Annotated in this window: 104 protein-coding genes, 1 tRNA gene and 1 rRNA gene; 36 read left to right on the top strand and 70 right to left on the bottom strand. The window is 45.6% G+C overall.

The annotated features are described in order from the left end of the window. A 16S ribosomal RNA gene (locus NWF04_01970) occupies positions 1 to 504 on the bottom strand; the annotation flags it as partial. A 679-nt stretch (positions 505 to 1,183) separates the two neighbouring features. Between NWF04_01970 and NWF04_01965 the strand changes: the two genes are divergently transcribed. Continuing rightward, positions 1,184 to 1,657, top strand: a complete 474-nt coding sequence (locus tag NWF04_01965) for a hypothetical protein (GenBank protein MCW4005357.1) — start codon at positions 1,184 to 1,186, stop codon at positions 1,655 to 1,657. A gap of 90 nt (positions 1,658 to 1,747) precedes the next feature. Here NWF04_01965 and NWF04_01960 read toward each other — a convergent pair whose 3' ends face one another. From NWF04_01960 to NWF04_01950, 3 genes are all read right to left on the bottom strand, one after another. Then, positions 1,748 to 3,349, bottom strand: a complete 1,602-nt coding sequence (locus tag NWF04_01960; protein MCW4005356.1) for an oligosaccharide flippase family protein — start codon at positions 3,347 to 3,349, stop codon at positions 1,748 to 1,750. Positions 3,350 to 3,508: 159 nt separating this feature from the next. Continuing rightward, complete coding sequence (locus NWF04_01955) at positions 3,509 to 3,823, bottom strand: winged helix-turn-helix domain-containing protein (protein MCW4005355.1); 315 nt, start codon at positions 3,821 to 3,823, stop codon at positions 3,509 to 3,511. Positions 3,824 to 3,897: 74 nt separating this feature from the next. Beyond that, on the bottom strand, positions 3,898 to 4,281 hold the full coding sequence (locus tag NWF04_01950) for a hypothetical protein (GenBank protein MCW4005354.1): 384 nt from the start codon (positions 4,279 to 4,281) through the stop codon (positions 3,898 to 3,900). Positions 4,282 to 4,490: 209 nt separating this feature from the next. Between NWF04_01950 and NWF04_01945 the strand changes: the two genes are divergently transcribed. Continuing rightward, on the top strand, positions 4,491 to 5,705 hold the full coding sequence (locus NWF04_01945) for a CBS domain-containing protein (GenBank protein MCW4005353.1): 1,215 nt from the start codon (positions 4,491 to 4,493) through the stop codon (positions 5,703 to 5,705). 38 nt (positions 5,706 to 5,743) lie between these two features. Here the strand turns inward: NWF04_01945 and NWF04_01940 are convergent, their stop codons facing one another. From NWF04_01940 to NWF04_01920, 5 genes are all read right to left on the bottom strand, one after another. Next, positions 5,744 to 6,562 (bottom strand): dihydroorotate dehydrogenase electron transfer subunit, encoded by an 819-nt coding sequence (locus NWF04_01940; protein MCW4005352.1) that lies wholly within the window; start codon positions 6,560 to 6,562, stop codon positions 5,744 to 5,746. After that, entirely contained in the window at positions 6,537 to 7,457 is a 921-nt protein-coding gene (locus NWF04_01935) for a dihydroorotate dehydrogenase (GenBank protein MCW4005351.1), read from the bottom strand. The genes NWF04_01940 and NWF04_01935 overlap by 26 nt, the downstream gene beginning before the upstream one ends. A gap of 86 nt (positions 7,458 to 7,543) precedes the next feature. Then, on the bottom strand, positions 7,544 to 8,368 hold the full coding sequence (gene heR, locus NWF04_01930) for a heliorhodopsin HeR (GenBank protein MCW4005350.1): 825 nt from the start codon (positions 8,366 to 8,368) through the stop codon (positions 7,544 to 7,546). A 157-nt stretch (positions 8,369 to 8,525) separates the two neighbouring features. Continuing rightward, positions 8,526 to 9,407, bottom strand: a complete 882-nt coding sequence (locus NWF04_01925; protein MCW4005349.1) for a UbiA family prenyltransferase — start codon at positions 9,405 to 9,407, stop codon at positions 8,526 to 8,528. Between the two features lie 83 nt (positions 9,408 to 9,490). After that, positions 9,491 to 11,059 (bottom strand): B12-binding domain-containing radical SAM protein, encoded by a 1,569-nt coding sequence (locus NWF04_01920; protein MCW4005348.1) that lies wholly within the window; start codon positions 11,057 to 11,059, stop codon positions 9,491 to 9,493. 182 nt (positions 11,060 to 11,241) lie between these two features. On the opposite strand from NWF04_01920, the gene NWF04_01915 reads away from it, so the two are divergent. From NWF04_01915 to NWF04_01890, 6 genes are all read left to right on the top strand, one after another. Beyond that, positions 11,242 to 11,724 (top strand): hypothetical protein, encoded by a 483-nt coding sequence (locus NWF04_01915; GenBank protein ID MCW4005347.1) that lies wholly within the window; start codon positions 11,242 to 11,244, stop codon positions 11,722 to 11,724. Next, positions 11,721 to 12,197, top strand: a complete 477-nt coding sequence (locus tag NWF04_01910; GenBank protein ID MCW4005346.1) for a hypothetical protein — start codon at positions 11,721 to 11,723, stop codon at positions 12,195 to 12,197. Before NWF04_01915 ends, NWF04_01910 begins: the two co-directional genes overlap by 4 nt. Then, positions 12,194 to 12,544 carry a hypothetical protein gene (locus NWF04_01905; protein ID MCW4005345.1) on the top strand — a complete coding sequence of 117 codons (351 nt, stop codon included), beginning with the start codon at positions 12,194 to 12,196 and terminating at the stop codon, positions 12,542 to 12,544. Before NWF04_01910 ends, NWF04_01905 begins: the two co-directional genes overlap by 4 nt. Further along, positions 12,541 to 13,071 (top strand): hypothetical protein, encoded by a 531-nt coding sequence (locus tag NWF04_01900; protein MCW4005344.1) that lies wholly within the window; start codon positions 12,541 to 12,543, stop codon positions 13,069 to 13,071. The genes NWF04_01905 and NWF04_01900 overlap by 4 nt, the downstream gene beginning before the upstream one ends. Then, entirely contained in the window at positions 13,068 to 13,421 is a 354-nt protein-coding gene (locus NWF04_01895; GenBank protein ID MCW4005343.1) for a hypothetical protein, read from the top strand. Before NWF04_01900 ends, NWF04_01895 begins: the two co-directional genes overlap by 4 nt. A gap of 259 nt (positions 13,422 to 13,680) precedes the next feature. Then, on the top strand, positions 13,681 to 13,947 hold the full coding sequence (locus tag NWF04_01890; GenBank protein MCW4005342.1) for a hypothetical protein: 267 nt from the start codon (positions 13,681 to 13,683) through the stop codon (positions 13,945 to 13,947). 53 nt (positions 13,948 to 14,000) lie between these two features. Here the strand turns inward: NWF04_01890 and NWF04_01885 are convergent, their stop codons facing one another. Beyond that, complete coding sequence (locus NWF04_01885; GenBank protein MCW4005341.1) at positions 14,001 to 15,293, bottom strand: tRNA (N(6)-L-threonylcarbamoyladenosine(37)-C(2))-methylthiotransferase; 1,293 nt, start codon at positions 15,291 to 15,293, stop codon at positions 14,001 to 14,003. A gap of 196 nt (positions 15,294 to 15,489) precedes the next feature. On the opposite strand from NWF04_01885, the gene NWF04_01880 reads away from it, so the two are divergent. The 4 genes from NWF04_01880 (at position 15,490) to NWF04_01865 (ending at position 17,391) form a co-directional block, all read left to right on the top strand. Beyond that, complete coding sequence (locus NWF04_01880; protein ID MCW4005340.1) at positions 15,490 to 15,645, top strand: ribbon-helix-helix domain-containing protein; 156 nt, start codon at positions 15,490 to 15,492, stop codon at positions 15,643 to 15,645. Next, on the top strand, positions 15,635 to 15,940 hold the full coding sequence (locus tag NWF04_01875; protein ID MCW4005339.1) for a hypothetical protein: 306 nt from the start codon (positions 15,635 to 15,637) through the stop codon (positions 15,938 to 15,940). Before NWF04_01880 ends, NWF04_01875 begins: the two co-directional genes overlap by 11 nt. 105 nt (positions 15,941 to 16,045) lie before the next feature. After that, positions 16,046 to 16,756 carry a DNA alkylation repair protein gene (locus tag NWF04_01870; protein MCW4005338.1) on the top strand — a complete coding sequence of 237 codons (711 nt, stop codon included), beginning with the start codon at positions 16,046 to 16,048 and terminating at the stop codon, positions 16,754 to 16,756. Positions 16,757 to 16,986: 230 nt separating this feature from the next. Further along, positions 16,987 to 17,391: an MgtC/SapB family protein gene (locus NWF04_01865; GenBank protein MCW4005337.1), complete on the top strand. Its 405-nt coding sequence runs from the start codon at positions 16,987 to 16,989 to the stop codon at positions 17,389 to 17,391. 7 nt (positions 17,392 to 17,398) lie between these two features. Here NWF04_01865 and NWF04_01860 read toward each other — a convergent pair whose 3' ends face one another. From NWF04_01860 to hemA, 13 genes are all read right to left on the bottom strand, one after another. After that, positions 17,399 to 19,366: a cation-translocating P-type ATPase gene (locus NWF04_01860; protein MCW4005336.1), complete on the bottom strand. Its 1,968-nt coding sequence runs from the start codon at positions 19,364 to 19,366 to the stop codon at positions 17,399 to 17,401. Between the two features lie 76 nt (positions 19,367 to 19,442). Beyond that, a complete protein-coding gene (glpX, locus tag NWF04_01855; GenBank protein MCW4005335.1) occupies positions 19,443 to 20,429 on the bottom strand; it encodes a class II fructose-bisphosphatase in 987 nt (328 codons plus the stop codon). Positions 20,430 to 20,632: 203 nt separating this feature from the next. Then, positions 20,633 to 21,193 (bottom strand): manganese efflux pump MntP family protein, encoded by a 561-nt coding sequence (locus NWF04_01850; GenBank protein MCW4005334.1) that lies wholly within the window; start codon positions 21,191 to 21,193, stop codon positions 20,633 to 20,635. 94 nt (positions 21,194 to 21,287) lie between these two features. Beyond that, on the bottom strand, positions 21,288 to 22,127 hold the full coding sequence (locus tag NWF04_01845; GenBank protein MCW4005333.1) for a winged helix-turn-helix transcriptional regulator: 840 nt from the start codon (positions 22,125 to 22,127) through the stop codon (positions 21,288 to 21,290). Between the two features lie 75 nt (positions 22,128 to 22,202). Further along, a complete protein-coding gene (gene cobJ, locus NWF04_01840) occupies positions 22,203 to 22,910 on the bottom strand; it encodes a precorrin-3B C(17)-methyltransferase (protein ID MCW4005332.1) in 708 nt (235 codons plus the stop codon). A gap of 35 nt (positions 22,911 to 22,945) precedes the next feature. Next, on the bottom strand, positions 22,946 to 24,040 hold the full coding sequence (locus tag NWF04_01835; GenBank protein MCW4005331.1) for a cobalt-precorrin 5A hydrolase: 1,095 nt from the start codon (positions 24,038 to 24,040) through the stop codon (positions 22,946 to 22,948). A 1-nt stretch (position 24,041) separates the two neighbouring features. Then, complete coding sequence (gene cobM, locus NWF04_01830) at positions 24,042 to 24,800, bottom strand: precorrin-4 C(11)-methyltransferase (protein ID MCW4005330.1); 759 nt, start codon at positions 24,798 to 24,800, stop codon at positions 24,042 to 24,044. After that, positions 24,797 to 25,558 (bottom strand): precorrin-2 C(20)-methyltransferase, encoded by a 762-nt coding sequence (gene cobI, locus NWF04_01825; protein ID MCW4005329.1) that lies wholly within the window; start codon positions 25,556 to 25,558, stop codon positions 24,797 to 24,799. Before cobI ends, cobM begins: the two co-directional genes overlap by 4 nt. A gap of 6 nt (positions 25,559 to 25,564) precedes the next feature. Beyond that, positions 25,565 to 26,170: a precorrin-6Y C5,15-methyltransferase (decarboxylating) subunit CbiT gene (gene cbiT, locus NWF04_01820; GenBank protein ID MCW4005328.1), complete on the bottom strand. Its 606-nt coding sequence runs from the start codon at positions 26,168 to 26,170 to the stop codon at positions 25,565 to 25,567. Positions 26,171 to 26,174: 4 nt separating this feature from the next. After that, positions 26,175 to 26,852, bottom strand: a complete 678-nt coding sequence (gene cbiE / locus NWF04_01815) for a precorrin-6y C5,15-methyltransferase (decarboxylating) subunit CbiE (protein MCW4005327.1) — start codon at positions 26,850 to 26,852, stop codon at positions 26,175 to 26,177. Further along, positions 26,834 to 27,937, bottom strand: coding sequence for a cobalt-precorrin-5B (C(1))-methyltransferase CbiD (gene cbiD / locus NWF04_01810; GenBank protein MCW4005326.1), 1,104 nt, complete (start codon positions 27,935 to 27,937; stop codon positions 26,834 to 26,836). The genes cbiE and cbiD overlap by 19 nt, the downstream gene beginning before the upstream one ends. A 1-nt stretch (position 27,938) precedes the next feature. Beyond that, a complete protein-coding gene (gene cfbA / locus NWF04_01805; GenBank protein MCW4005325.1) occupies positions 27,939 to 28,991 on the bottom strand; it encodes a sirohydrochlorin nickelochelatase in 1,053 nt (350 codons plus the stop codon). A 17-nt stretch (positions 28,992 to 29,008) separates the two neighbouring features. After that, entirely contained in the window at positions 29,009 to 30,322 is a 1,314-nt protein-coding gene (hemA, locus tag NWF04_01800; GenBank protein ID MCW4005324.1) for a glutamyl-tRNA reductase, read from the bottom strand. Positions 30,323 to 30,386: 64 nt separating this feature from the next. Between hemA and NWF04_01795 the strand changes: the two genes are divergently transcribed. From NWF04_01795 to NWF04_01765, 7 genes are read left to right on the top strand one after another with little or no spacing between them, the layout of a single operon-like run. Then, positions 30,387 to 31,937, top strand: coding sequence for an AAA family ATPase (locus tag NWF04_01795; GenBank protein ID MCW4005323.1), 1,551 nt, complete (start codon positions 30,387 to 30,389; stop codon positions 31,935 to 31,937). After that, positions 31,928 to 32,581, top strand: coding sequence for a bifunctional precorrin-2 dehydrogenase/sirohydrochlorin ferrochelatase (locus NWF04_01790; GenBank protein ID MCW4005322.1), 654 nt, complete (start codon positions 31,928 to 31,930; stop codon positions 32,579 to 32,581). Before NWF04_01795 ends, NWF04_01790 begins: the two co-directional genes overlap by 10 nt. 47 nt (positions 32,582 to 32,628) lie before the next feature. Further along, positions 32,629 to 33,612, top strand: coding sequence for a porphobilinogen synthase (hemB, locus tag NWF04_01785; GenBank protein ID MCW4005321.1), 984 nt, complete (start codon positions 32,629 to 32,631; stop codon positions 33,610 to 33,612). Beyond that, on the top strand, positions 33,591 to 34,913 hold the full coding sequence (gene hemL, locus NWF04_01780) for a glutamate-1-semialdehyde 2,1-aminomutase (protein ID MCW4005320.1): 1,323 nt from the start codon (positions 33,591 to 33,593) through the stop codon (positions 34,911 to 34,913). Before hemB ends, hemL begins: the two co-directional genes overlap by 22 nt. After that, positions 34,914 to 35,846, top strand: a complete 933-nt coding sequence (hemC, locus tag NWF04_01775) for a hydroxymethylbilane synthase (GenBank protein ID MCW4005319.1) — start codon at positions 34,914 to 34,916, stop codon at positions 35,844 to 35,846. After that, positions 35,833 to 36,585: a uroporphyrinogen-III C-methyltransferase gene (gene cobA / locus NWF04_01770; GenBank protein ID MCW4005318.1), complete on the top strand. Its 753-nt coding sequence runs from the start codon at positions 35,833 to 35,835 to the stop codon at positions 36,583 to 36,585. Before hemC ends, cobA begins: the two co-directional genes overlap by 14 nt. Beyond that, entirely contained in the window at positions 36,564 to 37,385 is an 822-nt protein-coding gene (locus tag NWF04_01765) for a uroporphyrinogen-III synthase (protein MCW4005317.1), read from the top strand. The genes cobA and NWF04_01765 overlap by 22 nt, the downstream gene beginning before the upstream one ends. Here NWF04_01765 and pyk read toward each other — a convergent pair. Further along, positions 37,382 to 38,761 carry a pyruvate kinase gene (gene pyk, locus NWF04_01760; GenBank protein MCW4005316.1) on the bottom strand — a complete coding sequence of 460 codons (1,380 nt, stop codon included), beginning with the start codon at positions 38,759 to 38,761 and terminating at the stop codon, positions 37,382 to 37,384. The two genes, NWF04_01765 and pyk, sit on opposite strands and share 4 nt — an antisense overlap. An 80-nt stretch (positions 38,762 to 38,841) precedes the next feature. Further along, the gene (locus NWF04_01755; protein ID MCW4005315.1) at positions 38,842 to 39,264 is read right to left on the bottom strand and encodes an OsmC family protein; all 423 of its coding nucleotides are present in this window, start codon (positions 39,262 to 39,264) and stop codon (positions 38,842 to 38,844) included. 147 nt (positions 39,265 to 39,411) lie between these two features. On the opposite strand from NWF04_01755, the gene NWF04_01750 reads away from it, so the two are divergent. Further along, the gene (locus NWF04_01750; protein MCW4005314.1) at positions 39,412 to 40,083 is read left to right on the top strand and encodes a GDSL-type esterase/lipase family protein; all 672 of its coding nucleotides are present in this window, start codon (positions 39,412 to 39,414) and stop codon (positions 40,081 to 40,083) included. A gap of 32 nt (positions 40,084 to 40,115) precedes the next feature. Here the strand turns inward: NWF04_01750 and NWF04_01745 are convergent, their stop codons facing one another. From NWF04_01745 to NWF04_01720, 6 genes are all read right to left on the bottom strand, one after another. Then, entirely contained in the window at positions 40,116 to 41,213 is a 1,098-nt protein-coding gene (locus NWF04_01745) for an acyltransferase family protein (protein ID MCW4005313.1), read from the bottom strand. 147 nt (positions 41,214 to 41,360) lie between these two features. Continuing rightward, positions 41,361 to 42,794 (bottom strand): site-specific integrase, encoded by a 1,434-nt coding sequence (locus NWF04_01740; protein MCW4005312.1) that lies wholly within the window; start codon positions 42,792 to 42,794, stop codon positions 41,361 to 41,363. Next, on the bottom strand, positions 42,791 to 43,258 hold the full coding sequence (locus NWF04_01735; GenBank protein MCW4005311.1) for a hypothetical protein: 468 nt from the start codon (positions 43,256 to 43,258) through the stop codon (positions 42,791 to 42,793). Before NWF04_01735 ends, NWF04_01740 begins: the two co-directional genes overlap by 4 nt. A gap of 19 nt (positions 43,259 to 43,277) precedes the next feature. Beyond that, on the bottom strand, positions 43,278 to 43,538 hold the full coding sequence (locus tag NWF04_01730; GenBank protein ID MCW4005310.1) for a hypothetical protein: 261 nt from the start codon (positions 43,536 to 43,538) through the stop codon (positions 43,278 to 43,280). A gap of 99 nt (positions 43,539 to 43,637) precedes the next feature. Then, entirely contained in the window at positions 43,638 to 44,030 is a 393-nt protein-coding gene (locus NWF04_01725; protein ID MCW4005309.1) for a hypothetical protein, read from the bottom strand. Positions 44,031 to 44,183: 153 nt separating this feature from the next. Next, complete coding sequence (locus NWF04_01720; protein MCW4005308.1) at positions 44,184 to 44,906, bottom strand: winged helix-turn-helix domain-containing protein; 723 nt, start codon at positions 44,904 to 44,906, stop codon at positions 44,184 to 44,186. A gap of 110 nt (positions 44,907 to 45,016) precedes the next feature. Between NWF04_01720 and NWF04_01715 the strand changes: the two genes are divergently transcribed. Next, the gene (locus NWF04_01715) at positions 45,017 to 46,399 is read left to right on the top strand and encodes a rhodanese-like domain-containing protein (protein ID MCW4005307.1); all 1,383 of its coding nucleotides are present in this window, start codon (positions 45,017 to 45,019) and stop codon (positions 46,397 to 46,399) included. A 341-nt stretch (positions 46,400 to 46,740) separates the two neighbouring features. On the opposite strand, the gene NWF04_01710 is transcribed toward NWF04_01715, so the two are convergent. The 3 genes from NWF04_01710 to NWF04_01700 are packed head-to-tail and all read right to left on the bottom strand — an operon-like array spanning position 46,741 to position 47,988. After that, positions 46,741 to 47,262, bottom strand: a complete 522-nt coding sequence (locus NWF04_01710; GenBank protein MCW4005306.1) for an ABC transporter permease — start codon at positions 47,260 to 47,262, stop codon at positions 46,741 to 46,743. Further along, entirely contained in the window at positions 47,253 to 47,741 is a 489-nt protein-coding gene (locus tag NWF04_01705) for a hypothetical protein (GenBank protein ID MCW4005305.1), read from the bottom strand. The genes NWF04_01710 and NWF04_01705 overlap by 10 nt, the downstream gene beginning before the upstream one ends. Positions 47,742 to 47,745: 4 nt before the next feature. Beyond that, a complete protein-coding gene (locus NWF04_01700; GenBank protein MCW4005304.1) occupies positions 47,746 to 47,988 on the bottom strand; it encodes a hypothetical protein in 243 nt (80 codons plus the stop codon). Between the two features lie 291 nt (positions 47,989 to 48,279). On the opposite strand from NWF04_01700, the gene NWF04_01695 reads away from it, so the two are divergent. The 10 genes from NWF04_01695 to NWF04_01650 all read left to right on the top strand — a co-directional run bounded on the left by NWF04_01695 (position 48,280) and on the right by NWF04_01650 (position 63,783). Continuing rightward, positions 48,280 to 49,470 carry a rhodanese-like domain-containing protein gene (locus NWF04_01695; GenBank protein ID MCW4005303.1) on the top strand — a complete coding sequence of 397 codons (1,191 nt, stop codon included), beginning with the start codon at positions 48,280 to 48,282 and terminating at the stop codon, positions 49,468 to 49,470. 178 nt (positions 49,471 to 49,648) lie between these two features. Then, complete coding sequence (locus NWF04_01690) at positions 49,649 to 50,083, top strand: winged helix-turn-helix domain-containing protein (protein ID MCW4005302.1); 435 nt, start codon at positions 49,649 to 49,651, stop codon at positions 50,081 to 50,083. Between the two features lie 183 nt (positions 50,084 to 50,266). Continuing rightward, positions 50,267 to 50,689 carry a hypothetical protein gene (locus tag NWF04_01685; GenBank protein ID MCW4005301.1) on the top strand — a complete coding sequence of 141 codons (423 nt, stop codon included), beginning with the start codon at positions 50,267 to 50,269 and terminating at the stop codon, positions 50,687 to 50,689. A gap of 424 nt (positions 50,690 to 51,113) precedes the next feature. Continuing rightward, positions 51,114 to 51,947: a hypothetical protein gene (locus NWF04_01680; protein ID MCW4005300.1), complete on the top strand. Its 834-nt coding sequence runs from the start codon at positions 51,114 to 51,116 to the stop codon at positions 51,945 to 51,947. A 5-nt stretch (positions 51,948 to 51,952) separates the two neighbouring features. Continuing rightward, entirely contained in the window at positions 51,953 to 52,705 is a 753-nt protein-coding gene (locus NWF04_01675; GenBank protein MCW4005299.1) for a hypothetical protein, read from the top strand. Further along, positions 52,702 to 55,506 (top strand): hypothetical protein, encoded by a 2,805-nt coding sequence (locus NWF04_01670; protein ID MCW4005298.1) that lies wholly within the window; start codon positions 52,702 to 52,704, stop codon positions 55,504 to 55,506. The genes NWF04_01675 and NWF04_01670 overlap by 4 nt, the downstream gene beginning before the upstream one ends. Beyond that, on the top strand, positions 55,472 to 56,269 hold the full coding sequence (locus NWF04_01665) for a hypothetical protein (GenBank protein MCW4005297.1): 798 nt from the start codon (positions 55,472 to 55,474) through the stop codon (positions 56,267 to 56,269). The genes NWF04_01670 and NWF04_01665 overlap by 35 nt, the downstream gene beginning before the upstream one ends. Further along, the gene (locus tag NWF04_01660; GenBank protein ID MCW4005296.1) at positions 56,269 to 61,812 is read left to right on the top strand and encodes a DEAD/DEAH box helicase; all 5,544 of its coding nucleotides are present in this window, start codon (positions 56,269 to 56,271) and stop codon (positions 61,810 to 61,812) included. Before NWF04_01665 ends, NWF04_01660 begins: the two co-directional genes overlap by 1 nt. Next, the gene (locus NWF04_01655; GenBank protein MCW4005295.1) at positions 61,787 to 63,184 is read left to right on the top strand and encodes a hypothetical protein; all 1,398 of its coding nucleotides are present in this window, start codon (positions 61,787 to 61,789) and stop codon (positions 63,182 to 63,184) included. The genes NWF04_01660 and NWF04_01655 overlap by 26 nt, the downstream gene beginning before the upstream one ends. After that, positions 63,139 to 63,783: a phospholipase D-like domain-containing protein gene (locus NWF04_01650; protein ID MCW4005294.1), complete on the top strand. Its 645-nt coding sequence runs from the start codon at positions 63,139 to 63,141 to the stop codon at positions 63,781 to 63,783. The genes NWF04_01655 and NWF04_01650 overlap by 46 nt, the downstream gene beginning before the upstream one ends. A gap of 7 nt (positions 63,784 to 63,790) precedes the next feature. Here NWF04_01650 and dpdA read toward each other — a convergent pair whose 3' ends face one another. Further along, on the bottom strand, positions 63,791 to 65,494 hold the full coding sequence (dpdA, locus tag NWF04_01645; protein MCW4005293.1) for a tRNA-guanine transglycosylase DpdA: 1,704 nt from the start codon (positions 65,492 to 65,494) through the stop codon (positions 63,791 to 63,793). Positions 65,495 to 65,576: 82 nt separating this feature from the next. After that, the gene (locus NWF04_01640; protein ID MCW4005292.1) at positions 65,577 to 65,714 is read right to left on the bottom strand and encodes a hypothetical protein; all 138 of its coding nucleotides are present in this window, start codon (positions 65,712 to 65,714) and stop codon (positions 65,577 to 65,579) included. Positions 65,715 to 65,832: 118 nt separating this feature from the next. Here NWF04_01640 and NWF04_01635 point away from each other — a divergent pair, with 118 nt between their 5' ends. From NWF04_01635 to NWF04_01625, 3 genes are read left to right on the top strand one after another with little or no spacing between them, the layout of a single operon-like run. After that, entirely contained in the window at positions 65,833 to 66,999 is a 1,167-nt protein-coding gene (locus NWF04_01635; protein MCW4005291.1) for a hypothetical protein, read from the top strand. Positions 67,000 to 67,008: 9 nt separating this feature from the next. Then, positions 67,009 to 68,070 carry a tRNA-guanine transglycosylase gene (locus NWF04_01630; protein ID MCW4005290.1) on the top strand — a complete coding sequence of 354 codons (1,062 nt, stop codon included), beginning with the start codon at positions 67,009 to 67,011 and terminating at the stop codon, positions 68,068 to 68,070. 1 nt (position 68,071) lies between these two features. Beyond that, entirely contained in the window at positions 68,072 to 68,932 is an 861-nt protein-coding gene (locus tag NWF04_01625) for a hypothetical protein (protein ID MCW4005289.1), read from the top strand. Between the two features lies 1 nt (position 68,933). On the opposite strand, the gene NWF04_01620 is transcribed toward NWF04_01625, so the two are convergent. From NWF04_01620 to NWF04_01490, 27 genes are all read right to left on the bottom strand, one after another. After that, positions 68,934 to 69,581, bottom strand: coding sequence for a 7-carboxy-7-deazaguanine synthase QueE (locus NWF04_01620; protein ID MCW4005288.1), 648 nt, complete (start codon positions 69,579 to 69,581; stop codon positions 68,934 to 68,936). Continuing rightward, positions 69,578 to 70,336, bottom strand: coding sequence for a 7-cyano-7-deazaguanine synthase QueC (gene queC / locus NWF04_01615; protein MCW4005287.1), 759 nt, complete (start codon positions 70,334 to 70,336; stop codon positions 69,578 to 69,580). The genes NWF04_01620 and queC overlap by 4 nt, the downstream gene beginning before the upstream one ends. Further along, positions 70,329 to 70,697 (bottom strand): 6-carboxytetrahydropterin synthase QueD, encoded by a 369-nt coding sequence (gene queD / locus NWF04_01610; GenBank protein MCW4005286.1) that lies wholly within the window; start codon positions 70,695 to 70,697, stop codon positions 70,329 to 70,331. The genes queC and queD overlap by 8 nt, the downstream gene beginning before the upstream one ends. Further along, on the bottom strand, positions 70,694 to 71,461 hold the full coding sequence (locus NWF04_01605) for a GTP cyclohydrolase, FolE2/MptA family (protein ID MCW4005285.1): 768 nt from the start codon (positions 71,459 to 71,461) through the stop codon (positions 70,694 to 70,696). The genes queD and NWF04_01605 overlap by 4 nt, the downstream gene beginning before the upstream one ends. A gap of 27 nt (positions 71,462 to 71,488) precedes the next feature. Continuing rightward, positions 71,489 to 71,824 (bottom strand): hypothetical protein, encoded by a 336-nt coding sequence (locus tag NWF04_01600; protein ID MCW4005284.1) that lies wholly within the window; start codon positions 71,822 to 71,824, stop codon positions 71,489 to 71,491. 120 nt (positions 71,825 to 71,944) lie between these two features. Next, positions 71,945 to 72,361: a hypothetical protein gene (locus tag NWF04_01595; GenBank protein MCW4005283.1), complete on the bottom strand. Its 417-nt coding sequence runs from the start codon at positions 72,359 to 72,361 to the stop codon at positions 71,945 to 71,947. 147 nt (positions 72,362 to 72,508) lie between these two features. Next, on the bottom strand, positions 72,509 to 73,948 hold the full coding sequence (locus tag NWF04_01590; protein ID MCW4005282.1) for an ATP-binding cassette domain-containing protein: 1,440 nt from the start codon (positions 73,946 to 73,948) through the stop codon (positions 72,509 to 72,511). A 7-nt stretch (positions 73,949 to 73,955) separates the two neighbouring features. Further along, positions 73,956 to 75,374, bottom strand: a complete 1,419-nt coding sequence (locus NWF04_01585) for a terminase family protein (GenBank protein MCW4005281.1) — start codon at positions 75,372 to 75,374, stop codon at positions 73,956 to 73,958. Then, complete coding sequence (locus NWF04_01580) at positions 75,367 to 75,819, bottom strand: hypothetical protein (GenBank protein ID MCW4005280.1); 453 nt, start codon at positions 75,817 to 75,819, stop codon at positions 75,367 to 75,369. Before NWF04_01580 ends, NWF04_01585 begins: the two co-directional genes overlap by 8 nt. After that, positions 75,816 to 76,058, bottom strand: a complete 243-nt coding sequence (locus tag NWF04_01575; protein MCW4005279.1) for a hypothetical protein — start codon at positions 76,056 to 76,058, stop codon at positions 75,816 to 75,818. The genes NWF04_01580 and NWF04_01575 overlap by 4 nt, the downstream gene beginning before the upstream one ends. Beyond that, entirely contained in the window at positions 76,042 to 76,455 is a 414-nt protein-coding gene (locus NWF04_01570; protein MCW4005278.1) for a hypothetical protein, read from the bottom strand. The genes NWF04_01575 and NWF04_01570 overlap by 17 nt, the downstream gene beginning before the upstream one ends. Before the next feature lie 8 nt (positions 76,456 to 76,463). Further along, positions 76,464 to 78,074 (bottom strand): hypothetical protein, encoded by a 1,611-nt coding sequence (locus NWF04_01565; protein ID MCW4005277.1) that lies wholly within the window; start codon positions 78,072 to 78,074, stop codon positions 76,464 to 76,466. Continuing rightward, positions 78,071 to 78,619: a hypothetical protein gene (locus tag NWF04_01560; GenBank protein ID MCW4005276.1), complete on the bottom strand. Its 549-nt coding sequence runs from the start codon at positions 78,617 to 78,619 to the stop codon at positions 78,071 to 78,073. The genes NWF04_01565 and NWF04_01560 overlap by 4 nt, the downstream gene beginning before the upstream one ends. After that, positions 78,616 to 78,951: an HK97 gp10 family phage protein gene (locus NWF04_01555; GenBank protein ID MCW4005275.1), complete on the bottom strand. Its 336-nt coding sequence runs from the start codon at positions 78,949 to 78,951 to the stop codon at positions 78,616 to 78,618. The genes NWF04_01560 and NWF04_01555 overlap by 4 nt, the downstream gene beginning before the upstream one ends. 88 nt (positions 78,952 to 79,039) lie before the next feature. Beyond that, a complete protein-coding gene (locus NWF04_01550) occupies positions 79,040 to 79,504 on the bottom strand; it encodes a hypothetical protein (GenBank protein ID MCW4005274.1) in 465 nt (154 codons plus the stop codon). Positions 79,505 to 79,521: 17 nt separating this feature from the next. Continuing rightward, entirely contained in the window at positions 79,522 to 80,094 is a 573-nt protein-coding gene (locus tag NWF04_01545; protein ID MCW4005273.1) for a phage tail tube protein, read from the bottom strand. Beyond that, a complete protein-coding gene (locus NWF04_01540; GenBank protein ID MCW4005272.1) occupies positions 80,049 to 80,384 on the bottom strand; it encodes a hypothetical protein in 336 nt (111 codons plus the stop codon). The genes NWF04_01545 and NWF04_01540 overlap by 46 nt, the downstream gene beginning before the upstream one ends. Before the next feature lie 17 nt (positions 80,385 to 80,401). Beyond that, entirely contained in the window at positions 80,402 to 81,418 is a 1,017-nt protein-coding gene (locus NWF04_01535; GenBank protein ID MCW4005271.1) for a hypothetical protein, read from the bottom strand. Beyond that, positions 81,415 to 82,806 carry a hypothetical protein gene (locus NWF04_01530; GenBank protein ID MCW4005270.1) on the bottom strand — a complete coding sequence of 464 codons (1,392 nt, stop codon included), beginning with the start codon at positions 82,804 to 82,806 and terminating at the stop codon, positions 81,415 to 81,417. Before NWF04_01530 ends, NWF04_01535 begins: the two co-directional genes overlap by 4 nt. 2 nt (positions 82,807 to 82,808) lie before the next feature. After that, a complete protein-coding gene (locus NWF04_01525; protein MCW4005269.1) occupies positions 82,809 to 83,159 on the bottom strand; it encodes a hypothetical protein in 351 nt (116 codons plus the stop codon). 155 nt (positions 83,160 to 83,314) lie between these two features. Beyond that, the gene (locus tag NWF04_01520; GenBank protein MCW4005268.1) at positions 83,315 to 85,630 is read right to left on the bottom strand and encodes a hypothetical protein; all 2,316 of its coding nucleotides are present in this window, start codon (positions 85,628 to 85,630) and stop codon (positions 83,315 to 83,317) included. A 2-nt stretch (positions 85,631 to 85,632) separates the two neighbouring features. Further along, positions 85,633 to 86,979, bottom strand: a complete 1,347-nt coding sequence (locus NWF04_01515) for a hypothetical protein (GenBank protein ID MCW4005267.1) — start codon at positions 86,977 to 86,979, stop codon at positions 85,633 to 85,635. Positions 86,980 to 87,144: 165 nt separating this feature from the next. Continuing rightward, entirely contained in the window at positions 87,145 to 88,242 is a 1,098-nt protein-coding gene (locus tag NWF04_01510) for a hypothetical protein (protein ID MCW4005266.1), read from the bottom strand. Positions 88,243 to 88,424: 182 nt separating this feature from the next. Then, complete coding sequence (locus NWF04_01505) at positions 88,425 to 89,378, bottom strand: phage major capsid protein (protein MCW4005265.1); 954 nt, start codon at positions 89,376 to 89,378, stop codon at positions 88,425 to 88,427. 4 nt (positions 89,379 to 89,382) lie between these two features. Then, positions 89,383 to 89,811 carry a DUF2190 family protein gene (locus NWF04_01500; protein MCW4005264.1) on the bottom strand — a complete coding sequence of 143 codons (429 nt, stop codon included), beginning with the start codon at positions 89,809 to 89,811 and terminating at the stop codon, positions 89,383 to 89,385. Between the two features lie 84 nt (positions 89,812 to 89,895). Beyond that, a complete protein-coding gene (locus NWF04_01495; GenBank protein ID MCW4005263.1) occupies positions 89,896 to 90,876 on the bottom strand; it encodes a hypothetical protein in 981 nt (326 codons plus the stop codon). Positions 90,877 to 91,098: 222 nt separating this feature from the next. Beyond that, the gene (locus NWF04_01490; protein MCW4005262.1) at positions 91,099 to 91,431 is read right to left on the bottom strand and encodes a hypothetical protein; all 333 of its coding nucleotides are present in this window, start codon (positions 91,429 to 91,431) and stop codon (positions 91,099 to 91,101) included. A gap of 404 nt (positions 91,432 to 91,835) precedes the next feature. Between NWF04_01490 and NWF04_01485 the strand changes: the two genes are divergently transcribed. Together NWF04_01485 and NWF04_01480 are read left to right on the top strand one after the other, a co-directional pair. Then, a complete protein-coding gene (locus NWF04_01485; protein MCW4005261.1) occupies positions 91,836 to 92,717 on the top strand; it encodes a nucleotidyltransferase in 882 nt (293 codons plus the stop codon). Between the two features lie 10 nt (positions 92,718 to 92,727). After that, the gene (locus tag NWF04_01480) at positions 92,728 to 93,330 is read left to right on the top strand and encodes a hypothetical protein (protein ID MCW4005260.1); all 603 of its coding nucleotides are present in this window, start codon (positions 92,728 to 92,730) and stop codon (positions 93,328 to 93,330) included. Between the two features lie 197 nt (positions 93,331 to 93,527). On the opposite strand, the gene NWF04_01475 is transcribed toward NWF04_01480, so the two are convergent. From NWF04_01475 to NWF04_01445, 7 genes are all read right to left on the bottom strand, one after another. Next, a complete protein-coding gene (locus NWF04_01475) occupies positions 93,528 to 93,713 on the bottom strand; it encodes a hypothetical protein (GenBank protein ID MCW4005259.1) in 186 nt (61 codons plus the stop codon). A gap of 80 nt (positions 93,714 to 93,793) precedes the next feature. Next, on the bottom strand, positions 93,794 to 94,180 hold the full coding sequence (locus NWF04_01470) for a hypothetical protein (GenBank protein ID MCW4005258.1): 387 nt from the start codon (positions 94,178 to 94,180) through the stop codon (positions 93,794 to 93,796). 387 nt (positions 94,181 to 94,567) lie between these two features. Continuing rightward, positions 94,568 to 94,753: a LuxR C-terminal-related transcriptional regulator gene (locus NWF04_01465; GenBank protein MCW4005257.1), complete on the bottom strand. Its 186-nt coding sequence runs from the start codon at positions 94,751 to 94,753 to the stop codon at positions 94,568 to 94,570. Positions 94,754 to 94,756: 3 nt separating this feature from the next. Further along, positions 94,757 to 95,314 (bottom strand): hypothetical protein, encoded by a 558-nt coding sequence (locus NWF04_01460; protein MCW4005256.1) that lies wholly within the window; start codon positions 95,312 to 95,314, stop codon positions 94,757 to 94,759. Positions 95,315 to 95,463: 149 nt separating this feature from the next. Then, entirely contained in the window at positions 95,464 to 96,108 is a 645-nt protein-coding gene (locus NWF04_01455; protein MCW4005255.1) for a hypothetical protein, read from the bottom strand. 319 nt (positions 96,109 to 96,427) lie between these two features. Then, a complete protein-coding gene (locus tag NWF04_01450) occupies positions 96,428 to 96,781 on the bottom strand; it encodes a hypothetical protein (GenBank protein MCW4005254.1) in 354 nt (117 codons plus the stop codon). Between the two features lie 249 nt (positions 96,782 to 97,030). Further along, positions 97,031 to 97,109, bottom strand: a tRNA-Lys gene (locus NWF04_01445). Positions 97,110 to 97,261: the final 152 nt, after the last annotated feature.

Raw genomic sequence — 97,261 nt, 5'->3', positions numbered from 1 at the left:
GCTGGTATTACCGCGGCGGCTGACACCAGACTTGCCCTCTCCTTATTCCCCTAGCTTTCTAAACTAGGTAAAAGCCAACCTCAGCGGTCGGCACTCGGGATGACCCTGTCACACTTTCGTGTATTGCAAAGTTTTCGCGACTGCTGCGCCCCGTAGGACCTGGGCCCTTGTCTCAGTGCCCATCTCCGGGCTCCCGCTCTCACGGCCCGCACCGGTTATAGGCTTGGTGGGCCATTACCTCACCAACAACCTGATCGGTCGCGGCCCCATCCTTGGGCAACACCTAGAGCATGATCTAAATGTTTTTTGGGCGAAGACTCATTCCAGAGTTCTTCACCTATCTGGAATTAGCCCCAGTTTCCCGGGGGTATTCCCGTCCCAAGGGCAGGTTAGCCACGTGTTACTGAGCTGTGCGCTGCGCCTCCTTCGTGGCTGGAAGGCGCTCAACTAGCATGTCTTAGTCCCATCCCGATAGCAGTGGGGTCCGGCAGGATCAACCGGAGTTACGCACAACGCAACTCCGTGATCTGACGGATAAAATGTTTATTACGTACGTTCGTTTTTGGGTTTGTTCTTACTGGATTTGGAGGGAGATCTTCCACAAACGTCAAAGCCCATTTCAGACCTAACATGAGCAATTCTATCAGGTCCACATGTGTGTCCCCGCAATTGGAGGCCAACTCCCGCATCCCTGCAAGGCATACGCCGTTTCGGTTGGGGTTGAGCCGCCGCCATGTGTTAATTGCGGGGCAGCTGAATTAGCTAAGTTAGTTCAGATGCTCTTTCAGCCCATATAAACATTCCGCTACAAGAGGAAACAAACCCTGCCCCACGTCAAACTTAACGTGTGGTTGCAGATAGATTGCCGTTGGGGGTTGTTTGCGGTTTTTTTAATGTTTTTCTGTTGTGCAATTGTGTTTGACTTGACTTGCAGGGTTGATTGAGGCAAATGCACATGGCTTTTTTGGCAAGTTTATGGAGGGTTTTGGCTTGCAGATTTGGAGCCGCATGGGGGAAAAATTGGGGTTTTGGTGGAGGTTAATGCGGCGGGCGCGGACAAATGTGCGTGGGCAGCAGGGGTTTGGAGGAGGCACGTATTTGTGTAGAACAGTTGTGTGCGTAATTTACAAAACAAACAATGTTTATTACAACTCAATACTTCAGACATAAGATAGTGGTTGTAATGGCCTCGAGAAAAACAGCAAGAATACTAGCCAGCGGCTTAATTATCGCCGCTTTTGCGATAACTCTGGTTAGCTCAGGTGCTTTAAGCGCTTTGACTGCATCCAAAACTTTACCGTCAACGGGGATGCTTTCACCAGTAGAAGCAAGCGTAAACATAGGAATCTACTCGGACATAACATGCACACAAGAAGCAACCGCCTTGAGTTGGGGCACACTAGAACCAGGCGAAAACACCAACCAAACAGTCTACATCAAAAACATAGGCACAGCAGACGCAACCTTGACTATGACAACGACCAACTGGTCACCACAAAGCGCAGCTTCATCAATGACTCTAACTTGGAATTGCGAAGGCAGACAAATAGCTCCAAACGAAGTGGCAGTAGCTACACTCACACTCGCAGTCTCAGGAAACATCGCCGACGACATAACCAGCTTCGGATTTGACGTCATAATAACAGGCGCCACCTAAATAATCAACCCACACCCATTTTTTACTCCACCCCATTTTTATTCTACCAAACAAGTTTTTGCACAGCAAACAGTAGGTTGCAAGTAGTTGCTATGCACCGCGAAGGGATAGGGTTTTTTCCATGATTTTTAGCAGTAAACTGACGAGTTTTGATATGAAGCCTAGGCCAGTGAACATTTCTTTGAAGTTTTTTATGTCTGCGTGGTTGACTGCTCCAAGAAGAGGCGCCGTGATTAGGTAGGCACCTACGAAGACTGCTGCGCCAAAGAGGAGCCTAAGTAAATCGGCAGTGTTGAAGACAAGTAAGAAACCGTAAGTTACCCCAGCAGCCAGCAAGGATGCCGCCATGATTTTGGCTGAAGATGAGAAATCTACTTTGGCTCGGTATTTTTGCCATATCCAGATTAAACCCCAAATCATGCCTGGAACGCTGGAGAACAAAATAGCCACTATACCACCTACAACGCCCATGAACGCACCCATACCTGAGAGGTAGGGAATTATGATGAAGGCAAAGGGTATGCTTAATGCCATGGATAGGATGCTTTGTTTTAGAAGCTGAGTTGTTTCGCCGATGCCTGTTAGCAGGGTTCCTAGGCTGATGTTGCCTACGACGGCGTATAGGTTAACTATTGCGGAGAGAGCCAAAAATGAGGGGGCTTCTGCGTAGGTTTGCCCAAACAGCGTGTAGACTATGGGTGTTGCCAAGACGATTACGGCTAGGGTTGCAGGCACTAAAAGCACGGAGGTGTACTTCACGGAGGATGAGAAGACCTTTTTGAGCAAAGCGGGTTCTTCTTTTGGGTCCAACTTGGCAAAAGCAGGAAACAAAACAGTAGACACGGGAACAGAAATAAACGTCAACAAAACCGAAAAATTCAAGGCAGCATAATAGTTGCCTATCATAGTGTTGTCGGTAATGTAAATCGCCATTATAAAAGCAAAAACCTGCGGCAACACACCAATCACAATATTAGAAATTGTCAGGGGAATCCCGTAGCTTATCATGGGTTTGAGGTTTGTGATTAGGTTGGAGGCGCCGTCTTTTATGTGTGGAAGTTTGCGAAACAGCAGGAAGTAGAGAAGAATTATGGCTGCTGCTGCGCCTCCCGCAATTGAAGCTATGGTGCCCACTACAGCGCCAAAGACGCCGTAACCGATTAGGACCAAGAAGGGTGCTACGCCAGTTTTTATGACGGCTTGGAAAACCGAGGTAAAACTGTTGTACGACATTTTTTCAAATCCGACAAATATGCCGTTGGCTGCTGCCATTACTGCTCCTGCGAAGATGGATATGGACATAAGGGCGATTAGGGGTTGGGTTTCAGGTCTTTGAAGAGCTATGGCTAAGGGTTCGGCTAATGCAAAACTGAGCAGGGCTAAAGCGGCGCCGCTGATGATTTCGAATATGACACCTGAAACGATTACGCCGTGGATTTCCGCGTTTTTGTCGGCGGCTCGTAGGCTGGCTATCTGCTTGGTCATGGCAGAGTTTACGCCCCAGTCACGGAAGAAGTTAATCAAAGACGAGGGAATCATGGCTATGGAGTACAGGCCGTAGTCGCCGGTTCCTAAAATCCGCGTGAGAATCACTGTGCCTAAAGCCATGATTACGGTTGATGCTACAACTCCGATTAGCAGTTGGAAGCTTCCTGTTGCTGAAGATTTCCCCATGTCTAATGCTTTATCCATGACCCTGCCTACTCGTCAATGTTTGCTACAGTACTTATGGTATGTACCTAAAATCGCTATTGCATCAAACACCAAATCAAAAGAGGCAGACACCGCAAACAGCTAAATTCGTGTTCACGGAAAACTGCAGACAGGAATAAAAACCTAAAAGTGTAGGGGTTATTGGTCTGAGTCGCAAAGTTTTTCGAGGGCTTTTTTCTCGTCTCTGACTTCGCATAGGCTTCTTTCTACGGTTTCGGTTGTTTTTTGGTATTCTTTGTATGCGTCGAGGAATTCTTGTCCTTTTTCGGTGAGCAGGTAACGTTGTTTTTCAGAATCATGGTAGAGCAGGGAAGCCGCAGTGATTTCCTCTACGTATTTGCATAGGATTTTGTAGCTAAGGTTAGCTTGGTACATTATTTGTGTACGTTTAGCGCCATTTTGTGCAACTCTTAGTATGTCAGCGATTATGTCCAGTTTACTCCGATAATTCACGGTTACACACTCCTAAAAGCTATGCTTGAGCGGGAAAAGGGGTTTCAAAACCGCTTCCACTAAACCCGTGCAGATTATTTGTGTAACCACCCACGGCCACCTTTTTTTGGGTGCTGCACCAGCTTTTGTGGAGGCTGATAGGACGCAGCGCGTTTAGTTTTTTTGGATTTTTTGCCCGTGATTTCGGTTTTTATGAATTTGTTCCAGCCGCCTACATGTGGTGGGGGTTGGATGAAACGTTCGGCGTTTTCTACTTTGTGCTGTTGAAGGATGTCCTTGAAGTCTAAGGCTTTAAAGTCACGGGTAGCATGAATTATAGTTCCTTGCTCCACAAACAAAGAAGAGTAATTCTCTACAGCTATGCCCTCTGCTTTTACGCGGTCATCAAAACGTTCAGACCACAGCTTTTTCCATTGCACTTTGAGTGTATCAACAAACTCTTTTTGCTCAACGGTCAAACTGTAGCTCCCTCAACCTGCTTTAACCGCAATTTCGCATGAAGAACATGCGGTACATTAACTATACTCATGCTTTCTCCCTGTTTAACTTCCTTCTCCCCAGACTATTTAAAGCGCCAAGTAAGATACAACCATAGACGTATTATAGAACAATACATAAGGTTTTCCACGTCACAACCCAAAATGACATTTTGCAATGTTTAAATTCTATGGTAACCATAGCAGTTAGGGAGCTTTTCGGTATGATACGTGAGATTTCCGTGAAAGATGTGTTTTCTCAAAAGTTTTCATCAGTTAACGAGAATGAACCTTTGTCGAAGTGTGTAGAGCTTTTCAAAACTGAAAACCCGCCTGTTTTGGCTGTGGTTGATGATAAAGACAGGTATGTTGGCGTTATTGCAAGAAGATGGGTTGTTAGGGCACGGCTTGACCCTGCGACGACGAAGGTTAAAACGCTTATGCGTTCTGCGCCAAAAATAGATCAGAATGACTCGTTGAGCAAAGCTGCGAAGTTGATGATACAAAGCAGCATCAGGCAACTGCCCGTTTTTGACGGAGAAAAACTACGCGGATTCATAACAGACGAAGACATCATCCACGGAGCCGTAACACAGGAATGGGGCAGCGGCACAGTAAAACAGATCATGACCAAAGCACCCTACACCATCGAATCATCCAGGTCCGTTGGCGCAGTGCTTAGCCTGTTTAGGGAAAACGACATCAGCCACGTGCCCGTCATGGAAAACGGTCAACTCGTAGGCATCATAAGCACCCAAGACATCATCGAACACGTCTTCCAACCCAACCAACGCCAAACCGTCGGAGACATAAAAGGAGAAAAAATCCAAGTCCTAAGCATACCCGCAAAAGGCGTCATGACCAGCCCCGTCATAACAGTCACACCCCAAAACACCCTGCGCGACGTAGAGAAAAAAATGCACGACCTAAACGTCCACTGCCTCGTAGTTATAGACAAAGGCAGAGCAACAGGCGTTGTAACCAAACTGGACTTCTTGGAGCCCATCTCGCTAATGGAAGAAGCCGATAGGCGGATGACTGTGCAGTTTGCCGTTAAAGGCGCTGAGATTGACGAGAGCACAAGAGGTTTTATGCTTGGCGAATTTGAAGCTGTTACACGCAAATACAAAGACATGCTCGAATCGGGAACCCTCTTTGTCTACATGAAACTGCACGGAACCAACCACAAAGGAGAACCCCTCATCCACTGCCGCCTGCAACTGCGAACCGTAAAAGGCATGAAAGGCTTCTTCGTCAGCTCCGCCGAAGGCTGGGGCATAGAACCCACATTCCGCGTCGCCTTAGACCGCCTTGACAAACGCATCCTACGCAGCAAAGAACTAGACTTTGACCCCAAATACCAAAAAGAATACATGAGAAAAATCGGGTTCCCCACCGAACTCTAGCAAGGCTTGCCCTTTCCCACATTTTTTGTGAACGGCGGCTATATGGGGATTCGGCTGCCGTCAAAGCCTAATTTGGAGACCCCAAGCTCGTCTATGATTTCGCGAAGCTGCTCGGAGGTGAATACTGGTCCGTCTTGGCAGACGCGGTATTTGCCTATCATGCAGCTTCCACACAAACCTATGCCGCAACGCATTAACCGTTCCAAGCTCGCTTCCATTGGCACATCATAATGCTCGGCAAGCTCGAAGATTTTGCGCACCATCCGCTCTGGACCACACGTGTAAACCATGTCGTACTGCCGCGTTTTTAGCAGCTCTTCAAGGGGCTTGGTAGCTAAGCATTTGACACCGTAGCTGCCGTCCTCAGTGGCTGCGTGGACGCTTTCAGGAGTGCACAGGGCATCTAGTTCGTCAACAAACAAGAGTTCGTTTTTGGTTTTGGCGCCCACCACGAAACTTAGCTGTTGAGCCTGTGCGGAGAGCTTTTTTGCCAAGAACAGAAGCGGCGCAGTTCCCGTTCCGCCCCCCACCAACAAAACCTTACCGTGGCTTTGGGTGAAGCAGGTGCCAAATGGTCCTCGCACGCCCACGACCTCGCCTGTTTTCATTTGATGTAGATGCCTTGTTGCGTCGCCCACAGCTTTGACGGTAACGGAGACTTCGCCATCGCCCGCATGCAGCACGCTTAGGGGGATTTCGTCTACTTCGGGTATCCAAAGCATAATGAACTGCCCTGGTCTGGCTTGGCTGCAAAGCGTATCCTTCACAGTAAAAGTTTTCACGGTTTCAGATTCCACCCGTACATCCGCTATGGGGGTGGTTCTTAGGGTGTTAATTGCGGTGAGATTTGCCGACAAGCTCACTTACTCTCCTGCAGCCTTTCTTTTTCAAATAAGCCGTAACTCCACGGTTGATTTCTTGGAAAACTTGGGGTTTCTTTGTTGCTATGGCGGTTCCGATTTGCACGGTTGAGGCGCCTGCAAGCAAAAACTCGACAGCATCTTGCCAACTGGTGATTCCCCCGCAGCCCATGATTGGAATTTGCAGGTGCTCGCTGATGTCGTAGACGCATCTTAACGCTACGGGTTTGATGGCGGGTCCTGAGAGTCCGCCGCGTACGTTGCTTAAAATGGGCAGGGCGGTTTCGACGTCAATTGCTATGGCGCGTACGGTGTTGGTGACGGTTAGGGCGTTGGCTCCTGCTTTGGCTGCGACGTCTGCGAGTTCGACGATGTCGGTGACGTTGGGGGAGAGTTTTACGATTACGGGTTTTTGCACCTGTGCCTTGACTTTTACGATGACGTCTTTGAGAAGCTGCGGATTTGCCCCGATTTCTGAACCCGTGTACTGTACATGCGGACACGAAACGTTGAGTTCCACAGCGTCAGCACCCGCTTCAACAGCTTTCTTGGCAACCAACGCGTATTCCTCAGCGGAGTAACCGTAGATGCTAACAATTAACGGCGCAGTCAACACGGTTTTGGCGTAGCTGATTTCTTTTGTGTATTCGTTGATGCCAGGGTTTGGCAGTCCCATGGCATTTATCAAGCCGCTTTTGGCTTGTACCACGGTGGGGTTGGGGTAGCCCATACGCGGGTTTACGCCAACTGACTTGGTAATCAAAGCGCCTGCGCCGTTTTCCTCGACCAGCAGCATGGAACCGGTGGAGTAGCCAAGGATGCCCGAAGCTAATGCGGTTGGGTTGTCAAGTTTTAGCCCTGCAAAGTTTGTGTTCAATAAGTCGGTGCCCAAGAGTTTGCCTCCCTGACTGTACATGCAAAGTTATTGCGTTAACAGAAATAAAGCTTCAGGAAACTCAGAGAACCCAAAAATGGGGGTTAGAAGGGAGCGTAGACTCCGCTAAAGACCATCCAGACTAGGAAGGTTTTTGCGATGAAGCTTAGGATGATGTAGGCTCTTTCGCCGTAGAGGTAGTCTTTCCAGCCGCCTACTCCTTTGTATTGCAGCAGCATGTTGAGGGCGAAGCTCATGAACAATGCAAAGTAGATGAACAGTATCAGGTACACAAACGTTGGAACTTCGGCGCCTGTGGAAGTTATTGCTGAGGTAAAGTAGGCGAAAAGCACTAGCCATGGAAAACCGCCTGAAATGCATCCCAGAATAAACGCGGACCAGCTTGTTTTCTCAGTCTTCTGGTTTATAACCTCCATGAGGTAACCAAACATTATCATCAGAGCGTTTAGCAGGAAAATCATTGACAGCGACCAGAAATCCCAAACGCCCACAAAGGTGGCTATGACAACTATCATTATGGAGCTAGAGAGCGCGTATTCGTACCAGCGGTAGGGGTTCATGCCTTTTTTGAGGTAACTGTTGTAGGCTTGGTTTTTGGGAAACGCAATGAGGAAGTGTGCTATGGCGGAAATCAACGGAAAAGCGGCGAGCAGCAACCCCAAGTTGTTTATGGTGAAGAATACTTCGGGGTTGGGGTAGGCGTATATGGCTGGGCTTGTAGGGGTCACATGCGCAAACTGCAAGTAGAACGTGTAGATGTCTCTAGACCAGGTCAAGGTGAAACCTAAGGCTAACATTGCCACGCTGTTGATTAGGTGAAGAACACCCGCACCCGCGTTTAGTTTCTTTAGATGTGAAAAAGAAATTGGAGAACTTTGTATTCTTTCTAGCCGTTCTTTATTATCCATAAAATCCCCCGCAAAACAATTTCTGCAAAATGAATATTTATATTTTGCTAAAACTGGAGGCGAAAAAGCTCCAAACAACCAGAAAATCAGCCTTAACCACGTTAAACGTAAACAAACATTCATGAAATGAAGCGTTCACCAACCGTACGGCTTGAGGTTAGAATATGGGGTTGATTTTTAGCAGGCTGCAAAGCATCAGGCTTAAGGTAAAAGCTATGGCGACTATGACGAAGTCTTTGGAGAGGGTTTCGCCTAGTTTGTGCAGTTTTGTGTCGTCTTTGGAGCTTTTGGTTAGGGCGTGGCGCTGCTGTAGGAGGCGTATGGTAAGAAAAGTAGCCAATCCCGATAGTGCACCATAGTATGTCCATCCAAGTTCGAAGAGCATGCCAACCCAAAACATCAACGGGAGCAGGCTGTAACCCATGATTATGGTGATGAGGAGTCCTTTTTTGAATCCGAAGATTATGGGAACAGTTCGTGAGCCGCTTGAGAAGTCGGAGGCGTAGTCGGCTAAATCTTCCCAGAGGCTGTTTACGGCTGTTGTTACGCCGATGAGCACGGCAAGAACGACAACGCTTGGAGTGAAAACCTCAAAAAAAGAAGCAACGATCAGCACGGGCACGGCGCCCACCGAAAAATTCACGAGGGGTTTGTAGGCGGTTTTGCGCAGCCTAAAGGGAGGAACCGAATACAGTACGCCGCACAGTATGCCTATGGCGGAGAACAAGAAGACGTAGGGAAGCAGGGTTATTGCTCCCAGAGCCAAGGAAGCCGCTGTGAAGACTATTGTGATTAGTAAGCCTGTGCTGCCGAGTTTTCGGGTGAACATGGCGCGTTCGGGGTCAGAGAGCAAATCCAAGTCCACGTCGCAGATGTTGTTCATGGCATCCGCGGCGCTCCAGATGCAAAAAACCATCACACCCAAAAAAACCGCTGAAGTCCAAGCCAAAGATTCAACAAGCAGAAACGTTACACCTACAGAAATCAAAAAAAGCATCAGACCTCTTTCGGCGCTGATGAACTGAGCAAACCCCTTCACGTCCCGAAGCATACCCCAAGGGCAAACGCACCTTACTTAAGCATTCCCCACCCAAAAAAGGGAACTTTTCTTGCCATGGGGGTTTAGGCGTGGGCTAGTTTCCAGATTGCCTCTCCGAACTGTTCGTCACGGCGCAGCCCATAATATTTCTGGGCAACCTTGGCGGCGAACGGTATGGCAGCGTTATTTACGGCTTTGAGCAGGGCGGGGTTGGTTATGCGGTTGGCTAGGAAGGTGTCGCGCCAGATGTGCACGTTGTATTCCCAGCATCGGGTTACGAAGTCCCAGCGCATCTTGGTTAGTGAGTCGAGTTCGGCGCCTTTTTTGTTCATGAGCAGGCAGTCTTCTAATGGCACGAAGAACAGGGGTACGTAGAAGGCGTTGTAGTCTTTTAGGTCGTCCATGAGGGCGAGGGTTTGGTTTACGTCGTCTTCGGTTTCGTCTGGCAAGCCAACTATGAGGGTAGCTAGGGGGAACCAGTTGTTGTCGTTTAGGATTCCGAAGGCTTGTTCTACGATTTCTGGCCATTGCTCAGGCTTGTAGGGAAGCATCTTGCCAGCCATGTACTTGCGCATAAGCCGTACACTGCCAGTTTCCACGCCCGTCTCGCCTGTTACTATGGGTTTGCCGTTGTGACTATACCAGCTGTGCTCTATGAGAACCTCGGCGACGCGCTGGATCATGTTGGGTTTACAGACCACAGGCGCCAACGACATGTGACTGGGCTGCACACCACAAACATTTGGAACCTTCGCCACACTCTCAACCAGCTTAAACACCGTCTCCTCCTCAGGCACAAACGTCTTATCCTTAGCCCCATACAAAAACAAGTCCTCAGTAACCAACGTAATATTCGCGCCTTTTGCACCTGATTCTTTGGCGGTAATTTCCACCTCTTGGACGATTTCGTCTAGGGGCGTGTCTACTTTTCGAAGAACAGTGGGGGTGCAGAATTGGCAGTTTCTTCCGCAGCCTTTGCTGATTTCTACTGCGCCGTGAATTGCCGCATGATGAACGAGCGGGTATTTTTCTTCGGGTTTGCTTGGAGAACGCACCCGCGTGGGCAATGCTTGGTCGTTTACGGCTTTGCGAAAAGCGTCCACAATGCCTTCTTGTCCGGGTCCTATGACTAGGCAGTCTACGCCGTAGTCTTTGGTTAGGCGTTTGCGTTCTAGTTGCCAGCTGCCAAAGCCGCCGACTATGACTTTGGGTTTGAAAGCGCGTATGGCAGGATGCTTGGCTAGGGCTTTGAATTCGACGGCGTTCATGGGTTCGCCTCCGCCAATTATTGAACTGTAGGTTTTGCTAACGTAACCCATGCCGGTGGGGTCCATGCTGCTTATGCCGACGGCTTTAGTGTTTGGACCCACAAACTTGTCAAGGTCACAGGGGTGAACAACAGCCACGTCAGAAGAAGAAAAACCGTTCTCCAACAAAATAGCCTCGACCTTTCGCAGTCCATATGGAGCGACTTTGGCTCTGCCATCAGTAGTGCGTTCAACGGGGGGGTAGAGGTATTTGCGTATAATCCATTTTGGGACAGGCCCGCTTGCGAAGCCGCCAACAAACGCTACAAAAGGGTTGTTACCGTACTCGCTCATCTCAGTGGCGGATGCGGTTAGCACTATTTTTGTACCCGAAGTATTTGCCATTGCGTTTCCTTCTGCCGATGAGTTACAGTGGTTGTTACTTTGGATTATTAATGATTACGGTTTGCACGGTTCATGGGAGGGGAGGCAGGTTTTTGTTTATAAGTTGAATGTTTGTTCAGGTTTGGGGTTTGGTTGGCAAGCAATAAATACTTGTAAATACTTTATTGTTTACGTGATGCTGTATGGTATCCTACTCACTATCCGCGCCGCTTAGCCAAAAACAAAAAACCGTCTGGGCACTCATAAGCAAAGGCCTCTCCGTAGCAGCCATAGCCAACAAAATGAAGACCACCCGCCAGTTCGTCAACCAAACCAAACTCGCCGCCGAAGCCAAACTTGCCACCACCCTCATGGAAGTAGCACAGACCAATGACCTGCAAATCACCAAGCTATGCCCCAAACAAGCCATACTCCTAGGCTACCACCCATCACTACAACGCAAAGCCATAGTCACCTACAGCACCAAATACGGCATAAAAGTCTGGTACTGGCACGACAACCCCCAACAAGAAAACCTCAACCCAGAATTTCTGCAACAAACCCGCCAATATCTGCTGCAAGTCGCCAAGGAAAGAGGCATCCAAATCGATGGCGCCAAAGAAATGCACCCCGCCAAGCTGGCAACTCTGGTTTTTGGCAAGATGATTCCGGAGCTGAAACCATGAAAACATGGAAGGAATTAAAAGAGGTAATCCGAGGTTGGCTTCCAAAAGAGCCGAATCCGCAAAACAGCAAAGTGAAGGCAGCGGGAGAGCCAAGTAAAGCTACGAGGATTCTGTGGTATGTTGTTGTGGTAGCGGTTTTGGCGGTTATGGTAACGGCGGTTATAGTTTTTTATGTTCCTTTTTTGGCTGAAAGCTTTGTGAACCGAACTTTGGCGTTTGTGGTTTATGTGCCGGTGGTTGTAGCCATTTACATTATCTTTGGTCGTGACTATTACAGAAAGCACCCCAGAGAACACAGAGCCAGAATCATAATCACCTCAGGACTGCTCACCGCGCTTACCGCAACAGTAACCTTAAGCCTAATTCTTGGTTCCCTACCCCCATACTTCTGGCTATACCTAATTCTCCTCTTTGCCATAGGCTCTATAATCGGCGACCAAATCACAAAGAAAACTGGAGGCACACAACTTTGAAGAACACACAAGAAAACATAAACATAAAAAAATACTTAGAAATGCGAATTCGCGGATGGCTTCCCCAAGAACCCGCAGTCTCCAAAGCGCAGCCTTCGAAGAGCCGTTGGTCCTGGATGCACCGAGAAGTCGCAGAATGGGAAAAAACCGCGTACAAGTACGCTGCTGTAGCTAACACAGGCATAGGATTGGCTTTCAGGGTAAGCGATACTGTTTTTGACTTACACACCAGCAGCGCCGAAGTGGCTGTTGCAGCATGGAGCGCTTTTATAGCATCACTAATCGTAGCCAATGTTGTGTTGTATAGGCACTTCAAAAAAAGAGCCCGAAGAGGAGAAAAACCGTGAACCGCAAACACACCACCAAAAACCACAGCAGAGGCTGGCTGCCCAAAGAGACCACAACAATGCATCAAAAATTGGGGATAGCTGACTGGTTTTTGCGTTTTGAATCTGTGTTTCGGCTACTTTACGGGGTCATGTTTGGCGCGTTGCTGGCTGTGCCGTTTGGGGTTTATCATTCGACCGTTGAGCCTTATGTTGCGGGTGTGCTTTGGGGGTATAGTTTGCCTGTGGGGTATGTGGGGCTTGCCTTGGGTTTGGCAGCGGCGTTTTATTCGCGTTTAGAAAAGCGTGGGGGCATGAGGTTTAGCAGGTTTTTGATGCTGGCGGGGCTGCTTTTACTGCTGGTTTTTGCTTTTGCACCCAAAGATGGCTTTGTTAACCTGGTTCACGCCACAAGCTTTAGCGCAGCCAAAATCGATGTTGATTACGCAGTGGGAAACTGGGCAGTCATGGGACTCGCAACGCTAAGCATATTCACAGGGCTCACAGCCAAAATATCCCACAAAAAACAGGAGAGATTGCAGACATGACCCTCAAAAAGAGCCTAAACAAAATCCGCGGATGGCTACCCAAAGAACCCACGTTTTTGAACCCTCAAAAAACCCAAAAACCAAAAGAAAAACAGCAAACCAACCGCAAAAGAGCAGCAGCATACATCGCGGTTTTCATGGCGTCATTTTTGGGAACATTTAGTTTAGCATACACACTCTACAGTTTTGGTTTAGGGTCGTACGCAGCATACGTTCCAGGAGCAATAGTAGTTACAGTTACTTTGGTTCCCGCCCTGCGAATTGTATATTTGAACAAAGAAAACGCAAAAATCAGCGCCCGTAGAAAGCAGCAGGGGGAGGGGCAATATGAAGTTGAGAGAAAGAGTTGAGAAAGTTGAGGTTGGCTGCCTAAGGAAACAAGCCGCGCCTATGAGCCTAAAGCAGCCAGACCCAGACTAAAACTTTCCTTAAAACCGCCTCCATCATCGGGGTTATTGCTCTCTTGGCGGGAGGCGTGTTTTTTAGCGTCAAAACTTATGCGCGCTACAGTAATCCGCAGGATGACATAACAGCAAGCTACTTTGAAAAAACCGCAGTAGTCGTCGGCGACACCTTGGAAGTTAGCGTCGCAGTTACTGGCACGGGCAGGTGCTTCCCGAATTCAAACGAGACAAAGTTGTTGACCTCTACCCCCAAGGCTGCTTCACGCTCATCCAAGGAAGTAACAGCTACGAAACCAGCGGCTACGGCGGCAACATCCACTTCAGCTACACGCTGCAAGCAACCACAGACGCAACCATAAACCTACCAGCACCCACACTACACATAGACAACACCCAAATCCCCCTAAACAAAACCACCCCACTAAACAACCCAAACCCAACGCTCACCAACCGATTAGGATGCAATTTTTAATTGTATGCAGAAAAGGGGGGAGGGGGTCTACTAAAATAGAGATAAACAGGAAGCTACGGTTGCAGGGTTGTTGCGGTTAGGTGGGTAGAGTAGGCTTTGGTGATTTGGACGCGCAGGGTTTTGCCCAGCAGGTTGTTGGGGTTTTTGATGGTTATGGGTTTGTAGGCATAGTTTCTGCCTATCCAGGTTCCGGGGATTTTGCCGTTTTCGTCTATGAGTATGGTGCCTGTCCAGCCGACCCATTTTTGGTTGCGTTTGAGGCTGATTTGTTTGGCGAGTTTGGCGGTTTCTGTGCTGCGGTTTTTGATTTCTCCGCGGGGTACGAATTGGTCTTGCATTTTTAGCGCGGCGGTTTTGGGGCGGACAAAGAATTTGGAGACGTTAACCACGTCGGGTTCGACCTCACGCATCAGCTGCAGGGTGTTTTGGAAGGCTTCAGAAGATTCCCCAGCAAACCCGCAAATTACGTCCGTGCTCACCGTAATGTCAGGGTAAGCCCTGCGGAAAGCTGCCACTACTTCTTTGAACTGGGATACCGTGTAGAACCTGCGCATACCACGCAGCACCTCATCGTCGCCGCTTTGCACGGGCAAATGCACGAACTTGAAGATTTTCTCGCCGCCAAACGCTTCAATTAGCGGGGGCAAAAACGGAACCACCACGTTGGGCGTCATCATGCCTATGCGTACCCAGAAGTTGCCGTTTACTGCGTTTAGGGCGTTTATTAGGTCGGCGAGGTTGACTTGGAGGTCTTTGCCGTAGCAGGCGGTGTCTTGGCTGGTGACCCAGAATTCGCGGACGCCAGCTTGCAGGTCAGCTTCTACGCGCGCAGTTATGTCGGCGATGGGGGTGCTTCTTAGGTGTCCGCGGGCGTGGACAACGCAGCAGTACGCGCATGAGCCTAGGCAACCGTAATTCACGGGCAAGATGCTGACAACGGGGTTTACGGCTACACGCGGCAGATTCAGCTTTGGCGCCTTCGACAGGGCATTGTCTATCTCGACGAAGTGTTCCCCGTTCAAGACGCGCCCAACCACGGACACAATTTGCTCGCCTACCCCAGGACCCACAACAGCGTCGCAGCGTACTTCGCGCAAGAGCCGCTCCAAACTAATCATGGGCAAGCAACCGCAGACGATTACGCGTTTGTTTTTGGGGATGCGTTTTAGGGCGTCGATGATGCGGTTTTCTGTGGGACCTTTTACGGCGCAGCTGTTGTAGATTATTACGTCGGCTTCTGCTTCGCTTTGGGTTAGTTGGTAACCTGCTTGAGTTAGGCAGCCTGCTAGGGTTTCGCCGTCGGCGGTGTTGGCGCTGCATCCGAAGTTTCGTATGAAAACGTGCATAGTAATATGCAAGAAAGCATGTATCTAATAAAAACTTGCAGGTACTGATGCGTCGGATTATACACGAATATGCAACAGCCGCAAAAAACAGCTTAAAAGGCATGTAACCAACATGTTAGCCACATATTTGCAGTATGATATGTAAAACTATATGGACGAAACATCAGTGTGTAGTCATTGAGGGATAGAGCGAGAAATGAAATTAATCACACTGTACCTACCTGAAACATACATAAAAGCCTTGGATCAACTCGTAGGCGAATGTTTTTACCCCAACAGGGCCGAAGCAATTCGAGTAGCCATACGTGACTTAATCAGCGCCGAAGTCTGGAGGAGAAAAGGTGTTGACTAAACACCTGCGCCTGCCAGATGAAATCACAACAAAAATACCCATAAACATAGAAGAGGCAACCAACATGTGCGTTGCCGACTTAACAGAAAACCCCAGCCGCGCATTTTGCGCAAAAACCCCAACACCCAAAAAAACAGCCACCAAACCCACTACCTACAAAGCAACCAAAACTGCGCTGCCAAAAAACAAACTCCCAGAAATCAAAGAACTCTACAACTTAGAAGCCCCCACACCACCCCAAAAATGCCCCAACCTTAACCTGGACGTAGAACTCTACCAAATGGAATCATACTAACCTCCTTCTCCCCCCTCCTCCCTTTCATCCTTTCTTTTTGCGCTTTTGAGTTGTGTTCGTTTTTGTTTAGAGAAAGCTCTTATGCGTGGGGGTTGTTGTTTGCTTATGCATCCTGTTGTTGGGCGGGTTAGGGCAGAGCTTCAGGAGAAAGCGGACGAGCAGGTAAAGCAGGGGTTTAGACGGTTTTTCAAAGAAGAAGCTACCTTTTATGGCGTAAAAACCCCTGTCGTGCGCAAAACTGCGGCGAAATACTGGAAAGAAATCAAAACACTGCCTAAAACAGAGGTTTTCACGCTCTGCGAGACCCTATATCAGTCAGGCGTTATGGAAGAAGCAACAGTAGCGGGAACGTGGCTATCCAAAATAACAAGCCAGCTTGAACCCAGCGACCTAAACATGTTCGAGCAGTGGATAAAAAGGTACGTTGACAACTGGGCAAAATGCGACGACCTTTGCAACCACATCATCGGCGCGATTTTAGAGAAATACCCCAAAACCGCATCCCAAGTCGCACAGTGGGCAAAATCCGATAACCGATGGCTAAAAAGAGCCTCCGCCGTCTCCTTTATCATCCCCGCCAAAAAAGGAAAATTCTTACAACAAACCCTACAAATCACAACCACCCTGCTTAACGACCCCGACGATTTAGTCCAAAAAGGCTACGGCTGGCTCCTCAAAGAACAAACCAAAACCCACCAACAACAAATCCTCCAGTACGTTCTACAACACAAAAACACCATGCCCCGAACCGCCCTACGCTACGCCATAGAAAAAATGCCCCAAAACCTCAAAACCCAAGCCATGCAAAAAGACTAAAACAGGAAGGAAGAGAGAAAGGAAGAACTCGCCCTTGCCTGTTTGCGGCTTGGGGAGTTACCCTTTTTGTGTGTGGTTGGTGTGTTGTGTCCTGGCTTGGTGAGCCTTGATTGTGTGTTGTGGTTTTGAGATTTAACCGTTGCGTGATGTAGTACGCTTGTAGTGTGTTTTCGGCTGTGTTTTGGTGGTGACCAGTTTGTTTTTATATGCTGTTTGGGTTTTGTGCGGTTATGGAGACTATTCTTTCTTTTGATGTTTTTCTGAGTTTGGTTTTGGCTGTTGTTCTTGGGGCGGTTGTTGGTTTGGAGCGTGAGTTTGCTCATAGGCCTGCGGGGTTGCGAACGCATGTGCTGGTTTGTTTGGGTTCTTGCTTGTTCACCATAGTTTCAGTAAGCTTTAGCGCAGACCCCGCGCGCATCGCAGCAGGCATAGTTGCGGGTATCGGGTTCATAGGCGCAGGCACCATCTGGGCGGAAGTTGACAAAGTCAAAGGCATAACCACTGCCGCTAGTCTTTGGGCGACCTCTGCCATAGGCATAACCGTGGGTATCGGTGATTATCCTTTGGCGGTTGTGGTTACGGTGTTGGTGTTTCTGGTTTTGTCTGCCAGATATGTCCTAAGAAGGCTGGGGTAACAAGAGGTTATTTGACGCGTTCAAGGCGCAAAGTGTTGAGCAGGAGCAGCATGGTTACGCCGTCGTCTCCTGAAGCCACGGTGAACCAAAGTGGAATCAAACCCATAAGCCCCAAAGCGCCCAGAATCAGTTTAACTACCAAAGACGCGGCGATGTTTTGTTTGGCGATGGTCATGGTTTTTTCGCTTAGCCTGAGCAGGTACGGTATTTGGGATAGCTCATCTTTTACTAAGACAACGTCTGCGGATTCTAAGGCTACGTCCACGCCGCCCGCGCCCATGGCAATGCCCACGTCAGAAGCAGCTAATGCAGGAGCATCATTTACTCCATCGCCGACCATAGCCACCAACCCGCCGCCTCGGCTTTTTAGTTCATCCACAAGGCGCAGTTTATCTTCAGGAAACAGCTCCGCGTGAACCTCGGAGAGCTTGAGTTCAGATGCGATTTCCTTGGCGATTTCTTTGCGGTCACCTGTTAGCATGGCTGTTTTCACTTTTGCCTTGTTCAGCGCGGCTATGGCGTTTTTGGCGTCTTCGCGAACTTCATCAACCACGCAAACTGAAGCCATGCCTGCTTTGCCCACGGATATGCAAACAGAGGTGTGGGTGTCGGTTTCGCTTAGGGCGTAGGCTTCTTCGCAGTTGCAGTCAAATTCTTTCATTAACTCAGGGTTGCCTACAGCTACAAAGTTGCCGTCTACATAGCCTACGATGCCTTTGCCGGGGACTTCGGTGACGTCGGTGATGGTGAGTTTGCTTATGTCTATGCCGTGTTCAGCGGCTCGGCGTACTATAGCTTGGGCGATGGGGTGATTGCTAAACTGGTCCAAGGCAGCCGCGTATGCTAACGCTACTTCTTGGGGTCTTGAAACTGCCCTGACTTCATGCACCACGGGTTTGCCAAGAGTTAAGGTACCTGTTTTGTCGAAGACAACAGTTTTTACGCGGTTTAGCTTTTCCACGTAGATGCCGCCTTTTATGATCACGCCTCGTTTGGCTGCTATGGTTATGGCGACAAAGATGGTTGCGGGAACTGAGATGATGAATGCGCTGGGGCATGAGAGTACTAGCAAGATGAGGGCGCGGTAGAGCCAGGTTTGGAAGGGTTCGGATATGAGGGCGGGGAGGGCAAAGGCGGTGAATACGGCAAGGACAAGGACGATGGGGACGTAGATTTTGGCGAAGCGGTCAACGAGTTTTTCTATGGAGGCTTTGTGTTTGCTGGATTCAGTGACGAGTTTAACTATGCGCGAGACAAGGGTTTCGTCAGAGGTTTTAGTAACCGTGATTTTCAAAACGCCGCTGGTGTTTAGGGTTCCCGCATAAACGCAGTCATTCACCGCTTTCGTAACAGGCACAGACTCACCCGTAACCAAAGCTTGATCCACCTGCCCCGAACCCTCCACGATGTTGCCGTCAACGGGAATTCGCTCCCCTGGACGAACCAGAACCGTTGTTCCAATCGTCACCTCGGAAACCGCTACGGATTTTTCGGCGCCGTCTTCTATGACGCGGGCTTGCTCGGGCATAAACTGGCTGAGTTTTTCCACGGTTTTTTTGGCGCGCTCTTGGATGTAATGCTCAAAATATTCAGCTATACAGTACAAAAGCAAAACAGTAGCGCCCTCAAAGAGGTACCCCAAGTAAACTGCACCCAAAGCCGCAACAGCCATAAGAAACTCGACACTAAAACGCCGCTCCCCAACCAACTCACGCAACCCGACGTAGCCGATGTAGACGGCGGCGGAAATGACGGTGACGTAGTAGAGCAGGTTGCTTACGGTGGCAACTTCATTTGAGAAGGGCAAAACAAACCCCAGAGGAACACCCTGTGCGACAAGGGTTAAAACGCCTGCAATCAGTATGGTTACGCCCAAGATTACAGCTAAAGCAACCATGATTTTGCGGCTTTCAGACTCATCATCTTCTGCGTGAAAGGTTTCCCTACAGCTTTTTTCGTGCTCAAAAGTAGTCATAAGAAGCCTCTCTAACAGAACTAAATTAAAACTGATATTAAAACAGCACGTAAAACAAGAAAAGAAAAAGGAAAGGTTAGGGTAGGAATTGTTTGTAGACGGGGTGTCCTTTGAAGTGGAGGGTGGTTTGGGATTTTTCGATGGTTCGGCTGGGCATGCGCATGCAGATGGAGTGGACAACTGCACCGTCGGCTAGTAGGGTTACGCCGTTGAGGAGTTCGCCTTTGGTTATGCCTGAGGCTGCGAAGACGAGTTGGTCGCCTTTGGCTAGTTCGTCTTGGTCGTAGGTTTTGTTTACGTCAACTCCTGCGTCTATGAGGCGTTTGAGGCGGTCGGGGTCGTCTTTTTTGTCTTTCCAGACTCTGACGAGCATGGTTCCGCCTAGGCACTTTACGGCAGTAGCGGCTATGGTGGCTTCGGGTCCTGCGCCTGCGCCGATAAGAAGGTCAACGCCGCTGTTTGGCATGCAGCTAACCACTGCGCCTGCGATGTCGCCGTCAGGAATAAGAATGATGCGTACACCCAGTTTTCGAAGCTGCGAGAGGATTTCTTTGTGGCGTTCACGTTCAAGCATGATAACGGTAAAGTTTGAAAGGGGAAGCCCTTTGTTTTTGGCGACGGTGCGCACGATTTCTTCTATGCTCATGTCAAGGCTGATTTTGCCTATGCTGTGTCCACCTGTAGCGATTTTGTAGTAGTAACCATCGTCAGGGAGGATTTGGAAGCAACCCTTGGGGGCGCATGCAAGGGCAGATATGGCGTCTTTTCGTCCTTTGCTGGTGGCGGTTGTTCCGTCCACAGGGTCAACAACGAACTCGACTTTTGGACCATTGCCTGTGCCGACTTTTTCTCGGATAGCAAAGCTAGGGGCATTATCTTTTGGCCCTTCACAACAGATGACTTCACCGTCAATGTCAGTTTGATGCAAAACAGCGCGGCTAAACTCTACCGCTTGATCATCTACAACATCACAATTTCCTTGTCCAATATGAAGAGCAGCGCCTACTGCGCCTGCAACAGTTATACGAGTCAACGAGGGAGCAAGTGCTCTTAAAGTTACCATACCAAACTTTCTCCTAATTCTCAAATATAAACAACATTCACGATTATGTAAGTTTACTGCATATAAAACATATGCACATCCATAATAAAGTTGACAGTAAGAACAATCCACAGCCACAACAGCCACAGCTTTTCTATAGACCCCCTCCCCCCTCGTTTTCTGCATAGAATTAGTATTTACATCCAAATAGGTTGGTGTTTGTTTTAGATTATGAGTAGGTGTTCGAGGAGGATTTGTATGCCGATGGCTATGAGGATGAGTCCGCCAACTATTTTGATTTTGTCGCCGAATTTGCTGCCAAGGTAGTTGCCAAAGAAGAAGCCGATGCAGGAAAGAGAGAACGTTACGGCGCCTATTGCGGCTATGGGGGCGAGTAGGCTGGTTTGCAGGAAGGCGAAGCTTAAGCCGACCATGAGGGCGTCTATGCTGGTGGCAACTGAGAGGGTCAAAAGCAAGGACAGCTTGAGCTGACCTGATTGGGGCGTATCGTCTTTTTTTGTGGAGTCATAAATCATTTTGCAGCCGATAAACGCTAAAAGCCCAAACGCTATCCAATGGTCAAATTCCATGATTAAACTGCTAAAGTGCACGCCCACAAAGTAGCCGATAACGGGCATGAACATTTGGAAGAAACTAAAAGAAGCCGCCAACAACAACCCTGTTTTTCGCCTCTGCCCCTTGATAGAGACGCCGCTGGCTATGGAAACCGCAAAAGCATCCATCGCTAAACCCAAAGCGATGAAGACAATGGTAAATCCATCCATCTAATACGCCCGCAAACTGTTTGTCACAGAGTGAAACTAGAAAATATAGGCTTTGTGATAGCAAAAAAAGAAAAGTCCGCAGGAGGGGTTTGGGTTATTTGGGTAGGAGTCGGGCGTCTTTGACTTCGTAGACTATGTCTGAGGTGTTTTTCAGGTTGATGTTGTCGATTTCTTCTATCATGCGGTTGACCATTCTGCCTACGACGAGGACGAAGACATTGAGTCCGCGGGAGGCGGCTACGGCGGCGGCTCGGCTGAGTCCGAATTCGATGGTGGGTTCTATGTCGAGTTTGGATAAGACGGCTCTGCCTACTGCTCCCATGACGCCTATGCGGTCGGGTTTGAATTCGTCGTAGAAGGCTTTGACTTTGTCTAAATCAACAGCACGCGAGCCTCCATCGCTTATACTGGGCATCTTCACAAGCAAAATACGACCCTGCTTTATAGGCACCTTACCTTCCAAATCGATTAAACCCAAATCCTCCCCCGCTTTCGCGTCATTCAAAACAGTGCCCTTTGCAGAAACAGAGGAATCATCAGGTGAAACAGTGTAGAGTATGCCGTCTTTTATGATGATACCAACTTTGTCGCCTTCTTTCACTGCGGTTGTGGCTAAAGCGGGCAGGGCATGTTCAACGTTTAAGTCACGTTTTATCCCAGAAACATAGGCGTTTAAATGATGCAAATCCTCCTGCAGCTTATCCACCGCTTTAGGAGTCAAACGGTAATCTGCACGTTCAGAACCTGCCTCAAGCAAACCCTCCTTAGAAAGCCTCTTAAAATATTTGGAGATAGCCTGAATGGTTATGCCGATACGGTCGCTTATGTCCTTTTGCTTAACATGGGGCTGGTTACGCATAACTTCCAAAAGAATCTGGAATTTGGTAAACTCGCTTTTGTCCCGAAGCAAAACATCTTGGGGGGGCTTGCGCATATATTCAACCTCACATTAACTTCATTTAAAACAAAATTTAAAGGTTCAGGATACCCCACACAAGAAAAAATGGGGTTAGGCAGTTTTGGCTTGTCGGGTCAGGTCGTAGCCTCGGGGAGTTACCATTTTGCCGTTTATAATTTGGGTGGTTGAGGTTCCCACGATTAGGGTTGTGACCATGTCCACCTTGCAGTCCAGTAGCTCTTGGAGCGTGGTGATTTGGGTTTGTTCGCCTTCGCGTCCTGCTGCCCTGACGATGCCCACGGGGGTCTTGGGGTTCTTGTGCTTGAGCAGAATCTGATGCGCCACATGCAAGGGTTTAGTTCGCCCCATGCTCTGCGGATTATACAAAACAATCGCAAAGTCAGCTTGCGCCGCCGCCTCCAACCGCTTCTCAATCAAAGACCAGGGCGTTAGTAGGTCGCTAAGGCTAATCACAGCAAAGTCACTAACCAAGGGCGCTCCCAAGTTGGCTGCTGCCGCAGTAGCCGCCGTCACCCCCGCAACAACTTCCACGGGGACATTGGCTTTTTCAAACGCGACCGCTTCCAAGACTACGCCTGCCATGCCGTAAACGCCTGCGTCTCCACTGCTAATGACAGCAACGTGCTTGTTTTCTTGGGCTTTTTCTACGGCGGCTTTGGCTCGGTCAACTTCACGTCCCATGGTTCCCGCCACGATTTCTGCATCGGGTTTGATGAGGTCTTGTATCAGCGCGATGTAGGTTTTGTATCCTACGATGGCGTCTGCTGTCTCTATGGCGTGGCGTGCCTTTGGGGTCATGTGTTCGGCGGCGCCTGGTCCGATGCCTACGACACTTATTCGCCCGTGGCTATCGCTACCGTGACTCCGTTGTGTTTTAGTTTTTTCAGGATTAAATGGTTGTTTTTCCCTGTTGCCATTAAGGCTGCTCGTTCGCATACTCCTCCAACTCCAAAGTTTTTTTGTACTATTTTTGAGTCAGGACTCAATTCAGGATGACTAAAAGCGCCCAGCTCGTCCACGCTAACAAAACCCAGCGTGAACCCCAACTGAGCAACGGCATCTATCATGCTCTTAGAAGACTTTTTAATATCAACCGTAACCAAACCATCCACACGCTCTACGGGCAAGTTCACTTTAGATAACGCCTCGTCAATAGCGTCTAGCACCTGAGCCTTAGTGATTTCCTTTCGCGCCCCCAACCCCACAACAACCCTTTTGGGCGTTAGAACCGTCACAGGCTTACCCGCAACCAACACCGCCACAGATGCCTCATTGCAAACAATAAAGCCCGCGTCGTACCCATCCAAGACACGCAGTGCCTCGTCAACAGTTTCTGCACGCTCAACCGCGTAATCCCTAAGCACGCCCGCTGGAAACTTTACCTTGCCAACCAGAACCGCAGCCAAACGCTCCCCATTCACAAGAGCCGAATTAACCGCCACCAAACTTGCGGGGTTTACGATTTTTATATGCAGTTGCCTTGCAAGGTCATCTACGCTTTGCTTGCCCAAAGTGTCCGAAGCTGTAGTGATAACAGGTGTGGCGCCGATGCCTGAGACGATTAGCCGTGTTAGCTGGTTAGCGCCTCCGTAGTGTCCTGAGAGCAAGCTGATGACAAAGTTGCCAGAGATGTCCACGCAGACTACGGCGGGGTCAACGAGTTTGCTTTGCAGGTGCGGCGCGATTTCGCGAATTATTATGCCTGCTGCCATGACTGCGACTATAGCGTCAGTGGTGTTGTAGATTTGCGTGATGAACTGGGGCAGGTTTTGGTTTTCGGGAATCGCAACAACGCCTTCTACTGCGTATTTTTGGGGGGCGTAAACGGTGCTGTTTACAGTTGAGGCGGCTAGGGCGGCTTGGATTTTCTGGGCGGTGTGAACGCCGTGGGTGTTGAGGGCGATGATGGCGATGCCGTTGGGGTACATGTTAGGTGCCTTTACGAAAGCCTGTGGTGAAGGTGGGGTCGTAGAGTTTTGAGAGGTCGTATGCTTTGGGGTCAAGCACGTTTCCAACGAAGATGAGGGCGGTTGCGGTTATGCCTTGGGCTTTGACTTTTTCGACGATGTCGGTTAGGGTGCCTTTGACGATTTTCTGTTCAGGCCAAGTAGCCTTGTAAACCACTTGGGTGGGGGTGTCTTTGGGGTAGCCGCCTTTTTGGAGTTCTTCGACTACGCGTGCGATGTGGGGTGTGCCTAGGAAGATGACCATGGTTGACTGGTGCTTTGCTAACTCGCGCAGGCTCTCGGATTCGGGTACGGGGGTTCGTCCTTCGGGGCGTGTAAGAATTATGGTTTGGGAGATGCGGGGCAGGGTTAACTGGCGGTTTAGGCTCGCGGCGCCTCCTTGCAGGCAGCTAACGCCTGGGATACGGAAGTACTCAATGCCTTCTTTGTCAAGAAAATCCATCTGCTCTTGAATAGCGCCATAAAAGCTTGGGTCACCGTCGTGGACGCGAGCTACCTGCTTGCCTGCCTTGAAGGCTTTTAGCATCACCTGCTGCACCTCGGGCAAATTCATCTTCGCGCTATCATACAATTCAGCGTCGGGTTTGCAGTATTTTAGAATCTTTGGGTTTAGCAAAGACCCAGCGTAAATGACCACGTCAGCTTTTTCAAGCCACTTCTTTCCCTTCACGGTGATAAGTTCGGGGTCGCCAGGACCTGCTCCTATAAAGACAACTTTCATTTTTTACCAACCTTCCAATGAATAGGACCATGACTACGCTTCACGATAGCCACGGAAAAGTAATCCTCGACTATGAGCCATTTTTGCATGTCGCCTAACTTGCCTACGAGAACTTTCTCTTCAGGCAGGGTGCATCGTTTCACCAAAGCTACCGTCGAGGACTCCGTGAAACCCGCTTGGGTCAAAACGGACAGGAAGTCTTTGATGCGGTAAGCGCATTTCATGAAAACCAAAGTGTCTGCGTGTTTGGCGGTTTCTTCAATAAGCGACGAATCCAAGTCTGAAGGCACGATGGCGACGACTTCATCTTTTTCGGCTAGGGGTAGGCGGGCGCTTGCTGCTGCGGCGGTTACTGACGTTACGCCTGGGATGATTTCGAGTTCGAGTTCGGGGTGGGTTTCTTTTAGACGTTCGTAGAGGTACAGAAAAGTGCTATACAGCATTGGGTCACCCAACGTGATGAACGCGAGGGTTTTGCCGGCTTTGGTGCTCTCGGCGATTATGGCGGCGTTTTTTGTCCACAACTTCTTGACGTTTAACTCGTCCTTGGACATTGGAAAAACAAGCTCCAAAAGCTGCGGCGGCGTCCTACGCTCCCTTAGAACAGGCTTTATCATACCCAACGCCATGCTAGGTTTATCCTCATGAGGTTTAGGAACACAAATAACATCCGCGGTCTTCAACGCTTTAACAGCCTTAACCGTAAGCAACTCAGGATCACCCGGACCAACACCAATACCTATGAATTTTCCAACCAACTCTTCTCACATCTTTTCTTTGCTTTTGGTTGCAGAGATTACTGTTATGGGGTTTCGCGAGAGCATCATGGTGCCGCTTGGAACTTGTCTGCCTTTTGAAACGACAACCTGTGTTGCGTCCACGTCGGCAAACCCCAGTTTTTTAAGCTCATCTAACGCGGTGCAGGCAGTTTCAAGCAGTATCGCATTCACCACCACGCGCCCACCTGGCTGTAGTTTTTCGCGACAAACACACAAAACCTCCCGTAGCAAGTGGCTACCGCCCACGAGCACGGCATCTGCCATGGGCAAACCCGACAGGACATCAAAGGCGTTTCCCTGCACGATTTCGACGATGTCTTGCATGCTAAACCGCTCCACATTTGACCTCGTCAACGCTACAGCCACGGCGTTTTTGTCGATGGCGTAGACTTTGCCTTTTGGAGCCACCTGCAACGCGGATTCAACGGTTAAGCCGCCTGTGCCGCAGCCAACATCTATAACCACTGAACCCTCACGCAGCCGAGCTTTAGAGATTGTTAGGACGCGGATTTCTTCTTTGGTGGGTCCAGGAACCGCTTCATCTTGAAGGAATAACTCGTCGGGGACTCCGGGGGTCTTGTAGTTCCACATGGCATCATTCACCTTTAGTCATATTTTTGGGTGTGTTTATTACCATAACGCAAAGAGACGCAAAATCCATGGTTGCGGCTTTGTGTAGGGTGGTTGTTACTAGGCGTTCTTGGGGTAGGGTTATGCTTTCGCAGACTGCTACGGGCAGGTTTTTGTCTGTGCCTAAATCTAGGAGGAAGCGGGCTATGTCGCGGGGCATGAAAAAGCGGGGTTCAGGGAGCAGGATGATTGTTTTGCCTTTTTTGACTTCTTGGGTTAGGAGGGTTTTGGTTTGGTTTCTTGCGCCGTCGTGGAAGGTCAGCATGACTGTGTTGTCCCAGCTTATGTGAAGCAGAGCAGCACATGCCTGCATTGAGCTTACTCCTGGTATGACTTCTAACTCTACGTGGTCGCCGTTGAGCCTGTTTAGAACTGACCCTAACAGACCTGAAAATCCAGGGTCACCCGTCGAAATAACTGCAACTGCTTTGCCGCCTTGAGCAGACTCCACAGCGTAACGCAAAGACTGCCCCACATTTTTCCCAGTTAAAACCACAACTTCCCCCGCAATGTCCTCTTGGAACAGGTCAAGGTTTCGCTGTGCCCCAACCACAACTTGGGCTACCTGCACGGCTTTTCTTGCCGCTGGAGTCACATAATCTGGAGAACCAGGTCCTGCTCCTACTATGCTAAGTTTAGCCATTCTGTTAAGCTCCTTGCGTTTTCGTCAGCTCCCAAGACTTTGCCGTCCATGGAAACTATGATTATGCTGAATTTAATTTTGCCCTGTGTCCGCTCAGTAAGGCGCAGGTTTATCCGCTTTGCAACCTCGTCATACGTCTCGCGCAGCAGGTCTGCTTGTATGAGGAGTTTGGTTGCTTCCTCCGTAGTGTTAGACTGCAAAATGGCTTTGACGACTTTTGTGTCGGCGCCTGCGGCTGCTGCGTATGCGGCGATGACTTCGTTTCGGGCGTCGCCCATTTTGTGGTGCGTGTTAAATATGCCGGCGGCGAGTTTGGCGAGTTTGCCTGAGTGCCCAAAAAACACGATTTCCCCAACGCCTTTCTCAGCGGCTTTCTCAAGCATGTAACCCACGAAATCGCCTGTTTGCACAATCTGGTCATAAGGAACGCCAAAAAGCTGCTTGGCAAGACGCTGCCCGATGTTTCCGGGAACAAAAAACAGTCGCTCATACCCCCGAGCCAACGCAACGTCAATTTGGGGAACCATAGAGCGTCTCCAAGCGGCTTCGGAAAAAGGCTTAACCACCCCTGTTGTACCCAAAATAGAAACGCCGCCTACTATGCCAAGTTTAGAGTTTTGGGTTTTCTCCGCGACCTTCTCACCCTCAGGAATCGTAACCGTCACCGCGGCTCCTTTGCCTATGGGGAGGGCTTCTTTGACGGCGTCAGATATCATCTTTCGCGGCACAGGATTAATCGCAGATTCCCCCACTTCCATAGGCAAGCCAGGTTTGGTGATTTTGCCTACGCCTTTGCCGCCTGTTATTTGGATTTCGCCGTTGTTGTCTGTTAGTTTGATGGTTGCAGTGATTTCCAGCTCGTCGGTTACGTCTACGTCGTCGCCTGCGTCTTTGACGACAACTGCCACGCCCACGCCCTCTTTGGAGGCGCTGCTGGATTTGACGGGGATTTCAAAACGGATGCCAATGGGGGTAGGAATAACTACGCGCTCGACTGGCGAGTCGGTTAACGCGATTAGGGCTGCTTTAGCGGCAGCTGCTGCACAAGCTCCAGTGGTAAGACCATACTTTAGGAACCTTGCCATCCTAGTTTGCCTCTTCTGCCATGGCAAGCAAGGCATTGAACACGGAAACAGCTATGGGGCTTCCGCCTTTTTTGCCTTTCACTATAATGTGGGGTACGTCGAGCGTGGAGATTTCGTCTTTGGATTCGGTGGCGTCAACGTAGCCAACGGGGACTGCTACTATCAAAGCGGGTTTAGCTTTGCCTTCTTTTACGAGCCGCGCAAGCTCAAAAGCTGCTGTGGGCGCGTTCCCAATAAGCACAACCGCACCATCCAAGCCATCCGCCGCAGCCAAACGCATAGCAGCCGCAGCACGTGTAATCCCCTCTGAGTGAGCCATCGTAACAGCACGCGCATCCCCCACGTAATTGAGGATTTTTGCGCCGCCAAACCGTTTGAGCCGCTTCTCGTTTATGCCTGCCTGTATCATCTTCACGTCCGTAACTACTTTGGCGCCTGCTTTTATGGCAGCTACACCCGAATCAACTGCGGTTTCGGTTATGCGTAAGAGTTTGGCGAATTGGGGGTCAGCGGTTGTGTGGACTACGCGTTCGATGATTGGAGCCTGATTTTTGGGTGCGGTTGAGAGGACGTCTTGGATTTGGGGTCGAATTAGACTCATGCTTTTTTCGTAGATTTTGCGTGAAGAAGCGGGCATGCCTGCACCGTAAACTGAGGCAGTGGCGGGTTCTGCGCCTAAAGCTGCTAGGGCTTTTTCTTCGATGATGTCTGCTATGCGTTCATCGGCGCCTAGGGGTTCACCATAGAGCAGTTGGATGCCTTTATCGGTGAAGTGGGATTCTTTGTCTTTGACGCCGATTAATTCGGGGATGTCCTTTTGGGTGTGCACTCCGGGTGCTAGAAATGCGGGGATGAGAACAATTTTTTTGATGCCGCGTTTGGCGATGGCGTCTATGGCTTGGGGGATGGTTGGGGTGTTTCTGACCATGAAAGCTAGTTCTACGCATTTGAAGCTGGAACGTTTACGCAGCATCGCAGCTATGGCTTCTAGGTTTTCGCGGCTCTGGGGCAGTTTACTGCCATGTCCGATTACGACTAATCCTGTATCATCCATTTGTTTTGCCTCATGTGTTATGTGGTGTGGTTGTGGTTTGTGCTAAACAGTTTTATCGCCGCCTCCACCACTTGGGCGTCGTTGTTCATCGCAGCTAACCGCAAATTCTCAATCAAAGGAACAAAAGTCTGTTTGAGCACAATAGATGTTAAGTCGTTAATTATTTTTTTCTCCCGCTCGTTGGGGTCACCAATCAGGGCAAGGGCTTTTAGGAGTTCTCTTTGCCGTACCTGCTCGGTTTGGGAAAGCAAATCCGAAATTATGTCACGTACGGATTCAGTTTTTAGGGCACGCTCCAAAACGTCAAGTTCTTCCCCGATGATGTCAAGAGCCGCCTGCACGCTTTGCTGTCGCCCCTCCAAGTTACGCTGGGCAATAGACTGCAAATCATCAATGTTATAGAGCCGCACATTCCCCAAGTCCCCCACGCAAGCTTCAACGTTGCGCGGATTAGAAATATCAATCACGAGCAGGTCACTGGGGTTTTGGCGGTTCTCAAGATGCTTAGTTAGGGCGGCTTTGGTGAGCAGGTAATGGGGCGCGGCGGTAGCGCAGATGACTACGTCAGCATCCACCAAAACTTCGCCAAGACGAGCAAGATTTACGGCTTTCCCATTCAGTTCTTCTGCTATCCTGATAGCGCGGGCGTATGTTCGGTTGGATATGACTATGGGGCTTAGGCAGCGTCTAGCCATGGCTTTGGCAACTAGCGTGCCTGTTTCTCCTGCGCCTAGGACTAGGATTTTCTTTTCTGCAAAGTTTTCCAGCAGCGACCTTGCCAGCTCCACGGCGGCAGCGCCTACGGAAACTGCGCCTTTGTTTATGCCTGTTTCGTTTCGGACTCGGCGCCCAACGTTGACTGCCCTAAAAAATAGGTGCTTGAGAACTGGCCCGACGGCTTTGGCTTCTTCGGCTTCTACGTAGGCGTTCCAGACTTGGTTGATAACTTGGTCTTCGCCTATGACCATGGACTCCAAACCAGAAGTCACGCGCAAAATATGTCCCAAAGCATCATGGTTCAAACTTAACTCGATAGCACTTGAAGCCTTATCAGCCACAGCCCCCGCACGGTCAACCAGATACTGCGCCACCAATTTTGACACAACTTGGGCATCCGCGCTGACCAAATAAACCTCTACACGGTTACAGGTCTGCAGCAAAACACACTCATCCACAGCTTCCAACGAGAAAAGCTCAGATAAAGCCCGCTGCTTGTCCTTGCACGCCACGGCTTCCAACAACGGAACATTTGCGGTCTTATGGGTAACCCGCACGTTGATGATGTTGACTGATTTAGCCGAGCAATGCATGGTTGGATAAACCGACCACATTAAATATAAGCTTTATCATAGTTAACAAAAAGGGGGCGTCACAGGGATAGAACTAAGGCGTAAAGTGGGGCTTGCTTATTTGCCGGGCGCGTTGCCGTGTTTTGAGGCGTTTGGGAATTTGCCAACGCATCTTGTACTGGAAGATGGGCTCGTAGAAGGCAAGCCTGCAGCTGAGGTTTTGGATATGATTATTATTCCTGGCGGTAGCCTTGTGGAGTCGCAGTCTATTAAAAGCGGCGTTATGCGTGAAATTTTGAAGATGGCGGATTCGGGCAGGTTTGTGCTTGGGATTTGCTCGGGTTTTCAGATTCTTTCTCAGGGAACAGACATTGGGCGCTTATCTTCTACGCCAATTATGCGCGACGGCTTAGGACTTGTGGACGCTGAGTTCTCCCCCTTGGTGTGCACCGACCAGATACAAGCCACCATAACAGATACTAGCTTTCTCACCAGCGCCGTCGGAGAACAAGTCAACGGGTTTCACTGCCACACATACGGCAAAATCGTCCCCCACAAAAAAGCTAAACCCATACTCACCTCCCACACCAAACGATTAAACTACCGCAGCAACCCCCAAGACCTCATCTCGGGCATAGCCAACAAAGAAGGCAACGTCGTAGGCATAATCACCCACGGCTTGCTTGACCAAAACAGCCTCATCATCGAGGGCATCGCCAAATCCTTAGACATAAACGCGCAGGAACTCACAAAAATCAGGGTAGCCAACGCCAAACTGCTCAGCAAGATTAAATCGGAAATCGGCGTCCAAACAGGCATCCATGCAAAACCCCCGCAGATAGCAGCCAGCAAAAAGGGAGTCCTGATGGTTACGGCTTTGGGCAGCGGTTCAGGCAAAACCTTCATAGTTGCAGGCTTATCAGGCGCCCTCAAAAAACTTGGCGTAAACGTGGGCGTAGTCAAAGTAGGCGGGGACATACGTGATTTGGTTCCGTCGCTGTACTTGATTAAAGAGCCCATACGCTGCTACTCGTCGGTAAGGGTTGGGCGTAGCGGCTGGAAAGATGCGGTTGAAGCAGTCAACGAAGCCGCAAAAGACTACGAGTTACTATTAATTGAAGGCGCAATGAGCGCGTTTACGGGGATGCTTAACGAGAACGTCTTAAGACCATCGTCTACAGCAGAGGTGGCGGCGGTTTTAGGTGTGCCCACGGTGGTTGTTGTGGGCTGCAACAATGAAGGCATCGAAGGCGCATTAGTTAGCGCACTCAACTACGTAAAACTGCTCAAAAGCCTTGGCGTAGAAATCGTTGGAGTCATCCTAAACAAAGTACGAACCAGCTACCTAACCGACCAAATCAAAAAGGTCATGGAACAGGCGCTTGCCAACGCAGGAGTCAAACTGCTGGGCATTGTGCCGCGCATCGACGTGGAGGGACGAGGCGCGATTCCCGAAATCGAGATTCACTATGACGAGTTCGGAGCCAAAGCCATCCAAACCATAGAAACCTCCGTAGACCTAAACGGCATAATACACGCGGCGGGACCTGTTGCCAAGAAAAACCTCGATTACGAAGCGTTTGTGAAAAACTTCCAAGAAACATTAACAACTGACTACAGCGCCAAACCCAAAGGAGACAAAGAAGCATGCTTATAGATTTCAGGGCAGAAGGCAAAACCGTTTTGGTAGTTGGCGGCGGCGCGGAGGGGTACCGTAAAACTAAGGATTTCGTGGAGGCGGGCTTTACCGTTCATGTGGTCAGCGAAGAGTTCTCTGATGGCATACAAAAGCTTGCCAAGCAGGGAAAAATAGGCGTCAAAGAATCCCGCGTAGAAACGCCTGAAACGTTTTTTGCTAACCTTGAATCTAAGCCAGACCTTTTTGTTGCAGTTACCGATGATGCTGAATTAAACGCCAGGTTAATCAAACACGCCAAAGCGGAGGGCTGCATGGTTTACTCACCCGACAACCCCACCACCAGCGATTTCACGTTGCCCGCGGTAGCCAAAATCGGGGAAGTACGCATAGCCGTTTCAACTTCAGGCAGCAGCCCTGCCATGGCTAGTGTGCTTCGAAAACGCATTGAAAAACTAATAACGCAAGAGGATTTACTTCAAATTAAACTGCAAAAGCATGTAAGGAAACTGCTTAAGCGCAAAGTGTTAGACCAAAAGGTTCGAAAAGAGTTACTCTATGCAATAATGGACGATGTTGAGGTGCAGGAGCTGCTTGGGCAGGGCAAATTTGAAGAGGCAAAAGCCAAAGCAGAAGCCTTGACGAATTTGCATCTTGATAGCTAAACCCAAACGATATAGTCAAATCGTAATCTATAGGAGCATGCAAAGAAATGGATTTCCCTACCGTAAGGATGAGAAGGCTACGTAAAACGCCAGCCCTACGAAAACTCGTAAACCAAACAACAATCCAACCCAACAACCTAATCTACCCCCTGTTCGTCGACGAAAACATCCAAAAACCCACCCCCATAACAACTATGCCTGGGATTTCGCGGCTGCCCATAAGTCAGGTGACCGCTGAGGTTAGGCAGGTTATGGAGCAGGATGTACAGGCGGTTATGCTTTTTGGAGTACCCAGCAAGAAGGACTCTGTGGGTTCAGGCGCGTACGCGGGTAACGGTGTAGTTCAGCAGGCAATTGACAGGTTAAAGGCGGAGTTTGGTGAGGACTTGGTGGTTATTGGGGATGTTTGCCTATGCGAGTACACCAGCCATGGGCACTGCGGCGTCCTAAAAAACCAGCAGGTGCAAAACGACCAGACCCTCAAGTTGTTGCAGGAAACCGCGGTCAGCCAAGCCCAAGCAGGAGCCGACATGGTCGCACCCTCAGCCATGATGGACGGGCAAGTGCAAGCAATCAGAGAAGCCCTCGACGATTCAGGATTCGAAGAAACAGCAATCATGTCCTACGCCGTCAAATACGCATCAAGCTTTTATGGTCCGTTTAGGGAAGCTGCCGAGTCTGCGCCTCAGTTTGGGAACCGAAAAAGCTACCAGATGGGCTTTGGCAACGTTTCAGAGGCTCTGATGGAGGCGGATTTGGACGTGGCAGAGGGAGCCGACGTAATCATGGTTAAGCCTGCTTTGGCGTACTTGGATATTCTAAGCCTTGTCAAGGAGCAGTTTAACGTGCCCATTGCAGCATACAATGTCAGCGGCGAATACTCAATGATAAAAGCTGCCGCACAAAACGGTTGGATAGATGAAAAAGCCGCCGCCTTAGAAACCCTAACCGCCATGAAACGAGCAGGCGCAGACCTTATCGTAACTTATTTTGCAAGAGATGTAAAAAAATGGTTGAATCAGCAGCAGTAACCACAAGCAAATCCAAAGAACTCTTCGACAAAGCCAAAAAAACCATCCCCGGAGGCGTCAACAGCCCCGTGCGGGCATTTGAGCCAAACCCGTTCTTTGCAGCCAGAGCAGAGGGCTCCAAACTTTACGGCGTCGACGGCGAAGTCTACATAGACTACTGCATGGCATACGGCGCCATCTTTTTGGGGCACGCTAACCCCGAGGTAGCCCAAGCCGTCACGGCGCAACTAAAGCATGGGTCGCTGTTTGGGGTGCCGACTGCGTTGGAGGTGGAGTTCGCAGAACGCGTCAAGGAGTTGTTTCCAAGCGTTGAGATGTTGCGGCTGGTTAACTCAGGCACCGAAGCTACCATGCACGCGATTAGAACGGCGCGCGGCTACACGGGCAGAAAGAAAATAATAAAGTTCGAAGGTTGCTTCCACGGCGCTCACGACTGCGTACTGGTCAAGGCAGGTTCAGGAGCCAGCACCTTTGGCGCACCAACCTCGCCAGGCATACCCACCCAAACTACGCAGAACACCATAGTTTTGTCCTACAACAACCCCCAAGCCATAGAAGAAACGTTCAAACGCGAAGGCAATGACATCGCCGCAGTTATCGTTGAGCCTGTCATGGGAAACGCAGGGCTTATACTTCCAAAACAACAGTACCTGCAGCAACTGCGCAGAACATGCAGCGAGTACGGGGCGGTTTTGATTTTCGACGAAATCATCACGGGTTTCCGATTAGCACTTGGCGGCGCACAAGAGCACTACGGCGTGCAACCTGACATGACAACGTTGGGCAAAGTTTTGGGCGGCGGCTTTCCCCTCGCGGTGTTTGGAGGCAAAAAAGAAATCATGCAGCACATCTCGCCGTCGGGCAAAGTCTACCAAGCAGGAACGTTCTGCGGCAACCCCATCTCAACAACCGCAGCCACCAAAACCCTGCAAATCCTACAGCAAAACCAAAAAGAAATCTACCCACGGCTGCAAAAAAACGGCGCGGAACTAAAAAAGGCGCTCACAGACTACGCAGCAGACTACAACTTACAGGTACAGGTTCACAACATCGCATCCATGTTCCAAATCTTCTTCACCGCGCAACCCGTATGGGATTACCAAAGCGTCATGTCCGCGGATATCGAAAGGTTCCAAGCGTACTTCCGTGAACTGCTCAAGCAGGGCATCTTCATCCCTCCCGCACAGTTCGAAACCTGCTTCTTATCAAACGCCCACTCAGAAGACGACCTAAAAGCTACTGTGGAAGCTTTTGGCAGGGCTCTTAAGGCAGCATCCAAAGTAGGGGGCAAGTCGGCGTAGATGAAGTTTGTTGTGGGCACTAGGGGCAGTAGGCTTTCGCGTGTGCAGACCGAGCAGTTTTTGGATCAGCTTAAACGGGCGCAGCCGCAAGCCGAGTTTGAAATCAAAATCATCAAAACCCTTGGGGATACCGAACAAAACAAGCCCCTATTCACCATTGACAGCCAAGGCATTTTCGAAAAAGAAATCGACCAAGCCCTCATCAACGACGAAGCCGACTTTGCAGTAGCCAGCCTCAAAGACGTCCCCACTGCAGAAAACCCCCAAACCACCATTGCAGCCATCCCCCAACGCGCCGCCCCCAACGACGCCCTCATCTCACGAAGCAACCAAAAACTCAAAGATCTGCCAAAGGGGGCAGTCATCGGCACAGGCAGCTTACGCAGACTAGCCCAAGTCAAAAACATGCGTCCAGACTTGGAAGTGAAAGCCATACGGGGCAACGTGGATACGCGTATTCAGAAAGTGCAAAGCGGCGAGTTTGACGGCATCATCATTGCGAAGGCGGGGCTGGAGCGAATGCATCTAACAAGGCACATAACAGAAGAGTTCACAGTTGAAGAGTTTCCCTCAGCGCCAGGTCAAGGAGCCCTAGCCATAGTTGCCAAGAAAACTAATGTGAAGGTTACAGATTTTTTGCAGGCTATAGAGCATAAGCAAACGCGAGCGGAAGTCACAGCCGAGAGGAGCCTGATGTTTGAACTTGGCGGAGGCTGCCGCGTACCCATCGGCGCAGTAGGAAAAACAAACGGCACCACGTTAACGCTTTTGGGGGTCATGTTCACGTTAGATGGACAAAGCAAAATCCAAGCAGACGCAAAAGGCACCCTTGAAAACGCCGCACAAATCGGCAAGGAAGTAGCCCAACAACTCGTTGAGCAGGGAGCAAAAGAAATCGAACAAACATGGAGGAAAAAGTATGGCCCGTGGTAAGGTGTTTTTGGTTGGAGCAGGTCCAAGCGACCCGAAGTTGTTGACGTTGAGGGCTTTAGAGCTTTTGAAGTCAGCGGAGTTGGTGGTTTATGACCGACTGGTAAGTGAGGAAATCATGAAGTTTGCGCCCAAATCCGCAGAGAAAATCTATGTGGGCAAGCGTTCGGGCAAGCATGTGGTTCCTCAAGACAAAATCACCGAGTTACTCGTGGAAAAAGCTTTGGCTGGCAGAGATGTGGTGCGGCTCAAGGGCGGTGACCCATTCATTTTTGGCAGGGGCGGCGAAGAAGCCCAAGCCCTCACAAAGAACGCCGTAGAATTCGAAGTGGTTCCAGGCATCTCCTCGTCGGTTGCGGCGCCCATGTACGCAGGCATACCACTCACGCACAGGGACTACGCATCGTCGGTGGCTGTTGTTACGGGGCATCAAGCAGGCGAAGGCACACGAAACATTGACTGGGCAAGCATTGCACGCGCAGTGGATACGGTGGTGGTTTTGATGGGCGTAGAATCCTTAGAGTCCATTGCGGGTAAGCTGTTGGAGGGCGGCGTAGACCCCGATTTGCCCGTGGCGCTTGTTGAGCAGGGAACCACCAAAAACCAGCGCAGCGTTACAGGTAGCCTCAAAACCATCGCGGAGCAAGCCAAAACCCAAAACGTGAAACCCCCCGCAGTCATAGTAATTGGCAAAGTCGTCGAGTTAGGCAGGGAACTTGCATGGTTCAAACCAACTCATTAAACGGCAAAACCGTCGCCACCACTCGTCCTCGCGGGCAAAACCAGCAAGCCGCCCAAATCATACAGCGCTTAGGCGGGAAACCCTATTTAGTGCCGACCATAGAAATCAAACCGCCCACTGACCTCGCCCCCATAAGAGAGTTCATTATGAAACTGGAGAGGAGCGCAGTGGATTACACGGTTTTTATGAGCACCAACGGCGTAAACCACCTCTTTGAGGCGGCAGAAAAACTTGAACTACAAACGGCGCTGCAGAAAGGCTTGAAAAGCACGGCGGTCGTGGCGGTTGGACCCCAAACAGCCCAAGAACTCCAAACCCGCGGCGTACAGGTAGAGTTGATTCCTGAGAAGTACACGTCAGAAGGAATTTTACAGATGCTACGAACCCGAGGCGTTCAAGGTAAATTAATTGGTATCCCGCGGACGTCAGCAGCAGCCCCCACACTCAAAGAAACCCTCACCCACGAAGGCGCCAATGTCGAAGAAGTCTACGTGTACGAATCCAAACTGCCACAGGACAAAGAAGCCAACTCAAGGTTTGCATCTGATTTGCTGGAGGGGAAAATTGATGCGGTCGTGTTTGGCAGTTCGATGAGTGCTAGGAACTTGTTTAGGCTGGTGGAGCCTGAGGTTTCATCTGAGCAGTTGCGGGTGGTTTTGAATGGTAAGGTGGTTGTTGTGGCGATTGGTCCTGTGACGGCGGAGGCGTTGGAGGATTTGGGTGTTGTGGTGGATGTGGTTCCTGAGAAGCATTTGTTTGAGGATGCTCTGCTGGCTTTGGCTCGGTTTTGGGCGCGTTAGAGGCTGGCGAGTTTTTTGAGTCCTTTGATGCTGTGGATTTCGATGGTGTTGCTTGCGTGCGTTTTGGTTGTTCGCATAGCCGCCGTGAACAACACAATATCTTCCTCGTCTACAAGGTTCATGTCGTGGAGTTTGGTGGCAACTGATAGGATGCGGTCTTTTTCGTTTCGGTAATCAATCTGTACAGGTTGTACGCCAAAGATTAGTTCAAGCTGTTTTTTGACGTTGTTGTTTGGGGTTACGGCGATTATGGGTTGAGGTACCTTGAAGCGGGTTATCATGCGGGCGGTGTAGCCTGAACGTGTGAGGGTTATGACTTTGTCTAGGGGCATGTCGTTGCATATCCACTGGATAGCCTCGCTAACCGTATCAGAAATGTTTAGGAATTCTCCTGTGTCCACCACAGTTGTCTCCACGGCTTTTTCAGATTCCACAGCTATACGCGACATCATACCCACAGCGTCTACAGGGTACATTCCAATGGCGGTTTCTCCTGAAAGCATAACCGCGTCGGTGCCGTCCAAAATCGCGTTTGCCACGTCGCTAACTTCTGCGCGGGTGGGGTTTGATTGATGAATCATGGAGTCAAGCATTTCCGTGGCGGTTACAACGAGCATGCCGCGTTGGTTGCAGCGTCGGATTATGCGTTTTTGGACAAGAGGAACTCGTTCAGGCTCAATTTCCACGCCAAGGTCCCCACGCGCAACCATAACCCCGTCGGCGACGTCCATGATTTCTTCGATGTTGTTTACGCCCTCAAAGTTTTCGATTTTGGCTATGATGCCGCCCGTGAAGTTTTGGGTGTTTGCTTGCAGGGTTTTGATGTCGTTTGCGTTTCGGGTAAACGAGAGTGCAAGGTATTCCACGTCAAGTTCTTTGGCGAAAGCGATAAGTTCGAAATCTTTTGCGCACAGGGTAGGTACGGAGAGCTGTTTGTTGGGAACGTTTATGCCCTTCCCGTCCTCAATGCGCCCCTTATCCAAGACTATCAACCTCAGTTTACGGTTGGCTTTCTCGACGATTTGGGTTTTGATTTTGCCGTTATCCACGTAAATGTAGTCGTCAACAGAGACTTTATCGTAAAAGTCATGATTGAAACTGGTTGCTTCGCCGTCAAAGCCTACTTCTAAGAAGTCGCCTTTGTTGACGGTTTGAGGTTGAGAGGCGTGAAGCCGAATCTCGGGACCTTTCAAATCAAGAATTATGGGAATTTCAGCGACTTCACGCACGTTTTTGATGACTTTGCGGTACTGGGCTTGGTCTCCGTAGGCGGTGTTTATGCGTGCGCCATTCATGCCTGCATTGTACATCTGTTGCAGGGTTTGTTTTTCGATGCTGGCAGGCCCTATAGTGCAAAGTATTTTGGTTTTCTTCAAAGGCTACGCCTCAAAGTTATCTAGTTCGCGCTCTGAGTTAAGGCTAACGGCACACGGCAACCAAAACCACACATAGGGGGCTATTTTATGTCTACGGAGACGTCTATGCCTTGGCGTACGCTTTGGGTTACGGTGCAGTAATTTTCGAAAATCTCCAGACATCGGGGCAGGCGCGGTTTGTCTTCTTCGGCGACTTCTACGTGAAGCTTGACGTCTATGCTTTTGATTCTAAGCCGTCCTTCAGCGTTTCGCGTGGGGTTCACGTTTAGCGTTGTCTCCAAGTTTTTGACCTTGATTCGTGAACGCTGCAAACAAAACAGCAGACTAGAACTCATGCAGTGCCCAACCGCAACAGAGAGCAGCTGTGCAGGATTTGGACCAGCCCCACCCCCAAGAGGCGGCGCTTCATCAACAATCAAATCAGGCACGCCCTCAACGTTAAACTCAGCATTAAAACGGTAACCATCCAAAAGCTTCAGTTTAGTCACGGCAGGTTCAGACATAACACGTTCCTCGCTACCGTATTTTTATGGCACATCAGCTTTAAACTCTTTTTCAAATAGAAATCAGCTCAAAAGCAGGCAAACCGCATCTGTAGCTTAGAATCGCAAATGTTTTTAGGATATTGCTTCTGTAAGTTGAGCGGGCGCATGCACGTAAAGGAAGGAATGGAAATAGTTAGGGTAAAGTTTTTGGCGGTCTTCCTTGCAGTTGTTTTGGTCTTGGTGAGTTCGGTAGTGGTACTTGAAAACTTGTCAAATAGCAGCGCTGAACCGATTCGTGTTGCTTGCGTGGGAGACAGCATTACAGAATACACCAATTACCCCCAAACCCTGCAAGACCTGCTTGGGGACAGGTATTTTGTGGAGAATTTTGGAGCAAGTGGTTCAACGGTGCTGTGCCACACGTACAATCCGTACATGGGAACACATGAATTCTACCACGCTCAAAAGTTCCAGCCCAACATCGTAATCATTATGCTGGGAACCAATGATGCCCGAGAGGACATTTACCAAGCAATCAACAATTTTGAATCAGACTACCAAAACCTCATCAACCAGCTACAAAATCTTGAAAGCAACCCCCAAATCTACCTCGTAACACCGCCCCCCATATTCGACAATAACCTAAGCCTAAACAACACAAACCTCACCGAAGGCATAATCCCACTCATAGAAGAAATCGCAAACCAAAACTGCTTAATCACCATAAACGTCTACAACGCCCTAACCGAGTACTCACAATACTTCCCCGACGGCGTCCACCCCACAGATGAAGCCGCAACCATAATCGCCAACCAAATCTACCAAGGAATCAGCTAAAATTATCTGAGTTTGCGGACTGTAACTTGGGTTTAGCCGATTAGCTTGTTTAGTATGGGGACTTTTTTCATTACCAGCACCAGTGCTAGGGTGATGAAGAGGGTGAGCACGCTAAGAAGGGGGATGCCGATTATGGGGCCAATGTTGGTTAGGCTTAGTTTGAAGCCAAAGAAGCCCCGCTGGAAGGACTCTAAGATTATGAGGTGAAACAGGTAAATGGGCAAGGTGTTGTGGCTTATGGCTTTGATAAGTCGGCTTAGGTGGGGATGATTGCTTCTTGGCCAGTTAGCGGGGAATTTGTTTAGGATCAGGAAGAGAGCAACGGAGCTTAGGATGGAGTTTGCAGCAAAATAGTCAAAGAAGAAGTATGTTTGACCTAAATTGTTGAAGGGAAAACTCATAGCCCAAGTGGCAATTACAGTCCAGACTACGCCTAAACCAAACAAGCCATACAGCAGCCGTGAGCGGACTTTGACGTTTTGCAAGTACACACCCAAAACAAAGTAGCCTACGCCGCCGCCAAAAACAAAGACAGTGCTAGTTAAGCTATAACCAGTGAGCAGCTGAATTAGGGGCACAACAGCTACGCCTGCAAACCAAAGCAGCGCTATGTACCTGAGAAGTTTGGTACAGTCACGATACGCTAGGACAGCGCGCAGAACCGGAGTTATTAGGTAAAGCCCAATTAGGAGGTAGATGAACCAGAAATGGTAGTAGGGTCCTGTGAAGAGTCCGCGTACGAAGCCGTGGAGCATGTTTGAGGGCGTGAAGGGGACATCGGTTATTAGAAAGCTCCATAGAAGGTAGATGATGCTCCAGAATATGAAGGCTAAACCCAGACGGTTACAACGTTTTTTTAGAAAAACCCTGATGGGTTCACCAGTTTTGGAAGGACGCAAAAGCAAGGCACCGCTAAGCATGATAAAAAGGGGAACACAAGGCAAAGCCACAGACTTGTAAACCGCCGCCGTCAACCAGTACACATCAGAAGACAACGGAGTCTGAAACATACTCGTAAAATACTCGTTAGAAGCATGCAAAACAACAACCAAAACAATAGCCAAAACCCGAATTAAATCTACAGGAACAAAAAAAGCATCATCGTTTTTCTTGGCATCAGACTCTAACATTTGGGTAATAATACAGACTAACCACGCCGCAAACGATAACCGAACCTACCAACAAGCCACTAATTAAGATTTAGGTAAAAACCACAACCGCCAACCACCAAGACGTGATTGGCGGGCCCGACGGTTATTAAGCCACCTGCTAGGATTTTATCTTGTTTCATTTCGTATCAGCTCCTTTAGTTGGTTGCTTAAAACGACGAGTTGGTGGTTTTCGAGTTCATCGGCGTTTATTTTTGTTGTGGCGCCTTCGGCTAGTGCGTCTTTGGCGAGCATTTGTTCGGGGTTCATGCCCCATGCGCGTATGATTTCTTTGAGGGCGTCAACTTTGCTGACTTTGGTTTTCTGTACGATTGCTAGTCCGGCTGCTGTGTAGACGTTTCGTAGTTTGTCTATGCCGAGGCTTTGGATGTCGTGGTAGGTGTCAACTGTGTGTCCCATCATGTAGTCAACGTAGTCTGGCTGGACGCCTAAGGCGAGCATTTGGGTTTTGAAGAATTTGCGCAGGCTGTGAACTCGCAGATCGAACATGCGTCCTCTTTTTTGTTTGAGTAAACCTGCCTCTTTGTAGAGTGAGTGTACTTTTAGGCGTAGTTGTTTTGGTCCGATTGGTTTGACTTCTTCAGCGGTGTTTTTGTCTCGGATTAGCGGCGCTTCTGGGGTTAGGGTTTCGGGTGGGATTCTGCCGACGCCTTTCTTTCTGTGTTCGATGTAGAGTTTTAGGAACTGGGCTGCTTCTGCGCCTAGGAAGGTGTCGTAGTCGTGATATTTGCCTTTGGTGATTTCTGCTTCGACGTGTACGTGGATTGGGATGCGGTTGGCTTCGAGGTCTTCTTGTACGTGGCGGTATTGGAGTTTTGAGAGGGTTTCTTCTCTAAAAGCGCCTAAAGCTAGCATGGATATTATGGCTTTTTCTCTTAGGTCTGCTATGTCGAGTAGTTTGGCGAGTTCTTCGGGTTTTGGTGCTCGGTCTTTGTAGGTGACTCGGCGGCTTAGGGGTTCGGCGGGTTCGATTTTGACGCCGTTTACTTTGTAGAAGGTTTTGACGTGTTTAGCGTAGGTGTGAACTCTTCCTGGGGAGAGGCCTTCGTCTTGGAGTTCGGCTATGTAGTCGTCGAGGTATCCGCAGTGGTTTTGGACTCGCTGTGGGTCGGGGATGCTTCCGACTGGTTTGGTGTCTGCGATTATGAGTTCTGGGTTGTAGCCTAGCCAGATGGAGTATTTTTCGATAGTTGCTGAGTAGCTGTAGCAGCTGTGGACTGAGCCTGAGCAGTGGCGTAGGAAGTGGCGTGCCATTTTGATTACGGTTGGGTTGTCGAAGACGAAGGGTATGAGGTTTGGTCGTTCGCTTAGAAAGGAGTTTAGGATGTAGGTGATGAGTCCTTTTTCTTTGGCTGCGAGAACTTTGTCGAGGCTTACGGTGACTGGTTGCTTGAGTTTCCAGCCTTTTAAGCCTGTTTCGAAGATGATTTTGTCGCTTTGTATTTGCATTGGTATGGGTATGGTTTTTAGCTCGTCGAGGGAGAGTTGGCGGTTGCGGGTTATAGGAGGGCTGATAGTTCGGGTGATGGCTTGTTGTTTCATGTTGCCATCGCTTCTCGTTGAGTTTTTCGCTTCTTTGGCTGAAGCGCGAACTCGCTTTCTTCTTTGTCTTGTTTGCTTTTTAAATTCAATCCTAGATTTTTTGGTAGAGGCTTCGGATGGACTTTAAGCCGCTGCAAGTCTAAAATGTCGCTTTTCAGAAGCACTAAACCAGAAGCTTTAGGGTCGCCGCCATGAAGTGTAGGCGGTTCAGCATCTCTATCCCAAGATAAAATAAGGTACAACTCGCAATCGTAGACTAACCAGCCGACGGCTTCTCTTTTCTGCGGTTTCATCACAACAGCGAAATTGCGGTTGTAGAGGACATGGTCTAGGTAGCGTACAAAAATTAGTTGCTGAGGTGGGTTTGGGGGGCTGGTGCCTGCATCCCCTTTCAGGGATGACTTACAGTTTGTGCCTCCAATGCTGCCTGGGGGTTGTATCACGTTTGATGTAAGTACAGCCATTCCCTCCCACCCAGCAAACCTATGATTTGACAACGTCTAAATCCGAGATTCCAAGTGTATCGCACAGATTCTTGAATGCCTGCAAAGCCTTTGCCTGCTTCTGCTGGTCAGAAATCGTTAGAATTCGGTTTTTTAGTAGTTCAAGCTCAGATTTCAGGTCCAACTCTTCGATAAGTTGCAGTCTCTGCTCATGGTCGTTTAGTACAAGGTTGATTTTGTTTAGAATGGCGCCGATGTCAGCGATGATTTCTTGCACGGTTACTTTTTGGGGTTTAACCAAGCCTTTTTCACCTTGACCAACTCTCAGGCTGAACGTAAAAACTATCCATCGACACAACGAGATCATCTCGTTGTAGGGGACAGTAACGAGACTATTCTGTTACGGATACATCTTTAGTGCATCTATTAGCTTTTGGAGCTGGTCTTCGGGGGCTATTTGAAGAAAGATATTCAGGTTCTTTTTTCTTAACTCAAAAGCAGCCCTTCCCCTGACACTCAACCCATAGAGCGGTGAATCAGAAAAATGTGCACGTATAGTTCTTGTGCCGCCTACTTCTAGCCAGCGCTGCTTGAAAAGAGCCTTCAGTCGCCGGTCAATGTTTTGTCTTCCTTTGCATCTGAAGCCTTTGACCGCTCTAACCTCTCTGAATATGTCATAACTTGCCAAAAGTTTGCCCTCTGGGTAGAGAACCAGAAAGATTACAAAGTTTAGGGCAGCCTCTCGGCCACTAAACACTTTCAGTTCTGTGCCCTTGCATCTCTTCCGAGTCACAGATGTCTACTCCCCCGACGGGAAGAAGAGCAAAAGCTGGGTGCTTTGGCGTACCATGCAGAGGCACGCCTGCTCCTTTCATGTAAAGGAAAATGAGGCGTAAATTGGATAGCGTGAAATGACCTTTTTCCGCTTCATGTAGCGGTTAGAAAGCTAGAATGTTTGATAGAACCTGCTTGCCAGCCACTTCCCAACAAAAGTGCCGATAACCAGACACAATACGAGACTTGAGAGAGTTATGCAGATTTCTAATTCTCGCCCCAGCACATCGTAAATCAACTGGCTAAACCCGCTATAAACCACTATAAAGGATAAGGCGAGCCATAGAAGAAAACCCACCACGATGCCTCTAGAGAAGTTACTAATATGCAATAGTCTGGAGCGGTTTTTTTCCGAAAGAACCTCAACGGTGATGTGCTCCACCATATAGAGCGTGCCTATCAATGCAAAGAAAACCAAAAAACTTTGCAGCAACAAAGTGAGACTTACATAGCCAAGGACATATACAATCAAATTAATGCTTGTAAGTAATATGGCCGAAGTGCCTATTGCGATCCAGAATTTTTTCCACCATTTCGGTTTTAGCCCCATCTGATGGCGGTTTTGGTCGGGAAACTCTATTAGCAGGCGGGTGGCGAGTTTACCTTTCTCTGTTAAGGTATATCTGCCCTCTGCATCTTTGGTTAATAAATCGTTTAGTTGTTTAAGGTGGTAGTTGAGTCGTCCAGTGGTTAGAAAACCCAGTTGATTTATGAGTTCGGTATGACTCAGAGCCTGTTTCTCGTTTATAAGAAGCACTATTTTTCGCCGTGTTTCGTCCTTAAGAATCTTGTAAAGGAACTCAACACCTGATGTCATAACAGTTTTTATTGACAATTAATCGATTTAAAGACTTTCGACAAAAATTTTTGTCCCAAATCGTCCTAAAACGTAGAATTAACTACCTCTTGCCTAGTAAGAAATGACTTGATTATGGAGGTGAAAAAATGGAAAGGAAAAAACCGGTTATTTGCCTTATTCTCACCGCTATACTGCTATCCACTTTTGTTCTAGTACAACCCGCTATAGCCTGTCCTCAATCAAATCCTCAGGATATTACAGTTCAACAAGCAAAACATCTGATAAAGCATACCCCAAACATCCTGATTTTAGATGTTAGGAATGAAAGCGAATACAACTTAGGTCACCTTAACAATGCTGTTTTGATACCCTTACATGAACTCGAGAATAGAATCGGTGAATTGGCAGCAGATCAAAATAACAAGATAATCGTTTACTGTGCTGCCGGTTCAAGAAGTGCACCTGCTAGTCAAATCCTTGCCGACCACGGTTTTACTAAGGTATACAACATGGTAGGGGGTATAACCGCATGGATGGACGCAGATTACTCGATTGCAACAAGCTATCATCATGTAACAGTTGACGCTACAGGTAATGGCAAGCCTTCGATGGAAATAGAACCACTGTTGCTCTACCAGGCACAGACAAATTGCACATCTTGTCAAAACCAAACATGTTCAAACAGTACTGGATCGCTCGAACCAACAAATCCCGATTATACGATATTGCAACAAAATGACACTTATGTAGAAGTTCTTGCGACGTATGATATCAACGGAACAACTACTCAAGTGACTATTGCTGAGACACTACTTTGGAACTACGCTGAAACAACAGCCAACTCCAATACAACAGGCTGGTATGTTCTCACACAGGTAACCTCAGAGAATTCCTCACTTGAATATTATAGAATGCAATACAATGTTTTTACTGAAGATTACAACTTGACTATTTCGTCAAGAGTCAACCCTCTTGATGCAGAGATTTACCAAAGCTGCTCTACATCTGTTACATATACCCCAACTACTGACACAGGGCTTAGTTCCTATGAGTATGTAGAGTTTAATTCGACAGTTACTTTGTCGGAACATTATTCGACGTTAAGTAAAGTTGAAAAGCAAATGGCTAAACTCTATAGCAAAAGCCAAGAAGAAAACCTAACACAGTTAGCCAGTAGTTATAGCATAATGCAGGCTGCTACAAAGGACCTCTCTAAACTGGTAAAGAACCAATTACCCGAATATGACAAAGAAATCATAGAAAGTTCGGCAACATTAAGAGATGCATGTGGCGACTGGCTTTGTCTTCTGATATGCCCATTTGTATGCGCCATCGGTTGTGGGGCAGGTTGTGTGGTTATCTGTGCTGCCGCTTGTGCTGCTCCTTGCGCTGGATGCGTTACTATATGGGCTTGTTGGATGTGCGCTGCTTGTGCAATTGGTTGCGGTGGTGCATGTGCTGGCTTATGCTATGTAATAGGCATATATGGTTGCAGTCCAGGATGCGATTGGCTATGTTGTCAAATCTAAAAAATATTAACCCCCTCTTTTTTTATTTGTATTAAGACAAAAGAAGGTGAACTAGATGAATACAAAAATGCGTGTATTAATTGGGTCATTAGGCTTTTCAAGTTTCGTTATCATAAGTCTGATACTGTACCTTATAGGTGGTTCAACTGCTTCTGCCTCTATTGCTCTTTCTCTTGCGGGAGGATTAGGCTTTCTAATAGGATGGTTGTTCATAAGTAAGCGATATTCCACTTCTAGCAAGCCATGTCCACCTTAACAAGTCTAAAATCTCTTTCTTTTTTCTCGAATATTCGATATTTTTGACATATCACTCGATGCTGTTCTATCTTTAAATTACTTAATTACCGCCGTCCAGAGTACCAGTCGAGAAGTTTTTTGGAGAGTTCTTTTTTGCCCCAAACATAGGCTATCACTGCAATCAACATCGGCACCTGAGCCACCGCCATCATCACAACCGAAAAGGCTCGTGCAAAGAAGTTTGAAGGCAAAGAAAAGACATATAGACCGGCCAGCGCGCCGCCTAAATTGATGACCATAAGCAGTATCCCCATCACAAGCTTGGGGTTAAACTCTTTGCCAAACTGCACCGACGCATCCAGTACCAAAGAGACCCCGACTACGCATGCAAACCAAAGAAAGAGCGCACCTAAGGCGTTGCCTCCGTGAAGATACCCAATGGATGCAAACACAAAACCAAAAACCATCACCGTCCACACCAGCATCCTTCTAACTTCACCCTTTGGAAGTCTATTTCTGTGGTTAGGTTTATTTTCAGGGCTGATAGTTGCGGGGCGGCTTGGCATGTTTGGTTCCTTGGGAATCCAACCTCTGACACGGTTCTCTATACCTTTCTTCAGGGCCATTTTGAGTCATCCTTTAAACTGCGCTTTTGAAAAGCCTTCCAGATGCTATCGCCGATGAGAGCTCCAACGATAGCTAGAAGGATGAATGGTATGAGAAAGTAAAGTGACAACGGACCTATGATTAACCTTGCAGCAAAGACAGTTCCGAAGGCGACAAGTAGCCCAGAACCAACAACAATTTGTACTCTTCGTACCTTACCAAATACGCCACTTTGAGAAGATGCGGAGAGAGTTTTATCAATCCCTGTTTTGTGGAGGATATAACGTAAAACCAAAACTATAACAAGATAGGTAATAGGCCAAAAAATGCCAAGGTAATTAGTGGCGTGTATTACCAGATAAAAAATTGGGACAATTAACGCTGCCATAAGCACTATCAAAAATACACTTACGGTTCGGCTAGTTTGAGCACTAAGTCTAATGGAGTCTTTAGGAATCCAGCCGAGAATACGATTCTTTAAGCTCTTTTCTTTGTTCATATACTCAAGCAGGTTCCTTAGTGATATAGTGCTGAATTCTTTTCAACTTAAAAGCGGCAAGCCAAAAAGCTCCAATGACAAAAAACCACAAAATGACAGCGTAAACCGTAGAGTAATAAGAAGTCACGCCGTTCTCCACGAAAAAGACATATGAGCGTCCTGCCGCATATCCACCAGCAAACACTCCAAGTACACCAAGCAAAACAGAAATTACTTTGAGTTTGACCGCTTTTTCTCTTTCAGACATTTAGCTCACATTTCAACAATAAGTCGGCAAATATTCTATTATTTTTAAGTTGTACTCTTTTTAAACGCTTTCGACAAGAAATTTTGTCGTTATTTGTCCTAAAGCGTAGAATTAACTATCTCTTACTTAGTAAGACATAACTTGCTTGGAGGTGAATGTATGGAAAAGAAAAACCCCGCCATTTGCCTAATTCTAACCGCCATTCTGATATCCACTTTTGCTCTAGTGCAGCCAGCTATAGCTTGTCACCACTCAGACCCCCAAGATATTACAGTTCAACAGGCAAGTTACATGATTAATCACGCGCATAACGTCCTGATTCTTGATGTCAGGAATGAAAGTGAATACAATTTAGGTCACCTCAAGGATGCTGTCTTGATTCCTTTACATGAACTCGAATCCAGAATCGATGAGTTATCGGCAAGCCAAAATGACAAAGTAATCGTCTACTGCGCAGCCGGTTCAAGAAGCGCTCCCGCCTGCCAAATTCTTGCAGAAAACGGATTCACAAAAGTCTACAACATGCTTGGCGGCATCACAGAATGGGTTTCAATCGGATATCCAATCGATACCACATTCCATGCCGTTACTGTAGACAAACTGCCCGGAGAGGCGGCACAAATAGATGTCGAACCCCTATTACGCCAAATCGGTTGTACCTCTTGCAGCAATGGAACGCATCCATGTCAAGGAGAGGGCGAAATCATCAACATCCAGAGCACAATCTTAGAGGAGCAAGATAACTATACTTTGACTCTAGTTACGTATGAAATTAACGGAACAACCTTTGAAGTCACAATCGCCAATACGATACTGTGGACGTACAGCGAACACGAATACAATTATAATAAAACCGCTCAATTTACTTCGACAGAAATCACTACTAACGAAACATCCCTGCAGCACTATAACCTCAACTACATGGTCCAGCATGAAGACTATAACTTTACCATAGCAACAAATCTAGCACCTTTGGATGCCCAAACCTACAACAGTTCATTTACCGTCATAAAATATGCGCCAATCAACCCGTCTGAAATCATATCCATGGAACTTGTTACCTTCAACTCTTCAGCCACTCTATCCCAACAATACAGCCTTTTAGGGGAAACAGCACAAGAACTAGCGACCATCTACCAACAGAGTGAAGACCAATCAATGGCGCAACTTGCGGAAGGTTATTCTATTATGGCTCAGGAAGCTGAAGGCCTATCAACCCTTGTAGAAAACCAACTTCCGAACTATGATAAAACAATTCTTAACATCGCAGCAATCCTAACCGACGACTATTGGACATGCGTATCTGGCTGTTATGCCTCTTGGTGTCTTACTAATTGGCTAGTTTGTGAACCTTGCTACGCAGCCTTCTGTTTCACTTGCTTTGTTGCACCTAACCCTGTTAGTTGTGCCGCATGCGCTGCATGTATTGGATTACCAGTTGCTTATTGCGCGGGTTGCTGTTTAGTCTACCCATCCTGCTAACGTTTTCCACCAAAGCATACTGTAAAAGCTGTAGGATAATGACGCTAAATAGTAGCTTCATCCCCCCTCTTTTTGCAATGCCAATAGCTTCTCAAGCACTACGGTTCTACGATAACCGTTTGACCCCTTAATTCACAAGTTTTTAAATGCTCTCAGTCAGTTATCAATCACCGCTGAGGTGAGCAGGTTAACCGAAAATGAAAACACCAGCGTCTTAAAAGGAACTGCTCTTGACATCTACCGCTTTATGCTTAAGTCCAATAAGCCTCTTGGGATAAGAGATGTCCAACGGGCACTTAAGCTCAGCAGCCCTTCAGTAGCTCAATATCACATGTCCAAATTAGAGCGGGCTGGACTTCTAAAACAAGAAAACGGTAATTGGGTTGTCAATAAAGTAAGGTTAGATAACCGTGTAAAAGTCGGGCGCTTTCTAATTCCCAGACAACTCTTTTATGCAATATTTGCCGTGGCAATTCTATTAGGTGGTTTTATCCTTTTTAACGGGCAGACTGTTATTAGCCATGAATTTTTTTATTTCATGACTGCCACCTTGGTTTTTGTTTTAATCTTTAGTTATGAGACCGTTAAAGTGTGGCTTAAAGGCAAATTATAGCAAGCAAAAATGGCGCCAGTATCCATCTAGTGACAATGTATATAGTCAGTCATGGCAGCGCCAACTAATGATTTCTATGTTTTTCTTGTCAGTGAGGCATTAGCACTTCACAAACGAATAGGACGTAGGTTACCATTTCAAATACCAAGTAACAACATTTTACCTATACAGGGGTTCGACCACTTGCCGCAAGATGATTTTGAAAATGCCAAGCCCAGTGATTGGAGAGATTATATCGACGAGAAAGTGACTTTTTTTAGAACTGACCTAGGTGGTAGAATTGTTAAACTTAGAGTTCACTTTAAACCGAGGCATGATGGATACATTACCTGGTACTTGGCTGTAAGACAAACTCCAATTGAACATGAGAACAATAAGAAATGGACTACACCTTGGCCACGACTTGAAGACTGGGAACAGTTGGGTATATTGTCGTTGCTTCTATCCCATTTTTGCATAAAAAAGAGATATATGAACAGGAAAAACTTCGTTGAAATTCAAAATATGAAGCGCAATTGGGAAAGTCTGGTAAAAGAAGACTTTGAAGGGTTAAAAAACAAGAAGGCGTTCATAGCCGAAATAGCTCTTAAACTAAGGGAGAGATAACTAAGTTGCGAGTTTGCATGTCTTAGAATGACATACAAAGAACACCGATAGCTTTTAAATGAAATTGAACCATAATAGAAAGCAAGCGGTAAAAATTGAAATCTTTTTTTGCCTAAAGAGGCGGTGCTCTTGGAGTTTAGTCGTGTAAACGATTCGGGCTCGCGAAAATAGTTACTTTTGAGCTGTTTGTATTTTTAGTCTTTGAAAATTTTCCGGTTGGTAACAATTGACTCATTATGAGAGTGCCAAAATCTCTCTATTTCGAATGAGTAGTTGAGCGTATGTAGCCTAAGCACAAAGTCAGTTGAGTATTTCTCTTCATATTTCAATAGAAAGGATTAATTGATACTTTAATGCCAAATTGAATCTTTAGTAAAAAAATCTATATACGATATGCAGGCAATTAAGCCCTTGGGAAAGTGTATTGACGAAGAGGGGTAGTCAAGAAAACATTAATGGCAATTCTATAAAAAGAAATATCCTAGATCAAATGGTATGCGTCATTGTCGACCCTCAAGTAGGAAGGATCAATGTGACCCAAGAGCACGGCCAGCTTCGAGCGCTTCCATTACTAGTAGAAATGGGGATACAGAATTTCACTTTTGTCAATACATGGAAGAATTGGGATCTTCTAACTTATAATTATCTTAAAATTGGAGACCTGCCAATCACAGATTCATTTTCTAGCTTGGTTCAGTTCATTAATCAGGAAACAGAACTAATTAGCGGTCTTAATACAACTGAACGGTTACTCAATAATGCGCTATCTAACAAAGAAGGAAATCTTATCTTAGTGATTGACTCGCCATCCTTCTACCTCAAGAACAATCAAGATGGAAAGCCAATGATTGAAGATTGGGGCTTATCGAACTCTTGTTTTGAATTCAATGTTCTTTTCGCTGATTATTTGGAATCTCTTGGAATTGATGATCCACCAATCCCATTGAATCAGACATGTAATTTAGTTTTCCACCAGATGGCCAAATTGTATAGGGATGCGCAGGGCGAAGAACCGCAAAGGTTGTCCACTATTTTTGACTACGAAAATATGCCAGTTGAAAGCTATGGTTGGCATATACTCAAATCGTTAGCTACAAGGGAAGCTCAACTTGAATGCGACAAATACATCTACAAATGTCTCCGTCCATGGTTGGAATCCGACGTCACCAAAGTTGTCAATAACATACTTGATGCGTTACAGAGATGCAATTTTGACCCAGCCAAAGTTGAAAATCTAAAAAAAGTACATTTAGGGTGAGCTAATTGTCAGTGCCGAAATCCAACAGGATTCTTCTAAGTTACATTACTTTGCGTGGATATGAACTAGAATCGGTTTATCAAGCTACTAAAGATGCGTCGCTAAATTTTGAGGTTCTGGAGCAAAGGTTCTCTCTAGAAAAAGGTCTATTACGAGAATGCGTCAGTTTTCTCCTTAATACTGGACTATTAAAAACTAATGCAGATGAAAGTGAAATAGCTAGAGCAAAAAATTTCCCTGACTTACCTTTTAAATTATTGCTTCTTAATCAATTGAGGCTAGATAAGGCTAATCCCTTTAGTCTTGTGCACTCACACTTGATTGCTAATGATTTCTTTAGAATAGACCGAGAGAGTCTCATGCGATCAGTTGAGAAATCTCTGAATTTTGATTTTGCTTGGAATGACGAGAAACTAAACTTTTGGATGGATTTGGCTAGTTATCTTAGCCTCGGTAGAAAGTACGCTTGTTTTGTAATTTATCCTTCTCCGAAACTTCTAACGACAGTTTTTGAAGACTTCTTAAAACGAGGTCCAAACCAGCATTCATTAAAGAATTTCTTAACTTACTGTGCGATGAATTATTTTGACTGTTTTACTCGGGAAGGTGCGGTTTCCAAAGGTTTACAGTTAAGTCTGTTGCAGTTAAACCAGAAGGGCACGATTTCAATCAAACCTGCAGCAAGTGATGATCCGAATGCGGTTCTTCTTAGTGGAAAACAATACGGGAACATAGCTTTAAGGGAGGCACAGACTTGAAATATACCAAGTGTTGGGCTGAAGATGCTGTAAATCTGTACTTTACTACAGAAAGCAGAGAGAAGGAAAAAGAAGTTTTCTTGAAAACTCATATTCCAATTGATAAAATCAAAGTGGCTTTTTCTAAAGACTTACCCGGCGATCAGAACTTTATCACTGAAGGGCAACTTAAGGAATTAGTGACCCACTCAGTTCCTCAAGATAGAAATCGAATTTTTTTGATTGTTGGCGAGACAGGCTGCGGCAAGTCCGAACTATGTCAGTGGTTAGATTACAATATTGATGACCCTGTCCACATTCCTATTCATATCTCGCGTGCTGATACCAAGATTGAGGATATTGCTAAGCGATTAAGACAACATCTTCCTGATGGTGATAGAGAAGAGTACGCGGAAAGTGAGTTAATTAATCAACGTTCCACCTATCTTGCTGAGTATATCATAATTCATCTAAAACTTCAGCTAGACGAGGACAGGTCTATCAAGAGCCCCAGCGATAGACAAATTCTGGAGAAGTTATTCAACGATTATGAACTCAAAAGAAGACTATCGATTGACATCGATGATTATAAGAAAAGAATATCAACCCAAAATAAAGAGCGCGGGCTGCATATATTATCTAAAAATAGCTTTAACTTTTTCCCAATAGTCAGCGAACTTAGAGATAGAGACGGTGCCTATCTATTTGTAAACAAGGTTATTACCCGTACTTTGAAAGAACGCTTAAAGGTAACTGACTTAGGAAAAAAACTGCAGCAGATCTCTGAACACTATCTTAGTGTCGACAAGCGTCCGGTCTTATTGCTCGAGGATCTTACGTCCTTTACTTTCCTTGCTGAAGATTTAATGGATTATTTATTTGACTTGTCTAAAGGACATTTTGATGTAGTTATCGGTTGGACAACTGGGTTCGAAAGTGGCAATGCCGAGCATATTTTCAAGGCACCCGATACCATGACATACATGAAAGAGCGACTTAAGGCCAGATTTCTTCTTTCTGATCCAAGTGAAAAATCTGCGTTCTTCCTCAAAGATTCATACAAAAATCTGGCTCAAATTTATTTAGAGGCAATTAAATGTGGCAAGTGTCCTATGTGCCAAGACGGCGAGAATAAATTTTATCCGTTTAATTCTGAGTGCCTCGATAGAATCTACCAAAATTTGCAGGAAGAAGGGAACCCAAAACGAACCCCCCGAATATTTTTAGAATTTATCCTAAAGCGCGTATTGAACTCAAACGATTCCCCTTGGAAAACTCTTTCGTTAGCAAGTGCACACCTCAAAGGTCCTCCTTCATTAATAGGCCAAACATACAAAGATTTTTCGGAGTTTGTTGAATTATTAAAATGGTACGGTAAGCAAAAGGATAAAGATGTGCAAATTGACTCAAAAATTCTCGAGTCATTTGACATTATTAGTCCGATTCCCGCAAACGAAGAAGGAATGATAATTGTTCCCATGTCACAGATGGGAATCTCAGTAATGAAGAGTAATATTCCTTTTAAGGAGAAAGAGAAAAAGACAACCGAGGAAGATATTTCAGATTTCCAAAACTGGATAAACCGTGGCGGCGGCAAGTTTTTAACTAGAGAATCTTTAAGAAAGGGCGTTGCCCAGCAGGTGAGGCTTTTTGGAGACCCTTGCATCCTTAAGAATCCGCACTCTACGTTCTCTGGAAATGCTTCACTTTTCTACCAACGAGGAGATACTCTCCCAATAGTCATCGAAGACAGTGGGGATGACCTGGTAGACTTTGATTACAAATTGTTTGTAAAACAAACGACTGACCCCGAGATTCTCGAACAATTATATCATGTTGGCAAGGGTGGAAGCGTTCAAGAGGACAATCTGGTTTCAATCATTGAATGGGCAAAAGAGAAGTCAATTGAGTACAACAACAAATTGATGACAAAACTGGGTAACGAGTTAGGTCTTCATGTAAGGGATTTAGCGTTATTTGCCAAGTTTCTTCTTGCTAACCTTGCTGAGGACTGTGATAAACCAGAAATAGGTAAAATGAAGGGTAATTTGACAATTGGTAGTATTCCTCGTTTCTCAGATGACTACCTGAATCTTCGAGCAAAAAGCCTCGTTCAAAGGCATGAGGAGATTCAAAACCTTTTTTCCAATTTCTTTTGGTTGACCAAAAGCTTCCTTGATTACCAAAGTTTTGAAAAAACTTTGTCGCATGTAGATTTAGAGCAAACGCTCAACCGGGTGTCAAAGATCAACTATCAAAACATCCGAGAAAGTTTTAAATGGGGAAACCAGAAGGGCAGCAGTCCTTTTAGAGACTTAGTTAGAGTTATCAGAGATTATTCCTCCGAAATCAATCAATATCCATACATGAAGGACTTTGAGGGAAAAATTGTAGTCTTAAGGGAAATAGAACAATTAATTCCTAAGAACAATTCAAATGAAGACTTAGCTAAGAATGTCAATTTAATTAAAACCGCTTGTTCTGCATTGGGAATCCCCCTTGAACAACAGTGGATAGAGAGTTTTGAGAGAATTAATAAAAATGAATATGATTTTAGCCTCATGCAAAACATAATCAACACAATCATTGCAGATTTCTCATCCTGCGAGAATATTTTTAGATTTATTCAGTTCCAAGGAAGATATGAAAGATGTTCAGCGACTGATGAATGGAAACTATTAACAATTCTTATTCAGATCTCTGAAAAAGTAAAGGTAACTTCGGAAAAGAGACCTATACCAATTACATCGACCGTGAAACCGAGCAAAAAAAGGGTAAGGGATGCCTATGACAACTTGTCAAAACTCGCAAAAAACTATTAAGGATGTTAACTGGCGACTACATGACGCCTATGAACTAGCGATACAAAGGGTTAACTCTGATCGAGTAGAAGAAATAAACAATCAACTTGCTACTCTCTTAGAAGGACTTACCACAAACTACAGAAAAGCACTTGATAAGCATAAGTTATTAACGGAAGTCTATGAACAATCAACTGAAGTAAGCGTCATGGAGGTTTCGTCACAGATTAAGGATACCCTTTCGAACATTGATAAAGAGAGTTACCAGTTATCTGCCATGACTTCGCTGAATATGGACGGTATTACAAAGAAAATCGAAGATAACAATCAAACTCTACAGTTAATAACACAAAGGTTAAACAAGGAACTGGACAGTTACACGAGTAGTTGGATCTGTAAAATTGGCGTTGCAAAACAGATTTTAAAGATCCCTGACCTAGTAGAGGAATTAGGTGACGAAAAACCGCTAATTCAATGTATCAATTCTCTTGAAGAATGTCTCAGCAAATTCGCGGGGGAGCATCAGGATCTAAGTAGGGCGAAAGAAGAATGGAAAACACTAACAGAAAAATTCGCTGAATACAAAAATATTGAGTCTTTTGAGAGTTTAAAAGAGAACTATGGCTTCAGCATAGATACCATAGAAGTCATCAAGACTTTGCTTAGCGGAAAGGAGATCTCCCTTTCAGCAATAAGTTCTAACGTCTTAACTGAAATTAAGAAATTTGAAGATTTTTGTAACGTAGTAAAACTAGATTTTCAAACAGTTGAGGAGGAAAGATAATGAGATTTGATCCCGTTGATTTAGCAAAAGAAATGGAAATTGCATACGCAACCGATTTTATCGGTGATAAGAACATTCTCTTTGCCAGTATCTTAAAAAGATATGGCGACCCATCTTTAACTTTGAGAGAAAAACTGCCCCACTTAGTTAAAATGCGAGGCCCCTTCATCCAAGCGCTGCCAATACCCAAGTGGAGTCCAGCTCCATGGACACAGTTTTCAAGTGATTTAAGAGCTAAATATGCTCCAAATGGCATCGACATCCGTTTATCTGCTCTTTTTTCAAATTTTATTAGAAGACTCTATGCTTTCCAAGAAAACGCCATTACCTCAATCTTAAATGACAAAAATACTTTAGTGGTTGCCGGTACAGGAAGAGGAAAGACTGAAAGTTGGTTAATACCTATTTTGAACTTCGCCTTGTTAGCTAAACGAGGAAAGGTTCCTGAGCATCCTAGAAATTCAGTTAAAGCAATATTGGTCTATCCAACCAAAGCTTTGGCTCAGGATCAACTGAAAAGGTTGATTAAGTATCTTTTTGAGTTAAATCGGAATTTGCCTGAATCTGAAAGAATAACAATCGGTGTATATGATGGTGATACACCGAACCAATCAGATCAAAATCATATGAATTATCTTATACAGGCTTTTAGATATTTCAAGTGCCCTCAGTTTGACAGCGAGAAATATCTTTGCCGATTATGTGACTCTGAGTTAAACGGATGCTCCTTAATAGTAAAACGAGAAAAAGACATCCCTCAACTTTGTGTACCAACATCTAAATGTAAAAGTAAAATACCCCTCGATTTCATCCACTTAACAAAAGAAGACATACGAGAAAGCAATGTGGATATCCTGCTAACGAATCCTGACATAATTAATTATCGGTTGATTAACATAAACGCCGATCAAGATCGAGAAGCATTTGTAAAACAACCCAAATTCCTTGTACTCGATGAAGTTCATATCTATAGTGGATTATTCGGTTCTTTTGTCTCACAGATTTTGAGAAGATACCAGTTGGTAAGAAAAGAGTTGCTTGGTAACCAACAAGATGATCTTCGCATAATCGCTGCAAGTGCAACTATAAGTAACAAGGCAGAGATCTTTTCCAAAGTAACTTCAATTGACGACTTTGCAGTTATAGAGGAAGAGCATACTCAGATAGGCCAGGATTTCCCAGATCAAATTCCTCATTTCTGGCTCTCTACAGTTTTTTCAAAGGACATGCTCATAAACGAGTATCGTAAATACCTGAATAACTCTAGTGCATCTAGCAATAGCAATGGGTTGTTTACACCTTTACTAAACGCTTTTAACATAGCAGAATGTCCTACAAGAAAATTAGAGAGCGATAAAGACCTTGAAGACTTCTTAGCTGGAAGTATATTTGAGAGCATAACAAAGACAAAAGACCATCCTGAACTCAGTATTATTCGCGCGCTCCATTTCCAGTTACTGCATAAGGCTAGCTTACCCGAAGATATAAAAAAAATCATCGAAGCAAAATATCCGCATCTCGGGAAAAATCAGGTCGACAATTTAATTGAAAATTTTTTCAACATCGGAGAATTGTCCGGAATTCTTGAAAACAGGATCCATCTCTTTGCTTGGCCTGTGGACGGTTTTTACACCTGCATAAATTGCGGCACTATCTATGAAGACCCTCAAAGTGAATGCGAAAAATGCCATCATCATTTTATAACTAAAATGACAGCATGTCGAGAATGCGATGAAGAAGCAGTCGAATCCTGGTTCTGCCCCAAATGTCTAAAATTGACACCAGTGATATCGAGCGTTGAAGGAAAAAATGTTGCCTTCGATGTCCCAACTTGCGATTGCACAGGTGAACACACAAGTCTAATCAAAGTTATTTGGCGCCCCTTCTTTAAATGCAAGAAATGTGGGAAAATCGTAAAAAAGAATTATACCGAGCATTGTGACAAATGTGGATCTAGAATGCTTCTTGACGAACAAGGAAAGAACCTGACATGCACTAATCCTGCCTGCCTTAACTACCAAGTTCCTCAACCAACAAAACGTTGCTCCAACTGTCAATCAGAATTAGAATTGCTGACTAGCGAAACTGTCGTTTGTCCCAAGTGTGGCTCCAAAATTGCCGGGAATCATACTGGTTTATGCGATTGTGGCGCTGCCATGCATCCCATATTACACTTGCCATGGGTCTGTGATAATGACAATTGTAGAGAGGTAATCAACTCAGTGAAGCCACCAGCAACCTGCAAATGTGGTTCAAAGAATTTCTACCTTGCTGGACTATTCGACTTTACTTATGCTTATTCATGTCCTGAGTCTCAAAGTCAATTCGCAGTACCTGACTGTGGGCATACTGATCATGAATCGACATTTCAGAATGTCGATTTTAAAGAGTATAGGTTGCTTGACCAAAATCTGAAAATCCAACGACCTATTGCTTCCCATAAAGCTGTTCCATGTTACCACAAGGGTAAAAGGTATAATAGAAAGAGGTTTATGCCACTTGCGCGAGCCCCAGATAACGTGGCGGTCACCTCATCACAGCACGCACTCAGAAAGATAGTTGGTCATTCAGACTTGACTGGAATGCCTATCGTGTTAAAAGGGGCTAAAGTTCTGTCCTTTTCAGACTCCCACAATGACATGGAAAGACTTAATCGATTTTTTCAGGAACCTGAAGCTGAATGGTTTGTCGACCAGTTGATGATTAGCGCGCTTGAAAAAGGCGAAAATACACTATCCGAGTTGTATAGCAATGTCTTAAAAGAATTAAACCTTCGACAAGAAATTTATGATTCAGCAAGAACCTATGGCGTCGATCTCTTGGAGCGGATCAGTCCTCGATATCAGACACGGCAAATGGCTAAAGAAAAATTTTTAAACGAAGAAATAGATGTTCGATTGTTTGGAGGGATGTTTTTTGGTAAGTTCCAAAACAATCCTCACATTTCTAAAATTGTTTCCTCAGGCATTATCGATTTAAGGCTTAACTTAGATGAAACGCTTAGTAAAGAAGAGACTCACTTTCTTAAAAATCTCTACACGATGCGAACGATAACGGTTGAAAAGTTCGTTGAAAAAGTTATGTTAGAAGAGTCATTTGACCTTGTTTTAGATCGGCTAAAAACAAAGAAATTAGTGCTAGAAGAAAAGGGTCGGTTAAGGATAAATCCGGATAAAATAATTTGTAATTTGGTTTCAAAAGATAGACCCATGTTATGGAATCCCGAAAAAGATGAATTCAAACCAACCATTTTAAGTCAACTAGGGGATGACACTAGTAACTGCGTGAATTTTAGTCGAAAATACAATGAGCGGGTTGACCTTTTTAAGCCAAATTACAGCAAAACCGCATTCCGAATTAATTATTCGTCTCCGATCATGCTGTTAAGTGAAGCATATAAGGGATCCACGGACAAGACAAGACGAAGAGAATTAGAATTCCAGTTTAAAAACGGTATTTATCCAAATTTTCTTTCGTCAGGTCCAGCGATGGAGTTAGGCATTGACATCGGCGATTTGGATATTTTATGCTTGTTTGGTACTCCTCCAAATATCAATTCGTATCTCCAAAGAATTGGGCGCGCTGGTCGAGCCAGCAAGAAATCTCTTGTTTTTACGGTAAGCAAGAGAAATCCTATCGACTATTACTACTATAGAAACCCTCTGGAATTAATCCAATCAAATGCGCAACCAGTACCACTTAATGAACACAACCCTGAGGTCATGAAGATCTCATTATCATGGGCTCTTTTTGATTTTATTGCAGCTCGCTTCTGGATTCCATGGAAAAAAGAGACAAGACCAGATGGTAACAGAATCAGTGATGGTGAAGAATTCGTAAGAAAAGGGAATCAAACAAACAAACCGGACGACATTCAAACATTTACCAGTGTTTACAACAGTAAGAATAGTGAGCTCAACAATGGAGACCGCTTGGGTGTTCTACAGAAAGTAATTGACGAGAATAGAGTTGAAGCCAGATTATGGTTGAAAGGTTTGCTTGATTACAGTTTCTGCCCTAAATGTGGACGACGATACTCTTCTGTATACCAAGGGAAATGCCAAACCAATGGTTGTCTTGAGACAGTAGTTAATGCCTCCGAAAGATTTTCGGACATGATAGAAGATACCTTAAACAATTTCGGCAAACATTTCTCATCCTTGGGTAAAGATTTCGTAAAGGAGATCAGAATAGAGAGAAGGAAACTTAGAGACCAACTTGATGACATAGAGGAAAAGAAAGAAGGCAAACTTGACGCCGAAGAAGAGCAACGTTTGAATTTACAGCAAAAGAGCGCTGAAGAATCCGACATTGAACTCTATAGGTTACAACAAGACGTAGAAAAAATGCTCTATTCTAAATTTCACACAAAGACTCCTGAGGGAAAATATGCTTTTGATATTAGGAAACTCGAGGACGAGATTGACGTTGTATACTATAAAGAAGACCAAAATGAAGGCAGATTTACTCCGATGCTCGAGGCTAGAGGTATTCAAATGGCGTTAAAGGAATATCATCCCTATTCCGTCACGACGTTTTCTCGACAGAAAAGGGTTACTTGCCGAGTAACTTTTGATTCCTGGAGAAGGGAAGAAGTTAAAAAAATATTTCCAGATGTGCTTTTTTGCCCACGCTGCTTTAGTAAATACGACGATCTAGGAAAGCAAGAGTGCGATTGTGGGGGACCCCTTAAAATGTTAGAGACACATACCCCAAACAAAGTAGAGGTCTATCCTACAAATTACCCTTTAAGGGTCAACGTTGAGACAGGACGGGGCCAACTTAAACCATCGGAAATCCATAGTGCTGATCCAAAAGAAACCGTTAAATCTACAATTCCAAACGTTGAAACGAAGGTTATAGAGTTCAAGCCAACCTTAAGTTGGGTAATAAAAAATAACAACGGCATGGATATTGGTTCGATTGATTATGGAGAATTAAAATTAGCTACTTTAACTGACTCATATAGAAATATCTATGAGAATGGTTATGTCGACCGGGTGCCTAAGCATTATGAGATCTGTGGTGAACCAGACTGTAACTGGATTGTTTCTCAGCAAGGTAACCATGTTTGCTGCAGAAATCCAAGCCATGATTCAACCCTTAAAAAATATATCCGCCTAGCTTCAATTTTCACTACCTTTGGCATTAGAATGAAGATATCCGGAGACGAAGCGGTTACACATACGCTTGCCCATGGTTTAAGATTAGGACTGCAAAATGCTGCAGGGGTTCACATAAGAAATATTGGTGAAGTGCTTGATGAGGAATATTCTTATGTCTATGATAATGAACCAGGCGGTTCAGGAGTGACAACACTAGTCACAGCTATGGAAGATGGAAAATACAAGAACTTTATCTATATCATGAAATTGTTCGAAACCCACTTGTCACGTTGTAAATGTGACGATGGTTGTCCAAGTTGTATTTTCCAGTATGGTTGCGCAACTATGAATGATCCAAGAGGGTTATCGCGAAAAAAGACCTTGCAGTGGTTTGCTGATGGAGTCCAACTTGTTGAAGCAGAAACTGAAAAAGCTTGAATTGCCTGACAACTATTGGGGAATATCCCCTGAAAGCCTCTATATTTACCTTGCAGATATAGCCCTCAAAACAGACTTCCTGAATAATTTAATTAAAACAGAAATTCTAGAGAAAAAAGTCCAGAAGGATGAAAATGAATACCGTGTGGCGATTGCTGCTTTTGCGGAGCACCTCAACTTATCTTACAACAATCATGTTCAGCCTTTAGGCAAGATAGCGCTTTTAAGCAGCGAACCATTGTTCTTTTTTCAAACCCTTCTTGTCTCAAAGGATCTTTTCTGTAGGCACTTCATGGTAGCTGCAAAAGATCAGCAAATTAAGGTTGTAAGCATCTCTGAACTGGCTTCTTATTTTCCTACTGACACCGAATACTACCGAAAACTTCTGCAGTCTTTCCATTTTCTTACAATGAAAAAGAACAAAGCTATTTTGGAACAACCAATCATTCAGCGAGTCGCCGCAATAACTTCGTTTAGTGCAGAAACAGGAAATTGGTTAAGTGGACGGGCCTTTTTTGAAACTCTATTTCCTGGTGACATAGAACTGGATGAAAAGTTAACTTGTAGCTTGTTAGCTTCATTGAATATACCGTTTGAAAGAGATAGCGAAGAACTAAGTTTAGTTGAAGCGCTAAAACACCTTGGAAATAATGTTGAGCAAACGCTTCAAGCGATAATTTCAAGACCTGATGCTGTGATGACTACACTGGATTTGGCGATAGAAAATCTGGGAATTGAGGATAGCAAATTACTCGGCAGTCTTAAATCATCAAAATTATCTAATGCAAACAAACAAGTAAATTTTGAAGAATTGGGGGTCCTAGCAAGCAAATTCCATCTGGCTAAGAATAAGCTTGAAAGAGTCATCAATCAGATTGTATTTTTGCAAGATATCTATCCTCAATTATACTTGCCCTATGTCCTCAGTCTTTCTCAGGTTCCACTCGATTGTATAGTCACCATACTTGAGAGATTATTCGGAAATGAGGTAAGAGTGGATGAATATTCTGTCGTATTCAGAAGCACCTTCACAGCAAATCAAGAAATTACCGGAGATCTAAATGAATACCTTAGTTTCGTAATGCGCTCATTCGCAAAGAATGAAGAAAGAGTTAAAAAAATCAAAGAGATGAAAAGCTTTCTAGGTGATAATACAACTCCAAACTTTGCAAATTCAATACAAGCTGTAATAAGAAGCATACTACACAATCGAATTAACGCATTGAGCAACAAACAATTTTCGCCCTTTTACTTTGTTTATACTTGCCTCTTCCTCAGAACCTTGGTAAAGAGAGAATTGATAACTTTAAGGGTGAAAATCCAGAGTTGCAGCGAGAGGTTTACAATCTTGAGTGTAAATGGCCCAACCTAGCAACAATATCATCCGCGACCTATGTTGATATGATGAACAAATTATTTTCTAAGGGAATTGCAGAGGAACTCTCGACAAAAGAAATCTGCATCATGACGCCCTATACAGATTATGAAATAGAAAAGTATGTTTCTATGATCAGAACGCTGATAACCAATGGGTATACAGTGCGCATCATATGTCGTTTGCACCAGAATAGGAAGCGATGGAAGATTTTTAGAGATGGTCTTCTTAAGGGGTTAGGTGACAAAAGCGCCGCTGTCAAGGTTCACACGTACACTCGGTTTAAGGGTTTCGCTAGAGTTAGTCAATTAAAGCGTGAGTCGAATGATTTAAGAAATGAATTTGGTATTCACGCAAAGCTTTTCATAATTGGCGATCCTTCTAACGGTGCTGTATTGTTGGGGTCAGCTAATCTTTTGGAGAATAGTTTTAATTGGAATCCGGAATGTGGGGTTTATACTGAGGAACCTGATTTTATTAAATCAGCTAAAACTTTTTTTGATTTTGTTTGGGAACTCTCTGATAAAGATTCTCTAGATCTTTCGATGCTTGATCGCATTCCAAAGGGACCTTTCTTTCCACATTTTTATCAATAATTTTTTCTCAGAAATCATGTAACTTCGTGTTTTTGCAAAACGACTTCTCAACAATTGAACATAAATCGCCGTAACCTTTTGCCTTGACAAAAAAGAAACGATCATCCCAGACAGTTTTGAGCGCCTTTCTGTAATTTTCACCTGCAATAACGACAATTTTATCATAACTAGTCAATATTGGACCCAACTTTTCTTCTACCTGCGGTCGAATTTCTTCAATGTCTTTTTTAGTCCGCAGAACTTTTTCATAACCCTCAATAATCTCTGTTGGTCTAAGTAAGCCATATTTTGCAGAGATGATTAGGTAATCAAACCCCATCATCTGCGAGTATTTTTTGACGGTTTTAAAAAGACGCCCTTGATACAACTCATGAGCCGGTAGCTTAGACGAAGGATTGGAAGTTATTTTCTTCTTTGTGCAACCAGTGATGACAAGAACTTTTTCCTCTTTCGTTATAGTATCTAGTTCTATTGTTTTGTTAGTTTCTTGCATAGGTGTTTTGGTAAAAAGATGCCATGTTCCTTCGTTCTTAAGCATATTATAGAAGATAAATACATTATGAAAACCACGACGACGATTTCTGTTGTTTCCTCTGAACAAAACGACTTCAATACCGATTTGTTTACAAATAGGGCATTTACATTTTTTCCATGGTTGATCAACTAAAGTTCTTTTGTATAACTCAGAAAACTGTTTATTTCCATTTAGTTTAGCAAACTCGGAAATCGTCGATAAAACATTATCAACAGTAGAATGACCTTTTTCATATCTTCTTATTTCTTGCATGCATTTCTGTTCAGCGTCTTTTAAGGTCTCTTTAATTATTGCTATTTCAGGAATTAATTTTTTTCTGCCTACAAACGGGATTCTGATTGCAGTGTAGCCATCGTTAGGGGTTAAGTAGTTAAGTTCGGATGTTGGAGTTGATAACCAAGCTTTTCGAAGATATGAGGCTGAATCAAATCCAACTCTGACTCCTAGTTCTTCAAGTTCCTTTAGTTGAGGGAATAATGTCGCTCGTGCCAATCCAAAGAAGTGAACATACTCTGGATATTTTTTTGTTCGCTTTATCTCCAAGATTACATGTTGGAGTAGGTCTTTAACAAAAGTGGTGGGGCGTCGTACTAAGCCTCCAAATGCTAAATGGGTTGCGCCATGTTCGATATATTTGTTGTACATGTTTAGATAGTCAGCTATTTCCCATCCTTGAATGGCCACGATAAGCTGAAAATCGTTTTTGTATCTAGCTTTCCATTCCTCTAAAGCTTTGACGCCATTTTCATAGGTTATTTTGATTCGTTCATCTTTTTCATTCACGAATTGAGGCACTACTAGATGGTCTACTGTGACGCCATAGTTGAATCCAACTCTCTTGTAGTACTCTAGTATCTCGATTGGATCGTAGGGTGGTACTTTTCGATTTATGTACCCGAACGCTCCACAATCACCGATTATTTCAAAGTTTTTTGGGAGACGTAAAGCGCTATGAATGCCTTCCTCTTTGATTTGCCTATTTCTTTTCTTTTCTTGTTCGATGACAATTCTGGAAATCAAGATCCCATCAAATGGTACTTTGTCTATCCCGAAAATTTCCCACATGTATACATCATTACGTGTAGGGTCTTCATTGTGCTTGGAGGAGTGTATGTCGTTTATGAAATCGTAGTTTGGATCAACTCGGTCGTTCCATTCAGGAATAAAGTACTTCATAGCCATACCCTCCCTTAACTTTAGCGATTACTGTATTCATGGCGGGTTTTAAACTTTTGAAAAATTAAGTAAAAATCAATACTTACTTTTCGGTGTTAAAATAATCTGAAAGAATAAATCGGATGGTCTCCTGGATGCTTCCTAGTTTTCGTTTTTCTTGCTCTTTTTCAAGCGCTTTATTCATCGAGTCAGGTAGTGACATTGTAAACTTCTTAGCCATGTATTGTTCCTCTTTCAACTTACTTCTTTATCCGTCTATTGGCGTTTGAAAATATTTATAAATGGATGCTTCTATAGAAGTCTAAAGAATTATAAAGAAGCACTCAGGAGAGAGCTAAATGAAAACAGGAAACACAACTTTAGAACTAAAACAAAACCCAAAAAAATACGATCAGTATGGGCTGAAATCAAACCCATTTCCATACGTTGGAATACCCGACGAAAAACTCCCACTATATGTGTCACGAAAAAAAGAAATGAAAATGGTCGAAGCAGTAATCAAATCTTCTCTAAACGGAACTTCATCCCATATCATCCTCATTGGAAGTTATGGAAATGGAAAAACTCACACTATGAAATATATAAAAAAACAACTAGAGCAGCAAGTTGAAAACGCCTTGGCCATCTATTTGGCAACTCCCGGCGAGAGGGTTCTAACGCTATACTCTAATTTCATGTTTGAATTTGGATTTGAACGATTAGAAAAACTTGTTTGGCAATTTCTTGAATACGCCACAGGAGAACAGAACCTGCGAAAAAAAGTTAATGAAGGTGAAGTTCTTCTTCCAGAAATATTAGAGATTGGGAAGCGAAGACTTCAAAACGAGATTAAATACACCGATTTTGCAACCGCTTTTCTAAAAATGACGTTAGAAGAGTGCAAATTCGTCGCTTGGAAATATCTATGCGGCGAACCCATACCATTTGATCATAGAAGAGAACTAGACGTTGTAATGGCTATAGATAACGACGAAAGAGCCCTAAGAGCCTTCATGAGTTTAAAACAAATATTATCTCTCATGGATAACCGGTTGATATGTCTTCTTATAGACGAGTTTGAAGCGATCGAAAACGTAAACTATTTGCTCAAACAAAAAATCCTAAATAGCATACGACACCTGATTGACCTCAACCCCCAAGGCCTATGCTTGATTATAGCCTGCGCCCCTGACGTCTGGGTTGACATAATAAAAGAATATCACGCTTTCTCTGAGAGAATTTTTAGGCAAATAACTCTGAAAGCACTAAATAAAGAAGACCTTAAGAAATTCATAGTCTCTTATTTAGACTATTATCGAATAAGCCCAGATAATGATGACGCAAATATTTTCCCATTCACTGACGATGCATTAACTGAGATTCATAAAGTCGCTGAGGGAAACGTGCGCAGGATGCTTATGATATGCAATCAAGCCATCGATATGGGCATAGAAATGGGTTCTCCAACACTTAATGGCACAACAATACGCGAACTCCTGCCAGATGTTTTCGAAGTTTTTGAATAAGGCGATCACATGTTCGAAGTAACAGCATCCGATGGGTTTGCTAGAGTAGGGGAGCTAAACACCAAGCATGGAGTTCTTAAAACGCCTGTGCTCTTTCCAGTTCATAATCTTGGCGCAGAGGGGGGATGGAATACACCGCGATACTGGGAAAAATTTCCACATATAAATACGGCTCTTTTTAACGCAGCGTTCCTATCTATGAACAGAGGCGGACATTTAGGAACAATTCTCAAAACAGGCGTCCAACCTTTCGTTAGATTCTTTGGGATTACATTTGCGGATAGCGGCGGCTTTATCTATAAAAAATATCGCCTAACTATCCGACCGGAGAGAATACTTGAAATTCAAGAGAAAATGGGAGCTGACATCGCTTCAACTTTAGATTTTCCTATTCAATGCAAAGCACTGACAGAGAACGAGAAAATCGCTAGAACCGTAAAGAACGCTAAATTAGCGTTATCCTTGAGAAAAGACCCTGCGATGCTTCTTTATGCAAGCATAAATGGTTATGACCCGATAGTGCTCCGAAATGTCATTAGAAACTTGAAAAGATACGGAGACTTTGATGGGTATGCAATTGGAAGTCTAATGCCTAGATATAGTAACTATCGCTCTTTAGTTGACTTCATACTGGCGGTAAAATTAGAAGCAGGTGAAAAACCCGTTCATGTTTATGGCCTTGGAAGTCCGCTCGTAACTCACCTGCTGATATATCTCGGAGTCGATTCTTTTGATTCTTCATTTTTTGTGGTAGCATCTGGAAACAGAAATTACTCGCTACCTGGATATGGACGCAAAGAGTTCAGAGACCTTCATGACTATTCTGATTCTTCACCGTGCAATTGTCCGATATGCCAAAAACACACCTTAACAGAACTAAGAAAAAGTCGCGAATTACTAACTTTTCATAATCTGTGGATTCTGTGGGACGAAATAGAACAAACAAAGACAGCAATAAAAGAGAACAGAGTAGAGGAATATCTAACATACCGATTTAGAAACGCAAAATGGGCCAAGAAAGCGTTTGAATATGCAAAAAAACGTACCAAGTTTTACTTCCCAGGTGCCTAAAATGACAATCCGAAAAACCATCAGACCGGTAACGTTGAAGCGTATCATCCAAGTTTGCAGTTTAGCTTACAAAGAAAAAATAGTAGATACAAAAAGCGTTTCCAATGAACTAGGGTTAAGTCTTGATAGAGGAAACGAAATAGTCCTTGAACTTCAAATGATTGGTCTACTAACGGAAGAAGGAAAAACTTTCAGTTCAAATAGTGAAACTAAGCAATTTCTTGAATACTTTGAAAATAACAATTGGAAAAAAATCCATGAATACTTCCTTTTGAAATATCGGTTCTACAAAGATTTCATCGAAATTCTGGAAAAGACCCCAACTTATAGTAAGGGTTTAACGCTGACAGAAATAAAAGACATTTCCGAAAAAGAAAGTTTAAGCCTCAATCAAACTGCTGTAGAAGTAGTATCTGATTGGTGTGAAAGGTTAGGAGTTACGCAAAGACATCTTTTTAGTAGACGTATCTATATAATAAATAACCTGCCAAATTTGGGTCCACTAAATTTTAAGGAGACCGTTCAAAATCACTATCGAGACTTCTGCGCTTTACATCACAAAAAAAGCGTTTTCATTGAGATACCCGCACTTAGGGAAGATATTTGCGAAAAAATGCGCTTAAAACGTAAATCATTCGATGAAATGTTAAAGGTGCTATTCTTAGAGAATATCGGTCGAATGGAGTTAAGCGGAGCTCCCATTACTACCCTTGCCAAAGAGAGTCCCCTAAGTGAAAAAAAGATGCAGGTTCAAGAAAGCAACTCGCTACTTTGCCCGAAGTTTGAAGCATGTAAACAACGGGAAGGCTTGATAGTTGGGAAAAAGGCGTATTATTATCTGTCGATATATGAGCGACTATAGCTCAAACGCCTTTTTTATCTCCCCAGATAATTTTATGCTGCTGTAAAAGTAACCTCACTTGTAATTCATCCCTAAGAATCAATTCGGCTAGTTTTCTGCAAAACGACTTGTTTGACCATTGAGGCTGAAAAATCAGATTCGTTTTTCCATGCAGCAATGTTGACTCTATAGTTTGACGGGCATATGCATAATCGTTTTCATCTGAAATTACAAATTTGAATTGCGTTTTTTGTCTGTAGTTGCTTTGGGTTGCTTGCAATACTTTCAGATCACTTACTTCTCCGGAAGAAGGACACTTACAATCCATCGTGATTAAGTCTACCTTGTCAAAAATTGCCCGGTCAAAAATAGTCCCGTTGGTATTAACGCATAGAATGTACCTCTTATCTTTAAGTTTAGAGATTAACTGCTTCAATTCAGCATTTTGAAGCAACGGTTCCCCTCCTGTAATGGAGACAGTCCTGCAGGGGTATTTTGCTATATTTTCAACTACGTCAGAAACAGTCATTTCTTTTCCTTGAAGCCACGAGTATTTGGTATCACACCACTGACACTGTAAATTGCAACCGGTCAATCTTACAAAAACTTGAGGTCTTCCTATCTCTATTCCTTCGCCTTCAATGGAGTGGAAAATCTCGCATATCTTCACATTTTTCCCTCTTTTTGTAGACGAGCAATGAGCGGGTCACTAACTCCCAGTTCTTTGAAGCCTTGAGCCCTAAGTTTACAGGAATCACATTTTTGGCAAGGTATCTCACCGCCAACATAGCAACTCCATGTTTGGTCCAAGGGCGCTTTCAGTTTTAACCCTAATTCGGCAATTTCTTTCTTAGTCATATACAAAAGAGGAGTTTCAATTTTCATCTCTATTTTGTACTGAATACCGACCTTGCTAGTTATTTTCATAAGTTCATTGAGTCTTTGGTAGTACTCTGGTCGACAGTCAGGGTATCCTGAATAATCTAAAGCGTTCGCTGCAATGAAAATCCTAGCTTCAATTAATTGCGGATCAACTTTCTCAAGTTCAACTTTTTCTAATATTTGGGATTCTAGTAAGGCGGCAGCCATGACTATAAGAAAGGTATTTCTTAAGGGAACATAGGTGATTGGGATGCTATCACTCATTTCATTGATGCTTCGCTCTTTTGGAACACTGAACATCTCAGGGTGTGTCAACGCTGAGTACCAAGCCAAATCCTTGTAGTTTGATATGTCAATAATCTTGTGAGTTATTCCTAATCTTTTTGATGTCTCTTGAGCAGATTTGATTTCTTTGCTTAAGACTTGCCCGTAATTAAAAGTGATGGCGCTAATATCATAACCTTGGCTTTTCGCTAACGTTGCAACGGTCGTTGAATCCAATCCACCACTTAACAACACTACAGCAATCTTTTGTTTATTCATAATATTCACACCAACTTCTTGGGCTTTCCCAAATCCTAACTTTTTCTAATTTCACACCATCCGGAAGCTTCATTTGGTCGAAAATGTATTTAGCGATATTTTCAGAAGTGGGATTACCAATCTCTGCCTTGTCATTAAGGTACGAATGATCTAGAGTCTCAGTGATTTCAGTAAGTCTTTTTTTTAACAATCCAAAGTCCATTATCATTCCTATCGAATCGAGTTCTTTTCCAACTATGAATGTCTCAACTTTCCAAGTATGCCCATGGAGATTTGCACATTTACCTTCGTAGCCTTTGAGATTATGTGCGGCGTCAAATTCTGTTTCTATTCTAAGTCTATACATCTTTTTGCCTCTCATAGAATGCCTCGCCATTCGGAGCAAACGTTATGGTCATGAATAGATTCCATGCTTACGCACTTTACAGCACAATATTTTGTCGGATACTTTTCTTTTAGTAGTTGAACGCACTTTCGGGTTACATCCTCAACGAATCGTGCGTTTTCATGCATTTGTTCAACCACTTGTTTCTCTTCAGGTCTTTTAAGCAATGAGAATGTTGGAGCACTAAAACTTTGATTGCATATTTCGATAACATCTAAAAGCTCAACATTGTTATTTGAAATGTCAATTTCGACACTCAAATTGCCACGTTGATTATGTGTTAGCCCATTGCACATTTCCTTAGAGCATGGGCAGGCTAAAGCTCCATTTACCGAGATACCTGCCATCTTCTTTTTTGTCTTTGTTGAGAAAGTGGCAAACATCTTGGCGATTGAATTTTCCTTTTTGCCACTTGGCCTTATTCTATCAAAGGGAAGCTCCCCAAAAATTTTAGTTTTACAATGGAATCCATGTTTCTTGAAAGCCTCAACCGCTATCTGTTGCGCCAAGTCTTCTATTGCGGAGGTTGAACTTGGAATATCCTCAACAGACTCTACAAACCTACTCATATGCACCCCGCGCAAATTTGAAGGTAAAGTGATATAGCTGTTAATGCTGACAATAACGTGGTAAGTTTTCTCAGGCCTTTCTACGGTGACTAGTTTCTTTAGTCCTTCAACGCCTACTTTTTCGAGTTCTATTTCATTTTCAGGCTTTTGATTTTGAACGTCTTGAACCAATCTTTTCACCTTTGTTCATAGCAATTATTACTGTTCTTTTACTCTCCCTGCTAAGAGGTCTTCATACACTCTTCTCATGTAGAATATTGCCTTGGATGTTTCTTCGCTTAAACTACACGCACAACTTCCACAGGCGGGGCACTTCATTGACGAACATTTAGTGCACACAAGTGTCTCCGAAGAATGGAATTCTTTTCCACAATGGTAGCAGTAGACTTGAGGGTCTACAAAGAATTTAAGAAAATTTTCAATGAGTCGTGAGAGCGGTATGTTCTTTTTATGTGCTTCCGTTATGGCTTTTTCCTTAACATCTTTATCGATTGTAACGTTTAGCGGTTCTTTCTTTCTAGCAGACGAGCTCATGCGTATTAATGCGCATACTTGCGCATATAATTGTTATCGACATTTTCATGTCAAGAAAGACAATAACCCCTAAAAAAGCGCTCACATCTATGTTATTTCTGCTCCAGTTGCCTTTTCGACTTAAAAGTATCCTATTTTCTGACTTTTAGCGAGCAGTAAATTTTCTTTCCATAAGGAAATTACAACATTCATTTGATAATTATGCGAAATAATCGGGTTAGGCGAAATACTTAACCAAAGTAATTTTGGATCTTTTGCAAGGGAAGGGTCAGCTTGAAGACGTCCGAGTGCCTTTAACGCGTACGCTTTATTCTTTATTGATCTAGTATATTTTCCTCTAGGAATCCCTTTGACTAGCCCTTCTTCACAAAGTCCGAGGAAAGCAGCCTTTGGGCAACCTTTCCTAATGTAAACCGCTCTCTTCAGAATTTCATGTCCTGCTTTTCCCCAAGCTTCTTCGGGTGTATTGGCAAGATCATTTTGAATTAACTTGACAGCTTCTACTGCTGTAAGCCCAAATTTGGCAGATACTTTCAAGTATTCACCTTTTTGATAATATGGGTTATAAGTGGTTAAAAGATTATTGCTAATTGAAAAAAATAGCAGGTATTAATTCAATTAGGGCAATATAGCTTTAGCTTTTTGAAAGAACCATCCCCCGAAAAGTAACCATAATAAGCAATGTTACTGTTTCATCCATAGCAAGTAAACTTTTGTCTGATTTAGGATCCCAGTAATCTTCACTAGACGTGCTAGCTTTTCTATGTTTGATTGGCTCACAGCCATAATATATTCGGGTGTCTTTCCAAAAGGTTGATGTCTACTTGCAAATTCTTTTTTGAATCGCGGGTGACTATTCTTAGCGAAAGACAGCTTGAGGACTTCTATTTCTTTAGAACTTAAATTCCTAAGTTTGTTATAGACATAGCGTTCGCTACATAGAAGCTGTAAATTAAAGCCTAGTTCCACGAGCGTTTTAGAGACTTCACAAACGCTTTTAACCTCTTGCTGCACAGCAATTTTTTGTAGACCCGCATTTTCTGCGAACGGTGAGTATTTCGGCATAACGGCAATCAACTCAACATAAAAAGTGCCTACTAACAACAGAGTGTCATGAATTAGTTTCGTGCCTAAACCTATAGTCCGATATTTTGGATGAATAACTACACGATTAATAATGCTCAACTTCTTATTCATCTCTTGAATTGTCATTCGAGGTAACACTAAGCGTCTACCATAACACGCTGGTGGTGGGTAACTGTAGACTATGACGCCGCAGAGTTCATCGCCTCTTACTATGCGGAAGATTTTTCTTGGAACCGCCACTTTGTGTCCTCGATAGTGGAAAACGCTGAGTTTTTGCCAGTCTTCTCTTGTGCCTTCTTCTATTGTCATCTCTCGAATTAGACTGCATTCGGCTGCTGGAATGTTTGGGTAGTATTCTATTTTGATTTCTTCCCCAAACCGTTTACGCACTAGTACGCTCGGTTTGAGGTCCTTTTGTAGATCACTATGGGTCGTTGCTGCAATGACTGCTTTGCCTTGCTGTCGTGCAATCTTTTGTAGGTTGTAGGCGATGATTTTTGCGGTGTCTCGGTCTAGGCATGCAGCGAACTCGTCCATGAGCCACCATTGTTTGCCGCTCTCGATTAGCTTGGCGATTCGGTAACGGTACCGTTGGCCATCGCTCAATTGACTATATGTGCGTAGGAACAGAAAAGCGTCGTTCAAGCCGACTTTGCTTAGCAGTTCTAAGCTCTCTTCAACTGTTGTGCCTACCGTTTCGATCAAGGGTTTGTCTGGGTCAACTGCAACCTCTGACAAATCAATGGCTTCATCACCTAAGTCAGCCCTAATAGCACGTAACAGAACGCTTTTACCGCTACCACTATCACCCGTAATGTAAACTATGTCTTTGGGTCCAATCTTTAACGATGCATCTAAAACCTTGAACTTCTGAGCCTCATCGATACCTAAGCCGAAGGCTTCAGCAACAACCAGACTGCGAGGTGTCGGTTTAGTATGGGTTTCGTAGCTCATGTTGAAGGTAAATTTTCCTTCTTCTCGGTTGTAGATTCTTCGGAACTGGGTTATACGGAAGGGTTCATTTCGTCTTCTTGTCATTTTTTGGTCACCTTGGGATAACTGCTAGGAACGGTTCTGGTTCCATCTGAACAGTGGCAAACACGGCTAGTGCTATGCTCCAAAAGACGTCGTCGTGGGTTCCGTTTGGGTGTGAGTAGCCTATGGTGCCGTCCTTGCGTAGGTCATAGCGTTCAACGTTTAGCTCAGTGCAGAGGTCACCTCTGTAGGGTCGTTCCCAGTTGAGCAGCGGATAGTAGAACTGCTTGTTCATCATACGCTGCTTTAGCAGGCTTGCCATCTCGCTCTTTCGTGGCACGCTAAAGTTTACTCCTTCAGCGTTTTCTATTCCAGCAGTTTCCATATCGGCAATAATGCTTGGACCTTCCCGTGTGAAGTCCACTCGTATTTTCTGGAATCCGCCCCATCTATCCTGCAGCGCTTTGAGGTAACCGAGAACGTGGGCGTATAGCGTAGGCTGCTGGAAAATCTTTAGGTGCCGAAGGAAAAGCTTATCATTTAGGCGTTCAACTACAGAGAGCACGCAGTAATCTCGGGTTTGCGCCAAGTCAAGTCCAGCAAAAAAGTCGCCTTCACAGCTAGCTTCAGGGTTGAACTCTTGGAGGTCTTCTCCGCAATTCTTCACCGTACCCACGCAAGCAACGATTAAGCTTTGAGCAAGCCAGACATCTTCGTCTTCTGCCCATTCTGCCTCCATCTCCCGACGCCAACGTTGCGGGTCATCCCCGAACTGACGTTTAATCTTCTCAACAATAGCAGGCTTAAGCGGACCATTAGGCTCTAATGCATCACTCCACCGAACATGCGACCGCGCAAAATCAGAATAATCCTTGTGGTTGCACATCTTCCAAAACAGCGAATCCGTATTCCAAGGCGTAGATGTAGCGATTAGCTTGCCGTTGGTTGTTCCAAGCGTAAACAGAATAGCATCATATAGCTCCTCGTCATCAGGCACAAAATTGGCTTCTTCGATCCAGATAACTTTGAACGTAGGCCCTCTGATTGTATCGGGGTTGTTGGGGAAGGCTTCAATCATGCTACCGTTTGGAAGACTAATCCTTGTTTTCTGGATGTGTAGGCCTGGCTGTTGGGGAAGCTTTCGACAGAAACCACCCATGCGGCGTATGTTGAGTTTTGTTTGACGCCAGCTTGGACCAACAATCGCTATGTAGCTGTCGGGATGCTCCCAAGCATACTTGAGAAGCAAAGCCGAAACCGAAAAGCTCTTTCCAGTCTGACGTGCCCAACGCACAGCCGTAAACTGGTTTTTCTCAAACAATTCCGCAAGCTCTAGCTGATAGCGGTAAGGCGTAAACCCAAAGACCTGCTCAAAGAAGCTCTTAACATCGCCATGCAAGCTTTTGGCTTGGCGCTCAGTCTGCTCTTGAGCCTCCGCTAAATCACAACGAAGCCCCGCTCTTTCCTCAAAGAGCCTATCTTTATGCATTGCCCTCGGACTTTTTGCGCAATTCCGCAATTTTCCCTCTTGCCTCCAACAATTCCTCTTCAAGCTCACGGTAGCGAACGTACTCGGCGAACCTTTCTTGGTACACTTTAGCGCCCGCTATGATACCGCGTAAACGTAAAATCTCAATTCTATCCAGCCCCGGAGTCTTCAACGCCTCCAGTGCCGCAGCCAACATCTTTAGCGTCTCCTCGATGCTGGGCAGCTCTTTGGGGATTTCAAGTTGGGTAGAACAACAACAAGGGGAATTTTTTGGCTGTTGTTGTTCTTTCACAAGCCCTAATTTTATGAGTTTTTGGCGAACCGCCTCTTCGGTGTAGTCCCCGTTGAAGCTAAACGCTAAGACGCCAAGGTCAGTTGTCCCCGAAGTATACCAGTCCCTGAGTTTGCGCTCATCATCTGCAGGCCAAGGTTTACCCTTCGTCATGTTTTCTGCCCCACAAACAAACCAATCACAGTACCGCTTAGCCCTGTGATGGAAGCAAAAATCTCTGCATTCCAAGTGTGCAAGATGGCTAAGTGCGCTAACTCAAGAGCCGACATAAAAGCAGTCATGCCCATTGCAAATTTGACGCCCAACACTAGTTTAGCAGTGGGTTCTTCAACGATGAAGCGCCCCCGTTCAAAGCGCCTTCTGGTCAATGCACGTTTAATAGGGTCCGCCATCGATGCTCAACCTCCGCTGCGCAAGTGCTCTTCGAAAAGTTCTTGGACGATTCATAGAGCGGTGCCCGCCCATCATGAAACTATTAACAAGCCTGCTAGCCGACTCAGTTGGAATATGCTCTTTAACCAAAACGGTTACTCCCAGCGCCCAACCCAGAGGTATGGCTGTGTAGTCTAAATCGAACAGGCCATCGGCATAACGGAAACTGTTCTGAGCAATCACAATATGCTTAATTTTGTCGCCGATTAGCCCAACGAATATGCCCCAGCTTTTCACTGGGACATCGATGGTCATGCCTGAGCCGCTGCTTTTACCGACCGATGCATCGCACCAGTCAACAGCGATTAAGTCGCCGGGCTTGATGTTTTCAAACTGTTTTAGGATTTGTTTGCTCATTTTTTGGGTCACCGTCTTGCCTTGTAGTTGTTTAGGGCGTCCGTCCTAGCTCTCAAGGCATAAATCCAGTCCGCCATCAGCTGCTTCTGATAACCAAGATTCAAAGTAACATCCAGCGTGTTGGTTTCTGCCAACAAGTGATAATCCACGCTTTTGACAAGAAAACTCACAGAGGATATGCTTTCGTTTGGCAGAGTAACCGCAATCATATCGCCGGGCAAAATGGGCGAGGTACCATAATCGATTAGGGTGCTTTTCACGACCAGCGAAGTTTTAGCCTGCTTCTTATAGGCCAGAATTGATTTGGCTCTAAGCATGCACTCGTTATCGCTGTAGAGGTCCTCGACGATGTCAACGTACTGGCGTTCGCCATAGCTGGCAATGCTTGCAGCATCAGTTTGCACATTGCTATACCTTGCACCGGTGAAATAGAGCTGCCCATGCCAAACTTGACCGCTCACACCAGCAGTAACCAGATAAGCCGTGACGGTTACAGTGCGGATGTTCGCCCAGTCAAAGTCGCTAGGAGCCGCCCAATCTGTTGCATGGTCGATGCCTACGTCCAGCTGGAATGTTGACCAATCGTTACTTGCAGAAATGCTATTAACGGTTGAAAGGTTACGCCCACAAACCCGTGATGAAGAGTCATGCAAAATCACCAAGAAGCCATCGGACTTGACAAGGTCGTCTCGAAGCAGAGCAAGGAATAGTTTGGGGTACATGTTGCCGTTTACGGTTGCGGTGAAATAGAAGATGCTCACGGCGTTGTAAGCGGCGCCCGTGGTGTTTTTGATGCTTGAGGAGGCGGAACCATACCTTCGAGTGGCGTCTAAGGAAAGGGAGCCGCCGTATCCTGTCCAGTAACCACTGGCTGGGTTGAGACTTTCGACCGTTTCATCAACCTCTAAAGGTGTGCTTTTAGTTGCAGCGCCATAAATGGTAACTTTGTTGCGGACTGAGAGAATATCTGACTCTGTTTCTGCCTCTTCAATGCGCTCAGTTAGGCTGACGGAGCTTGTTTTGGCGCCTCTGTGAAAAAATTCAAAGCGACCATCAGGTGCCACCCTAAAATCGTACCCAATAGCGCCTGCTTTATCACTGTCCTGAGCGATTTGCTTGAGGATTTCCCAAGCCTGCTTATTCTCATAATCCAAGCGGGTAAATGTTGTATCCGTACTTTCGACCAGCTCAACTGCGCTTCTCACATGAGGCAAACCCGAATGATAATCAAGAAGATGCTTGACTATGTCCTCGCCTTTCATGAGGGCGTAGCCTTCGGTGACGTATTCGCGGAATAACCGCTCGCCCCAGTCACGACCCGAAACAGTGACATAATGCTCGGTGGGGTTTGACTGGAATTTCATGTTCTCGTTTCGTGTAGTGATAAGCTGAGGACAGCTTGCGCCTCGACCCATCATAATATAGCCATCCTCACCGAGGGCAATCGGAGAGCCGCTTGGGCTGTATTTGCCGTTCCAGTTTTGGAGACGATAGGCGAAACTGCTGACTTCCTCGGTTCCGCCTAAGTGCACGGCTAGCTCCTGAATATCGGCTTGATTAATTGGACCGCCTGTTACCCCCGAGTAGAGAGTGACGGAGGGCGCTGCTGGCTCACTCATGTGTCCTCGACTCCTTGGCGATAGATCGCCATGTCACCAGATCGCACGATGCCCCGAGTCGCGGTAGTGGTTTGGCTGGCTGTGGAGTTGAAGTTCTGCATGCTTGACGTTGCCGTATTCATGCTGCTGGCAAAGCTGTACATTGCAACTGCAGCAGCCGCTATTACAGCGATACCCACTCCAGTTAGAGCCAAGAAGGTGCCGTAACTGATGTTTAGGGCGTTCTGTGCAGCGGTGGCGACCCAGCAAGCGGCTGAGTAGACTTTTTGGGCAACAGCCACGCCTACGCTAGTGGTCATGAATGCACCCATAGCCGTGACAACCATCATCGCCGAGTTGAACGTTTTAGTTTGGGCGTCGTCGAGCAATCCGAATTGATTGGCGATGTAGCCAATAGCCATGCCTGAAGCGCCGATACCAGCCATGGCAGCGCCCAAACTCTTAATACGGGCACTTAGGGCTTCAGCGTCAGTTTTAATTCTGCCAAACTCATTGCTGGCACGATTAACCGCCCGAATAGTTACAGCAATTTCACGAAAACTCAAAGTCCAGCCTCCGCTTTAGCTTGCTCAATAGCTGCAGTGATGACAGTTTCCAGTTGGGGAAGGTACTCTTGGATGGTTGGGTAAAGATAGGGTTGCGCCTGCATGTACTTAGTGCCCAATTCCACAAACAATGCATAAGTGGCGTCTGCGCCGATTTCAGCTACCCATTCTTGAATCTTCGCATAGATGGTACTTCGAAGATAACCTGTGCGGACAGGAACAAGGCGCATGGCTTCAGCTTTGACGTCAGCAGCCCAGCTAACCAAAAAGCTATGAACCTGTCGCTGCATGCCTGAATCAAACCTCTGCATAGCCGCTTTGAATTCTTCCACGCCTTGAATGTCGAAGGTTACTTCTATTGCCGTCTTGCTTCACGCTCCGCCTTTCGTTTTTCTTCCTCAGCCATTTCATCCATCACATTCAAGATGTGGCAGAACTCCTGCACTGTTCGGGCTGGCTGCTTGGCAAGTTCTGTTGGTGTCCAGCCGAAGCTTTGACATAGCCTAAACTCGACAAGAGAGCTGTGCGGCTTTCCTCGTCTAATTGCTCTAGTAAAAAACGCAGGTCCTCCCGCGACATGCCGTTAAGCTTGTTGACAGCCTTAGAAAAAAGCTCCCCAAGCTCAATGGGAACGCCATCTTCTTCTCCCAATAGCTTCTCAAGCGTTATTGGGTGGCTTTGAGGTTGCCCATGCATGCTTGCGATGATGGTTTCTGCTTGGATGGCTATGAAGTCGCTGCTTTCAACGTCGCCGGACAGCTTGTTGTATTTAGTGTGCTTTTGGATTATGCGGTTTCTTTTTGCCCATGTGATTTCAGCGAAGGTATATGTGCCCTGGTATTCTTCGCCGAAGCGTCCATCAATCTCCAATTTTTCGGTTTTCATTTCTCTTTCCTCCGTGACTATAAGATGCTAAGCGGTCCTCTAGCCGTAAACGGAACCTTAGCGTAGATTAGGTCCTCTGATTTGCCGCTCAACGAAAAATCAGCCCATTTGGTGTGCTCAACGTTAACTTTGTTTGCTCCGCCAAGCCCAAATTCCAAGCTTGTCTTTTCAGTGTCAGCTAAGATTTCGTCAGCTTCCTGTTTGCTCTCAAACTCAAAATTGAGTTCTCCAGTTAGAAGCCGCTTGCCCCATGTCAGGTACTTGGCTAAGTGCCCGTTTGTTGACCGTATAACTGGGACAGCTTTGCATGAGTTGTCAATTTGTAGTTTCCAAGAAGTAATCCGCTCGCAGGCTATGCCGCCGATTTTCACGTAGCTTTCGCTGCCTGAGACAGCGCCTGAGTATTCGGTGTAGGTGGCGTTTGCAATCTTGGCGGCTGTGACCTCTACGTCTTGACTGGGGAATTCCGCCTCGCACTCCAAAAGCCCGTCTATATCGCATGTTAGGGTGGCTTTGTTGAAGCGTGCGCCCTTGTAGAGCAAGCTTATGATGTCAGTGGCGAAAGCGAATTTGTCTTTGTAGTAGAGCACCTGCAGAGATAGGCTAGGTTGAGTTCCTGTTTGACGTACTGCAGCAGGTTGATGGGCGAGTCAGAGGGGATTAGGTACTTTAGTTTTAGCAGCGGTTGTCTTAGCCCACGCTTGAGAGCGACAACATCAATTGAGCCTGTGCCTGCTACTTTGATGTTGTTTGGGTTTATGTCCGGGTCTAGGCTGCTGCAGGAGTGCCCAAGCATCGCTGGACTCACTGGAACAACACCGAAAGAGCCTTCGGTGACATAGTAGAACTTTTCTTGGTCAGAGTGATAGGTATCTACCATCTTGTTTTCACCTGTGACTATGAGATAGCTATGGACTCGAAGAGCCAAGCCACAATTACGATTTCTTCTTTGTAGAGAAACGGCTTCACGTCAACGACATCGACGTCTCGGTAACTCTGAATATCGCAGAACGTTATGCCCCTAACGTCAACGGTTGCCTGAACAAAATCGCAATACAAAACGGCGGGCGAAACTCCATCTGACGGGTTGGTTGTCCGTGCCATTAGGTAGAGGTAGCCATCGGCATCGACATAGTTGGTTAGGTTTTCTGTGAGGCTGATGCTTAGGGTTTCGTCTGTTGCTAAACTGCCGCTTTGTGCATTACCCCACGCACCTGAGTTGTTGTCCCAGACCTTTATGGTAACGCCATTTCCTAATGGAGCAAGCCCAAAACCTTCAAACGCCAGTAAAATGCGCTTAATGCACTGTTTCCTTGGCTCATTACGGCTTTCGCCAGCTTTTACGCCGATTTTGAAGCGGAAAAGCATAAACGCAAACTCGCCAGCTCCATTTGCGCTTTTAGAGTACCTAGCATCGTCGCTTCCCCAGAGCTTGGAGTATTCAGTATTTGGCAGTTCTGCCCAGGCAACGTTTGAAGGCTCAAATTCGACTGCGCCTTGAGCGTCATAGGCTTTGTGAGTTGTCGATGTGGAATCCAGCGGGTAAAAATTATAGATCGTTCGATAGGGCAGATTGCGGTTCTCAGGAATAATCAACAGCACCTGCTCAAGGACTTTATCGCGCATGACTCTGCCGACATCTGCATTCGGAGATGGCTTGTCGATGGTTACTATGGTTGCTCGCAAAGAGTAGATTCGGCGTCTAAGCTTGCCGTCTAAGGTGTGCTTCTGCGCTTGGCAAGGTTCAGAGGTTTTGGAGACGGTGATTTGGGCGTCGTAGTCTTTGAGCAGTTCCCTGTCATAATTGGCCTGAGAGCAAAGGACACGGGCTAAGCCGCCATCGTCTTTGACAACTCTTATTCGGGACTCGATTAATCGCAGAACTGTTATGACTGGGTTCTCGCACTCGCTCAACTTGCGATTAGCCTCCTTGCTGTGCTTTTGAAGTAGAACCGCTGGTTCGCAAACGTGAAGGGCGTTACGGTTTGGATTTCGTAGTCTTCGCCTTGACGTCTGATTTTGTCATGAACCCTAACTGGGAGAAACGTGTAGACGGACAAGTAGTCGTTCAGGTAGTAGCCTGCTTCAATCATCACCTGCTCGGCTTTAATAGAAGAAACAACGGCTAGCAAATCCAAAGGTTCACCATAAGCCACAGTTGCAGCGGCTTCTCGAACAGGATAAAGCGTGACTGTTTCGCCTTTGCTCTTTAGAATCTTGGTGAACTGGGTTACTGGTTCCTCGTAATGGAGGAATAGCTCGGCTAGCCAGCAAACTGTGACCACTGCATGTTTGTTTTCGACATAGCTGTAGTCTGTGTGTTTGGCCCCCCAAAACATGAATTCATCTGCATGTTTGCCGATGACTTCTACACTGAGTTTTAGGCTTGGCTTATCGTGGTTTTGGCGTATTTTCCATAGAATACCGCTTGTGACGGCGTCGTAATAGTCGCATGCTGAGAATCGGCTAATGACGTCTATGTAGCCAGCCCAACACACTGCAGGGTCATAAGCTGGATACTTTGCGCTAGCTCGAATGTTGTTTAGGGCGTTGTAGACTTTTTGGCAGCTAACACTCCAGCCCTCAACCGCATACACACCGAGCAGAGCGTAGGCGAAGGGGTCATCGTAAACCTCATTCTCGGTTAAACCTACTCTGTGCCATTTGCCATCTGCAGGGTCATAGTTTAGCCAAAGATTCTCAAAACCAGCTCTAAGAAAGCCTATTGCCTTGCTTATGATGCTGTTATAGACTGCAAAGTTTGGGACGTCATATTTTTCGGCTAGCAGCTTTAAACCGATTAAGCCATAGAGGCATTCAACGTCCAGTTGCAGAAGCCACGCATCGCCAATCGTGACGGCTCTTGCGAAGCCGCCGTAGGCCTGCTGGTCCTGCATGGTTTTAAGGAAAGTTCCGCCTGCTAACTTTGCTACATCCAAATAGGCGGTATTGCCGGTTAGCTCGTAACTTCTCAAAAGAGAAGGAATGACTCGGCAGGCATCGACGCTGTAATAGTATGTGCTTTCTTCTGCGCTTTTGAAGCCGCCATAAGCCTTCTTTGCTGGGTCGGTGCATTGTTGTGTTAGAACCCAATCGGTTAAACTCACGACTTTGGCGTAGATTTCTGCTTTTCTGTCCTTAAATTGTGGGGCAGAGTAGGCTTCACAGAGAAAGTCTATGGCAAAGCTAGCCGCTAAAGCGCCCTTACCGAAGGCTGGGTCTGGTGTACTCGGTGGTATAACGTAAACATAGGGTGCGTAGTCCATGACAAATTGGTAATAGGCTTCAGGAACGGTGCCCATGGCTACACGCCTCCCACATATGGCTCTTTGAGGCTAGCGAGAATTCGCTCGAATTCGGTCTGCAAAACTGTTAAACTTGGAAGGGCTGAGGTTAAACTGCTCAGGTCACCGACGCTGAAGTTTACCCCGATTGCTGAACCGCCAGTCAAATAGCAGACTGCGTAAATGGCTGCCAAAACGGTGATGGCTTCTTTTTGTGCTTCAGTGCAGTTTTGGTAGTCAACATTAGCAGAGAGCTCAAGCTCTAAAGTGACCTTTGCACGCTTAATCATCTTTAGAACTTTAGCATCAGAAATATCCGATTCGCTTAGATGGAGAACATCCCTAACGTCCTCAATAGAGGTAACAGCCAAGCTACATCCCATAAACCATTGCTGCTGAGAGTTCAAATAGCTTGAGAGCCAAAATGCGATAATATCGTAAACGTGACAATGTATACGGCAAGTTAAAAGCTCAAAGAAAGTCATCGCCATCTGTAGTGTTCTGCAGAAAGCGAAAACAAAAAAAGTTAAAGGAAATCTCGTATGTCACGATATTGAAGGTATGCAAATCCGCTTTTTGCCATTTCCCCTATCTTGTCAGCAGCAAAGGTTGTTAGTGGCCTTCTTACACCCATTCGAGTGGTATTCCATCGGAGCCTTGTGAACCCTAGTATGCTTTTGCACACGTTTTCTATCTCTTTTTCATCTATCTGGTCTTTTGAGTTTAGAAGAGATATGTTCACTTGTGTTGGTTTAGGTGTACCTAGTCCACCTTCATACTTTCCTTGACTTTTACCAGTAGTGAATAGAAGCACGCTTTTTTTGCCTAAGGTGAAATATGTAGATCGATCGGCAACAAAGTCGGAAGAGTCTAATGCATAACCTCGGTAGTGATGCCCTTCCTGCAGATGCACCAGTATACATGGACAAGAAGCACCCGCTTCCTTAAGACCTTCATAAATTCCTGTACGTTCTCTTCTATCAAATTCGAGCTGACGATGAATAATTATCCTTCTTGGAAGTACACCTACCTCTGAGCGATACCGCTCAACCGTACCTGCGATCAGATTTTTCATAAACGCTGAATCAACATGCAAGCTGTCGAAACTCTCACTCATGCCCTGATGCAGTGCACATGAGATGTACTCACCCATGGAGTTGAAGATGTCTGCTGTGCCCACAAAGAAACTGCTAGGCGAAAAACGGTTGGCCTGCTGTATTTTTGTCTGTATCCCAATATAGCAGTCTGTATGCTGTAGAAGGCTATTATCAATCTTCCAAGGCGTCCCACCAGCTTTAGCATACAGCGATATAGCGAAGTTCCAAAGTAAAAATGAAATCCAGCGGTCTGCGTTAGCTCTTCTTATTGTGCTTTCCTTTACAAACTGAGATGCAAAGCCATGCTGATAGCATAAAGCTTTCAGCTCAAAGTATGCGGTTGAATAGTCTGGGAGAATGACAAACGCGATGTGGCTTTTCCCGTCTATCTTTGTTCGAAGCGTTGAGAGTTGCGATCTATAGTTTATTGTTGAAGTGTTGGCTATCGGATAGTAGAGTGCGGTTAGATTTGAATAGAATGGCCCCTTAGAGGAAGAGAAACCTGCAAAGCCTGTACAACCTTGCGTTAGGTATCTGATGAAAGTCCTAGCCTGCTGCTCGGATGGGGCAGGACATATGACATGAAGAGTAATTGTTTCTGGATGATAGGATGTCCGCGGGTTATTTCTTGAATAAGGTCCATCTTGCTCTAACGCAGTTTTAGCATTGACATACATGGGTGCGTTTGTAACTACAACCTTGGGTTCCCCGATGAACTTTGCTTGTCCCAAAGCCTCCGATGTCTTTGCTTCGCCTATAGGCAGTACTTTTGAGCTGCATTGAATATCGATATGGGTCGAGCCAAATGGAACCTCAATAGCTGGTTTGCCTTCAGCAAGATGATTAACAAAAGCCAACGTCAGGTTCCGTCTGTCAATGGATTTTTTAAGTGCTCTATTTTTTACTATTGAATAGATGCCGAGATTGGCAGGGTGTCCTTCAATAAACAGTATGTTCGCTGGCAGAACTATCTTTTGTTGCCGTTTTACATCTTCAACTTCACAGAACTGTTTTGCTGTCTTTACGCAGTTAGTTTTAGGTAGCCCTGGGTCATCAACTAAGCCTACAAACTTCATAGCCCCACCGCGAAGCAGTTCACAGCCGCCACTCTCACTTGAGTCTTGCATGCAGATAACAGCAAGGTATGTGTTTGCTAACACCTCTGGTGAAGCGCTGCTAAAGGGGATAAGTACCTGAAGCTTGGGATCTATTACTAGGCTAATCTTGCCACCAGCCAATATATTCAGTCTATAGAAAAAGCTTTCAACAAGGCGCACAGGTGTTCTGTTGCCTTCAGTGTACTCTACTAGCTTGTATTCTGTCTCATTATAGTGTAAAGTTTCAAAAGACGGAACAGCTATTCTGTCGCCACTACGGCGAAAACGCACAGCATATCCCCTTTTGCCCATGAAGTCCTCAAACCAGTAATACAAAAGGTTTCTAATTATGCGCAAATCAGTTGTAACCTGAAGTGTTGTCTGATATTGGTTTAGTATGTCAAAGTCTGCATACTTGTCTAAGAGCGGTTTGAGGTCTTCTTTAATTAAATCGGGGCCGTCCAAACAGTAAATGTTTTCTCCATCCAGAAAACCGTTCGCCCGCTTCCTAATGAGCCTATGTGCTTCTTTTATGAACTGCCCTTGTTCTGTGATATCATTAATGCTTGGTAGCCTGAGGTTTATTACACAGCAGGGTATGTTAGCTGGTATCTGTCCTTCAAAAATGTTGGTTTCAATAGCTGACATGATTATTCTCCAATTAGTTTTCGCCAGAAGGTACTTGATTTGAATGTTAATGGGATACGCGAGGCTATGGCAAATGCAAGTTCAGGGAATATATAACGCAAGAATCTAGTTAGCCCAGCAAAAGCAAGACCAAAAGACGCCGTGTAAATTATGGCTGTTAAAGCTATCTGTTGTATTATGTCTTGAGCGGCTATAGTTGTGCTAAGCAGAACACCCATCTGCCAAATTGCCGCTAATGATAAAGTAACTAATGCGCTGGCAAGGATGGATTCATAAGTAATTACTCTCCTAGTAGGAACAGGTAGGGTGGGGGTCTCGAAATATGATGCAACCTTTTTGTAATCGCGCTCAGGAACTAGATGAACTACTTTTTCGCCTAAGTCGTTTATCGCAAGGACATATGTGGATAGTACAATCAGGTCTATTCTGCCAAGTATGTCCAGTAGTCCTTTAGAAGGAATTTCGGTTGTTAGTTTAATTGTTGAGTCTGAGAATTCTATATCACGAAGATAGAGGCTGCTTCCTAGTTCTTTGAGTCTGTTTTGCATTTCACGCTTATCGACGCCTGCTCGTAGTAAAAGTAAGGTATCCAATATTTCCTTGCTTATTTTTTTATCAAGCTCAGTTAAGTGGCGTTTTTGTATGATGGCAATTACCTGTCGCTTAGCAGCTTCAAGTAAGGCTGGGTCTAATTTGTTTGCCTTTCGCCATATAGCAAAAGCTACCAATAGGTGTGCCAGCTCTTCGTCAGGCAACTTATCGAGGTTGTTAATAAATACGGTGTCTTTCAGGACTCTATCAAGATACTTTTCTGATACTAGCACTGCAAATGGGTCAGGTTTGATTACAGAAGTTGCATCTAGCATTTGAATGGCTTCTTGTGCATACTGGGAGAGTTCTGTTTTCTGAAGGAAGTAAGCAATATAACTAGCTACTTGGGAATTTAACCAGTTTCTTGACTTAATAAACTCCAATATCAGCTTAAAATTAGCTATAAGCTTGGGTTTACTGTGCCAGAGTTTGTCTCTGGATATAAAGGGGAAAACTGCTATAAGGCCACATAGCTTGCGAGTATGCACATAGTTTGCCATCACAAACTCATCTTCAAGCGCACGAACTATATTGTTTCTTAGGAGATTCATCGCTCCTTTAAGTTGATCGACTAAACCTTGTGAAGAGAGAGCGTGCATGACCCATGCGGTGGGGTATAACCTTTCATCGAGTGATTCTGCCGTGCCCCATGAGCCATCTTCATTTTGCAGAATCAGCAATATTCTATCGATTTCATCATATTCCGGGTCTATCATCTTGGCATGTTCAAATGTCACGCGCACTACGCTCGCCTGCATATTACTACTTTCCAGCCGACAGTCCCCTGAATAGATTATAACCCAATAGAATTACTGTTTAAACTAATAGCATTTTCTAAGTACTCAACATTGAAGTGTATACTTTTTAGGATGCCATTTATTGGCTCTGTAATTTAACGTATTTCAGTACTGGAGTCTACTTTTTTAAGGAGATGTCATTTTTGGGTCATCCCATAGCTCCCAACCTAATATTTTAATCGCGTTTTTGCGAAACTCCTCAGGACGAATTAGTCCTTTGTCTGCGGCTCCAATCAAGTCTGAAGCTGAAATCTCAGGCGTTTCGGGATTGCCAAAATTTAATCTAACCTTCGCCATAGCAGCATCAAACCCAGCTTGACCAAGAATGCTTGTAAAGATTTCCTTTTCGACTTGGCGTTTGATGTAGCGCTGGACGGGTTTTATGAGCATATCTTGCAAGTCTAAGGCAGCTCTCGCTGACGCTTCGGTGAATCCTGGTGTGCTGAACAGCCGTGGCAGGGGCGTTTCGCAGCCAAGATAGAACTGGTCGACCATGTGGTCGATGTAATACTCGAAACGTGCCCTTGGGTCAATAGAAACTGGATAAACGCCGACGTTTTTGGAGCCGCTAAAAAGCCACTGGCCTTCTTCTGGGCGATTTTTAATCGCAGATTCGTACTTTTTGATGGTGTCCTCTTTTTGCCCTTCAAGCTGCACAACGACGTCGGGTCCAGCGTACTTGACAAAGATGTTTGGCAGAATTTTCTCTATCTTAGCTTTCATCCAAGCGTAGGATGGGCGTTTATCGGTGTCAACGGTTAAGGTGTGCAGTAGAACCTGCAGCAAACCAACGCCGAAACCCGACGGTATATCGCCATTTAGGCGCCAGTGGATGACTGCTTCAGGTTTGAGTTCATTTCCAGCATTACCACCGTAAGTGCTTGAAAGCTGATAACCCGTAACTTTGTAGGGGACTTTTAGGTTGGGGACAGTGCTTAACCCGATTTTTTGGACTGCGTCGATGGGCATGCGAAGAGTATCGGTTAGGTTTTCGGGTGTGAGTTTTAGCCAGAAGTCGTTGCCGCAGCCAATCAGAGGCTTTGCCATTTCGTTAAGTAAGCCGTCTAAGTTGATGTCTTCGCAGAACTTGTCTACGGCTGCTTTGGCTTGGGCGGCTTTCTCGTATTTTTGGTCTGCCGTGGTGTAGAAGCCCATGCCAACCGTTGAAGCTGCAAGCAAGTCCACGCTGCTCTTGCAGGTTGGGTCTCGGGCGTAGAGCTTCATAACGTCGGCTAGCGGAATGCATGATGTGTCAAAGAACACTCTGCCTTTTGGAGATGCAACGCCTGAAGCGGGTGCATAAGAGAGAACCTCAAGGATTTTCTTAACGACGTTGCTCAGGACTTTTCACCTCAAGGATTTTTGTTGGTCAAAAAAGGGGGATTTTTGCATGTGTCAATCAGCGCCTAAGTTAGGGTGGCTTTGATGTTGGTCATTTTGGCAACTGCTGTTGAACGTAAAACGCCAGCGCCGAATCGTGTGGTTGCTCGAACGCCGTATTTGCCGGTTTTGATGTCTTCCCAGTCCTCAACGGTTATGTCTCTGCGTAGAAGCATAACGGAGGCGACGCGGGTGTCTATTGCGTATGCTGTGCCGTTTGGAACAAGAGTGCTAGCCTGTACCTGCATGCCTAAGACGTTTCCGATGCTGCCTTGCTCAATGTCGGTGTCACTGCTGGGTAAGTACTGTGCATGGACAAACTTGTCATCGTTGAGAAGTTGATGTAGTTGTGTTTCGCTTACTGCCAGCACTGTGGGACGCCAGTTTGCGCTCCTAACGGCATCGTGTAGTTGTAGCAGTCCTGTCCAGTCCAATGGTTCGTTGCCGCCGTTGATGGGTGCTCCGCCTGCCAAGTCAGCGTCCGCAACTGCCCCATAGAGGGCTATGATTGCTTGAGTTTCGTTTAGTCCAAGTGCTCTGCCGACTTTCTGCACCATGTTATCCATGACATTCCAAGTGGCGTCTTCAAGAAACTCCCTTGTCCACTCCTCGGAAGCGTCCGCAAGCACGTTTGTGTAGACGTCTACGGTGCTGTTCTTTTTGCCGCTTAGCCTTGTTACTGAACCTTCAGAATAGCGGTAAGCAACTGCATCAGTGTCGAGAGGGAAGCGCTCCATTGTTTCAGAGGTGGGCGTGACGGTGATGATGTTTCTGCCGATAAGTTCAGGAAATGCCGCCTGCACCAGAGTGTCATGCATTCTGCCAAGTGCGCTTGTCATGTCGCTAAAGAGACCTTCTTTTATGCCCATTGCAACATAGCGTTTTACGAAGGGATGTTCGGTTTTTTGCTTGAGTTTCTCGTAGACTTCCCGCTGGTCGCACGGTTTAGCCATTAAAGCTTCAAAGAGTCTAGGCTTCAAGCTATCACTTCTCCACATCAATGAAAATCAAATCGCCGTCAGCTACTGCGGCTTGGAGTGCGGTTCCTAGTTTGCGATTGTAGTATACTGTGTAGGTTGCTGCTCCGCCCTCGTTTACTGCTTGGTCAACGAATTGGGTAACTTTTCTGCCTGCGGCGCTGCATACTGCTTTGCCGCGTGTTATTGGTCCGTTGGCTGTGACTTTGACTCTGCCCCGCTTAAGCACTCCACACATTGCGCCTGCTGCAACGGTTTTGACTGCTATGCCTATGGCGTCGTCTCCGCCTGGGCTTTCAGAAACCTTATCGTCAGAACTCAAATGCACAGGTGAGCCTTTGGTGACCGCCGCTTCAGCTTCATACGATTCAATAATTGCTTCTGGGTCGTCTGTTTCGCCGATTGCCATCCAGCTTTTGCCAGATCTATCAGTCAATCCAAATCAAATCGATTCTTTTCTTTGAATTTCCCAAAGTTCGTCCTTTGGTACTCTTCCCCACAAAAGTGAGCGTAAACACAGCTAGCCGCCTCCCGCCTTCTGCTCTAGCTGCTGAACTACCCTTCGCAACTGCTGACACATACGCTGTGGACCTAAACTCCAACTGCGCTGAACCATAGGAGAAGGCAGAACTGCCTCAATCAGTTGGGTCGCTTCGGAAGTTGCTATCATTTTAGGCGGGTTTTTAAGCAAACCACCACCGGGAAGCTGCTTGCGAAGGTCTTCAAGGGTTCTTTGTGTCTCGGTTAGTTCTATTTGGAGGTTCTCGCTTTTTTCTTGAAGGTTGCAGACGGCGCTTTCGATTTTTAGTTCTCCAGCCGCTGAGCACAACTTTTTGAGGGCTTGAACTTTTGCTTCAGCGGAAATTTCTGTCTGGTCTAAACGTGATAGGGCGTTTCGGACATGGTCAGCGTCCAAGTTGCCCTGCGCATTCTTGTACGGCAAGTGACGGAGACTTCGAGGCACGGTTTTGTCCTGCTCATCTTTTTGGCCGTCAGCCTCGATGTATGCAAAGCATTCGTCGGGCAGGTTGTTGATGTATTCGGTGTCCCACTCTGCCTCTTGAATGCCCGCTTTTTTGAGGGCTTCAGTGACTTTATCGCCTACGAGCTTTTCTAAAACTTGCACATTGGTTTCAGGAATACCGGGCACTGCAACTAAGCTAAGCTCAGCGTTGTGCAACCCATGGGGAACCTTACCGTCTACAACATCGACCGCTTCATAGTCAGCGGCGACGCTCACATGCTGAACTAAGCCTTTGCGAATTTTCTCAGCCGTCATCTCATCGTAGATTTCTGCCTCATACAAGAGGTTATGCCCGTCCCAATCCGTCTTTGTGACCTTGCCGACGGCATTAGGAACAGCAACATGCTCAATGTAGACAGGCGCATTAACCAGCTTGCTTGAGAAAGCCTGCAGTTCCTCAGAAGTATAGATATTGAGGTTTCGGCTCATGCCCGTGCACATGGCCACACCCCGAATGCAAAGGGGCTTATCCGACATAGCTTCAATAACCTTGAAAGGTAAGAGCGAAGCAACATGCTCCCTAACATGCTTACAATCCTTACAGCCAGAGCCATCCTGAGACATACCTAAATCGCCAACAAACAATTCTACAACTATGCATTAATGGCTTGAGAGCCTAAACACGATAATATCAAGAAAGCGATAATGTAAAAAATAGCCAATTTAGCAAGGATGCAACCCCAAACCAAACCGAAAAGTTTACTCTTTATTTCTTACGCTTTTCGTCACTTTAACCGCGAACCCAGCACATACGTTGAGAATCGATAACCAAAACAGGGCACCATAGAAGGTTGAGTAGTCGATATCAATCATATTCGTTCCATGGAGAAGGCTGATAGATAATTCCCTGGGAAAAAGTAAAAATGAAAGTAGCATCAAAGCGCCGATTAGCATTAAAAGATAGCCAAACCCCAACTTTCTAAGCGCTTTTGATTGTGGATAAAAAATTATAGCGATGCCTGACGCGGCAGCAATGTAACCTATAGGGAGCATGAAACCCCAAACAACCCCTGAAACATAAGGCTCAGCCATCGTGTTGTAAATGCCGAAGGGAACGAATAATATAGCAACAAGTAGCACACCGTAAGCTACACGAAGAAACCTGAGCACTGAGATGAACCAACCAAGTAAACTATGTGCCACTTAAAGATTTATCATTTTCTTAGTTAGCCGATTTAAGAACAGATTGTAATAAACACGACTAATAATTTGAGTAATGGATTATTCCATGCAATGAAGCCACCGATTACACCGCCGGTCACTTGAGCAAATGGATTCACCATGCAAGCGTGTTATTAGCGGTTGCACTTATCTCATTCTCAAATAGACTCTATGCAAATTTGCTAAAGCTAATACTATCAACTTAGCGGCGACTTTACTTTAACAAAACTTAAATTTGCAGACAATCAAATAGGCGGTCATTCGGGTTAGTCGAAATGGTACTTTCAGAGGCACAATTACAAACGTGGTCTAATAAAGGGGCAGTTACTACATCAATCAACGCTCATCAGTCGATAAGAACTGCATTATTATCGGATAATTCCCCAATCAAAGGAAGGACGATGGATTTTTACCTTCAGGGTTCATACAAAAACGACACCAATGTCAGGGGAGATAGTGACGTTGACGTTGTTATCCAATTGGATGATGTTTTTTACAGCGACACCTCACAATTGAATGACGAACAACGAAACCTCCACAGAGCAGCATTTCCTGACGCAGCATACAATTATTGGAACTTTAGAGCAGATGTACTTAAAGCACTAACTGATTACTACGGGATAGCGAAAATCAGGGCAGGAAATAAATCTATCAAACTTGCCGGTGACACAAACAGGGTCAATGCAGACGTCGTGCCGTGCGTTCAATATAGACGGTACAAACGCTTTCAAAACATAACAGACCAAGATTATGTGGAAGGAATGTTATTTTTTACACAGAGCGAGCAACGGCAGATTATCAATTACCCCAAAAAACATTATGAAAACGGTTGCACAAAATCGGATAAAACAGACGGCTGGTTTAAACAAACTGTTCGAGTCCTCAAGAACGCACGCTCAAAACTGGTTGACGATGGAATAATCGCTGAAAACCTTGCCCCTTCTTACTTTGTAGAATGCCTAACTTACAATGTTCCTAACGCTATGTTTGGTGGCAATTGGCAGTCTACTTACTATAACTCACTTAATTGGTTAGCAAAAGCAGATTTCAATAATTTTGCTTGCCAAAGCGAACAAACATACCTTTTCGGTACCTCACCTGAGCAATGGAACATAACTAACGCTAAAATACTAGTTGAAAAGCTTCTGGCACTATAGGTGGACATTGTTGCATGATTATGCAATAGACTCAAATGAGCGGTTTAAGGTTGCACTCTGCTTAGCAATCGCCAGTATATTACTGATGACAGCGGTTCAAGGGGCACTAGACCACTTTAATTTACAAGTTCCTTGGTGGATTGATGGGATTTCAGTTTTTGGCCTTTACGGTTTATTTCTTTATTTTTTCGATACATACATCTGGAAATGGCGATTTACCAAAATCGTTGGACTTGTGAAGGGACCGAATATTGCTGGAGTCTATGAAGGAACATTAGCGTCGTCTTATGATAATTTCAAAAATCCAATTCCTATCTCCGTAGAGGTCTTCCAAACTTGGACAAAAATTAGTATCAATTGGAGAACAGCTACATCGAGCTCTCGAAGTCTGGTAGCATCAATCATTACAAACAGTGAACCAAACATACTGACTTACCAATATCTGAATGAACCAAAAACAAGCGCCCCATCAACAATGCACATGCATAGAGGCACGGCAATTGCTGACATTACAGGTGGCACGTTGAACGGTGGTTGCTATTCTAACCGTGATCGACAAACAACTGGTCAATTCGAGCTTAAGAAAATTATACCTTCAAAAAAGAGCGCCTAACCCTATTTACGTTTAAGGCCATCAGCAAATGATAGATCAGCTTTGGCCTGATCGATCTTTCTAAGAGCAGTCTTCCGAGCACGGTAAACGTTTGGCGTCTCTTTCCTCAACTTCTTGGCAATTCGATAGTCACTCAAGCCCTTAAAATCAACATATACCGTGCCCTTATTTTAGTCAAAGACCCGCAGAATTAAGCATTAATGGCTTGAGAGCCCAAACACGACAGTATCAAAAATACGATATACAAGCAATTTGCCAAGATATCCTTCCCAGCGAGGGTGGGAGAAGTAGTCGTTGTCGCCCATGTCTTTGGAGTGCAGGTAAGCGACGGTTTCTAGTTGCATGTTGGCGGTGAGTGGGGTTTTTTGCCGAGGCGGGCGCAAGACGGCGTTTCCAAATTGTCCGCTGGTTATTGTGCATATCGATTGTCAGAAACCATAAAGAAAAGGAAAGAGATGCTTAGTTAAAAGCCCATCATTATGCTTAAGCCTAAGCCGCTGCCTATTCCAATCGCTGTCAGCAGAAAAGCAACGATAACAAGGACGATGGCGACAAAGGTAATCACGGCTAGTATAGCGATGGCGAATGCTTTGAGCCAGCCGCAGTCAAAGAAGTGCTTGATAAGACCCAGCCAGACGATGAACATGATTATCGACGAGATTATGCCGCCGCCGAAGTACCCGACTATGGCGCCTATGACTACGCCTAAAACGACAATCCAGATGGCGTCAGTGAATTTTGCGTTGTGTTTGCCTGCTATTGCTCTACCGACAAGCCAAAGTACGGGTGCAAGAACGATTACGGCAACGAGTATTTGTATTAGAATTCCGATTAAGTCCAAAGATATCACTAATCTCTATTTGCCTTTGGGTTTTTAAATCAATCGCTTACCCAATCGGCAGCATTCGGTTTGAAGCCCATCGCGGTTGAGTCAGTTACTTAACGGGGTTAAGTTCGGGTGTATTTGTGGATACTTGACGGCTATCGTGCTTGGTTTTCTGCTTGTGACAACCTGCACAACCAACCTGCAACCTAAAGCAGACGCAGAAGCAGAAAAGTAGCCGCCTAAAAGCCCCTTAGAAGTAGTTGTGCACACGAACCCATCCAGCATTTGTCATGCCTATGCACAACTTTGAAAACGACCCACAGGAAATCAAACGCAAAATAGAATGATCAACAAATACTCAGGCGGTTTTACTGCAAATCGAAGAGACCTTCAATTTTTAATTTAGTTGGACTACCCGCGTTTAAGTCCCTCAATAAACTCTAAATCAGCTTTAGCGCGCTGAATTTTCTTTAAAGCATTCTTTCTACAGCGAGTCACGTTGGGTGTTTCCATCCTAAGCTTGCGCGCAATTCGGTAATCTGACACGCCCTCAGCTTTCAAACGCAAAATTGCCTTCTCACGCTCAGTCAACGCCAAACGCTATGTCTCCTCTTCAGAAGCGCTATGTAGAGTTACGCCTTGGGATAGCAAGTCCTTCTCTGATGCTTTGTAGGCGTCTACGCCAAAGCTTGTCATAGCCCAGCACCAACCGCGCCGCTCAACAACCACCGAATCCAATTCCTTAGCCAGCCGCTTATTCATGCGTTCAATCCGTCGGGTCACCTGATGCCGGGCAATCTTGAATTCAACCAATTTAGCGGCTATATCTTTAGGCAGTAATCCGGGAGAGCCTGCCTCAAAGAGGAGCTGAAGGATTGCCGTGTCAACTTCATCTTGGCAGGCTGCTTCCTCGATAAGTGACTTATCAAAATGCAAAGAATCCTTCAAGCCTGCAAAGATAACCCTAAGCAGTAGCTTGATTTCGGCGATGTCTCGGTCGAGTTTCTTGTCCTTGGCAAGTAGGTACTTGAGTTTTCCAACCTTGTCGGCTTGGCTGCGCTTCTTTTTCTCGGTTTTTTGGGCTGAAACTGGCTTGTTTTGAACGGGCTTATCGCTTGTTTCCATGTCAAAATGCGCACTCCAAGGTTTTCGCTCCATGAAGGCAGGCAACTTTTAGCGCTCTGGCATCTACACCAAGCAACCGTAGAAAAGCAACTTCCAAAAAGCATGGACTTTTCCCATACACTCGGCATACCGCTAAAAGTGCTTTTGAACAGGTTTTAACAGCCAAAAACATGAAACTACAGCTAGGAAACATAGCTTTTTCCTCCCTCTCCTCCGGTCTTAGGTCCCTCTTGAGTACCGCCTTCAAAGTTTCCTACGAGCCTGCCCAAGGCATCTGCAACCTTGGCTAAGTCGCAACCCATCTTCTCCAACTTTGCAAGACTGCCAGAAATTCGCTCCAAATCACCAAGCGCAGTCTCTACTTGTCCTTCCAGCTTTTTGACACGCTCCGGCATCAGTAAATACTCGACTGCGGCGTCACGGCCAAGATGGTCCAGTTCTCCTTCGTCTTCGCCTGGGCTATCATCAATCAACCGCTTAGGTGTGCTCACCTCAAAATAACGGTTTAGCAAATTGGCTACTGGGTCGTCGATGCCTAACTCATGACGGTTGTTAATTGTTCCCTGCCCCAAAACACAACCATACTTACTCATCAAACCTTGAGCGACGCGGTCAGCCAAGTTCTTAGCCAACGTTACCAATTCACCCGGACTACGACCGTAGAAGGTCTCAACATGCACAATCCAAGAAGTCGTCGTATGCCTAACCTTGACGCCTTGCTCTAACCCCAAAAGAGCTGTCCAATTCTGCATCTCAATCCGCCTAAAATCCCCAGAAGGATAAACGCCCTCACGCAGCACAGGATACTTGAAAAAACACCGATGCAACCGAAACACCCCACTACTGAAGAGGACGCCCTCACAGGATATGAGAAAATTTTGACCTCGCTCCGTCAACTCATAATCGATGATGTTACTGCGCTTTAATCGACGGATTAGACCTGCCTTTTCCAGCTTCTTAACATAATAAGCGACATGCTGGCGCTTCCATCCACGGGCACGCCCTATCTTGGCAGGATACATCTTGACTTCGATGCCTTTGAGGATTGGGATGACGCGGGAGCGGACGGTATTGAAGTCAAATTTGACTTTTGACTTTAAACGCGAAATATTTTGACTTCTACCCTCAGCGCCAACCAAAACATTTTCACCTCAGCTTTGGAACCACTTTTTCTCTGATTCTTTCCCTAAGAGCCTCTATGCCGTCGTCGAGCTCTGCCAAACTCAGCAACCGTTTATCATTAAACTCAGCTAGCGCTGCTCTCAAGGAATCGCGGTTTTCAACAGAGTCTCTTATGCGAAAAAACGCCGAAATACCTGCCCTGCCTTCGACGACTACTAGCGCCACCATGACCTCAAACTCGGCGTTTTTAGCGGTTCCAGGCGCAAAATAGCAGTGCTCCAAATATTGCCCAAAGCCGCCGTTATAGCCAAAAACAATCCAGCGTTCATCAGTCAACCAATCAAGGGCGTTTACCCTGCTAAGGACCAGATTCAACATAACCCTCCTTACGCTGAATTTTCTGGCCGCTGCCTTTGAAGACTGAGCAGGCTTCGCTGGACGCTATGCGATTAATTGATTTTCTGCCCTGCATCGTGGGCTCGGTGCAGCGCCCGCACCAAAAGACACAGTCCATGCAGTAGAAAGTTCTAGAGTCTGAATGTGCCCAGGCAGGGTTTAAACTATCTGGTTTGGGTTGTTTGGAAAAAGAAAAAGTTGGGTAGAAACAGGATAAATTCTTAGCGTGTGTGGCGGGCCCGACGGGAGTCGAACCCGCGACCCTCGGATTAAAAGTCCGATGCTCTAGTCCTGACTGAGCTACGGGCCCTATGGATGGAATGCTTGCAGATAGTGAGACGACAAAGGGGTTTTTTAGCGTTTCGATTGTAAAACGTGAAAACCAGAAAAACGGCGGCTGAATGGGGGGTTTAGGGGGTAAAAGCGGGGGTGTTGAGTGTTTTTGGAGGCGTAAACGCGGGC

The sequence above is a fragment of the Candidatus Bathyarchaeota archaeon genome, assembly GCA_026014465.1.
GTDB lineage: Archaea > Thermoproteota > Bathyarchaeia > Bathyarchaeales > Bathycorpusculaceae > JADGNF01.
Note: the sequence above shows the minus strand (reverse complement) of the source record. Positions and strands in the feature narration are given on the sequence as shown.

Bases quoted from the DNA above. Each gene is read 5' to 3' on its own strand.
- NWF04_01965 (MCW4005357.1), top strand. From the start codon at position 1,184: ATGGCCTCGAGAAAAACAGCAAGAATACTAGCCAGCGGCTTAATTATC.
- NWF04_01960 (MCW4005356.1), bottom strand. From the start codon at position 3,349: ATGGATAAAGCATTAGACATGGGGAAATCTTCAGCAACAGGAAGCTTC.
- NWF04_01945 (MCW4005353.1), top strand. From the start codon at position 4,491: ATGGTAACCATAGCAGTTAGGGAGCTTTTCGGTATGATACGTGAGATT.
- heR (MCW4005350.1), bottom strand. From the start codon at position 8,368: ATGGATAATAAAGAACGGCTAGAAAGAATACAAAGTTCTCCAATTTCT.
- NWF04_01920 (MCW4005348.1), bottom strand. From the start codon at position 11,059: ATGGCAAATACTTCGGGTACAAAAATAGTGCTAACCGCATCCGCCACT.
- NWF04_01915 (MCW4005347.1), top strand. From the start codon at position 11,242: ATGGTATCCTACTCACTATCCGCGCCGCTTAGCCAAAAACAAAAAACC.
- NWF04_01910 (MCW4005346.1), top strand. From the start codon at position 11,721: ATGAAAACATGGAAGGAATTAAAAGAGGTAATCCGAGGTTGGCTTCCA.
- NWF04_01895 (MCW4005343.1), top strand. From the start codon at position 13,068: ATGACCCTCAAAAAGAGCCTAAACAAAATCCGCGGATGGCTACCCAAA.
- NWF04_01885 (MCW4005341.1), bottom strand. From the start codon at position 15,293: ATGCACGTTTTCATACGAAACTTCGGATGCAGCGCCAACACCGCCGAC.
- NWF04_01880 (MCW4005340.1), top strand. From the start codon at position 15,490: ATGAAATTAATCACACTGTACCTACCTGAAACATACATAAAAGCCTTG.
- NWF04_01870 (MCW4005338.1), top strand. From the start codon at position 16,046: ATGCATCCTGTTGTTGGGCGGGTTAGGGCAGAGCTTCAGGAGAAAGCG.
- NWF04_01865 (MCW4005337.1), top strand. From the start codon at position 16,987: ATGGAGACTATTCTTTCTTTTGATGTTTTTCTGAGTTTGGTTTTGGCT.
- NWF04_01860 (MCW4005336.1), bottom strand. From the start codon at position 19,366: ATGACTACTTTTGAGCACGAAAAAAGCTGTAGGGAAACCTTTCACGCA.
- glpX (MCW4005335.1), bottom strand. From the start codon at position 20,429: ATGGTAACTTTAAGAGCACTTGCTCCCTCGTTGACTCGTATAACTGTT.
- NWF04_01850 (MCW4005334.1), bottom strand. From the start codon at position 21,193: ATGGATGGATTTACCATTGTCTTCATCGCTTTGGGTTTAGCGATGGAT.
- NWF04_01845 (MCW4005333.1), bottom strand. From the start codon at position 22,127: ATGCGCAAGCCCCCCCAAGATGTTTTGCTTCGGGACAAAAGCGAGTTT.
- cobJ (MCW4005332.1), bottom strand. From the start codon at position 22,910: ATGACCCCAAAGGCACGCCACGCCATAGAGACAGCAGACGCCATCGTA.
- NWF04_01835 (MCW4005331.1), bottom strand. From the start codon at position 24,040: ATGTACCCCAACGGCATCGCCATCATCGCCCTCAACACCCACGGCGTT.
- cobM (MCW4005330.1), bottom strand. From the start codon at position 24,800: ATGAAAGTTGTCTTTATAGGAGCAGGTCCTGGCGACCCCGAACTTATC.
- cbiT (MCW4005328.1), bottom strand. From the start codon at position 26,170: ATGTGGAACTACAAGACCCCCGGAGTCCCCGACGAGTTATTCCTTCAA.
- cbiE (MCW4005327.1), bottom strand. From the start codon at position 26,852: ATGGCTAAACTTAGCATAGTAGGAGCAGGACCTGGTTCTCCAGATTAT.
- cbiD (MCW4005326.1), bottom strand. From the start codon at position 27,937: ATGGCAAGGTTCCTAAAGTATGGTCTTACCACTGGAGCTTGTGCAGCA.
- cfbA (MCW4005325.1), bottom strand. From the start codon at position 28,991: ATGGATGATACAGGATTAGTCGTAATCGGACATGGCAGTAAACTGCCC.
- hemA (MCW4005324.1), bottom strand. From the start codon at position 30,322: ATGTGGTCGGTTTATCCAACCATGCATTGCTCGGCTAAATCAGTCAAC.
- NWF04_01790 (MCW4005322.1), top strand. From the start codon at position 31,928: ATGCTTATAGATTTCAGGGCAGAAGGCAAAACCGTTTTGGTAGTTGGC.
- hemB (MCW4005321.1), top strand. From the start codon at position 32,629: ATGGATTTCCCTACCGTAAGGATGAGAAGGCTACGTAAAACGCCAGCC.
- hemL (MCW4005320.1), top strand. From the start codon at position 33,591: ATGGTTGAATCAGCAGCAGTAACCACAAGCAAATCCAAAGAACTCTTC.
- hemC (MCW4005319.1), top strand. From the start codon at position 34,914: ATGAAGTTTGTTGTGGGCACTAGGGGCAGTAGGCTTTCGCGTGTGCAG.
- cobA (MCW4005318.1), top strand. From the start codon at position 35,833: ATGGCCCGTGGTAAGGTGTTTTTGGTTGGAGCAGGTCCAAGCGACCCG.
- NWF04_01765 (MCW4005317.1), top strand. From the start codon at position 36,564: ATGGTTCAAACCAACTCATTAAACGGCAAAACCGTCGCCACCACTCGT.
- NWF04_01755 (MCW4005315.1), bottom strand. From the start codon at position 39,264: ATGTCTGAACCTGCCGTGACTAAACTGAAGCTTTTGGATGGTTACCGT.
- NWF04_01750 (MCW4005314.1), top strand. From the start codon at position 39,412: ATGCACGTAAAGGAAGGAATGGAAATAGTTAGGGTAAAGTTTTTGGCG.
- NWF04_01745 (MCW4005313.1), bottom strand. From the start codon at position 41,213: ATGTTAGAGTCTGATGCCAAGAAAAACGATGATGCTTTTTTTGTTCCT.
- NWF04_01740 (MCW4005312.1), bottom strand. From the start codon at position 42,794: ATGAAACAACAAGCCATCACCCGAACTATCAGCCCTCCTATAACCCGC.
- NWF04_01735 (MCW4005311.1), bottom strand. From the start codon at position 43,258: ATGGCTGTACTTACATCAAACGTGATACAACCCCCAGGCAGCATTGGA.
- NWF04_01715 (MCW4005307.1), top strand. From the start codon at position 45,017: ATGGAAAGGAAAAAACCGGTTATTTGCCTTATTCTCACCGCTATACTG.
- NWF04_01710 (MCW4005306.1), bottom strand. From the start codon at position 47,262: ATGGCCCTGAAGAAAGGTATAGAGAACCGTGTCAGAGGTTGGATTCCC.
- NWF04_01705 (MCW4005305.1), bottom strand. From the start codon at position 47,741: ATGAACAAAGAAAAGAGCTTAAAGAATCGTATTCTCGGCTGGATTCCT.
- NWF04_01700 (MCW4005304.1), bottom strand. From the start codon at position 47,988: ATGTCTGAAAGAGAAAAAGCGGTCAAACTCAAAGTAATTTCTGTTTTG.
- NWF04_01695 (MCW4005303.1), top strand. From the start codon at position 48,280: ATGATTAATCACGCGCATAACGTCCTGATTCTTGATGTCAGGAATGAA.
- NWF04_01665 (MCW4005297.1), top strand. From the start codon at position 55,472: ATGACAACTTGTCAAAACTCGCAAAAAACTATTAAGGATGTTAACTGG.
- NWF04_01660 (MCW4005296.1), top strand. From the start codon at position 56,269: ATGAGATTTGATCCCGTTGATTTAGCAAAAGAAATGGAAATTGCATAC.
- dpdA (MCW4005293.1), bottom strand. From the start codon at position 65,494: ATGAAGTACTTTATTCCTGAATGGAACGACCGAGTTGATCCAAACTAC.
- NWF04_01640 (MCW4005292.1), bottom strand. From the start codon at position 65,714: ATGGCTAAGAAGTTTACAATGTCACTACCTGACTCGATGAATAAAGCG.
- NWF04_01635 (MCW4005291.1), top strand. From the start codon at position 65,833: ATGAAAACAGGAAACACAACTTTAGAACTAAAACAAAACCCAAAAAAA.
- NWF04_01630 (MCW4005290.1), top strand. From the start codon at position 67,009: ATGTTCGAAGTAACAGCATCCGATGGGTTTGCTAGAGTAGGGGAGCTA.
- NWF04_01625 (MCW4005289.1), top strand. From the start codon at position 68,072: ATGACAATCCGAAAAACCATCAGACCGGTAACGTTGAAGCGTATCATC.
- queC (MCW4005287.1), bottom strand. From the start codon at position 70,336: ATGAATAAACAAAAGATTGCTGTAGTGTTGTTAAGTGGTGGATTGGAT.
- queD (MCW4005286.1), bottom strand. From the start codon at position 70,697: ATGAGAGGCAAAAAGATGTATAGACTTAGAATAGAAACAGAATTTGAC.
- NWF04_01600 (MCW4005284.1), bottom strand. From the start codon at position 71,824: ATGAGCTCGTCTGCTAGAAAGAAAGAACCGCTAAACGTTACAATCGAT.
- NWF04_01590 (MCW4005282.1), bottom strand. From the start codon at position 73,948: ATGACAAGAAGACGAAATGAACCCTTCCGTATAACCCAGTTCCGAAGA.
- NWF04_01585 (MCW4005281.1), bottom strand. From the start codon at position 75,374: ATGCATAAAGATAGGCTCTTTGAGGAAAGAGCGGGGCTTCGTTGTGAT.
- NWF04_01580 (MCW4005280.1), bottom strand. From the start codon at position 75,819: ATGACGAAGGGTAAACCTTGGCCTGCAGATGATGAGCGCAAACTCAGG.
- NWF04_01575 (MCW4005279.1), bottom strand. From the start codon at position 76,058: ATGGCGGACCCTATTAAACGTGCATTGACCAGAAGGCGCTTTGAACGG.
- NWF04_01570 (MCW4005278.1), bottom strand. From the start codon at position 76,455: ATGAGCAAACAAATCCTAAAACAGTTTGAAAACATCAAGCCCGGCGAC.
- NWF04_01565 (MCW4005277.1), bottom strand. From the start codon at position 78,074: ATGAGTGAGCCAGCAGCGCCCTCCGTCACTCTCTACTCGGGGGTAACA.
- NWF04_01550 (MCW4005274.1), bottom strand. From the start codon at position 79,504: ATGAAAACCGAAAAATTGGAGATTGATGGACGCTTCGGCGAAGAATAC.
- NWF04_01540 (MCW4005272.1), bottom strand. From the start codon at position 80,384: ATGGTAGATACCTATCACTCTGACCAAGAAAAGTTCTACTATGTCACC.
- NWF04_01530 (MCW4005270.1), bottom strand. From the start codon at position 82,806: ATGGGCACCGTTCCTGAAGCCTATTACCAATTTGTCATGGACTACGCA.
- NWF04_01520 (MCW4005268.1), bottom strand. From the start codon at position 85,630: ATGTCAGCTATTGAAACCAACATTTTTGAAGGACAGATACCAGCTAAC.
- NWF04_01515 (MCW4005267.1), bottom strand. From the start codon at position 86,979: ATGCAGGCGAGCGTAGTGCGCGTGACATTTGAACATGCCAAGATGATA.
- NWF04_01510 (MCW4005266.1), bottom strand. From the start codon at position 88,242: ATGAAGCTCTACGCCCGAGACCCAACCTGCAAGAGCAGCGTGGACTTG.
- NWF04_01495 (MCW4005263.1), bottom strand. From the start codon at position 90,876: ATGTCGGATAAGCCCCTTTGCATTCGGGGTGTGGCCATGTGCACGGGC.
- NWF04_01490 (MCW4005262.1), bottom strand. From the start codon at position 91,431: ATGGCTGAGCCTTATGTTTCAGGGGTTGTTTGGGGTTTCATGCTCCCT.
- NWF04_01485 (MCW4005261.1), top strand. From the start codon at position 91,836: ATGGTACTTTCAGAGGCACAATTACAAACGTGGTCTAATAAAGGGGCA.
- NWF04_01460 (MCW4005256.1), bottom strand. From the start codon at position 95,314: ATGGAGCGAAAACCTTGGAGTGCGCATTTTGACATGGAAACAAGCGAT.
- NWF04_01450 (MCW4005254.1), bottom strand. From the start codon at position 96,781: ATGTTGAATCTGGTCCTTAGCAGGGTAAACGCCCTTGATTGGTTGACT.